Origin of the sequence: Arthrobacter sp. CDRTa11 (genome assembly GCF_026427775.1) — a bacterium.
Taxonomy (GTDB): Bacteria; Actinomycetota; Actinomycetes; order Actinomycetales; family Micrococcaceae; genus Arthrobacter.
The window spans coordinates 1,713,595-1,825,687 of record NZ_CP044532.1 but is presented as its reverse complement, the minus strand read 5'-3'; the positions used below and the strand labels follow the sequence as shown (position 1 = coordinate 1,825,687).

Below are 112,093 nucleotides of genomic sequence, written 5' to 3'. Positions count from 1 at the left end.
CGATCGAGTTGTGGGTTGCTGAGAAGAAGCCAAGCTCCGCGGCCACTGCTTCGGGATCCAGGCCAAGTGAAGATCCGGCCAAAGCACCCGAGCCGTACGGCGATACACCGGCGCGCTTGTCCCAGTCCTGGAGCCTCTGCACATCACGGAGCAGCGCCCAGGCGTGGGCCAGCAGGTGGTGGCTGAGCAGGACGGGCTGGGCATGCTGCAGGTGGGTGCGGCCGGGCATGGCCACGCCCTGGTGCGCCTTGGCCTGCTCTACCAGCGATTCGATCGTGGCGAGAACACCGCGCGCGATGATGCGGGCGTGATCCCGGAGGAACATCCGGCCCAGCGTGGCCACCTGGTCGTTGCGCGAACGTCCCGCCCTGAGCTTGCCGCCCAGCTGCGTGCCGGCGCGTTCGATCAGGCCGCGTTCCAGCGAGCCGTGCACGTCCTCGTCGGAGTCAGCAGGCAGGTAGGCGCCTGAGGCGACATCATCATCAAGCTGGCCGAGGGCGGCCAGCATGCCTTTAAGCTCGGCGTCATCCAGCAGCCCTGCTTTGTGCAGGGCACGGGCGTGTGCCACGGAGCCTGCAATGTCGTAGCGGGCCAGCCGCCAGTCGAAGTGCGTGGACTTGCTAAGTGCGGCGAGGGCATCTGCGGGGCCGCCGGCGAAGCGGCCGCCCCACAGTGCTCCCGTGTTCGTAGCGGACGCCATTTACTCTCCTGCTACCCGGATATCGCGGCCGGAGGCGACCTTGGCGGACATGCCCCACAGTTCGATGAAGCCGCGGGCCATGGACTGGTCGAACGTGTCGCCGGTGTCGTAGGTGGCGAGGTCGAAGTCGTACAGCGAGGTGTCTGAGCGGCGTCCGTTGACGATCGCCTGGCCGCCGTGCAGGACCATGCGGATGTCGCCGGAGACGTACTTCTGGGTGTCCTCGATGAAGGCGTCAAGGGAGCGCTTGAGCGGGGAGAACCACTGGCCGTCGTAGACCAGCTCGGCCCAGCGCTGGCCAACTGTTGCCTTGAAGCGGGCCTGCTCGCGCTCGATGGTGATGTCCTCGAGGTGCTTGTGGGCGGTGATCAGCGCCATGGCGCCGGGAGCCTCGTAGATTTCGCGGGACTTGATACCCACGAGCCGGTCCTCGACGACGTCGATCCGGCCCACGCCCTGGGCGCCTGCGCGGCGGTTGAGTTCCTTGATGGCCTGCAGCGGGGTGACCTTGACGCCGTCGATCGCTACCGGCACGCCGGCTTCGAAGGAGATGGTGACTTCATCCGGCGCCGGCGGGAACTCCGGGGTGGCGGTGTAGTCGTAGATGTCCTTGGTGGGGGCGTTCCAGATGTCTTCGAGGTAGCCGGTTTCGACGGCGCGGCCCCAGACGTTCTGGTCGATCGAGTACGGGTTTTTCTTGGTGGTTTCGATCGGCAGTCCCTTTTCCTCGGCGAAGGCGATGGCCTTGTCGCGGGTCAGGGCGAGGTCGCGGACCGGGGCGATGCACTTCAGGTCCGGGCCGAGGGTCTGGATGCCCACTTCGAAGCGGACCTGGTCGTTGCCCTTGCCGGTGCAGCCGTGGGCCACGGTTGTGGCGCCGAACTCGCGGGCGGCCTTGACCAGGTGCTTGACGATGACCGGCCGGGAGATGGCGGACACCAGCGGGTAGTGGCCCTGGTACAGGGCATTGGCCTTCAGCGTGGGGACGCAGTACTCGTTGGCGAACTCGTCGCTGGCGTCTGCCACGTATGCCTCCACGGCGCCGCAGCCCAGTGCACGCTGGCGGATGGTCTCCAGCGACTCGCCTCCCTGCCCGACGTCAACGGCCACGGCGATGACCTCGGCCCCGGTTGCTTCGCCGATCCAGCCGATGGCTACGGAAGTATCAAGGCCACCGGAGTAGGCCAGAACAATGCGCTCAGTCACGGAAAATGCTCCTCTTGTTTTTGTTGGTGATGATTCGTCTGGAAATTCTTTGCGAAAAATCTTCTAGGGAAAGCCTGTCACACACCGGGGCAGGCTTTTACTGCCCGCCGGCTTCCTCTGCCAGCTGCAGGAACCGGGCGGCGAGGTCCTGCCCGCCCTGGGGGTCCCTCGAGACCAGGAGTACGGTGTCGTCCCCGGCGATGGTGCCCAGGATGGAGGGCATCACCGAGTGGTCGATGGCCAGCGCCAGGAAGTTCGCGGCGCCCGGAGGCGTTCTCAGCACTGCGATGTTGGCTGACGCCTCCGCTGTCACCAGGAGTTCGCTGCACAGCCGGGCCAGCCTCGCGTCCAGGATTTCCTGGCTGACGCCGCTTTTGGCCGCCCGTTCCCCGCCCTCGCCGGGAACGGCGTAGACCAGGACGCCCTCCTTGCCACGAACCCGGACGGCGCCGAGTTCCACCAGGTCCCTGGACAGCGTGGCCTGGGTGACCTGGACGCCGTCGTCAGCCAGCAGCGCCGCGAGCTCCGCCTGGGAGCGCACGGACTCCCCCGTCAGGATGGCGATGATACGCGCCTGCCGGGCGGTTTTGGTGGCCGGGCTTGAGCCCGGCACCGACGGGTTGATGGACACTAGAACGTGCTCTCCCCGGTGCCTTCAACGGGAGAAAGGCCGTCGACGAATGCCAGCCCGGAGCGGTGCATCAGCCAGGCCATCAGGGCCTTCTGGGCATGCAGCCGGTTTTCGGCCTCGTCCCACACGATCGACTGCGGGCCGTCGATGACCGCCGCTGAGATCTCATAGCCACGGTAGGCGGGCAGGCAGTGGAGGACGACGGCGTCTTCCGCGGCGTGTGCCATGGCCGCCTCATCGACGGAGTACTCCCGGAACAGTTGCATCCGGGCTTCCTTTTCGGCTTCCTGGCCCATGGACACCCACGTGTCAGTGGCCACGACGTCGGCGCCTTTGAGTGCCTCGGCAGCATCGGTCGTGACAAGCACCGAGCCGCCTGTTTCGGCGGCACGTTCCTCGGCGGCTGCCACGATTTCCGCGGCGGGCAGGTAGCCCTCGGGCCCCGCGATGCGGACGTGCATGCCTGCCGTCACACCGGCCAGCAGGTAGGAGTTGGCCATGTTGTTGGCAGCGTCGCCCAGGTAGCTCATGGTGAGTCCTTTGAGCTCGCCCTTGTGCTCCTTGACCGCCAGCAGGTCTGCAAGCAGCTGGCACGGGTGGTAATCGTCGCAGAGGGCGTTGATCACCGGAACCCTGGAGTTTTCGGCCATGGCCACCAGCCCTGCATGCGCCCCGGTCCGCCAGACAATGGTGGAGACCATGCGTTCGAGGACTTTCGCGGTGTCCTCGACCGATTCCTTGTGGCCGATCTGTGCTTCACCCGGGTTGATGATCAGGGCGTTGCCGCCCATGTCAGCCACGCCGGTGGCAAAGGAGACCCGGGTACGGGTGGATGTCTTGTCGAAGATCACCGCCACCGTCTTGCGGCCGCTCCCCTCCGCCGCGAACGGCTGGACGCTGTACGGATCCGCTTTCAGACGGAGCGCCAGCTCCAGGACCTCTGCCTGCTCAACGGGGCTGAGGTCAGTGTCCTTGAGGAAGTGCCGGGTGGTGCCGGCTGAAGCTGCGTTGCTTGCGGAAGTCACTGGGCGTCCTTAGCTGTGGTGAGGATTGCCGGGAAGGCGGCGAGGAAAGTATCGGCCTGGCTGGTGGTGAGTACCAGCGGCGGCGCAAGCCGGATGGTGCGCGGCCCGGGACTGTTGACGATGAAACCGGCGTCAAGGCCCGCCGTAACAACGGCAGGGGCGACGTCGGCGTCGAGGTCGAAGCCGATCAGGAGGCCTTCACCACGGACCTCGGTGACGCCCTCGATGGCTGCCAGCCCCGCGCGAAGGTGCTCCCCCACGACGGCCACGTTCTCCAGGACGCGCTGGGTTTCGATGGCGTGCAGCGTGGCCAGGGCGGCGGCCGTGGCCACCGGGTTTCCGCCGAAGGTGGTGCCGTGCTGGCCTGCGCTCAGCAGCGACGACGTCTGGGCGCCGAAGGTGATCAGGGCACCGATGGGGAATCCGCCACCGAGTCCCTTGGCCAGGGTGACCGCATCGGGAACGATTCCGGAGTCCTCGCTGGCGAGCCACTTTCCCGTCCGCCCGATCCCGGTCTGGACCTCGTCCAGGATGAGCAGGGCCCCGGCCCTGATGGTCGCCTCGCGGGCGGCCCTCAGGTAACCGGGCGGCAGCGGCCGGACGCCTGCTTCGCCCTGGATCGGCTCGAGGAACACCGCGGCGACAGTTTCGTCAATGGCGGCTTCCAGGGCTTCGACGTCGCCGAAGGGGATGTGCACAACACCGCCGGGCAGCGGCTCGAACGGAGCACGGTACGCTTCCTTCGCCGTGAGGGCAAGGGCGCCCATGGTGCGGCCGTGGAAGGCGCCCTCCAGGGCAATGATTTTGGTCCGGGCCCCGCTGGAGTTGCGGCGGGCAAGCTTAAACGCTGCCTCATTCGCTTCTGTGCCGGAGTTGGTAAAGAACACCTTGGAGGCGGCGGGCGCGCCTGCCAGGGTGAGAAGTTTTTCCGCGAGCGCTATTTGCGTGGGGCTGGTGAAGAAGTTCGAGACGTGCCCCAGGGTGGCCAGCTGGCTGGAAATGACCGAAGTGACAAACGGGTGGGCATGGCCCAGGGCGTTGACCGCGATCCCGCCGAGCAGGTCAAGGTACTCCTTGCCGTCGGCATCCCAGACCAGGCATCCTGCGCCACGGACCAGCACCCGCTGCGGCGTTCCGAAGACGCCCATCAGCGAACTGGAATAGCGGGCAAGCCAGTCGGCTCCAGTGGTGTGGCCCTTACCGTCGACGAGTTCGCCAACGGACGGCTTTTCTATTGCCGAATTGCTGGTTGCCGGGTTGTTGGCGGCACCTTCCTGGGTCCCGGTGTCTACCTGGTTCATGCGGTTACTTCCTTTACGTCAATGTCCAGGTCCTCGTCGGGCACCACCTGGGTGCCGATTCCTGCCGTCGTGAATGTTTCCAGGAGCATGGAGTGCGGCAGCCTGCCGTCCACAATGTGTGCGCGTTCCACTCCGCCGTCAACGGCCTTGAGGCACGCTTCCATTTTGGGAATCATCCCGGATTCAAGCGATGGCAGCAGGTGGCGGAGATCGGACGCCGTGATGGACGAGATCAGGGAGGACCTGTCCGGCCAGTTGGCATACAGCCCTTCCACGTCGGTGAGGATGACCAGCTTGGAGGCGCTGAGGGCCTCGGCCAGGGCGGCGGCGGCGGTGTCTGCGTTGACGTTCAGGACCTGCCCGGTTGTCTGCACGCGCTGGCCGGGCTGGTCGGCTGTGCCGTTGCCGTCATCCTCGATCTCCGGCGCCACCGTGGAGATCACGGGGATGCGGCCGGCCGCCAGGATGTCCAGGATGCCTTCCGGATTGACTCCCACGACTTCGCCCACCAGGCCAAGGTCAACTTCCTCGCCGTCGATCACGGTGCCTGTCCGGACGGCGCGGAGCAGCCCGCCGTCTTCGCCGGACATGCCCACCGCATAGGGTCCGTGGGAATTGATCAGGCCCACAAGCTCCCGGCCTACCTGGCCGGTCAGGACCATCCGGACCACGTCCATGGCTTCCGGAGTGGTGACCCGCAGGCCGCCCTTGAATTCCGACTCGATGCCAAGCCTGGCGAGCATCGAATTGATCTGCGGGCCGCCGCCGTGGACCACCACAGGATGGATGCCCACATGGTGCAGGAACACCACGTCCTCCGCGAACGCGCGGCGCAGTTCGTCGTTGACCATGGCATTGCCGCCGTACTTGATCACCATGGTGGTGCCCGCGAAGCGCTGGATCCAGGGCAGCGCCTCGATCAGGGTGCCGGCCTTGCTTTGGGCGTCGAGCATGGACGTGTTTTCGCGCGTCTGGGCATTCATTAAGCTGCTCCCCTTGGAAGGATCTAGGGCCGTGGGCTAACTGGAGTAGGCGCTGTTTTCGTGCACGTAATCGTGGGTCAAATCGTTGGTCCAGATGGTGGCCTCAGCGTCGCCGGCCTGAAGGTCTATCTCCACGTGCACTTCCCGCGGTTCCAGGTCCACCAGGTTGCGGTCATCGCCGATGCTGCCGTTGCGGCAGATCTGGACACCGTTCATGGCCACGTTAAGCTGGTCCGGCTCAAACGCGGCGTCGGTGGTTCCCACGGCCGACAGAACGCGGCCCCAGTTGGGGTCCTTGCCGAAGATGGCCGCTTTGAAGAGGTTGGACCGGGCCACGGAACGGCTGACTGTCTCGGCGTCCCGTTCGCTTGCCGCGTTGAACGTACGGATGGCGATGTCGTGGCTGGCACCTTCGGCGTCGCCGATCAGTTTGCGCGCCAGTTCAGCACAAACCTGGGTAAGGCCGGTACCGAATGCCTCGGCAGAGGGCACAGAGCCGGATGCGCCGGAGGCCAGCAGCACAACGGTGTCGTTGGTTGACATGCAGCCGTCAGAGTCAGCACGGTCAAAAGTGACCCGCGTGGCGTCCCGGAGCGCGAGGTCCAGCAGTTCAGGAGCCACCACGGCGTCCGTGGTGAGCACAACCAGCATGGTGGCCAGGCCGGGGGCCAGCATGCCTGCACCCTTCGCCATGCCGCCGATGGTGAACTCCTGGCCATCGGCATCCGTGCCGATGAAGAGAGCCGCCTTGGGCACGGAGTCAGTGGTCATGATGGCAAGGGCCGCCTCGGGGCCACCATCCGTGCTGAGCGCCGTGGAGGCTGCCTCGATGCCGGGCAGGATCTTATCCATCGGCAGCTGCTCGCCGATGAGGCCGGTGGAGCACACAAAAACGTCGGTCGCCGAAATTCCCAGCACCTTGGCCACTTTCTCGGCCGTGCTGTGTGTGTTCTGGAATCCTTCAGGCCCGGTGCAGGCGTTGGCGCCACCGGAGTTGAGCACAACGGCGTCCACCCGGCCGTCGGAGACAACCTGGCGTGACCAGTGGACGGGAGCGGCCGCCACCCGGTTGCTTGTGAAGACGGCGGCGGCGGACTTGGACGGTCCATCGTTGACCACCAGGGCGAGGTCGGGGTTACCTGAAGCCTTCAGGCCGGCGGTGATGCCGGAGGCGCGGAACCCCAGGGGGGCGGTAACGGTCACGGGGCAACTCCCTGCAGGTTGAGGCCGGCAGTTTCTGCCAGTCCGAGCGCAATATTCATGGATTGGACGGCTCCGCCGGCTGTGCCCTTGGTGAGGTTGTCCAGGACACACGTGACAATGACGCGGCCAGTGTGTTCGTCCAATGCCACCTGCATGGCGGCGTGGTTGGACCCAACAACGGACTTGGTGGTGGGCCACTGCCCTTCCGGCAGGAGGTGGACAAACGGTTCGTCGTCGTACGCGTCGGCCCAGGCCTGGCGGACCTCGGCTGCTGTGGTTCCCGCTTTCACCCTGGCTGTTGCGGTGGTCAGGATGCCGCGGCTCATGGGTGCCAGCGTCGGGGTAAAGGAAACAGTCACGCGTTCACCGGCGGCATTGGACAGGCCCTGCTCGATTTCCGGTGTGTGGCGGTGTCCGCCTCCCACCCCGTAGGGGCTCATGGAACCCATCACTTCTGATCCGATCAGGTTGACCTTCGCCGCTTTGCCCGCACCGGACGTACCGGAGGCGGACACAATCACCACATCTTCGGGCTGAAGCAGCTGCGCTGTGAAGCCAGGCGTCAAAGCCAGCAGGGCCGACGTCGGGTAGCAGCCGGGAACGGCGATGCGCGTGGCGCCCTTCAGCGCCTCGCGCTGCCCGGGAAGTTCCGGCAGGCCATAGGGCCAGGTTCCGGCGTGGGCGGAGCCGTAGAACTTTTCCCAGGCCGCGGCGTCCTCCAAACGGTGATCGGCACCGGCGTCGATCACCACGGTGCCCTCGGGAAGCTGCGCGGCGATCTCGGCGGAAGCACCATGCGGGAGGGCCAGGAACACGACGTCGTGGCCCGCGAGGTTCTCCACTGTGGTGTCTTCCAGGATCCTGCTGGCCAACCCATGCAGGTGAGGTTGCAGTTCACCAAGCCTGGATCCGGCATTGCTGTGCGCTGTGATGGCGCCAATGGTCACGTCAGGGTGGCTTGCGAGAAGGCGAAGCACTTCTCCCCCGGCGTAGCCGCTGGCCCCGGAGACTGCAACAGAAATAGTCATGCCTGAATCATACAGCAAACAGCAAAAGTATTCATGCTGTCCGATATTTATGCAGCCCGCTGGAACTGCTGGAAAATTACAGCACGGCCTCTGCCGTATGCTGGATAGAGGGTGATCCTGAAACCATGCAGTCCGAGTGTCGGCTGCAACGTTGCCCGTAACAGTTACGAGGCCCCGTTACATGACCGCCACCCTCCTTACGCCTGAGCGCCCTAAATCGCGAGTCCGCCAGCCCAACGCCGTGGTCCTGAGCTATTCGGAGCTGCTGAAGACCGTCAAGGCCGAGGGTTTGCTGGAACGCCGGGTTGGTTTCTACATCACTGTCTTTGCCTGCCTCGTGCTCCTGATGACGGCCACGTGGTTCGGTTTCGCCCTGATCGGGGACAGCTGGTTCCAGCTCCTGATCGCTGCGGCCCTGGGAGTCCTTTGCACTCAGCTGAGCTTCCTGGCCCATGAGGCCGGGCACCGCCAGATCTTCGCCTCACGCCGCGCCAACGACTGGTCCGCCAGGCTGCTCGCCACCTCTGTGGCCGGGATGAGTTACTCCTGGTGGGAGCAGAAGCACGGAGCCCATCACAACCATCCGAACGTGATCTCCAAGGATCCGGACATCATGGACAGCCCCATCGCCTTCCACACCGAGACCGCGGCCGCCCGTCAAGGTTGGCTCTCGTCCGTCCTGACCCGCAAACAGGGCTGGTTCTTCTTCCCGCTCCTTCTGGGCGTGGGCCTGGGCCTCCAGATCGATTCCGTGAAGTTCGTCTTCCGCCGCGCCAAGGTCACGCACCGCTGGGTTGAGCTGCCCATCCTCGTCGTCCGGCTCAGCATCCTTCCCATCCTCGCCTTTTCATTCCTGCCGCTGGGCATGGCGTTCGCCTTCATCGCTGTGCAGCTCGCCGTCTTTGGTTTCTACATGGGTGCCTCGTTTGCCCCGAACCACAAGGGCATGCCTGTCATTCCCGCCGACAGCCGGGTGGATTTCTTCAGCCGCCAGGTGCTGACGTCCCGGAACATCTCGGGCGGCTTTTTTATGGATATCCTCCTGGGCGGCCTGAACCGCCAGGCCGAGCACCACCTCTTCCCGGACATGGCCCGGCCGCAGCTGGACAAGGCTGCAAAGATCGTCCGTGAGTACTGCCAGAAGCATCAGGTTCCCTACACGGAGACCACCCTGCTGCAGTCCTACGGCATCATCGTCCGCTACCTCAACGACGTGGGGCTGGCAGCAGGGCGCCACTTCGAGTGCCCGATGGCAACCGTCACCCGGCGCTACTAAGCTGCGCTACTGAGAGGTGCTGCCAGCGCCTCGCCCCAATCTTTGACGAAGTGACGGCCGGCTTACCGGCCGTCACTTCGTCGTCTGCGTCCTGTATCCCTAGGATGGTTCAGGATCCGGGCCAGGAAATCCCAGCCCAGGAAAGGAGATCCATGATGGATGCAATCGTCGCCGGCCAGCCCGGCGGACCCGAAGTCCTGGAGCTTGCGGATGCCGGGCGTCCCGCACCGGGGCCAGGCCAGCTGCTCATCAAGGTGGCGGCCGCCGGGGTCAATTTCATCGATACTTACAAGCGCAGCGGCACGTATAAAGTCGAATTTCCCTTCACACCCGGCTCGGAAGCATCCGGAACGGTGGAGGAAGTCGGCGAGGGCGTGGAGGATTTCGCGGCGGGCAGCAGGGTGGCCACCGCGGAGGGTTCGGAATGCTATGCGGGCTACATCGTGCTTGATGCGGCCAAAGCCCTCCCGGTGCCGGACGGCGTTGACGATCTGACGGCTGCCGCCCTTCCCCTGCAGGGCATGACGGCCCACTACCTGATCAACTCCTCCTTCAGGGTGGAACCTGGCCACACCGTGCTGACGCATGCCGGAGCCGGCGGCGTGGGCCTGCTGCTGATCCAGCTTCTGAAGGAGCGCGGCGCCCGCGTCATCACCACGGTCTCCTCCGATGAAAAGGAAGCACTCGCCACGGAAGCTGGAGCGGACCATGTCCTCCGTTACGCCGGCTTCCCCCATCATGTCCGTGACCTGACCGGCGGCAAAGGCGTGGACGTGGTCTACGACGGCGTCGGCCGCAACACCTTCGACGGCTCGCTGTCCTGCCTGCGCACCAGGGGTGCGCTTGTCCTTTTCGGTGCAGCTTCGGGCCCGGTTCCACCCTTCGACCCGCAGCGGCTCAACGCGGCCGGCTCCCTCACACTGACGCGGCCGTCCCTGGCGCATTTCCTCGGCAACCCGCAGGAACGTCGCTGGCGCTCTACCGAAGTATTTGACGCCGCAGCGAAGGGAAGCCTCAAGGTCCGGATCGGCGGCAGTTACCCCCTTGCCGAGGCCCGCCAGGCCCATGAAGACCTGGAGGGCCGCCGCACCACGGGCAAGGTCCTGCTGGTCCCCTAAGGGAACGTTCCGCCCCTCAGGGAAACCGCTAACCGAATCTTCCGGAATGAATGCAAAAAATCCCCGCGACCTTATGGCTGCGGGGATTTTTGCTGGTGTTGAACTAGCGCTGGACGGCACCAAACCGTTCAGCTGCCAGGGCCACGGCGCTTTCGCGGGCGGCCGAGGCCTCGTCCGCGGTCAGCGTACGGTCGTTGGCACGGAACCGAAGCCCAAACGCCAGGGACTTCTTTCCCTCCTCGATGCCCTTGCCGGAGTACACGTCAAAGAGTGCCACGTCCTCCAGAAGCTCGCCGGCGCCTTCGCGGAGTGCGGTGAGAACGGCGTCCGCCGGGATCTCCGCGGGCACCACCAACGCGACGTCCTGGGTTGCCACCGGGAACGTGGAGATGTGCCTGGCCACAATGACGTCGGCAGCGGCGTCGAACAGGGCGTCCGCGTTGAACTCCACCGCGACGGACCGGGCCGGCATGTCCTGCGCGGCCAGGAGCTTCGGGTGAAGCTCGCCTGCATAGCCCACGATTTCGCCGGTACGCAGCGAAAGCTGTGCTGCACGCCCCGGGTGGAACGCCTGGTGGGCGCCTTGGCTGACCACCACTTCCACACCCAGGACGTCGCCGGCCAGCCGGGCGATGTCCAGCGCATCGGACCAGTCCCAGACGCGGGGAGTGTGTCCGGCGGCAGCCGGTGAATCATGGCCCGTCATGATGGCGGCAACATGCAGGGGCTGGTCCGGGACGCCGTCGTACAGTGCGTCAAGCACCTCATCGGAGGGCTTGACGCCCAGCGGCGGGATCGAGGCAGTTCCCAACGTGTCGTTGGGCAGGAAGACGAGCCCCGACTCGAAAAGCGCGAGGTCCCTGAAGCCGCGGGAATGGTTGCGCTTCGCCACCTCCATGAGCCCCGGAAGGATCGAGGTGCGCAGGAAGCCGTGTTCCTCACTGATGGGGTTGGCCAGCTTGACCGCAGTCCTCGGAGCCCCCTGCTCTGCCACGCCGAAGGTGTCGTTGGAGGCCTTGGAAACAAACGGGTACGCCAGGACTTCCGTCAGCCCGGCATCAGCCAGTGCCTGGATGAGCCGACGACGCTGCTGCTGCGTGCGCGTCAGTCCCCGTCCGGGAGGGGCCACCGGGAGGGTGGCGGGGATGTTGTCATACCCCACCAGCCGGGCGATTTCCTCGGAGAGGTCCTCTTTGGTTTCAAGGTCATGCCGCCAGCTGGGAGCGGTCACTGTCCAGCCACCGTCGTTCTGCTCCACAACGGCGCCCAGATCCTCCAGGGAGGTGATGATCTGCCCGTCGGTGAAGTCGATCCCTATCCGCTGTGCGGCAAACGCTGCCGGGAGCTGAATGGAGACGCCGTCAGGGGCGGTCCCGACGTCGGTCCCGGCCTCGTCAGCTACGCCGCCGGCCAGTTCCACCAGAAGGTCCACCACACGCTGCGCGGCGATGCCCGCCACCTGCCAGTCCACGCCGCGCTCGAAGCGCTTGGACGCCTCCGACGGCAGCTTGTGGCGCCGGCGGGACCGGGAAATGGACACCTCGTCGAAGTGTGCCGCTTCCACCAGGACGTTCGACGTCGAATCGCTCACCTCGGTGGCAGCGCCGCCCATGACGCCGGCGATGCCGATCGCACCTGAGCCGTCGGTGATCAGGAGGTCTTCGACGTCGAGCGAACGTTCCTTGCCGTCCAGTGTGGTGATCGTCTCCGCGGGAACGGCACGGCGCACCACAATGTCACCGGACAGCTTGTCCAGGTCATAGCAGTGCGTGGGCTGGCCCAGCTCGAACATGACGTAGTTGGAGATATCCACCGGCAGCGAGATGGAACGGACGCCGGCCAGCCGCAGACGGGAAACCATCCACGGCGGGGTGGGCCTGGTGGCGTCCACGCCGCGCACGGTGCGCGCCACGAAACGGTCGCAGCCCGGCTTGCCGTAGATGGGCGCGTCGTCGTTGAGTTTGACGCCGTAGCCGCCTGAAAGTTCAGCCGGGGCCTGGACCTTGGCGGCCGGGTCCGTGAAGGAGGTTCCGGTGGCGTGTGCGTATTCGCGGGCAACACCGCGGATGGAGAAGGCGTAGCCGCGGTCCGGGGTCACATTGATCTCGGCGGCCTCGTCGTAGAGACCCAGCAGGTCCATGGCGTCGGTGCCGATTTCCGGGTCAAGGCCGATCCGGGACAGAACCAGGATGCCATCGTGGTCCTCGCCGATTCCGAGTTCACGGACGGAGGCGATCATGCCGGCAGACAGGTGGCCGTAGGTCTTGCGTGCAGAGATGCGGAAGTCGCCCGGCAGGACTGCCCCGGGAAGGGTGACCACCACTTTGTCACCCTCAACAAAGTTGTGGGCCCCGCAGATAATGCCCTGCACGCCTGAGGGATCGATGCCGTCACCGGTGAGGGTCTGCGGCTGTCCTTCCGGGACAACGCGGACCTGGCACCAGTTGATGGTCTTGCCGTTGGACTGGGGTTCCTTGACCAGGCTCAGGACCTGGCCCACCACAATCGGACCCTTGAGGGTGTCAGTGGGACGGTGGACGTCCTCTTCTTCGAAACCGACCTTGACCAGTTCGGCCATAACGTCTTCGGCCGTGGCACCGGCCGGTACTGCTGCGAATTCCCGCAGCCAGGAAAGTGGGATACGCACTGTTAGATCTCCATCCCGAAGTGCTCGCTGAAACGTACATCGCCTTCGATCATGTCGCGCATGTCGCCTACCTCGTTGCGGAACATAAGGGTGCGTTCGATGCCCATGCCGAAGGCAAAACCTGAATAGACATCCGGATCGATGCCGGCTGCCCGCAGGACGTTGGGGTTGACCATTCCGCAGCCGCCCCATTCAATCCAGCGCGGGCCGCCCTTGGCGCCCGGGTGCCAGATGTCCAGCTCGGCTGACGGTTCGGTGAAGGGGAAATAGTTGGGCCGCAGCCGGATCTGGGCTTCGTCGCCGAACATCTGCCGGGCGAAGTGCTCCAGCGTGCCCCGCAGGTCCGCCATGCTCAGGTGCTTGTCGATGGCGAGGCCTTCAAACTGGTGGAACACCGGGGTATGGGTGGCGTCCAGCTCGTCAGTGCGGAACACCTTGCCCGGGCACAGGACGTAGATAGGCAGTTCGCGTTCCAGCATGGAACGGACCTGCACCGGGGAGGTGTGCGTGCGCATCAGCAGATGGGCCTCGGGCGGCTCCACGAAGAACGTGTCCTGCATTTCGCGGGCCGGGTGGTCCGGCTTGAAGTTCAGGGCATCAAAGTTGAACCATTCGGATTCAACTTCGGGGCCTTCGGCGATTTCCCAGCCCATGCCCACGAAGATGTCCGCGACGCGGTCCTGGAGGGTGGAGAGCGGGTGCCGGGCACCGGCACGACGGCGGCGCGGAGCGGCCGTGACGTCCACCGTCTCCTCAATCAGGATCCGTGCGTCGTTCTCCGCTTCAAGCTCTGCCGTGCGGGCGGCGAGCGCCTGGTTGACCCGGCCGCGCGATGCGCCCATCAGTTTTCCGGCGAGCGCCTTCTGGTCTTTCGGCAGCTTGCCGATCTCACGGTTGGCCAGGCTCAGCGGGGACTTCTCCCCCGTGTGCGCGAGCCTCACCGCCTTTAGCTCGTCAAGGGTGGCAGCACCGGCAATGGCGGTGATGGCCTGGTCTACAGCGGCATTAATGGCGGCTTCATCCGTAGGGTTAGGGATGGCGGCGCCCGGCAAAGTTTCAGTCATCTACTGTTCTTAGCTACGAGTCGGGGCTAACAAATTTCCACAAAGACCAGTGCAGCCGTGCACGGTTTCCCGGCAGCGCGTCCGTCACTGGCAGATCAACGGGTGAATTCATCCAGTGATCAGGTCAGGGCACGCCCGACACAAGTCCGGCGGCCACTATCCCCCAGTCTAATTGAACGCTCCCGCTACCATGGCCTCATGACACAACGGCCGGGCCTGCCGAAGGCAGGAGGAAAAGCCGGGCAGGCATTGACGGCGGGCGCATTGACGGCGGGACAGCGGGTGCGGCAGCTGGCAAACCTGGCTAATGGCAGCACAGTCCTGGGCCTGGCCGTGGCTGTGTCGGCGGGCACCGCCCTCAGCCGCGGCCCGCGGGGGTTGATCATTGCAGCCAACTACCGTTGGCGGCTCCCCTTCGCCGGAGCGTTCGTCCTGGGCAACGTAGTGGTTTGCCGCAGCGATGCGAAGGTACTGATATCCAGTCCGGCACTGCTGGGCCATGAGGAAAGACACTGCAGCCAGTATGCCTGGTGCTTGGGGCTGCCCTTCCTCCCGCTCTATTTCCTGGCCGCCGGCTGGTCGCAACTGCGTACCGGCGACCCTGCATCGGGGAACTTTTTTGAACGCCGGGCGGGTCTGGAAGCCGGCGGATACAGAGTACGCAGTCAGCGACGGCCTGCTGCCCACCGTGGCGGCGGAATGGAGGACGAGGCATGACATCACGAAGAATCACCGTCACCGGGACAGGGGTAGCGGAGGCCGCCCCGGACCTGTTGACCCTGTCCGTGGGCGTGGAGTGCCGGAGCGGCAACGTCGGCGCAGCCTACGCAGAAGCGGGGACAACATCGTCCGCTGTCTCTGCTGCGCTCCGCCAACACGGCGTGACAAACGCGGACATCCGGACATCAGGACTGAACGTCCGGGCAGACCTTGTTTGGCGCGAGGGTGAGGGCCAGAAGGTGGCAGGGTATATCGCCACCAGCAGCCTCACTGTCCGCCTGAGGGATGTGGAGACGGCGTCGTCGGCCATCTCTGCCGCCGTAGCAGCAGGCGGCAACAACGTCAGGCTCAACGGCCTTGACCTCGGATTTTCAGATGAGGCTGCGGTGCGGGCACGCGCCCGTGAAGCTGCCTGGCAGGACGCGCTCCGAACGGCGGGACAGTTTGCTGCGCTGGCTTCTGCCCGGCTGGGCAGGGTGGTCTCGTTAGCGGAAGATGCCAACCCTGGCATGCCGGTTCCGCTGCCCAGGATCGAACGGGCCGTTTCATCGGATGCGTTCAGCGTGGAGCCGGGCCAAACAAGCATGGCCGCCAGGATCACCGTGGTGTGGGAGCTTGCCCGGCCTTGACTTAAGTTAGAACATACATTCGAATGGGATGTATGAGATGGGATGCACAAGCACTGTTGGAGCGCCCCACAGAAGCAGACGCGAGTGGTACTACTCCTGCACTCCTGCCGCTCGCCGGCCTGGTCAGGTCAGTGACCACCCCCGAGTTTGCCGGCATCACGTTCCACGAAGTCACCGCAAAGAGTGTGCTGAACAAGGTGCCCGGCGGTTCCCGCATGCCGTTCGAATGGACCATCAACCCGTACAGGGGCTGCAGCCATGCCTGCGTCTACTGCTTTGCGCGGAAGAGCCACACCTACCTGGAGTTTGACGCGGGGAGGGATTTCGACAACCAGATTGTGGTCAAGGTCAATGTGGCGGAAGTGTTGCGGAAGGAACTTGCCAAGCCGTCCTGGGGCCATCATCAGGTGGCACTGGGCACCAATACGGATCCCTATCAGCGTGCCGAAGGCCGTTACAAGCTGATGCCGGGAATCATCTCGGCGCTGGCCGAGTCCGGCACTCCCCTGTCCATCCTGACGAAGGGAACACTGCTGGCACGGGACATCCCCCTGCTGAAGGAAGCGGCGACGCAGGTTCCCGTTGGGGTGGGAATATCCCTCGCGATGACGGATGAAGCCCTTTCCGAAACCGTGGAACCGGGCACTCCCGGGCCAAGGGCCAGGCTGAAACTTATTTCGCGGCTTCGCGAAGCTGGCCTGCCGTGCGGAGTGATGGCCATGCCCATCATGCCGTGGCTCACCGACAGCGACGAAGCACTGGACGCACTTTTTGCTTCACTGGCCTCAGCCGGAGCCACGGGCGTCACCGCCGGTGCCCTGTACCTGAAGCCCGGCACGCGTGAATGGTTTATGCAGTGGCTCGCGGCCAACCACCCCGATCTGACAGGCCGCTATCAGGGGTTGTACGGCAATGGCTCGTACGCACCCAAAGAGTACCGAACCTGGCTCGCGGGAAGGGTGCGCTATTTCAAGGAACGGCATGGTTTCTCCGGTTCCCACGGCTTCAGCCACCGGGATCTTGAAGATGATCCTCGGGGTGAAGAAGCACAGTATCCTGCCGGCATCATCCCGGTAGGCAAAGCCGCCACTCCGGGAGGTCCACCGGACCGGGACACCCGCCCGGGTCCCACCGGCCCGCCAGAGCAGCCCACCCTGTTCTAGCGGGCCATTGTTGCTAGTCCCACTGGTTTGCTGGTGATGTCCCCGGTCAGTTGCCGCCGCTGGCCGAGCCCGCGTGGGCAGCAAGGGATTGCAGGAGGGCGCGGACGATCGGGAAGTCAGCAGGAATCCAGGGAAGGCTGAGAGCTTCATCACTGTCCGCTACGCTGATCCACTTCAATTCGTCATGATCTTCAAGCGGGCGCGGGTCCCCCTCTGTAATTTCCGCCGCCCAGACCCGCATGGACGCCCGCTCATTCAGGGGCCAGCCGCCGGGGGTGAGAGCCTCAAGTTCAGTCCCCAGCCGCACGCCAATCCCCAGTTCCTCCCTGAGTTCCCGGTGCAATGCGGCCTCGGGAGCCTCGCCCGCGTCCACCTTTCCCCCCGGAAATTCCCACAGCCCGGCGAACTGTTCCGGTGCGGTCCGGCGCGCCACCAGCAGCATTGTGGGTTCCGCAAGGGAGTCAAGGACGGCTCCGCCGACTACGAGTATGTGTCCAGTCACCGCCCCAGTCTATGGGGGACAATGGTGGGGCGGCCCTTCCGGCCGTACCGGATACCCTCCACTGCCGCGGGGATCTTCACACAGAAAACAGCCTCCGGGGGCCGCAGCATCGGTCCCCGGATTTCCCGAGAAGCAGGCACATGAGCAGCATCCTCCAGACCAAAACCACACCGAAGGCCCGGACTTCCCACGTCGGGCGGGCCATTGTTGCCCTCGCCATGGGCGGCTTCGGCATCGGCGTGACTGAGTTCACCATGATGGGCCTCCTGAAAGAGGTGGAGCAGGGACTCGGCATCAGCACCCCTGAAGCCGGAAACCTGATCTCGGCCTACGCCCTCGGCGTCGTGGTGGGCGCGCCCTTGCTGGCCGCGGTCGGAGCCAGGCTCCCCCGCAAGTACCTCGCCCTGGGACTGATGCTGTTCTTCAGCGTTGCCAACCTGACCTCATTCATAGCTCCCGACTACGGCAGCATGCTGGTTTCCCGCTTCGCAGCCGGGCTTCCGCATGGGGCGTTCTTTGGCGTCGCCGCTGTGATTGCCGCCTCCCTGGTGCCACCCACACGGCGCGGACGTGCCATTTCGATGGTGATGGCCGGCCTGACGGTTTCCAACGTTATTGGTGTCCCACTTGCCACTTGGGTTGGCCAGGCCTACGGCTGGCGCCTGCTGTTCCTCCTGGTGGGCGCCATAGGACTGCTCACCGTGGGGCTCTTATGGCGGTTTGTCCCTTTCCAGGCAGCCCACCCGGATGCGAGTATCCGGCGTGAGCTCGGCGCCCTCAAACGCCTGCAGGTTTGGCTTGCGATCCTTATCGGTATCGTCGGCTTCGGCGGTTTCTTCGCCACCTATACCTACATTGCCCACACCATGACACTGGTGGCCGGGATACCTTCCCAGCTGCTTCCAGTCGTGGTGGCGCTATATGGCCTGGGCATGGTGGCGGGCAACATCGTGGGCGGCAGGATCGCTGACAAATCCGTTATGGGAACCATCTACCGGATTCTGCCTGGCATCGCGGTTGCCCTGGTGGTTTATGCCGTTGCCGTGCATTGGCCGTGGTCGGCGTTGGCCATGGTGTTTGTGGTGGGCGCGGCAGGTTCAATGCTGGTACCGGCCCTGCAGACCCGCTTGCTGGACGCTTCCCCAGACGCTCCGTCCCTGGCGTCCTCACTGAACCATGCTGCGCTGAACGTCGCAAATGCACTGGGCGCGTTCCTTGGCGGCGTGGTGATCGCCTGGGGCTGGGGTTACACGGCACCCGCCCTCGTGGGTGCCGTGCTGGCCGTACTGGGCCTGGCGGTCGCCGTCGTGAGCGGACTACTGGAACGGAAAAAGCCGCTGGCCGCCTGATCTTTGGACCGGCGTTCAACAGCCTGCGGACGTGAGCCGCAGAACTTAGACTGGGCGTCCTGTATAGGAAACGGTTTTTGCTCCGACGCCTGGCATACATGGACCGCGACGTGTGGTTTCAGAATTGCTCGATGGAATCGAGGCCCGGGTTTAGAAGCCGAATAGTTGAGCGGCCATCGAATATATCCCCCACAACCCAGCCGCTAACAGGATGCCCAGGTAGGCCAGGACCAGCCTCGTATCGCGGAGGTAGCATTTCGACTTTGTCAGGCCCCGCCGTCGCGCTTTCCAATAGCCTGCGAATCCGACGGCAGCGAACACCGCGAGTGCCACGGGACCGGCCGCCCAGCCGAGCAGGGCAATGGTCGCGAAGATGCAGAGCCGCAGCGGATCGAAGGGCGGCGGGGACTGCGGATCCGTGTCAGGGTCAGGCCTGTGTCCGTGCCGGCCCGCGTGCTTGGAGCGCACCAGCTGCGACGGCAATGGCCCGGCTGCAATACGGCGGGCGTCAGAATCGGAACCCATCATTCCTCCGTATCCCTGTCTCAGACCTGGCGTACGGGGAGAAGCCGTGTCCCCGTGGCTGTGCTTATTCGTTGCCTGGCAAGAGCCGGCCAGGCCTGGACAGCGCAGAACGGGGCACACTGGTGATCACCGGCGTCGCTCTTTGTGCCCACGTGGACGCAGCATTGAGTGAGCCGTTCCTCGATCATGGTGGAGATGTCCATGAAGGGTTTGACCATGATGCGGGTGATCCGTTCGCCGAGGAGCCGGCGCAGCCGCTGTTGCTGCCCTGGAAGCTTGCCGGCAGCCAGTGTGGTGAGCGTTCCGATACCGAGGTCGCATTGGGTGCAGATGTTCTTCCAAAGATCCATGGTCCGCGGGTGGGACAGTGAGGACTGCTCGCTCAGCAGGTCCAGCAGGGAGGACTTCATCAGGCTGCGCAGTTCGAGCGGGATGGCGCTGTCGGCGATGCGGTTGGCCATGGTGTCCGGATTGAGTTCCAGCCAGGCGAGCAGCTGGTCGTGCCCGATGAGGGCCGTCAGCGAACGCCAAGTCCCTGAGTCGTCCTTCAGCATGTAACCCACTGACGCGCAATGCGGATGTGAACACGGCAGTGCTGTCAGGTCGTGCCATGAGACCACACCACCGGTTTGCTCCGCGAGCCGTTCCAGCACGCCTGTGTGGGTGAGTCTGTCGGTGGGGTCGATACCGTGGCCGCGCCCTGAACCGAACACCGGCTGAAGCGCTACCCCACCCACGAACGGGGTTTCCAAAGCCCTCATAACGACGGCGCCCACCTCACCGTCGTTGACGCCGAGTGTCGCCGTCATGGTCAGGGTGGTGAAAACACCTGCCTCGGACAGGCGCTCGATGGCCATGTCCTTGAAGCGGGTCAGGTCTCCCCCTCGGTGGTGGATCGATGCTTCCTTGGACGGGCCGTCGTACTGGAGGTACACCTCCACCCGGTCCCGGTGCCTGGAAAGCAGCGCGAGGAGTTCGTCGTCGGTGGCCATGAGCATGCCGTTGCTGTTCACCATGATCCGGACGATCGGCCGGGCCACGAGCTCATCCAGAAGTTCGGCCAGATACGGATAGAGCGTCGGCTCGCCGCCGGAGAGCATCAGCACGTCCAGCCGCCCGTTTTCGCGGGCAAGCCGGGTGTCGATATTCGCGAGCACCTCGCTGAGCGGCGCCACTCCCTGCAATTGGGGGCCGGAGGCCGTGAAGCAGGTGGGGCAGCGCAGGTTGCAGTGCTCGATGATGTCCTGCAGCAGGATGCACGTGTGCTGCGTCTGCATGGCGGGCAGCCCGTAGGCGTAAGCCTCCGGTATCTGGCGGTAATTGCCGGCCTGGTCCGGGATGTGTTGCTTCGTGGGCGCCTGCCACTTCTCCAGATAGCGCAGGATTTCCGGAGACTCGTCGTACAAGGTGCTGACGAGTCCGTGATCCGGGCAGCCGCGTTCCAGCCAGACCCGGTCATCGCGGATCAGCAGCACGCCGGAGAGGCGCCGCACCTGTGCGAGCGGAGGGTTTGTCTCGTGGCAATGGGGACAGAAAGCTGTGACGTAGCGGTGGATGCGGTCCCCGCGCAGCGGCTGGCCGGGACCGGGCAGCGCCTGCCGGGACGTAAATGGGGACGGATTCATATCCGGCTACTCATCTGCGCGAGGTATCCGACGCATAGCCCGCCGCCGAGCAGGGTGAAGATTCCCAGGCCAATCAGCAGCCCCGCACCCCACCGGGATGTGGGTGGCCAGACCGCCAGCAGAATGGCTATCGCTAAATAGCCGGCAATTGGAACGAAGGCAACCGGCCCGGTGAGGAAACTTATGTTATAGGGTCCACCAAAAACTAGCGGTATTCCGATATAGAGGGCATAAAGGGCAGTAGTCCCCATCAGAGTTCCGAACGCCATGGGGCCGAGCCCTGAGGCAGGCTCCTCCTCCTCTTCTTGGGGCCGTGGGTTGTTCTCCCTCATGCCGCTCTTCCTTCCATCTTGGGGCGGAGTGGTTTCCCGAAGACCCGCAGTATCCGCCAGAACAGCAGGGGGAGAATTATCAGGAGGAGCCATTGGGGACGGCTCATCCCCAGGCGGAGAACGGTGAGGGATTCATCTCAGCCTCCCATCTGCGCGAGGGCTCCGACGCAAACTCCGCCGCCGAGCAGCGTGAAGATCCCCAGACCAATCAGCAGCCCCGCACCCCACCGGGACGTGGGTGGCCAAACCGCCAGCAGAATCCCAATCGCCAGGTAGCCGGCGATGGGAACGAAGGCGGATGGCCCGGTCAGGAAACGGATGGAAGAGGATCCTGAATCGGCCCCGGCCTGTAGAAGAGCGAAATCACCCGGTCCCAAGATATAGAGGGCATAAAGGGCAGCAGTCCCGAACAGGATTCCGAACGCCATGGGGCCGAGCCCTGAGGCAGGCTCCTCCTCCTCCTGCGGTGGGTTGTTCTCCCTCATGCCACTCTTCCTTCCACCTTCGGGCGGAGTGGTTTTCCGAAGACCCGCAGCATCCGCCAGAAGAGCAGGGGGAGAATCACCAGGAGGAACCACTGCGGACGGCTCATCCCCAGCCAGAGCACTTCGTTGCCGCGGACGAATTCGACGCCGAACCGGAACAAGGCGTAGGAAGTCACGTAGCAGATGAAGAGGTCGCCAGGACCAGGCAGGCGGTCCCGATAACGCCATATCAGCACAAATGCGGCAACGTGGAACAGGATTTCGTAGGCAAAGGAAGGGTGGAGCCCTACTCCGGACGGTCCGCCCAACACCGCCGCCTGCCCTGACGTGAGGGTCATCCCCCATGCTCCCCCAGTCGGGGTGCCGGGCAGTTCCGTGAGGAGACAGCCAATGCGCCCGATGATCAGCGCCAGGGCGACTGCGGGCGCCAGCAGATCCCCGGTGGATTCGCGGTAACCTGTCAGCCGTTTTCCCAAATGGACGCCGAGCCACGCTCCAACAAGTCCCGCAAGGATGCTGCGGTCGCCGTTGCCCCACCAGTCCGCCAACGAGACCTGCCCGGAAACATCCCAAGTGAGCACCCGTGAACCGATTGCTCCGAAGGCTATAGCGAAACCGGCAATGGGCCACAACCGTGGATCGGACAGGCCGCGTCGGCGCTTCTCATACGCGTAGAACAGCAAGGCTGCGAGGATTCCCAGCCCTAACAGGCCGGCGTGCACCAGCCCGTCTCCCGCGAAGGGAAGCCCGATCATGAGCAGAGTGTAGCAGTGCCCTTTGACGCCGCCATTGCAGCCATGCGGGCTTCACTTCGTTAGGAACTGCAGTTCATGAAGATTGCGGATCAGCAGCAGGAACATGCGGAGCCGGCCCGCGGATGCGCCCATGAATACGGTAGCCGCGGAGGCGCCCGGCCCGTACCACTGACAGGCAGTAAGGCTGCTGACAATAAGGGGGCTGTGTGTTAGCTTGAACTCAATCGGGACGAATATCCCGACGAATATGAAGGAGGAGACATGGGTTTTCTTGCTTGGATTATTCTCGGCCTCATCGTAGGGGCCATTGTTAAGGCCGTCATGCCCGGCAGAGTCGGCGGCGGCTGGGTCACCAGCCTGGTTCTCGGAGTGGTTGGTGCAATTGTAGGCGGCTGGATCGGAAGCCTTCTCTTCGCCAGGGGCGAACTCGCTTTCTTCGATCTGGGAACGTGGATCCTTGCGATCATCGGCGGTCTGCTGGTGGCTGGCATCTACGGCGCCATTACGGGACGCAGCAAAACCTCACGTGCGCCCTGATTCCTGATTCACTACCTGAATTCATATAGTAAGGACCCCGGGATGTATCCGGGGTCCTGCCCATTTAAGCTGCTGCCGCCACCTACACGGAAGCCGGAGAGCCGCCCTGCTGGGACCGGGCGCTGGCGTACAGGCATACGGTGGCTGCCGTACCCAGGTTGAGGCTTTCCGCCGCGCCGTAAACGGGGACTGCCACCCGATGGTCAGCCAGCGCGAGTTCAGCTTCCGAGAGCCCCTGGGCTTCGTTTCCGAAGAGCCAGGCAGTTGGATCCTCCAGCTGATAGGCGGACGCTGCGCCGGACCCGGACATTCGCCGGGCGGCGTTTTCGTCCTGCAACGTGTCGAGGTTGAGGTCCCCATAGCCGTCCGCTGCCAGGAGTCCGATCCCCCGGGCCCGGCAGGCGGCGGCCACTTCCTCGATGTCCGCCCCCAGGACCACGGGAAGGTGGAACAGGGATCCGGCGGTGGACCGGACTGCCTTGGGGTTGTAGATGTCAACGCTAGAGCCGGTCAGCACCACGGCATCAGCGCCGGCGGCGTCTGCCGCACGCAGCACCGTCCCTGCGTTTCCTGGGTCCCTGACCTGGCACAGGACCGCGATCAGCCGTGGACCGGCGTCGAGCACTTCCTCCAGGCTGATGTCCACAAAGCCGCATACCGCGATGATGCCCTGGGGATTGACGGTATCGGCCATCGCGGCCAACACCTCTTCGGTGGCAAGCCGGGCGTTGGTCCCCTCAGCCAGATCCTCAAATTCCGGGTAGCGGTCCAGGCATGCTTCGCTGGCGAACACCTCGTGTACAACCCCAGTCGCCCCGGCTGCCAGCCTCTGCTGGTGCAGCTTGAGGGCTTCACGAACCGCCTGTGGCCCCTCCACCAGGAACTGTTCCCGCTTTAAACGGGCCGGGCGCCCTGCAAGTTTTGCCACTTCCCTGACCCGATCGGCTCGGGGATTTGAGAGTGGAAAATCTTGCGGGCGCCCGGTTTCGTTCATATAAGAACCTTAGTTGCTGTTCAAGCAGGTTCTCGAACTACCCAGAACGGGTGCTGCTAGACAGTGGCCTCGTCAGCAGCAGGCTTCTTTGCAGCCTTTGCCTTGGGAGCCTTGGCCTTGGGGGCTTCAGCCTGGACAGCCGGAGCGGACGTGTCGGCAGGCAGGGAATCCTTGGCGATCTTCACCAGCGCGGCGAAAGCGTTGGCGTCGGAAACGGCCAGCTCGGCGAGCATACGGCGGTCAACCTCAACCTCAGCGGCCTTCAGGCCCTGGATCAGTCGGTTGTAGGTAAGGCCGTTGGCGCGGGATGCAGCGTTGATGCGCTGGATCCACAGGCGGCGGAAGTCGCCCTTCTTCTTCTTGCGGTCACCGTAGCTGTACACAAACGAGTGCAGCAGCTGCTCTTTGGCCTTGCGGTACAGGCGTGAACGCTGTCCACGGTAGCCCTTTGCGCGTTCGAGGATAACCCTGCGCTTCTTGTGGGCGTTGACCGCCCTCTTCACACGTGCCACGTGCGTACTCCTTCAGAATTCTGATCCCAAGCGTCTACTGCCGGTAACCCGGCCGGCCTGAGAAGCCTTTTTGGTAGTTGACTGCCGCCAGGTGGCAAACAGTCAGAAAACTTGGAAATTAGATGCCGAGCATCTTCCGGATGACCTTGGCGTCGCCCTTGAAGACGATCTTGTCGCCGGCAAGGCGACGGGTCAGCCTGGAGGACTTGTGCTCGAGGTAGTGGCGGCGGTTGGCCTGCTGACGGCGCAGCTTGCCGCTGCCTGTCAGCTTGAAGCGCTTCTTAGCACCACTGTGGGTCTTCATCTTCGGCATGGGAACCGATCTCCTTACGTATCCACAGACATTGTCTGCAGCTCTTTCGTGCAGCCGCCCCTGCGGGCGGCATGCTGGTTGCTTACTGCCGGAGGACAAACCTCCTGCAGCTTTGAACTAGGTAGTCTTCTTGCCGGCCGGCTTCGGACCCGCTTTAGGGGCGGGCCTGGCTGCCGGCTTCGGGGCTGCAGGCCTGGCCACCGGCTTCGGCGGCGAGGGAACTGCGGCTGGCTTCGGAGCAGCAGGGGCCGGAGCCGGAGCTGCTGACGCGGGCGCCTCAGCGGCCGCAGCCGGCTTGACTGCTTCAGCAGGCTTGGCTGCAGGGGCCGGTGCCTTGGCGGCGGCCGGTGCAGCCTTGGGAGCCTCGCGCCTGGGAGCGGCGGCCTTGGGGGCCGCCTGCTGGGGCGCTTCCTGCCGGGACGTTGCCTGCTGCGGCGCGTCCTGCGTGGCGGCTTCCTTGGCGGGAACCTCCGCAACAGGGGCTTCAGCGGGGGTGGCCTCAGCCGCGGCTGGAGCCTCGGTCTCGGGCGCCTCGGCCTCAGGTTCCGTCGTGATGGCGAAACCTTCCGGCAGAAGATCTGCCAGCGACTGCGTCAGGGGTGCCTGGTCGTCGCCGGAAACGTCGATTCGTCCGCCCGATGCCCTGACTTCGTTCTGCGCCTTTGCTTCCGCACGCTGGGTAGCCCGGCGTGCCTCCGCCTTGGCCTCAGCCTTGTTCTTGAGCGGCCCCACAACCATCACCATGTTGCGGCCGTCGATGCGCGGGCTGGATTCAACAACGCCAACCTCGGCCACGTCGTCTGCAAAGCGCTGGAGCAGGCGGATGCCCATCTCCGGACGCTGCTGCTCACGGCCGCGGAACTGGATCATGGCCTTGACCTTGTCACCGGCGCCGAGGAAGCGCAGTGCATGCCCGCGCTTGGTCTCGTAGTCATGGGTGTCGATCTTCAGGCGGAAACGGATTTCCTTCAGAACCGTGTTGGTCTGGTTCTTCCGGGCTTCACGTGCCTTGACGGCGGCCTCGTACTTGTACTTGCCGAAGTCCATCAGCTTGCACACCGGAGGCTTCGCCTGAGGTGCTACTTCAACGAGATCAAGATCGGACTCGGCAGCCAAACGCAGGGCATCATCAATACGGACGATTCCTACCTGTTCACCTGCAGGGCCGACCAGCCGCACCTCGGGGACGCGGATACGCTCATTGATTCTTGGCTCGCTAATGTTAAAGCTCCTGTGATTGTTGTGGTATTCCACCGGCAAATAGAGAAGGCCCCCAACTGCCGGAGCAATCGAAGGCCTCGAAGATCGGATGTGACAGCCTCTGCTGAGACTGCACGCATTTCCCCGGGCGTACGCCTGGGTTGATGCCCGACCAAGTACCCGGCAACCTTGCTTCCCAGGAACTGCTTGGCGGGAAATCGGCTGGCGCGGGTGGGAGAGAACTCCGCTTGCAAACTGCATGCCATTCTACAGAAAAAATCCCGACCAACGCATCTTGGCGCCGGTGGGACCTTACATAGCAAAATAACGACATCCAGTCGGTCTGTGACAAGCTTACCAGTATGAGCACCCCAGACAGTAATTCATACGTTTTCGCCCCCGCCGACGCCGCCGACGACGTCAGCCAGCAAATCCGGGACATCTCCGAAGTGCCCGCCATCGAGGTCATCACCACAGCCGCTGTCCACCTCATGAGTGCAGCCGCCGTGAAGCTGGGGCTGGCAGCGGAGGACAACGCCGAGGAACTCAAGGACCTGGACGAGGCCCGGAAGCTGATCACAGCCCTCGCGGGGCTGGTGACTGCGGCAGCACCCGAGATCGGCTCCCAGCATGCGGGTCCGTTGCGCGATGGCCTCCGGTCCCTGCAGCTCGCTTTCCGTGAGGAGTCCATCATCCCGGACGCCCCGGGCAAGGGCCCCGGCGAGAAATACACCGGCGCCGTGAACTAACGGTTCCAACAGAAAACAGAACATCACGACGGTGGCGGCGGGCGGACCATAACGGTCCACCCGCCGTCGTCGTTAACCCGCCGTCGTCGTTTCTCAGCAACTGCTTACAGCGCTGATTAGCGGAAGCCTGCAGCACTGTGGCTTGCGCGCGGCTCCAAGGTCAGGCGGAAGCCACCCGGCGCCGCCTGCGTGCCTGCAGGAGCAGTCCGATGAGGCACAGCGCCACGCCGGCCACGCCGACCGATACAAACCCTCCTGAAGAACCCACGCCGTCGATAAAGACCCCCGCAAGGGGCGCGCCAAGCGCAACGCCTGCAGTCAGGGCGGAGCCATACCAGCCCATCGCCTCGCCCCGGCGCCGCTCGTCCACCAGCTCTGCCACCTTTTCGGAGGCCGCGGAGAGGACGGGTGCGCAGAGGAGGCCCGGCAGGATGGACAGGAGGGCCAGGGTCCAGGTGTCATGGGCGAATCCCAGCGGGATGGTCAGCGCAGCCATTCCAAGCAACAGCAGGATTGGAGAGACAGGGCGGTGCATGGCGCCGTAGATCACTCCGCCGACCACCGAGGCCGCGCACCAGAACAGGAAAACGATCCCGATCTCCGCCTGGTGCCCGCCGATTTCAAGGGCTGCAACGATCCCAACGTCAGTACCGCTGAGGACCATGCCGGCGCCGGCAGCCACGGCAAAGAGCGAGGCTACCGTGGCCGTGAACCAAGTGAAGTTGTGCGCCACCTTGTGCCGGAGCCCTGCCTGTCGCCGGGACGCAGACTGCTTTCCGGGCGTTTCGTTGGATCCGGCACGGATACCGCTGTGCTCGGCCGGCGCCAGATTTGCAGCCGCTGTCTGAAGGTGGGCAGGAACTGCTGCCACCACTGCAGCTTCGGCCGCACGTTGCTCGTCGGGTTCGCGTTGCTGATCAGCTGCGCTTTGGTGATCCGCTGCCGGGGTGCCGATGGCGGTTCGGGTGGGTGGGTTGAACCACATCAGGAACAACCCGGCCAAGGACGTCGATATGCCCACAACGGTGAGCCCCAGTACGGTGAAGCCGCTGGTTGCCACCACGGCTCCGGCAGCAGGACCGATCATAAACACCATTTCGGTGGTGATCGCATCCAGGGCAAAGGCTGTGCGGCGCTGGTCGCCGTCGGCCAGGATTCCGAGTGACTGACGCACCACACTGAAGATCGGAAGGGTGAGCAGTCCTCCGACGAAAACCAGCGGCAGCAGCCACTCATAGGAAACATGGGGAACAACTGACCAGATCACAGCTTCAGAGACCACTGAAGGGATCAGGGCTTTACGCAGGCCCACGATGTCAACGCGGCGGCCGCGCCACGGGGCTCCCAGAGCGATGCCGATGGTCATCACCGCCGCCGCAGCTCCGGCCGCAGCATAGCCTTTATCAAGGGTGAGGACGATGTGCAGGGTCAGCAGCACGCCTGCGGCTGAATGGGGTATACGGGCAATCATGCCGACCAGCAGCAACCGCCTGATGGGCCGCACCGCCAACAGATCCCGGTACAGAGCGAAATTCACGAAAAATCCTTTGGTCTGCCGACGGCAGCCAGGGGATCTCCCCGCTGACCGTCAGCTAGTGTGCTGCGCGCCTTAACTTGATGTCGATGGAGTCAACCCGCTCTCCAAACAATACATTCCGGGACCACGCCGCTTGGAGGCCCGCCACCAGCTCCCGCACGGCCGCAGCGTCAAGGCCATCCTCGAGGTACAGCACCACCTGCAGCTCTGGCCCGGATCCTCCGCCGGACAGTTCGGCGCCCGAGCGGGTCGCGGTGGCGATGCCTGCCCCCGGCTCAAGTGCAACCGTACGCACTGCAGGAAAGGCGGCTGCGGCCAATGAAAGCTCCGCGGCGAGGGCTTCATCAGCGTAGGAAGGGAGCCAGTCACGCTGCTGCGCCAGTGCCCATACTGCCGGCCGCCGCACCACAAACGTGAGGTCCGAGCCGGGGTCAAGGACCAGGAGTTCGGCGCCTTCCGCCACTGCGGACAGGGCAGCACGGGCGGCATACACCGCCACGGGCCGCGCCTCTGGGTGCCAGGCGGCCAGCGCCGCCGCGGAGGTAAACGCCGGCATGGCCGTCCTGCCGTCGGCAGCCTTGAGGGTTACCAGCGCCATGTCGGCCTGCTTGTCTGCTGCGAGGCCATCCACCGACTGCGCTTCTTCAGCCAGTTGGGCAATGATGGGGATGAAGACCCTGGCGGTGGCAAGGGCAGCCACCACTGACGCTTCATCGCCACTGCCGTCCAGGAGTCCCCGGACCGCGGTGACGTAGCCGGCGTCGGGAGCTCCATCATCGTCCTCGAAGCTGTGGATCTTGGCGTCGTCCCCGGCCAGGCTCCGGCCTTTCCAGGGTTGGCCGGCGGAATCGGTGGACCCTCCTGCGCCGGCAAGGGCAGCGGCTATATGCCCGGGTAGGTGGCGCGGTGCCGGACCGTTGCCAGCGGTATTGCCGTTGCTGCTGGAATCCACGGAGTTCGCCTAGCGGCGGCCGGCGACGTCGAGTGCCTCGGGCAGGGTGAAGGCCCCAGCGTACAGGGCCTTGCCCACGATGGCCCCTTCCACGCCCAGCGGAACCAGCGAGCGGAGGACCTTCAGGTCATCCAGGCTGGAGATGCCGCCGGATGCCACCACCGGCTTGCCCGTCTTTTCCACCATTTGGCGCAACAGCTCAACATTGGGCCCCTGCAGCGTGCCATCCTTCGTGACATCCGTGACGACATAGCGTGAGCACCCTGCCTCTTCAAGCCTGCCCAGGACCTCCCAAAGGTCCCCGCCTTCCTTGGTCCAGCCCCTGCCTGCCAGGGTGGTTCCGCGGACATCAAGGCCGACGGCGATCCGGTCGCCGAAACGGTCAATGGCCCGGCGGGTCCAGTCAGGGTTTTCCAACGCCGCAGTGCCAAGATTCACCCGGGCCACACCCAGATCGAGGGCCGCTTCCAGTGACTCGTCGTCCCGAAGTCCGCCTGAGAGCTCCACGTGGATGTCCAGCCGCCCCACCACCTCACGGAGCAGTTCTGCGTTGGAACCACGGCCGAACGCCGCGTCGAGGTCCACCAGGTGCACCCATTCGGCGCCCTGCTCCTGCCAGTTCAGGGCCGCCTCCAGCGGTGTGCCGTAACTGGTTTCGCTGCCTGCCTCGCCTTGCACCAACCGGACGGCCTGGCCGTTTACGACGTCGACGGCGGGCAGCAGTTCAAGAACCGGCAGATCATGTGCGGTGGTCATCTCAAGTCCTCAGTGTGGGGGGCAGGAAGGGTTTAGCGGTGGTGCCTAGGCGGCAGGCAGGGAAAGGAGGTAGGCGGCCAGAAGTGACATGCCCGCAAGGATGTAGAAGCAGATCTGGGTCCACAGGGGTTTGCGCTGCTGCCTGAAGGACAGGGCGCCGCCCACGAGGAGCCCCGCGAGGCCCATCAGGAGGACTGACCACATCTAGGCTGATCCGTCTTGCGGTGAGGGCTTGCGGAGTCCGTCCACCCAGTTACGCAGCAGACGGGCCCCGGCGTCGCCGGACTTTTCCGGGTGGAACTGGGTGGCACAGAGCGGCCCGTTCTCCACCGCTGCGATGAAGGGGGCACCATGCTCGGACCACGTCACCAGCGGCGCCGCCATCCGCGGCTGCACCACGTCGAAGTTCCATTCCTGGACGCCGTACGAGTGGACAAAGTAGAAGCGCTCCTCCTCCACGCCGGCGAAGAGCCTGGATCCCTCCGGGACCTTCACGGTGTTCCAGCCCATGTGCGGCACGACGTCGGCGGGGAGGAGCTCCACTTTCCCCGGCCACTCCCCCATGCCTTCAGCTTCAGTTCCGTGCTCAACCCCGGCTTCGAACAGGACCTGCAGGCCCACGCAAATGCCCAGGACAGGCCGTCCACCGGCCACACGCCTGCCGATCAGCCGGATGCCATCCACGGCCTTCAATTCCCGCATCACTGTCTCAAAGGCGCCCACGCCAGGCACCACCAGGCCGTCGGCATTGAGCACGTCCTGCGGTTTGGCGCTGAGGATCACCTCGGCTCCGGCGCGTTCGAGCGCGCGCACGGCAGAACGGATGTTCCCGGAGCCGTAGTCCAGCACCGTAACGGTGGGCTTGCCTTCTGGCGACGCGGGCTTGACCAATAGCTCCGGATCGATCACGGCGCCGTCACGAAGAATCTGCCCGCTCACAGCGCACCCTTGGTGGAAGGAATACCCTTCACACGGGGATCGGGCTCGACAGCTGCGCGCAGCGCCCGGGCGAATGCCTTGAACTGCGCTTCCACGATGTGGTGCGGGTCCCGCCCGGCAATGACGTTCATGTGGAGGCAAATGCCGGCGTGGAGCGTGATCGCCTCAAACACGTGGCGTGTCAGCGAGCCGGTGAAGTGGCCGCCGATCAGGTGATATTCCTGTCCCGCGGGCTCACCGCCGTGCACCAGGTACGGACGTCCGGAAACGTCCACCACAGCGTGCGCCAGTGCCTCATCCAACGGCACAGTGGCTTCACCAAAGCGGCGGATTCCTGCCTTGTTGCCCAGCGCCGTGCGAAGGACCTCGCCGAAAGTGATGGCCACGTCCTCTACGGTGTGGTGGACGTCGATGTGGATGTCACCGGTTGCCTTGACTGTCATGTCGATAAGGGAGTGCTTGCACAGCGCCGTCAGCATGTGGTCATAGAACGGGACCGACGTGTCGATGTCAGATACGCCGGTTCCATCAAGGTTGATCTCCACGAGCACTGACGATTCGCTGGTGGCGCGCTCCATGCTGGCGGTCCGGGCCTGGGCAGCGTTCGATCCGGTGGAACTCATGGTCATATGTCCTTTTCGGAAGGAGTACGGGAATTCTTGGCAGGCGCCCGAAGCGCCTCTATGTCAAGTTTAGGCGGGGAGCTTGGCCTGGCTGGCCAGGATGCTTTCCAGAGAGGTCAGGAACGCTGTGGTCTCACTCTCAGTGCCTGCGGTGACACGGAGATGGCCGGGGATGCCGACGTCCCTGATCAGCACGCCGGCGTCCAGCAGCTCCTGCCAGACAGCATGGGGCCGGTCCAGTCCCCCGAAAAAGACGTAGTTGGAATCAGAGGCGGCTGGCGTGAGGCCCATCCTGGTCAGCTCTTCGACGATCCGGTCCCGTTGTTTCTTAATGTCCTCAACGTCCGCCATAAGTGCTTCGCGGTGGCGGAGGGCCGCGAGGGCTGTGGCCTGGGTGACGGCCGAGAGGTGGTACGGCAACCGAACCAGCCGGAGGGCATCTGTCACTTCAGGCGCCGCGGCCATGTAGCCCAGGCGCGCGCCGGCCAGAGCAAAGGCCTTGCTCATAGTCCTGGTGACAATCAGGCGTTCCCGGCCGGGCAGCAGAGTCAGGGCACTGGGAGTGCCGTCATGGGCAAACTCGTGGTAGGCCTCGTCAACGATCACTATGGTCTGGCTGGCCTCACCCGCGGAGTACACCGCCTCCACGACGTCCAGGCCAAGGCCGGTCCCGGTGGGGTTGTTGGGTGAGCAGAGGAAGACAATGTTCGGCTGGAGTTCCTTGACCTGCAGGGCCGCCGATTCCGCGCTCAGCCCATAACCCTCCGCCCGCTGGCCAACAATGTACTCCGTGTCTGTACCGCTGGCCAGCAGCGGGTACATGGAATACGTGGGCGGGAACCCGAGGGCCTTGCGTCCTGGACCCCCGAAGGCTTGGAGGATCTGCTGGAGCACTTCGTTCGAGCCGTTCGCCGCCCAGATGTTGGTGGGGTTCAGGCCGTGGCCCAGGTATTCAGCCAGAGCTTCCCGGAGTTCGCTGAATTCGCGGTCCGGGTAGCGGTTCAAACCGGCGGCGGCTTCCGTCACGGCCTCGGTGATGGCGGCCTGCACGTCCGCCGGGACACCATGTGTGTTTTCGTTCACGTTCAGCAGGATGGGCACATCCAGCTGCGGGGCACCGTAAGGGGTTAGCCCGCGGAGGTTGCTCCGGAGGGGAAGACGGTTCAGGCGCTCTAGCTGGTCATTCACCTGAACAGTTTAGTGCCCATGCCGGTGCCCGGAAAATGTGACAGCCCGCCAGCCTTCCGCAGTCCAGGGAAGACACTGGCTGATGAGGGGCGGCAGGTTCTGAGGATCCCGCTATTTGGTGGGAACGAACAGCTGCTGCCCCGGCACAACGGTCCCCGCGCTGAGGTTGTTGAGTTGAACGATATCCGCGATCACATCCCGGGGGTCCCGCTCTGGGGCAACTGTGGCCGCGATACCCCACAACGATTCCCCGCCCTGAACGGTAACTGACACCGTGGGTGTCAGGGCAAGGCCGGCAGCGGAGTCTGCCGCCTTCGCCGGGGCGTTAAGGAAGCCCACCAGGGACAGCAGCAACGCAGCCAGGAAAATCAGGGGAATACCGATGAGCACGATCCGCCCCCGGCGCGTGAGCCGGAGCGGCGGCAGGGGCTTCTTACGGGGCTGCGGTTCCGCATCCAGCAGGGACGTGAGCTGCTGGACGGAGACGAACTGCTGATGGCGAGCCTGTGAAGCGGATATAGCTGACATGAAATGAGCCCTCCTGGACCATACTGTGCTGCCCGGAGTGTCCTTTTCCCGCCTGCGGCCCGGATGGCCTTCATCTGAAGATCCGAGTATTCGAATACCGCAGGCAATGAATAGAACACATGTTCGAACTTTGCTTCTTCAGTTTTAGCACTTATCAACGAATATTGTCGAGACTCGCTAGAACAAATGTTTGAAAAAGCGTTGCGGCTGCCCTACGTTTGGATCAAAGAACAACCACTCCTGTAGTTGATCAGCAGGGTCTGACAATCCAGGCCGGAGGTTCCGGCACCCGCGGCCGTGGACACCCGGGGCAACGGAAAGGCATTGGCGAATATGGCAGCACCAGCCGCTGACGGCAGGGCGACCCAGCGGGGTCGGCAGCCCCAGAGGGTCCCGAAGGGGCTTACAGCACGCCAAAAAAAGATCCTGGAAACAATTCAGCGCTCCGTCAATGACAACGGGTATCCGCCATCCATGCGCGAGATCGGCGACACCGTGGGCCTGGCAAGCCTGTCCAGCGTCACGCACCAGTTGTCGCAGCTCGAGAAACTAGGCTACCTGCGGCGCGATCCCAAGCGGCCACGGGCCATGGAAGTCCTGATGCCACTCACTCTGGACGGCGGCACTGGCAAATCGGCAGGATCAGCATCTGCCAAGCCGCCCGTTTTGCGCAGCATTGATGGCGGGGCAGTTTTGGATCTGCCCACGGCCATGGACACCGCCATGGTGCCCCTTGTAGGCCGGATCGCGGCCGGCGGTCCGATTCTTGCGGACCAGGTGGTAGAGGACGTCATGCCGCTGCCGCGCCAGCTGGTGGGACAGGGTGAACTGTTTATGCTGCGGGTTGCCGGGGACTCCATGGTTGACGCGGCGATCTGCGACGGCGACTGGGTAGTTGTCCGGCGCCAGGCCGACGCCGCCAACGGCGATATCGTTGCAGCCCTGCTGGACGACGAAGCCACAGTGAAGACTTTCCGCCAGCGGGACGGCCACACGTGGCTTCTTCCCCAGAACACGCAGTACGAGCCCATTCTCGGAGACCACGCCACCATCATGGGCAAGGTCGTCTCAGTGTTGCGCTCGCTTTAGGCTCCAACCGCTCCAGGTTTTGTCCCGGGCTGCGGTCAGGCCCGTGGGCTTTCCTTGGCCAGTCTTTCAAGGGCGGCGAAAGCTATCTTGCGGTCTGTCGTGGGCCAGAACGGTGGCAGCGCAGCCCGAAGGAAACCGGCATAACGCTCGGTTGCCAGCCTGGAATCGAGCACGGCCACCACACCTTTGTCTCCCGTGGAGCGGATCAACCTGCCGGCCCCCTGGGCGAGGCGGATCGCTGCGTGCGTGGCTGAGACAGCCATAAATCCGTTTCCGCCCGCCTGGGCTACCGCACGTGAACGTGCCGTCATCAGCGGATCGTCCGGCCGCGGGAACGGTATCCGGTCAATGACCACGAGCCGGCAGGATCCGCCCGGGACATCAACTCCCTGCCACAGCGACATCGTGCCGAAGAGGCACGTATCGGGCTCGTCGGCGAACTGCCTAACCAGGGCCGTCATGGTGGAATCACCCTGGCAGAGGATGCTGACGCCGATTCGCGGCCTCATCGCTTCTGCGGCTTCTTCGGCCGCGCGGCGTGATGAGAAGAGGCAGAGGGCGCCGCCGCCGGAAGCGCGGATCAGGGCCTCGAGTTCATCCAGCGCCTCCGGCGCGGCACCCCGGCCCGGTTTGGGCAGGTGCCCGGCAACGTAGAGGATCCCCTGTTTTGGATAATCAAAGGGGGACCCTACGTCCACTCCGGTCCAGCTGGGAGCGCCGTCCCCTATCAGCCCCAATCCCCCGGCCGTCGGCTCGAAGGCGGAGCCGATGGCCAGCGTGGCTGAGGTCAGCACAACCGTATGGCCGGCAAAGAGTCCTTCGCGCAGCTTGCCGGCAACACTGAGCGGGGCAATGTTGACCAAAACGGGTGCGCTTTCATCAGGCTGTGAATAGCCCTGCTGCGGATCAAACGAGCTGGCCCGCGAAAACCACACCACTTCACGGTTGTCCTTGGCCGCAATGAGCCGTTCGCAGAGTTCAAGAATCAGCAGGAGACGGGACCGGGCAAGCTGCCGCCCGCCGTCGGCCGTTGTACTGCTGTCCCCTTTTGAATCCGAGAGGGCTGCCCGGCAGGCCTCACGAAGCTGGTCAACGCAGTCCAGCTGTTCATCGTTCAGGCCGTTCGGGAGCAAACCACTGGGGACGCCGGCCAGGGCCACCTCAAGGTTGGCCGCGGCTGCATTCAGGGCGTCGACGGTGATGGCAGTGTGCTTTCGGGCACCGGCGGCGGCAGCGTGGACCATGGCAACCGAAAGCTGCCCTGATACGGCGCCGGTAACCCGGTCCTGGAGTTCGTGGGCCTCATCCACCACCACCACGTCATATTCGGGCAGAACGGCCAGTCCTTCGAAAGCACTGACCGCCAACATGGCGTGATTCGTCACCACAACGTCGGCTTCAGCTGCGTCCTGGCGCGCCAGTTCACTAAAGCATTCCGCTGCCAGCGGGCATTTCTGCGCCCCCAGGCACTCCATCGAGGTAACGGACACCTGCCGCCAGGCGCGGTCGGTAACGCCGGGCAGGAGCTCGTCACGGTCACCAGTGGCGGTCTTCTCCGCCCACTCACGCAGGCGCACCACCTCCTTGCCCAGCTGTGATGCCGGACCGCCCATGGCTGCGGCAAAGTGCGGCACGCTGGTGTCTTCCCCGAGGGAGAAGAGCTGGCCCTCGGCGGGCTCTTCCGACGGGAACCCGCCTTCGAGCTTGTGCCGGCACACGTAGTTGGAGCGCCCCTTAACCAACGCCACCTTGACCGGTCGGTCCAGGGCGGGCGTGATGGTCTTGAGCAGGCGGGGCAGGTCACGGCCCACGATCTGGGTCTGCAGGGCCAGTGTTGCGGTGGAGACCAGGGTGGGCTTGCTGCTCACCAGGGAATGCGCGATGAGCGGAATGAGGTACGCCAGTGACTTTCCGGTGCCGGTTCCGGCCTGGACCAGGAGATGGTCCCCGGTTTCGATGGCGCGAGCCACCTGACGGGCCATTTCGTGCTGTCCTGTCCGGCTTTGCCCTCCCATGCCGGCAACGGCACGGTCGAGGAGTTCGATCACGAACTCCTCGCCGGCCGTTTCGGAAGTCTCCCCCGCCACCAGCTCAGTCATTGCTGGTGAATGATTCCAGTTCAGCCGCAAGGCCTTCACGGACCATCACCACAGCACGTGTGCCATCCTCACCGTGATCCAGGCTCAGTATCTCGGCATCGGTCTCGTGCAGTTTGCTGATCAGGTCACCCCGGTTGTATGGGATGAGGAGCTCCAGCTTGACGCTGGGGCGCGGAATCGCGTCACTGATGGCCTTGAGCAGGTCGGCGATGCCCTGGCCGGTCCGGGCAGAAACAACCACATGGCGCGGTTCACGCTGCTTGAGGCGCTCCACCACAAACGGGTCGGCGGCGTCGGCCTTATTGAGCACGATGATTTCAGGCACCTTGCGGGCATCCACCTCGCTGAAGACCTTCCGGACAGCGGCGATCTGGCCTTCCGGATCCGGGTGTGAGACGTCCACCACGTGCAGGATCAGGTCTGCGTCCGCCACCTCCTCCAGCGTGGAACGGAACGCCTCCACCAGCTGCGTCGGAAGGGAGCGGACAAAACCCACAGTATCGGCCAGGGTGTAGCCCAGCCCGTCTGCGGTTTCGGCCTTGCGCACCGTGGGATCCAGCGTGGCGAAGAGTGCGTTTTCCACGAGGACGCCGGCATCGGTCAGCCTGTTCAGCAGGGATGACTTTCCGGCGTTGGTGTACCCGGCGATAGCAACTGACGGCACAGAATTTCGACGCCGGTTGGCCCGCTTAGTTTCCCGCGCAGGCTTCATGGCGCTGATCTCACGCCGCAGTTTGGCCATGCGGGTCCTGATCCGGCGGCGGTCCAGTTCAATCTTCGTCTCGCCGGGACCACGCGAGCCCATGCCGGCACCGGCCCCACCCACCTGGCCACCGGCCTGGCGGGACATCGATTCGCCCCAGCCACGCAGGCGCGGCAGGAGGTATTCGAGCTGGGCGAGTTCCACTTGGGCTTTGCCCTCGCGGCTCTTGGCGTGTTGGGCGAAGATATCCAGGATCAGCGCTGTGCGGTCAATGACCTTGACCTTGACGATGTCCTCCAGGCCACGGCGCTGCGACGGAGCCAGCTCGGCGTCCACCACCACAGTGTCCGCGCCTGTGGCCATCACGACGTCCTTGAGCTCAAGTGCCTTTCCGGAGCCCAAGAAAGTGCCAGGGTCTGGTTTGGCACGGCGCTGCACGAGGCCGTCCAAGACCTCTGAGCCGGCGGTTTCAGCCAATGCAGCGAGTTCACGGAGGGAATTCTCGGCGTCGGCCAAGGTCCCTTCCGTCCAGAGCCCCGCCAGTACCACACGCTCCAGCCGGAGCTGCCGGTACTCGACTTCGGTGACGTCTTCCAGTTCTGTCGAGAGGCCTGCCACCCGCCGGAGCGCACGGCGTTCCTCAAGGTCCTGCTGGTCGCCGTCGTAACTGCTGTGCTCTTCGTCCAGGCGCGATATCGCCTGGGCCTTGCCAAAAACGCCCTTCGCGTCGCCGTTTTCGGCGGCCGCGTTCCTGGGCGGTACATCCTTGGAGAGAATCCGGTCGATGACAGCTTGTATTTCCTCAGGGCTCATGTCCTGTGCTGCTGGATCGGATCCGGTGTTGGGCTGGCTGGTCATGTTCTCCTTTGAAGATTCGGCATTTCCAGAATAGTGCCGATCACTGGTGAGTGGTGAAGTATTCGCGCTGGGCTGACGGCTTGAAGTCATCCTGGCCTCCTGGTCTGCTGCGCTGCCCGGCAAAGTGGCCGCGCACAGCGTGGGTTCCACGTCCGGTAAACGTGGGCGATCTTGGAAGGACGCCGGCAAGGACAGGATTGGACCAGCAGAAAGGCTGATTCTTTCGAGTAATGCCCGGCGTTTGAACAGGCACGTTGGGCCTGTTCATTGCGCATTTGCGGAAGGCTGACACCTGCATCGCTGCGGGACTTGGCTGCGGGACGGGTTGAAACCCGTGCCGGCTACTCGAAGATCAAGAACATGCGTTCCAGATTAGCAGAACCTTGCGCCTGCGGTTTCCCATACGCCCCTGCGGCCAACTAATCTGGCCAGTTATGGAGTCCGCACACTATTTCAGCGCATCGCCCGCCGGGCCGTTCACCCGCAAACCGCTTACAGTGGACCTCGCCGGGGAAACGCGCAGACTGCAGACTTCTGCTGGGATTTTCAGCCCGGAGGGTATTGATAAGGGAACTGCCGTACTGCTCGCCGAAGTTCCGGCTCCTTCGCCCACTGGCAATCTCCTGGACATCGGCTGCGGTTGGGGCCCTATCGCCCTCACCATGGCTCTCCGTGCCCCGCATGCGCACGTTTATGCAGTGGACGTGAATGAACGCTGCATCATCCTGACGAACGAAAACGCCCAGATCCTCGGCTTGGAGAATGTCACCGCCACCACGCCTGAAGGGGTGGACCCTGAGCTGCGTTTCGATACCATCTGGTCCAATCCGCCCATCAGGATTGGCAAAGACGAACTCCATTCGCTACTGAAGCTCTGGCTCCCGCGGCTGGCACCAGGCGGCTCGGCGTGGCTGGTGGTCCAGAAGAACCTGGGCTCGGACTCCCTCCAGCGCTGGCTGTCCGCCGAATTTGATGAATCGTTAACGGTCAGCCGCGAGTCCACGTCCAAGTCCTTCCGGATCCTGCGTGTCAGGAAAGCGTCCCGCTAGCTACGATCACGGCTGGTCCGCTAAGTTCTACGTGCTCGTGCCCGCCTGGTCCGACGAAGAACTTTACCCCGACGACGCCCCCTGGCACCTTCACATTCCAGGTGTCGGGCGCCTCGGCTCCGGCCCAGTGCCTGATTGCCACCGCGGCAGCGCACGCGCCAGTGCCGCACGACTGTGTTTCGCCCACACCCCGTTCATGAACGCGCATCGTCACCATGCCCACCCCGTTGTGGACCAGGGGTTCGGCGGGAACGACAAACTCAACGTTGGTCCCGTTGGCAGGCACCGGATCAACGCGGGGAGGCGTGAAGAGCCTGGTTGCCTCAAGCTCCGAGAGCTCAGCAAGCGCAACGACAGTATGCGGGTTGCCCATGCTGACTGACAGGGCAGGCCGGGGTACCTCCAGGCCGTCGGCGCTGACCAGGGAATCCATGGCCTTGGCGGTGGCATCCCCTGGAAAAATGAACTCCCATGGGCCCATGTCAACGGCGTAGCCATTCCCCGTCCGGACCACGGTCTTGACGCCCCCGCGCGTGCCTATGGTCAGTGCGCCGCCTTCGGGCAGATCCACCAGGCCCTCGGCCAGGAGGAAATGCACGAAAACGCGGACCCCGTTGCCGCACATCTCGGACAGCGAACCGTCGCCGTTGCGGTAGTCCATGAACCATTCAGCGTTCGGGGTGTGGGCCAGCAGTTCCCTGCCTTCAGGAAGAAACCGTGAGGGCACGGCGCGGATCAGTCCGTCGCCCCCGATGCCACGGTGCCTGTCGCACAGGGTGGCCACCTGGCCCGGATCTATTGTTTGCACGCCCTCGGGGTCCGCGATCAGTACAAAGTCGTTGCCGGTGCCGTGGCCCTTGGAGAACCGCAGTCCGCCCAGTGAGCTGAAGGCGGGCTGAGTGGCCTCGGAAAGGGTTGCATCCATAGTCCAAGGTTACCGGCCACACGTGGACCCTACAGAATCCAGCCCCGGCCGCTGAGTTTTTGTCCAGATGTGGCGACTTCGCACGACTGCAACCCGCCGTAAATGGACAAAAACTCCAAGCGAGTGAGGGGTCAGGTGCCCGGTTGTGTCTTGACGAGGTGGACGGCCTTGGGCAGAAGCTCTGGATCCTGCCAGTCCAGCCAGCTGATCCGGGGATCGGCCCGGAACCACGTGAGTTGCCGCCTGGCGAACTGCCGGGTGGCCACGATGGTTTCCTCCGTTGCCTCATCCACGGTGGCTCCGTCGTCGAGCACCTTAAGGAACTGGGAGTATCCCAGCGCCCGGGGAGCGGTCTTCCCGCGGCGCAGGCCCGCCGCGTCGAGCCGGCGCACCTCTTCGAGCAGTCCTCCCTCAACCATTCTGTGGACCCGGCGGGCAAGCCTGTCACGGAGCACTTCCCTGTCCACCGCCAGTCCGATCTGGACTGCTGGCTGGTAATACTCGCGCTGGGGCATAAACGAGCTGAAGGGGCGGCCAGTCAGCTGATGGACCTCAAGAGCCCTGACGATCCGGCGGGCGTCGGACAGGCGGGCGGCAGACACGGGATCCACTTGGCGAAGGCGTGCCAGAAGAGCCTGGCTGCCTTCCTCTTCAAGATCGGTTTCCAGCTGTTTCCGGATGTGGGGATCCGTGCCGGGGAATTCCAGGATGTCCAGGGCAGCACGGATGTAGAGCCCCGAACCGCCGGCCAGGATGGCACGTTTGCCGCGGGAATGGATGTTGTCAATGAGCTGCCGGGCCAGCTGCTGAAAGTCAGAGACGCTGGCTTCCTCGGTGACGTCCAAGGTGTCCAGGAGGTGATGGGGTACACCCCGGCGCTCCGCCATGCTGATTTTGGCAGTCCCGATGTCCATTCCTCGATAGAACTGCATGGCGTCGGCATTGATGACCTCCCCGTCCAGCTCCAGGGCAAGGCTGACGGCAAGATCAGATTTCCCTGACCCTGTTGGGCCGACGACGGCGATAACGGCTGGGTGAACCACCGGTCAGCGGATGCGTACCGGCAGCGCAGGCATCCCCAGCGAAACGCCAGTGCGGCCGGCGCCGGTGCCTTGTCCGCCGCCCGGTCCCGGCACAGGGGCACCGCAGGAATCCGCCTGCGACCTGTCCCAGGCATCGCCGGCACGGGACCGGCGAAGGGCGTAGTCACCGGCCGTGGGATCGGCCACGAGGTGGAAGGCTGCAGCTTCAGTGATGGTGACGGTGACGAGATCGCCGGGGCGCGGAGCCGGAGCACCAACAGGAACGGAGAAGTGCACCAGCCGCTGGTCCTGCGAACGGCCGGACAGCCGGTGGGTTTCTTCGGCTTTGCGGCCTGACTGGGCTGTCACCATTACTTCCACGCGGCGGCCGAGCTGTTTGGCGTTCTCCTCTGCGGCGATCCTGTCCTGGAGCGCAGTGAGGCGTTCGAAGCGCTCCTGTACAACGGCCTTGGGCAGCTGGTCAGGGAGATCGGCGGCCGGAGTGCCTGGCCGCTTCGAGTACTGGAAGGTAAACGCGGTAGCGAACCGTGATTTCTCCACAACGTCCAGCGTGGCCTGGAAGTCCTCTTCGGTTTCGCCGGGGAAGCCCACAATGATGTCCGTGGAGATGGCGGCATGCGGGATCTTGTCCCGGACCTTGTCCAGAATGCCAAGGAATTTGGTGGACCGGTACGAGCGTTTCATGTCCTTGAGGACCTTGTCTGAACCTGACTGCAGTGGCATGTGCAGCTGGGGCATCACGTTAGGCGTTTCGGCCATCGCATCAATGACATCATCGGTGAAGGACGCTGGATGCGGGCTGGTGAACCGAACCCGTTCCAGGCCTTCTATCTCGCCACACGCGCGGAGCAGTTTGGAGAAGGCCTGCCTGTCCCCGAACTCCACACCATACGAGTTGACGTTCTGCCCGAGGAGCGTGACTTCGATGGCGCCGTCATCCACCAGGGCCTGGATTTCGGCGAGGATGTCGCCGGGCCGCCGGTCCTTTTCCTTGCCCCGCAGCGCAGGCACGATGCAGAAGGTGCAGGTGTTATTGCACCCCACGGAGATGGATACCCAGCCCGAGTAGACAGAGTCCCGCTTTGTAGGCAGCGTGGACGGGAAGACATCGAGGGATTCGAGGATCTCCAGCTGGGCTTCGTTGTTATGGCGCGCCCTATCCAGCAGGGCCGGAAGTGCGCCGACATTGTGCGTTCCAAACACGGCGTCCACCCAGGGCGCCTTCTTCAGGATGGTCTCCCGGTCTTTCTGGGCAAGGCAGCCGCCCACGGCGATCTGCATTCCAGGGTTGGCGGCCTTGACGGGTGCAAGCATCCCCAGGTTGCCGTAAAGCTTGTTGTCGGCATTTTCCCGCACTGCGCAGGTGTTAAAGACCACCACGTCTGCCTGCTCACCGTCGGCCGGCACGTAGCCGGCAGATTCCAGCATGCCTGCCATCCGCTCCGAATCATGGACGTTCATCTGGCAGCCGAACGTACGCACCTGGTAGGTACGCGGGCGCGCGGCAGCAGAGATGGCGGAGGGGGCAACACCGGATGCGGGGGAAGGAATGGTCAAACTCACCTGTTAAGGGTACCGGGTTCCCACGGCCGGCGCTGTTGGTGCTGCCTGGCCAGGTTACCCGTCCTGCCGGCGGCCGGCAGTGGCGTCCAGTACTTCACTCACGATCCGGAAAGCCTGGGACGGCTGGTAACCCTTTCGGGCCAACATCGATGCCAGACGCCGCGTGGCTTTGTCGCGTGCGGCACGGTCCGAGAGGTCAGTCCCCGGGCGAAGCTTCCGCTCCACGAGTTGGCGGGCAGCCGTTTCCTCGTCGGCATCGGAGAGCTGCTCCAAGGCGGCAGCCGCCGTCTCCGGAGCGACGCCCTTGTCCGCAAGTTCCCGGCGCAGTGCCCCTTTGGCCAGCTTGCGTGACTGCGATCGGCTGCGCACCCACATGTCCGCGAACTCGGCGTCGTCAATGAGACGGACTTCCTGGAAGCGGTCCAGAACAGCCTCTGCCACATCCTCGGGGATGTTCCGCTCGGCCAGTTTCCGAGCCAGCTGCAGCCGGCTTTTCGCCGAGCTGGTCAGTTGCCGGAGCACGATGGCACGGGCAACCGACGCCGGATCCGGCTCTGCGTCTCCTGCAATGGATGACTCCGGATCCGGACCGTCCTGCCGGGGACGGCGGCGCCCCGCACCCCCGGTGCGGGAACGCGCCGAACCTTGGCGACCTACATGGCCCCCGCCCGGTCCCCCATCGAAACCCGCCTGTCTGTCAGAACCCGTCTCGCTGTCAGAACGCGTCTCGCTGCCAGAACCCGCCGCGCTGCTAGAACCCGTCAACGGCCTTCAGCTTCGGAGTGTCTTTGGATTCGTCGGCCGCAGGCTTGACCCCCACGCCGAGCTTTTCCTTGATCAAACGCTCAAGTTCGGCAGCGAGCTCAGGATTGTCGCGAAGGAACCTGCGCGAGTTCTCCATACCCTGTCCGAGCTGATCGCCGTCATAGGTAAACCAGGAACCGGACTTCTTGATGAGGCCGTGCTCGACGCCCATGTCGATGATGCCGCCCTCGCGGGAGATTCCCTGGCCGTAGATGATGTCGAACTCGGCGATTTTGAAGGGCGGTGCCATCTTGTTCTTGACGATCTTGGCCTTGGTCCGGTTACCCACGGAGTCTGCGCCCTCTTTGAGAGTCTGGATGCGCCGGACGTCGATGCGGATGGAGGCGTAGAACTTCAGTGCCTTACCACCGGTGGTGGTTTCCGGCGAGCCGAAGAAGACGCCGATCTTTTCACGCAGCTGGTTGATGAAAATGGCGGTGGTTTTGGTCTGGCTCAGGCGGCCGGTGATCTTACGCAGGGCCTGGCTCATGAGGCGGGCCTGGAGACCAACGTGGCTGTCTCCCATGTCGCCCTCGATTTCAGCGCGGGGAACCAAGGCAGCCACAGAGTCAATGACGATAACGTCAAGGGAGCCCGAGCCGATCAGCATGTCCATGATTTCGAGGGCCTGCTCGCCTGTGTCCGGCTGGGAAACCAGGAGCGCGTCCGTGTCCACGCCCAGCTTTGCGGCGTATTCAGGATCCAGGGCGTGCTCGGCGTCGATAAACGCGGCGATGCCACCCAGGCGCTGGGCATTGGCCACGGCGTGCAGCGCAACAGTTGTCTTACCGGAGGATTCCGGGCCGTAAATCTCCACGACACGACCACGGGGCAGGCCGCCAATGCCCAGGGCAACATCCAGGGCGATGGATCCGGTGGGGATGACCTCGATGGGGGCTCGGACTTCATCGCCCAGCCGCATGACCGAGCCCTTACCGAACTGCTTGTCAATCTGGGCCAGCGCTGCTTCCAACGCTTTTTCACGATCCGGGGCTGCCGCCATGGTTCACACCTCTAATTTTTTCTCGCTGTGGAGTGGCCTCAGCGGCCGCTAACTGGTCATCTCTGACGCTAATGGCACCCACTGACATTATGGCCGGATGACGTTGGCCATGTGGATAACCCGCTGGGAAAAGCATAGCTTTACCCGAACAGATATTCGAACAACCCTGCGGCGTGTCAACAGGTGAAAGAGTCAGTCGCGGTGCGGTTTGATGTCGCGCCCCAGGCGGCGCTCCGGCGGCACATCCTGCACGTCACAGATAGCCAGCCACACGGTCCTGGGACTTATTCCGGCGGCGAGAGCCTGATCCGCCGTGCGCCCGCCGACGCCTGCGAGGACGAGCGTGCTGCTCAGAACCCTGGAATAACCTGCGCCGAATTCGTCGTCCATAAGCCGCCAATAGTCACTGATTCGCACCAATAGATTCTCTCACGGCAGCGGAGCCTAGAATTGTTGCTATGAGCAACTCCCCTGACGTCCCGGCTGCTGCAGCTCCTGCAGACGACACCGTCGATGCGGCACTGAAGACCGTGGAGCATCAGATCAGCCTGTTCTGGCGTCGCGCGCGGTCTGTATCGCATCAGTTGTCCCGCCAGGTCCATCCAGACATGGAACCCGCCGCCTATGGCCTGCTGACAGTAATCCGCAGGGAAGGACCCATCCGGCTCACTGACCTCGCGCTCAGCATCGGGGTGGGTAAGCCGTCCATTAGCCGGCAGATCGCCTTCCTCGAAAGCGTCGGCCTGGTGTCCAAGGAAGCCGATCCCCTGGACGGTCGGGCGCAATCCATCCGCCTGACAGAAAAGGGCGAGGAGAAGATGCACCTGGTCCAGGACGCGCGGAGGCAGGTTTTCAGGGAGCGGCTGGGCGAATGGCCGCTCGAGGAGCTGCAGACGCTCGCCGAATACATGGCAAAACTGAATGCGATCTACGAGCGGGACGGCTTCCCCAAAGACGATGCCGCCCCAACAAATGCCACTCAACCTGACGCCGTTCCGGCCAATCGCGGGAATTAGCAGGGCGGGAACCAGCCACGCGGGTACCAGGAAGGCAGCAAAAAGCCTCCGGCAACAGGCCGGAGGCTTTTGTACTTGGCAGGGTGCTGCAAGCGGCTAACGTGCGCCGGAAAGCAGGCCCTTCGAGAGTTCGTTGTTGAGTTCAGCGTTGAGGTCGCGGTCAAGGTCACGGCCATAACGCTGGGAGAATTCCTGGGGCACGGTGTCCGGAACGGCAACGCCCTCGGCGACAGCAACACGGTCACTGACTTCACGGAGCATGCTGGACAGCGGAACATCCAAAGCAGAGCAGATGGACGACAGAAGCTCTGAGGAAGCTTCCTTCTGGCCCCGCTCGACTTCACTGAGGTATCCCAAGGAAACACGGGCGCTGTGCGAAACTTCGCGGAGCGTACGGCCCTGGCGCTGGCGGACATCGCGCAGGACATCACCGATTTCGTGACGAAGTACAACCATTTTGCGCTCCTTCTGTTCGCTCTTGCCCTGATCGGCGAGGCCCACATCCTTCCAGCGGACAACGCCGTTTACGGATACGGGCTGCTTTACCATCTGTATCGCCTTGCTCCCTCATGGTTCCGGTCCGCCCTGGAGCGAACCGTGGTGGTGTATTCATCCTAGGCGCCTCCGCTAGCCGGAAGCGACACAATGTAATAACTGTTGGGTATCGGGATTTGTTCCCGGCAACTTTACGCCCGGTAGCTTCCGGAAGCCAGAGCAGCGAGCAGTCTTTCCAAGGCAGCCCCGCAGGCCTGGCCGCGGATGTCTGCCCGGCTGCCGGTAAAGCCATACTCGAAGGAACCGGATCCCTCCGGTGTCGCGATGCCAATGTAGACAGTACCTACGGCTTTTCCGTCGTGTTCCTCGGGTCCGGCCACGCCTGTGGTGGCCACACCGACGTCGGAACCGCACAGCCTGCGGGCCCCCGCAGCCATGGCCGCGGCGACATCGCCGTCTACTGACCCGGCGGCCTCAAGCAGCTCAGGCGAAACCCCCAGCACCTCCATTTTTACCGAGTTCTGGTACGCGACGACCCCGCCTTGAAGCATTCCCGATGCTCCGGCAGTGTCGGCCAGAACAGCGGTAACCATTCCTGCGGTCAGGGATTCGGCAGTGGCAACGGTGACTCCCCCATCCAGTGCAGTCTTAACGGCCTGTTCGGCGAGGTGGTGGAGGTTTGTCACGTCGGCTCCTTTTGCCTGATTTGTTCCGCGCTGGTGATCAGTTACTGGTTATTGACGGTTTTCGTTCCGGCGCGCTTGCCCTGCGCCCGCAGCCGCAGCGCCTCCACCACGTACTCCACCCCGGTCCACACCGTGATGAGCACCGCCGCCATCATGACGGCGAAGGCCACCCATACCAGCCAGGGCGCCAATGCCCCCAGCGGCAGGAGATACAGGAAGATGGCTGCGGTCTGCACCACGGTCTTGAGCTTGCCGCCACGGGATGCGGGAATAACACCGTAGCGGATGACAAAGAAACGCAGGCCGGTAATGCCCCATTCCCTGACGAGGATGAGAATTGTCACCCACCACGGCAGTTCATTCAGGACGGACAGCATGACCAGCGCCGAGCCAATCAGCAGTTTGTCGGCGATGGGGTCGGCGATTTTACCGAAATCAGTGACGAGGCCACGGCTCCTGGCGATGTCGCCGTCGAGCTTGTCTGTGTAGATCGCGACGGCGAAGGCCAGTACCGCTGCCCAGCGCCACAGCCCCGCTTCACTCCGCAGCCCGGGGGCGTCGGCAAGAAGGAACCAGACGAAGAAAGGTACCAGCGCGATGCGCAGCATGGTCAGGATGTTGGGAAGATTCCAGATCCTGGAACTGCTGGAGCCGGCGGCGGTTGCTTCGGTGCTAGTCACCCTCCAAGGCTACATTCTTTGGGCTAGCGCCCGGTGAGCGACCAGGCGTCTTCGGAACCGTCTTCATCGTCCCCGTAGGAGCCTGGGGGCGAATCGGCGCCGTCGTAATATTCGACGTTCTGCGTGCGCTTTTCAAGATCGGCCGCCACAAGGTCTTCGGCATAGCCGCCCTGCCCAATGTTGGCGTTGGCATTCTCGCTCAGGGCAGCGGTCTGCGAATCGGCGACCAACGGCGCCTCCTGGCCCTTCATGGCAGCCAGCACGGCCGCAAGGTCATCAGGCTTGACCAGCACATCGCGGGCCTTGGATCCTTCCGAGGGGCCCACGACGCCGCGGGATTCCAGCAGGTCCATCAGGCGCCCCGCCTTGGCGAAGCCGACCCGCAGCTTGCGCTGCAGCATTGAGGTGGAGCCGAACTGGGTGGTGACCACCAGTTCAGTGGCCTGCAGCAGGACCTCGAGATCGTCTCCAATGTCGTCGTCGATCTGCTTCTTTTGTGCCTCGGGGGCGACGTCGTCGCGGTAGACGGCCTGCAGCTGGCCCTTGACGTGCTCAACGACCTTGTGGATTTCGGACTCCGTGACCCACGCACCCTGCACTCGCATGGCCTTGGAGGCGCCCATGGGCAGGAAGAGTGCATCACCTTGGCCAATGAGCTTCTCAGCGCCAGGCTGGTCCAGGACCACGCGGGAGTCCGTTACCGAGGACGTGGCAAACGCCATCCGAGAGGGGACGTTGGCCTTGATCAGACCCGTAACAACGTCCACGGACGGGCGCTGGGTGGCCAGCACGAGGTGGATGCCGGCGGCACGGGCAAGCTGGGTGATGCGGACAATTGAGTCTTCGACGTCACGCGGGGCCACCATCATGAGGTCGGCGAGCTCGTCCACAATCACCAGCAGGTACGGGTAGGGACGGATGACGCGCTTGGAATCCACCGGCGGATGGACTTTGCCGGCCCGCACCGCCTTGTTGAAGTCGTCGATGTGCTTGAAGCCGTAGTTGGCGAGGTCGTCGTAGCGGGCGTCCATTTCGCGGACCACCCACTGCAGCGCCTCCGCCGCCTTCTTGGGGTTGGTGATGATGGGCGTGATCAGGTGCGGGACGCCCTCGTAGGCGGTCAGTTCCACGCGTTTGGGGTCCACCATCACCATGCGGACCTCATCCGGCGTCGCTCGCATCAGGATCGAGGTGATCATCGAGTTCACGAACGAGGACTTACCGGCACCGGTGGCACCGGCCACCAGGAGGTGGGGCATCTTGGCCAGGTTGGCCACCACATAGCCGCCCTCAACGTCCTTGCCCACTCCCATCACCATGGGGTGGTCCGTCCGGCGGGCGTTCTGGCTGCGCAGGACGTCGCCCAGGGAAACTGTTTCGCGGTCTGTGTTGGGGATCTCGATGCCAATGGCCGACTTGCCCGGGATGGGGCTGAGGATGCGGACGTCGGAGCTGGCCACGGCGTAGGAGATGTTCTTGGACAGCGCCGTGACCCGCTCCACCTTCGTGCCGGGCGACAGCTCGATTTCGTACCGGGTCACGGTTGGACCACGGCTGAAGCCGGTAACCTGCGCCTCCACGTTGAACTGGTTCAGCGTTTCCGTCAGTGAAGCGACGATGGCGTCGTTTGCCTCCGTGCGCTCCTTGGGAATGGAGCCGGGGGTCAAAACGTCCGACGACGGCAACGTGTACGTCACGTCGCCGGCAAGTGAGAGCTGCTCGGTGCGCTGCGGAATGGGCGTGGGCGGCGGCGCGGGGCTTACCGGGTTTGCCGGTACATGGGGCGCCGCGGCCGGGGAGCCCGTTTGGGCGGGGTTGAGTGAGCCGGCGGCCACCATTCCGGGAGTCACCAGGGGGATGGCTTCGGTGGCGTTCTCCCCCACCGAAGCTGCGGCAGTGCCCAGCCCTTGGGCCGCCTTGATCTTTTCGACGGCGATTTCCGCCTGGGTGGGGCGGCGCACCCCTGGTGCGGGACGCGTTGCCTTGCTTCCCTTGGCGGCGTCCGCTGCATCCTCGTCATCGATGACGGCATGCTCGAACGCTTCATCCCCGACGTAGCCCTCAAGGCCGGCGTCGGGCTCATCATCCTTGCCGAAGAATCGCCTGCGCTTTTTCTTCTGGGGAACCGCGGCGGACGGCGTTTCATAGAGGTAGCTGCGGTCGTGGCCGTCCCCGGACTCGTCCTGTTCCTGGAGGTCAATGCCCATGAGGTGCTCGTAGGCGCCGCGGATACGCCGCGGAATTGCCGTGAAGGGCGTGGCCGTGATGATCAGCAGGGACACAAAGGCCAGCAGGCCGTAGATTCCCAGTGGAACACCCGGATGGATGGCGGCCAGGGGCGATGCCGCCAGGAAACCGAGCATGCCGCCCGCCTGGCGGAGTCCGTCGAAGCCCTCGGCAACGGTGGGTTGTCCGCCCAGGACATGGGCGAGGCCGCAGCCAGCGAAAGTCATGATGAGGAAGCCGATCCCCACGCGGTTGTTTCCTCGGCCGTCCGCCGGCTGCCTGAACAGGCGGAAGGCGCAGACAAACAGCATGAGCGGGAGGAGCAGGGACATCCAGCCGAACGTACCGTTGACCACGCTGTAGACAGCATCGGGGAACCAACCGGTCAATCCCCACCAGGCGAAGGTGGCGATGAAGATGCCCAGCGCGAGGTTGAACAGGGCAGCTCCGTCGCGGCGTTCCTCCGCAGGCACGTCACTGACGTCGTGGCCAATCCTGCGGACCCCGCCGCCTACGAGGTGGCCGATTCCCAGCCAGGCGCCGCCTACAACGCGCAGGAGCCAGGGATCACGCTGCTCGACGGCGGGAAGCCGGCGGGTGCGCGGGCTTGCCGAGGAACCGGTGGTCCGGCCGGTTTTGGACGCCGCAGAGCCGGCCCCGCGGCCCGCGGCAGAACCGGCTTTGCCGCCGGAGGTGCCGCCAGAACTGCCTTTGGACGCGGACGTAGTACGAGTGGCCATACCTGCCACGGTACCCGAACCGGGCCTGATTTCCGCGGATTTCCGCGCTTTCAGGGGCCTCCATGTTGCCGCCCCTGCCAGCGCCCGAAGGGCTGGCAGGAAAGGCCTGGCAGGGTTGCTTGGCCGGATACAGGAAAGGCCCGGTTCCGAAGAACCGGGCCCTTGGCGTTCCTGTGGCTCCTACGCTTCGAGCACCACGGGAATGATCATGGGCCGCCGGCGCAGCTTGCGGTTGACCCAGGTGCCTACAACACGGCGGACAACCTGCTGGAGCTGATGGCTGGTGTGATCCGCATGGTTCAGCACTGCCTCTTCCAGCGCAGCATTGATCTTGGGGATGATGTCATCAAAGACTGAATCGTCCTCGGCAACACCGCGGGCGTGGATTTCGGGTCCGGAAACTACCTTGCCCGTGGCCTTGTTGATGACTGTGATGATGGAGATGAAGCCTTCATCCCCGAGGACGCGGCGGTCCTTGAGGTCGGCGTCGGTGATTTCGCCGACACTTGAGCCGTCCACATAGACGAAGCCCACTTCCACCTGGCCCACCACGTCAGCGCGGTGGTCCTTCAGGTCAATCACCGTGCCATTGTCCGCCAGAATGACGCTGGCCGTGGGGACGCCGGACTCGATGGCGATCTTGCCGTTGGCGATCAGGTGGCGGGTCTCACCGTGCACAGGCATGGCGTTGAGCGGTTCCAGGATGTTGTAGCAGTACAGCAGCTCACCGGCGGCCGCGTGGCCCGACACATGGACCTTGGCGTTGCCCTTGTGGATAACGTCCGCACCCAGCTTGAGCAGGCCGTTGATGATACGGAAAACGGCATTCTCGTTTCCGGGGATCAGGCTGGAAGCGAGGATGACGGTGTCACCATCCCCCACCACCACCCGGTGGTCACCGTTGGCCATGCGGGACAGTGCGGCCATGGGCTCGCCCTGGGAACCTGTGGACATCAGGACAACGCGGTTGTCCGGCAGGTTGTCGATGTTCTTGATGTCCACCAAGAGACCCTCGGGAACATCCAGGTAGCCCAGCTTGGCGGCGATGGCCATGTTCCGGACCATGGAGCGGCCCACAAAGGCCACCTTACGGTTGTGCTTGGCTGCGGCGTCGAGCACCTGCTGGACCCGGTGGACGTGCGAAGAGAACGACGCGACGATGATGCGTTTTGTAGCCTGCCCGAAGAGCCGTTCCAGCGTGGGGCCGATTTCCTTTTCCGCGGTGGTGAAGCCGGGCACGTCCGCGTTGGTGGAGTCGGACATAAAGAGGTCCACGCCCTCTTCGCCGAGCTTGGCGAAGTGGCGGAGGTCTGTGATGCGGCCGTCCAGCGGCAGCTGGTCCATCTTGAAGTCGCCGGTGTGCAGGACGGTGCCGCCTGCTGTTCGGATGAACACTGCCAAGGCATCCGGGATGGAGTGGTTGACAGCAACGAACTCGCACTCGAAGGGGCCAAACTTCTCCACCTGGCCCTCGGTCACCGTCAGGGTGTACGGACGGATCCGGTGTTCCTGCAGCTTGGCCTCGATGAGAGCCAGCGTGAGCTGGGAACCAACCAGCGGGATGTCGCTGCGGAGCCTCAGGAGGTAAGGAACGGCGCCGATGTGGTCCTCGTGGCCGTGCGTCAGGACGACCGCAACGATGTCGTTGACCCGGTCCTCGATGTAGGAGAAATCGGGCAGGATCAGGTCAACGCCAGGCTGTGTTTCCTCGGGGAAGAGGACACCGCAGTCAACGACGAGCAGTTTGCCGTCGATTTCGAACACAGCCATGTTCCGGCCGATCTCCCCCAAGCCACCCAGCGGAACGATCCGAAGGGTGCCTTGCGGCAGGCGTGGAGGCGTGACAAGGCCGGGAAGGGCGATTTGGGTCATAGTGCACTACTTTCCAGGCGGAAGGGTGCCGGTCTTTGCCCTTAGGAAAAGACCAGCCCTCCTTCAGCCAAGTCCTCGCGGATGGTTTCGATCTCGGCTTCGTCCGGCTCCACGAGGGGCAAACGGACAATCGAGTTGGGCAGGACTCCCTGCCATTTAAGAATTTGTTTGGCCGCAACGGCCCCCTGCACGCGGGTCATCGTTGCCCGCACGACTGGCTGGAGCTCGAAGTTGATCTTACGGGCCGTTCCGAGGTCGTTCGCGTTGACGGCGTCAATCAGTTCCCTGAAGCGGCGGGTTGCGACGTGGGTTGTCACACCTACCAGGCCGACTGCCCCCAGCGCCATCCAGGGCAGAGTCAGTCCGTCGTCTCCGGAGTAGAAGAGCAGGTCGGTTTCGGCCATGACGCGTGTGGCGGCGACGAGGTCGGCCTTGGCGTCCTTGACGGCCACGATGTTGGGGTGCTGCGCCAGGCGGATCATCGTGTCGGGTTCGATGGCGATGGATGAGCGGCCGGGGATGTCGTACAGCATCACAGGCAAATCAACGGATGACGCGATGGTCTCGAAGTGCGCCCGGACGCCAGCCTGGCTGGGCTTGTTGTAGTAAGGCGTGACCAGCAGGAGTCCGTCCACGCCCAGCGCGGCGGCCTGCTGCGAAAGGTGTACCGAGTGGGCTGTGTCGTTCGTGCCGGTGCCGGCAATAATGGCGGCCCTGCCTCCCACAGCTTCCCTGACGGCGCGGAACATGCCGAGGTTTTCCTCGTCGGTGAGGGTGGAGGTTTCGCCGGTGGTTCCGGTGACTACGAGGCCGTCGCAGCCGTCATCAACCAGCTTGACCGCCAACTCCGCGGCCTGCTTGTAATCCACAGCGCCGTCCTTGGTGAAGGGCGTGACCATTGCGGTCAGCAGGGTACCAAGAGCGGGGATGTTCGCGGATGTATCAGCCATGGCAAAAACGTTACCCTGTGCACGGCTGGTTAGGACAATGGGCAAGGCGTGATGAACGTCAAGTGTCAGCTACGTGTCGCTGCGTCATCGTCGCGACGGCGGCCGCGCGTCCTGCGCGGGAGGCGGGTCTTCATCCGGGGAGCCTTTCACCGAAACTTGCGCAGTGCACTGCGCTGCAGAATGGCTGTGACTACCTCCGTGCCTGTTCCCGCCGCCCTTTTCATCAATAAGCCGTCTGGCCCCCAGAATCCGCTCAGGCCGCAGGAAGGGCCCAAACTGGTGGTTCCGCCGAGGTTCGCCAGGATGCCAAACATCCTGTTATCCATGGCCCGGGCGCCCAGGTGAAGAGCGAGCCGGTGCTCTTCGTCACGGGTGTAGAGGGCGGATACGGCATAGGCGTCCGCCCCGGAGCCGGCTGCCATGGCCGAGTGGGAGGGGAAGGCGGCGTCGAAGCAAATGGCCAGCGCAATCCTCCAGCCATCCAGCTCCAGAACGATCGCGCCCTCGCCGGCGGCGAAGATGTCTTTCTCCTGGCCATGGAGATGCGTCTTGAAGGCGGCGTCTGTGACGCCTTCAGGGTGGATGGCCAGTGCAGCCAGCCTGGGCGTGCCGTCCGGTTCCCGGTAGGCGCCCCCGACAACTGCCGTAATTCCGGTGCGGCGGCAGATCTCGCGAATATCACCCAGCCGCGGGTCCTCCGGCTGGAGCCACTGCCCGGGGTCCTCCAGCAGCGGCAGGTTGTAGCCCGTCAGTGAGAGTTCGGGAAAGAGCACCAGCCTGGAGCCGTGCGACTCCGCATCTTCTATCAGGCGCACATGCTCCATTGCATTGGTGGCGACGCCACCGTCGAGGGCCTGGTACTGGACGGTGGAAACAGTCAGGGCATCACTCACCCCACCATCCTAGGGAAGCTCCCCACGGTTTTCAGGATGTTTTGCCTCGGCAAACTGCGGCACCTCGGGACAATCCCGGACACCGACCCGGAGGCTCCTGCTACCTTCGGCTTCATGTGGCCCGCCCTGCGCTGCCACCGGCTGGCAATACCTTGCCACCGCGGCTTCCCGCAGCCCCTCCGCCCAGGATGCCAACCGCTGGGCGGCCCTGACGTAGTGGAACAGCTCGGTGGGCGTGAGGGCTTCAAGGTCCGTTTCGCTGAGCCGGCGGGCCAGCTCTGCACCCGGCGGCTGCGCTGAAAGGGTGATGCCCTCCTGCTGCCATTGGACGTCCTCCGGAGGTTCTCCTGCAACGAGCTGACGGAAAAGGTAGTCCACAACGCCCGGACTCATGGCCTTCATTAGACCGGCGTACTGGTCCGGCATACCGGTGCGCTCGACGGGCTGGGACCCCGCTGGCGTGTGCGGTTGCGGGAGCTGCGATGGAGTGTGCATGGATCCATGCTATTCGAACATATATTCGAATACAAGGGTGCTTTGGCTCCTCGTTTTGTCTACTTCGGGCTAGCCTGGCGGCCGGCGTGACAGGCGGTTCCAAGGCAGGTGTGAGAACATCTGCTCATGACCTCCCGTGCCACGGCCAGACCTTCCAGGGCGCCGCGAAGCCCTTCGCGGCCGGACCGGCTCAGGGGCATTGATGCGGCACGCGGCCTTGCCCTGTTGGGCATGATGGCCACGCACCTGCTTCCCACATTCGAGGCAAACGCCAACCTCACACCCACTTGGATTGGCCTGACGTTCTCCGGCCGGGCTGCTGCACTGTTCGCAGTGCTGGCGGGAATTGGGCTGGCACTATCAACAGGAAAACAGGTGCCCCTGGAAGGCAGGACTCTCGGCGCAGCCAGGCGCGGCGTTGCGCTGCGGGCGCTGGTGATTGCCGCCGTCGGCCTGACCCTTGGCGGCGTTGAAGTGAACCTGGCGATTATCCTGGTTCACTACGCGGTGCTGTTCCTGTGCGTCCTGCCATTCCTGGGGCTGAAGCTGAAAGCGTTGTTCGTGTGGGCGGTGGGCTGGATCGTGGCGTCCCCGGTGCTTGCCTATTTGCTGCGTCCGTGGCTGATGGCATCGAACCCTCCACTGAAACTAGGCCATAATCCGAAGTGGGAGGACCTCTTGGTTCCTTCCCGGCTGCTGGGAGACTTGTTCTTCACCGGCTACTATCCCGTTTTTCAGTGGCTTGCCTACCTGCTGGTGGGGCTGGCGATTGGCAGGCTGGCGCTGACGAAGGCCATGGTGCCGGTGGTGCTGCTCGTCGGTGGAACGGTGGTGGCCGTCCTGACCAAGGCCCTTGGCACGGCGGCGATGGAAAGCTGGGGTGGCAGGGAAGCCCTGGAGGACGTACTGAACGCACCGAACTACCCCTTGGACAGTGTCCTGCAGGTCAACCTCACCGGCGTCAACCAGGAAGGGTCGTGGTGGTGGCTGGCGTCGGCAGCGCCACATTCTGCAACGACGCTGGACCTTGCCCACACGTCAGCAGTGGCGGCCGCAGTTGTGGGCGCCTGCCTTTTGCTCGGCAAGCTGGCCGACTGGCTGAACCTGGATCTGTTGCTGCCGCTGCGCGGAGCGGGGGCCATGACTCTGACCCTGTACACAGTCCATGTCTGGGTGGTGGCAGGCTTCTACCTGAAGCCGTCGCCTGCCGGCTGGACAGAGGACGGGATGTATTTTGCCCACGCCGCAACCGCGATCATTGTGGGTATGGTCTTTGTCCTGCTCAAGTGGCGCGGACCCCTTGAATGGCTGGGACACATGGCCAACCAGCTGGGCCGCCACGGCGCGATACCGTCCAAACCATAGGGTCCAAGCCATAGGGTCCAAGCCATAGTGTCGAAGCAGCACTGGCCAGGCAATAACGTCCAGACAGTACATGCCAAGAGCGCGCAGGCAAAGCCAGTCCGGCGCCGCCCCGAGACGGACAGAGGGCAGTACTAGGCCGGAACTTTGCCGCGGAACAGGCGGATGGCATCACGCATGGACGCACGGGCGCGTTTGCGGTCCCCTGCGGCGTCGTACGCGCAGCTTAGCCGGAACCATGAACGCCAATCGTCAGGGGCAGCTTCAGCTTCGACCCGGTATTTTTCAAATTCCTGGTCCGCAGCTGAGCGAACGATCCGGCCGCCAGGGGTGCGCGGCAGGTCATCAACGGGCAGGCCGCCCTCAGCTTCAAGGACCTTGGCCATCTGTTCGGTGCGGGCGCCGAACATCAGCTCCCGGATCATGGCCCAGGCACCGATAACCGGCAGCACCAGGTAGGCCGCACCGATGGCTTTCGCTGTCAGGTTACTGTCCAAAAGCAGCAACACGGACCGCTGGAAGGACACCACCAGGTAGAAGACCAGCAGGAGCGTTACGGCGCCCACCCAGATCTTGGTTCGGTTCTTCCGGAAGGCTGCCAGGAAAGTGTCCATGGCCTAGAGTCCCAGGTCCAGGTAGCCGTCCAGCCCCACAGTGAGTCCGGGGTGGGCCGCGACGTTGCGCACGCCCAGCAGTACGCCGGGCATAAAGGAAGCGCGGTCGAACGAATCATGGCGAAGGGTCAGCTGCTCCCCAGGGCCTCCCAGCAGGACTTCCTGATGGGCCACCAGGCCACGGAGCCGGACGCTGTGCACCCGGATGCCGTCCACGTCGCAGCCACGGGCACCGGCCCGCTCGGTGGTGGTGGCGTCGGGGCTGCGGGGAACATCCGCCTCGGCCCGCTCCGCGGCGATGAGCTGGGCCGTGCGGATGGCAGTGCCGGAGGGCGCGTCCACTTTGTCCGGGTGGTGCAGCTCAATGATTTCAACGGATTCGAAGTACCGTGCGGCCTTGGCGGCGAAGGCGGAGGCCAGCACGGATCCGAGGGCAAAGTTGGGGGCAATCAAAACACCCTGCCCCGGGTGAGCCGCCAGCAGAGCCTCCAGGCGAGAGATCCGCCCGGCGTCCCACCCGGTGGTTCCCACAACGGCGTGCATGCCGTGTTCGACCGCGAACCGGACGTTGGCTTCGGTGCTCTCGGGAACCGTCAGGTCCACCACATACTCGGCTCCGGAAGAGGCCAGCTGATCCAATGAATCAGCACGGCCCAGGGCAGCCACCAGCTTGAGGTCGGCGGCGGCTTCCACGGCCTTAACGGCTTCGGCGCCCATGCGCCCATTGGCGCCCAGCACGGCGACGCGCAGTGGGGCGGGGTGTTGTTCGGTCATGCCGTTAACCCTACCGTCGGCCCAGTGGAGGTATGGAACGTGAAGCTGTGCGTTACCCCGCAGGCGCCGCCGGGTTCTAAGTCAGGATCAGGGTCATGATCAGGTTCAGGCTCCCGCGCCGACCCATTCAACGGAGCCGTCGGCAAAGAACTGTTCCTTCCAGATCGGCACCTGTTCCTTGATCCGGTCCACCAGTTCTGAACACACCTCAAACGCCTGGCCCCGGTGGGCGGCGGATACAGCGCAGACAAGCGCCGGATCGCCGATTTCCAGCATGCCGATCCGATGGGCCGCCCAAATGCGTACTGGCTGGCCGGCGCCGGATTCCCCGGGCTCCTGCTCGGCAACCAGTTGAGCGACGACATCGGCCATCACCTGGTGCGCGGTAGGGTGCGCACTGTAACTGAGCCGCTGAACTGCCTTGCCGCCGTCGTGGTTCCGGACCACTCCGCTAAAGCTGACCACTGCCCCGGCGGTGTCCGACTCCACGGCCGCAATGGCCTGGTCCACGGAGATGGGCTCCGCACTCAACACCGCACGGACTATCTCAAAAACGGATTCAGTGTCCATGGCCGCCCTCCAGCTGATCGCACAGGTGCCCGATCACCGGGTCAAGGACGGACAGCCCGTCCATGACGCCTTTGGGTGATCCGGGCAGGTTAATAATAAAAGTAGTGCCGGAAGCCCCGGCATAACCGCGGCTCAATGCTGCCAGCGGGGTCTTGGCAGCTCCGGCACGGCGGATAGCCTCCATGATGCCGGGAATTTCCCGATCAAGGAGGGGCAGCGTCATCTCTGGAGTGCGGTCGTCCGGGCTGAGCCCGGTTCCGCCGCTGGTGATGACGACGGCGGGGTGCTGGGTCAGCAGCGCCCGGACGGCCGCGCCCACGGGTTCGCCGTCCGGCACCACCATGGCCGGAAAGGCTTCAAAGCCGTGCTCGGTGAGCCAGTCGATGATCACCGGACCCGTCTCGTCGTCGTAAATACCCGCAGCCGCCCGGGTGGACGCGATAACCACGCCTGCTTTACGCCCCTGTACTTCCCCGTGCCGGTGCGGTTCTGGCATGTTCAGTGTGCTCTCAGTGGTGCTGCTCATAGTGTCCAGTCCCCGCTCTTGCCGCCGCTTTTGGCCAGCACTTTGATATCGGTGAGCACGGCGTGCTTGTCCACGGCCTTGATCATGTCGTACACGCTCAGGGCGGCGACGGACACCGCGGTGAGGGCTTCCATTTCCACGCCTGTGACGCCGCGCGTCTTAACCGTGGCCAGGATCTTCACGGAATCTGCCGCCAGTTCGAAGTCCACAGTCACTTTGGACAGCGGCAGTGGATGGCACAGCGGGATCAGTTCAGGGGTCTTTTTGGCCGCCATAATACCTGCCACCCGTGCCACGGCCAGGGCATCGCCTTTGGGCAGGCCGCCGGAACCCAGAAGGACCAGAACCTCCCGGGTGCTTGTCACGGTGGCGGTTGCGGTGGCCTGGCGCGTGGTTTCGGCTTTTGCCGAGACATCCACCATCTGGGCGGTGCCGTCCTGCCGGAGGTGCGTCAGGGAAGGCGGGCTCTGTTCTGCATTCACAGCATCCATACTTCCACTTCATCGCCCTCGGCGAGCGCCGAGATGCCTTCCGGGACATGCACCAGCACATTCGAACCAGCCAGGGCGTGCATCAGATGCGAGCTTTCGCCGCCTTCGAGTCCAACGGTCCCGTCCGGATGGAGAGTGCCGCGGCGGACCTGGTGCTTGTGTTCGGGCGACTTAAGTCCGTGGGCAAGCCGGGCCCGGACTGGGATGCGTGGTGCCGGTGAGCCGAACAGCGCGGCCAGCACGGGGCGGAGGAACATTTCGAAGGAAACCAGGCAGCTGACGGGGTTGCCCGGAAAGCCCAGGAAAGGGACGCCGTCGAACGTGCCGATGCCCTGGGGCCCACCGGGCTGCATGGCCACGTGCAGGAATTGGGCATGCTGCCCTTCCATGGCCTGGCGCACCACTTCGTAGGCGCCCTTGCTGACCCCACCGGTGGTGACGATCACGTCCACGGCCGGCGCATGTTCACGCAACAGGAGCTCCAGCTCTTCGGGCCGGTCCGCGGAGATGGCCGTGCGGATGACGTTCAGTCCGGCCTGCCGCATGGCGCCTTCCAGCAGCGTGCCGTTGGAATCGTAGATCTTGCCGGCGGGCAGCGGCTGGCCGGGTTCCACCACTTCGTCCCCTGTTGCGGCAAGCAGGACAGTTACCTGCCGGTGAACCGTTACGGTGTCAAGGCCCAACGCGGCCAGGAGCCCCAGCTGCGCAGGACCCAGGTGCGTTCCGGCCGCAAGCGCCCGTTCTCCGGCGCGGAGGTCGCTGCCCACGGACCGGACAAATGTCCCGGCTTCGGTTGCCGGAAGCCTGACTGTGGAGTGCTGCCCGGGAGCGGGGAAGCGGTCCGGCACCGCCCTTTCGATGGGGACGACGGCGTCCGTTCCGTCGGGAATCATGGCGCCGGTCATGATGGGGGCAGCTGTGCCGGGCTCCAGTGCCGCTGGTGTGGCACCTGCTGGGACGGGGGCCACCACGCGCAGCTCCGCCCCGCCGTCGGGAATGTCCGAGCTGTTGACGGCAAAGCCGTCCATCTGGGAGTTGGCAAACGGCGGGAGGCTGATAGGTGCCGTGACGTCGTAGGCAAGCCCCCGGCCCAGGGCCGCCTGCAGGGTCATGGTTTCTGTCCGGTCAGCCGAGCGCAATCCAGTAAGCAGCTGGGCCACGGCGGCGCGGTGCCCGGCCACGGAACGGGGCGTGTGGGCTTGTCCTGGGTGGGCTGGTTCATCCTGCTCAGGGTTGGCCGAGTTGTGCGTGCGGGCATGGCCGTGCTGGTGCGGAGGGCTGTGCATGGTCCTGCCTTCGGTTGCTGCCATCAGGGTTTCACGTCAACTCTAATCGTGTGGAAGCCTGTAGCCCCGTCGGGTGCAACAGGGCGGCGTTCCTCGTCCTGGGGCTCGCCGTCGAGATCTGTGGCGCGGACCTGGACCTCGTACTGCCCGGGTGTGAGGTCGATGCCCAGCTTCCACTGGTACCACGTATCCAGCGAGATCCCCGGGGCCAGTTCGGCCGCCTGCCAGGGTCCGCGGTTGACCCGAAGTTCCACTCTGCCGATCCCCGTGTGCTGAGCCCAGGCCACACCACCGAACATCACACTTCCCGCCGTTACGGGACGGCCGCTGCGCGGCACGTCGATCCGGGACGACGTCTTGATGGGTCCGCGGGCCGACCAGCCCCGCGGCGTCCAGTAGGCGGTGTCGTTCGCAAACGTGGTCACCTTTAGCTCGGTGAGCCATTTGGTGGCCGAGACGTAGCCGTAGAGCCCAGGGACAACCAGCCGGACGGGAAACCCGTGTTCCAGCGGCAGCGGTTCGCCGTTCATGCCCACCGCAAGCAAGGCGTCCCTGTTGTCGGTGAGAACCTCGAGCGGCGTGCCGGCAGTCCAGCCGTCCGAGCTCCGTGAGAGCACCATGTCAGCTCCGGATTTTGGTCCTGCCAATGCCAGCAGCTCCCGGACCGGCCAGCCGAGCCACCTGGCATTGCCGATCAGGTCACCGCCCACCTCGTTGGAAACGCACGCGATGGTTATATGCCGCTCCGTCAGGGGTTTCGCCAAAAGCTCAGCGAAGGTCAGTTCGATTTCCCGGTCCACCATGCCCGTTACCCGCAGAGCCCAGGAGCCCGGATCAAGGGCAGGGACGGACAATGCAGTGTCGATGCGGTAGAAGTCGCGGTTGGGGGTGATGAGCGGCTGCATGCCGTCGAGGCGCACCTCAGCCCCGGCCGGAATGGCTGGCGCTGCCGATTGGGCGGCAGGAAGCCGCAGCCGTTCACGGGCCTCGTTGATACCTGCCGCAGCACCCCGCCACACAGCCGCGAGGACCCCTCCCACGGCAGTAACGGCGGCACCGGCGGCGAAGACCTGCAGGAAGGCCCGCCGGGCAGGAGGGTCGCCGCCCTCAGTTCTGTTTGCCCGAGTCCCGCCTGCGTCTGCTTCCCCTACGTCAGCTCCATCTCCGTCAGAGGGCGAAGTGTTCCAGGCCTGGAGCCGGCGGATCAGCAGGCGCAGCAGCACCATCCCTACCAGCGCGGCCACGAAGGGCACGGCAATCGCGTTCGGAGTCACCTGAGCACGGGTCAGGACCGCGGCGAGTCCCGCCAGCGCAAAGACGGCAATCACTCCGACGCCGGCAAAGCGCCTGCGCTGTTCCACTACTCCGGCCAGAGCTGCCAGGGCTGCGATGACCAGCACCATACCTGTGAGCAGAGCCATTTTGTCTGCCGTGCCAAACAACGCAATGGCCCAGTCCTTCACGGCCGGCGGAACGGCGTCGATCACGGCTCCGCCCACCGCAGTCATCGGCGATACCGACGGGCTGACCAGACTTGCCAACAGCTCTCCCAGCACCACGCCGGTCCCGGCGGCGACAACCCCCGAGGCCCCCGCCCACCATGTTTTCGTTGGTGCTGGCGATGGCGATTGGGTGGACGCTGCCGACCCAGCCTTCCTCGACCGAACCTTCGTCGAGCCTGCCTTGGTCGACTCTGCCTTCGCCGACCCTGCCTCTGTCACTCCGTTGCTCGTTTCATCCGTCACAGTGCGTTCCCTGAGCCTTTCGCAAAATGTGCGCGTCCAGCCGAGCCAGGCCCATCAGTCCCTTCGGCGGGGAGGCGGAGCGTAAAGCGGCATCCGCCGTCGACGTTTTCCACACTGACGCCCCCGCCGTGGGCGCGGGCTATCCCGGCCACCATGCTCAACCCCACGCCCGCGCCGCTATAGCTGAAGCTTCCGGCGTGCTCCCCATCCCTTGCCTGCAGGCGGGCCGGATTTCCCTGCCATCCCGTCTCGAAAACGTGCGGAAGGTCCTCTGGCGGGATTCCGCCGCAGCCGTCCGTGACGGTGACGGAGGCGCTCCCGTCGTCACGGGCGACCATGACCATAACGTCCGATCCCGGGCGACTGTAGAGGATGGCATTCAGCAGCATGTTCCGGACCGCCCGGCCCACAGACGGTCCGTCGGCGATGGCCAGGCTCTCACGGTGCCCACCGCCGTCGAGCCTGATGTTCCTTTGGGCGGCCAGGGGCGCCAGATCGGTGAGGGCATCGCTGGCAAGATCGTAAAGGTCCAGCGGCTCGGCGTTCAGGCGGAGGGTGCCGGCCTGGATTTTGGACAGTTCCAGCAGGTCGTTCACCATGACGGCCATCTGCTCCGTCTGCGCAATGATGGTGCGATGGTACGCGGAGGGATCCGCGGCCATCCCGTCCTCCAACGCTTCTGCCATTGCCCGCATGCTCGCCAGCGGTGTCCGCAGGTCATGTGAAATCCAGGACACCAATTCGCGGCGTGACTTTTCGACGGCGGCCTCCCGCTCCCGGGATTCCACCAGGCGGCGGCTGCTGAGTTCCAGCTCGTCAGCAAGGGCCGCGAGTTCCGATCCCATCACCGGTGCCGACAGCGCCAAGGATTCGCCGCGGCCGATACTGCGCGCGGCTTCGGCCAGCGCCCGGGCGTTCCTGGAAACTCCCGCTCCCAGGATCAGGGCGATGGCAATCGCCACCGCCGAGGCTATCGCCAGGATGTACCACATGACCTCAAGGTCCCTGGCGGAAATGACCATGGCGTTGAATGCGCTGACCATCCCCGCGGTCAGGACGGCCACCGTGGCAAGGACCACCACGCAGATCTGGACAGCGAACGTGGCACGCTGCATGGCTTTGAGGACGAGCAGCGCGGCGGCACCGATGACCAGCGCCCAGAGGAGGGCCAGGCCAACGATGACAAAGAGCTCATTGGCTTGCATCGGCCGCCTCGCTGAGTGCATGGACGTCCAGGCGGTACCCCACACCCCAGACGGTTTTGAGGAGGTCAGGATGCCTCGGGTCTTCCTCGATCTTCTCCCGCAAGCGGCGGACGTGGACGGTGACAGTGGAAAGATCACCAAAATCCCACCCCCACACCGCCTTGATGAGATCCTCCCTGCTGAACGCCTGGTTTGGATGGCGGAGCAGGAAAGCCAGGAGATCGAATTCTCGGGCCGTCAGGGACAGCTGGACGCCGTGGCGGGTTACCATGCGGGCACCGGGGTCCAGTACGAAACCAGCCACTTCCACCGGCGGTTCCGGGCTAAATTCCTGGAGGCTGCGGCGCAGCACGGACCTGACCCGCAGCACCAGCTCCCGGGGCGAGAACGGCTTGGTGATGTAGTCATCGGCGCCCACCTCGAGCCCCAGGATCCTGTCGTCCTCGGTGCCAAGCGCCGTCAGCATGATCACCGGCACTGACGTGGTCTTCCTCAGCCTGCGGCAGACCTCCACCCCGTCCAGTCCTGGCAGCATGCGGTCGAGAATGACAAGGTCGGGTTGCCGGGCGGCGGCCAGTTCCAGGGCGGTGAATCCGTCCTTGGCCAGGTCCACCTGGAAGCCGGCCTGAAGCAGGTAGTCACGCACCACGCCGGCGATGATCTGCTCATCCTCGACCAGCAGGATGCGGCGATTGCCGACGTCGGCCGTGTCCTGCGGCGGTAGGGACCTGTTCACTCCTCCAGCATAGGTTCGCCGGGGCGCCGCGGCACCGGCAGGGGACGCCCACGGCACAACCGTAGGACTTCCGTAAGATTCCCCCGCGTCACGGGCGTGATAGCGGGGCTAAAGGTGGCGTAGCCTGAATTCATGAGTGTTCAGCTAGGCATGCCGCAACCGCGCGAAGGGTCAGGTCCCGCCGGACAGCCGCAGCCTGCCACCCGGCCTGCCGACACACCGCCTGGGCTCCTTGACCGCTACGGCCGCCGGGCCACGGATATGCGGCTCTCCCTCACGGACAAGTGCAACCTCCGCTGTACGTATTGCATGCCTGCCGAAGGGCTGGAGTGGCTGGCCAAGCAGGCAGTGATGTCCGCGGAGGAGATCGTGCGGATCGTACGGATAGGCGTGGACCTCCTGGGTGTGCGTGAACTCCGCCTGACCGGCGGTGAACCCCTGGTCAGGGCGGACCTGACAAGCATCATCGCAGCTATTCGGAGCAACCACCCGGAGCTCCCCATCTCCATGACCACCAATGGCGTTGGCCTGGACAAGAAGGCGGCGGCGCTTAAGGCCGCAGGCCTGACCCGGATCAACGTCTCCCTGGATTCCCTGCATGAGGAGACCTTCGCCAAGCTGACCCGCAGGCCTTTCCTCGACCGTGTCCTGGCCGGGGTTGACGCCGCCTGGGCAGCGGGGCTGGGGCCGGTGAAGCTCAATGCCGTGCTGATGCGTGGCATCAATGATGCTGAATCGCCATCCCTTCTTGCATGGGCGCTGGACCGCGGCTACGAACTGCGGTTCATTGAGCAGATGCCGCTGGACGCAGACCACGGCTGGACCCGCCGGAACATGATTACAGCAGCCGAGATCCGCGGGCTGCTATCCGTGGACTACGTCCTTAGCCCGGACCCACGGGCCCGTGATGGAGCACCCGCGGAACGCTTTGAAGTACGACGCCGGGTGGCCGGGTCCGCGGACCCGCAGGGACCTGTTTTGGGCACCGTGGGGATCATCGCCTCCGTTACCGAGCCATTCTGCTCAGATTGCCGCCGGACCCGCATCACTGCGGAAGGCAAAATCATGAGCTGCCTGTTCTCGCGGGAAGAGTTCGACCTGCTCGGACTCCTGCGCGAAGGTGCCACGGACCAGGCCCTTGCTGAACGGTGGCAGGATGCCATGTGGGTCAAACCCAAAGCACATGGCATGGACCACGTAGGACTTGACGCCCCGGATTTCGTCCAGCCGGACCGCAGCATGAGCGCCATCGGAGGCTGAATTTCTTGAACGTACGTTACTTCGCTGCCGCACGCGCCGCCGCGGGTGTGGAAGAGGAGCGCTTTGACCTGCCGGCGGGCTCCACCGTGGAGGATCTGCTGGCCGCAGTCCTGACAGTGGAACGGTCACTGCCGCCTGCGGGCACCCCTCCCCTGCCGCGCATCCTGTCCCGGAGCAGCTTCCTGCTCAACGAGGTTGCCGTGCGTGACCGCAGCACTGTGTTAAATCCCGGGGATGTGGTGGACGTGCTGCCGCCTTTTGCCGGGGGCTAGAACTCACCAACTGGGAGCGCCGCGTTTTAGTGCGCCGAACACACCGGGGGTGAGCGCGAACGGACACTTATGGCCCCACCGAATGGCGCCAACGGACACTTAGGGCCCCACCTGTTCGGAAGAGCGGACGAGTGGGCCGAAGGCCGGTCGGTCGGATGATATCCACATAGGCCATCTGCTGCCTCCCTCTTATCAGTCCGCCTTGGGATGCTGGAGGTATGAAAAGCAGAGCAGCCTGGGATGCTGAAAACAGAAAAGGTCTAGCGCAGATTATTGCGTCGCTCGCCGTACTTAAATGGAAATTCGCAGCACTCCTCACTGGTCCGTCGGCTTCTGGATATGGCTCGTATGTCGATGCGGTGGCCCGAAAGGGTGCCTGCTTGGCCGGGCTCGCCGAGTTCGTCCGGGTCGAAGCCAAGATAGCCGCGCTGAAGAAACGGCTGGTCGCAGGATATTCACATAGCCCATCTGCTGCCCCGGTCATGTCAGACGCTCCTGGGAGGCTTTGATCGTGGAAAAGACAGCAGCGGCAGAGGTAATAGAGGCCATCAAGACTTCCGTCGCTGCGCTGAGCAAGATCGTCCGCGGGCCCGAGGACGGTTCTGGCGCCGATCCGATGCGGCAAGAGGCTGACGACTGGCTGGATATCCTGTCAGAGGCTGCCCAGCTGCAAGCAAAGACAGCGGCCCTGACGGTCCGGGCCGCAGCAGGTTTCACGGACACTACACGGGCTATGGCCCCTCCGGAGGCGTCCCCGCCGGATCGCATGGCGATGGAGATGTCCATTGTCGCCGAGGTCGCGTGTGTCCTCACCGTCAGTGAACGGGCGGCAGGCGCCCTGCTCGCCGAATCCCATATCCTCACCAGGGCACTACCGCTGACCTTAAAGGCGCTAGAGGCGGGCACGATTTCTTGGCAGCACGCCCGCTGCATGGTGGACGAGACAGGCTCCCTTGACCCCACCGGGGCAGCCGCCCTGGAAATCCACTTCCTGGACCCCGACACAGCGAAGGCTTCCCGCGCCTGCCTGGCCGGGGACCTCACACCCTCCCGGTTCCGTGCCAGGGCCCGGACCTGGCGCGAACGCCACCACCCCGTCTCCATCGAAACCCGCCACACCAAGTGCGTCCTGGACCGCCGGGTCGAATACACCCCCGACCGCGACGGCATGGCCTGGCTCTCCGCCTACCTGCCCGCCGACCAGGCCGCCGCCATCTGGGAACACACCACCACCACAGCCCGGGCCCTCCAAGGCCCCACCGAGCCCCGCACCCTCACCCAACTCCGCGCCGACACCCTCGCCACCGCACTCCTCAGCGGAGAAACCACCACCAGCGACAGCAACGGCGGCGCACTCTTTGATGGCGGTAGCGGCGGCGGAAGCACTAGCGGCGCAAATAGCCTTGCCGATCCCGACGCAGAGCGCACAGCCGGGCAGGTTCCGCCGCCACGGGCCCAGGTACTGGTCACCGTGCCCGTGTTCTCGCTCCTGGGCCTCACCGATGAACCTGCCACCCTCGACGGCCACGGCCCCATCCCCGCCTCCATGGCCCGGAACCTGGTCGCCAACGGAGCCCACTCCTTCCACCGCGTCCTGACCGACCCCCGCGACGGCGCACCACTGGAAATCGGCAGAACCAGCTACCGCCTCACCACAGCCATGCGCCGCTGGCTCAGACTCCGCGACGCCAAATGCCCCTTCCCCGGCTGCAACAACCACTCCCTCGACAACGAAGCAGACCACCTCCTCGCCTGGGCAAACGGCGGCACCACCGGCATATCCAACCTCGGCCAACCCTGCCGAAAACACCACCACCTCAAACACCACTCGGCCTGGCAACCAACCCCAGCCGGCAAAAACCAACCACCCGGCTGGACCTCACCCACCGGCCGCCACTACAACAGCGAACACCAAGACTGGGAACCACCCACCTGGCCGGACCACGTCCTGAACGAACTCCAAGACAACGCCTACACACCGGAGCCCGAGCCCGAGGCTGACCACGACTCGCACGCATGGGATCTGGTCCTGGCAGCTTCCGAAAGATCTAGAACCTACGAACTAGGACTCCAAAACCAGAAATCCAAAACGTGAACTCCTAACCAACTGGAACCCAAAGGAGTTGCTACGCGGTTCCCCATGCCATGGCCAGCAATGACGCGCGGCTGTGGACACCACAATTGTCGAACACCTGCTTGAACTGGTCCTGAACGGTATAAGTTCCCACGCCCTGGGCAGCGGCCATCGTGGCCGTGTCCGCACCCTTCGCGGCCAGCTCAAGCAACTCCCGCTGCCGGGGCGTCAATCCGAAGCTCCTGGCGAAGATGTCCAATCGCGCCTCGGGCGGACACTCCTGGATAGTTACGGCCAACGGCGGGGTGACACCGGAAGGGGCCGCATCCATCCTGCTTGCCCGGAGCATTGCCCACTTTCCGGACCCAATGTGTGCCCGGGCGGCAGCTGGATGATCATCGACGCCTGCCTCACGTGCCAACAACTGGGCAGCGACATTCAGAACCTCTGCAGGTACCCCCTGGTACGGGCGCGGCCCAGGCTGTAACAATTCAAGCCAGTCCCGTGTAGAAGCCGTCTCCCCCACTACCGAAAGGTCCGCGTCCAGCGTAAGCACGGCCTGCTGCGGAAGTATGACTGAAGCCCTGCCGCTTTCCGCTGCCCTCCGGGGCACCGGCTCTTCTGGCGGCATTTCCGGTAATACAGCCCGGCCGGCCGCAGCCGCTGAGGATTCCAACCCGAACTGCCGGGCGATGGACCGCCGCAGGGCGGGAGTTACTTCATGAGTAACAGCTTTGACGTATTCCGCTTCGCTGGCAGTGAAGGCACCTTGGTCAGGTTTCCGCCACAGATCAAGCCAACCCCAGCAGCCTTGCTTGTCCGCGAACACGGTGAACAGAACATCGGAAACACCGTACCGCTTGAGCACGCCATCCCAGACCAGGCTCTTGGATGGGTCACCCAAGCTAACCTCAAGCAAGGAAGCCACAGGAGACGCGCTCCCCGCCAACTGGGTCCACCTGCCTACAGGCGTCAGATACTTTAGCCGGATGAGGAGCGGCAGTTCCTCGGGGCACGGGACCCGGGCCATGGGCGATATACCCGTTGCCGTTGCAGGATCAGAAAGGGGCCAGACCCAGGCGCTGAAGGGCAGCATCCGGCCCAGCTCCCGGAGCACCTCTCTGCGCAGCTCCGCATGATGCATTGATGAATCGCCGAGAAGCCGAACCCGCTCGAGGCTCCGGTGCGTTGCCCAGCCCGTAGTCATCCACCTAGTATGCGCTCCGGTCGGATCGGCAGCACGTGCCCCGAAAGGCTGGCTGTCCACGCCAGCCCTTCCAGATATCTGGGATACCGCCAGAAGAATCCGCCGCCTACGTTGGCAGTACAAATGGGCACAGCGACCGGAATGGTTCCGGCTCAAGAGCTGGCCAGTATCGAAGGAGAATCAGGCATGTTTACGCTGCAGATAGAGCATGGCATCAGGGACTTCGACATGTGGAAAGCAGCCTTCGACCGGGATCCGGTGAACCGCGCCGCTTCAGGTGTGCTCTCCCACCGGATCTGCCGGCCAGTGGACGACTCCCACTATGTGGTGGTTGAACTGGATTTCAATGAACGCGGGCAGGCCGAGAAACTGTTGGCGAATCTCAAGGACAGGGTGTGGAACTCTCCGGCGGCCGCCCCGGCCCTGAACGGGTCGCCCCAAACCCGGATCCTGGAATCAGCGGACTGACGGCAGGCCGAGGGCCACAAGTGTCCGTTCGCGCTGAGGGGCCGCAAGTGTCCGTTCGCGCTAAGGCTAAGGTGAAACCCGGCGGAACTCCGAGGACATAAAAGGCGAAAAGCCGCCGGCATCGCCCAGGCGCAATTCCACCGTATGGGTCAATATGCTGCCGTCGACGCGGAAAGTATGACGGGCGGTTTCCCGGTCGCTGTGCCGTTCCACGCGCAGGACGCCGTCAATGCAGGTGCAGCGGGCAGGAAGTCCTTGGGACGCGCCAGCCATGCTGTCGACGTAGTACCAAAGAACGGCCTCGTGATCGGGATCGACAGTAAAAACGCCGTGCCCCTCATAGTGGGAACCGTCGGCTTCCTTGTGCCTGTAACTTTGGACTACTGCGTAGCCGCCCGCGGCCCGCGTATACCTCACTTCGGCGTCAGCGATGTGCTCCGGACCCCACGCACCTGCGGCAAGGCGCGTGGTGCCCCGCCAGTGACCCAGGAAGCTATCCAGCACGGTATGAACGGTGCCGGGCAACGGACGGTTCATGCTCTCTCCGCACTCCCCTGGCCAGTCATTGGATCAGAGTCCGAACGTTTCGGATTCCTCAAAGGGTCCGACCACTGTCACGGTGCGCGGTGCAGCCGCCAATTCCTTGGCAAGGTCCTGAACCTCCTGGGCCGTGACGGATTTGATGAGCCGCAGCGTCTCGTCGATGTCCTGGTATTCACCGGATACCAGTTCAGCCCGGCCCAGGCGGGACATCCGGGAACCGGTGTCCTCCAGTGCCAGCACAATGCCGCCGCAGAGCTGGCCTACCGCCTTGCGGAGTTCGTCGTCGGAGATCCCGCCCTCGGCCAGCTTGTCCAGCTCGAGCCCCAGCAGGTCCAGAACTTGGCGGACCTTGGAGGGCGTGCACCCTGCATACATGCCGAAGTACCCGGCATCCGCGTAGGAGGAGGCAAAGGAGTACGTGGAGTACACCAGTCCGCGCTTCTCACGGATTTCCTGGAACAGCCGCGAGGACATGCCCCCACCCAGCACAGCGTTGAGCACGCTCATGACATAGCGCCGCTCATCTGTGGCGACAATAGTGGGGCAACCCATGATGATATTGGCCTGCTCCACTGCCCGCTTGACCACGTGCAATCCTGCGGTGCCCGTGATCTGAGCACGTTCCGTCGACCGTCGGTCGACGGGGGCAGCGTCCGGCTCCAGCGACCACCCGGCGGCGTTAAGGGCGTCCACCACAAGGTTGCAGACGACGTCGTGCTCCAAGCCTCCGGCGGCGGTGATGACCAGCTCGTCCGGGCGGTAGTAGCGGCGGTAGTGCTCCCAGACGGAGTCCCTGGCCACAGCCTTGATGGCGGCGGGTGTACCGCCGATGGGGCGGCCCAGCGGATGCGGTCCCAGGACGGCGGCCACAAATTTTTCGTGGGCCACGTCTGTGGGGTCATCGCTGTCCATGGCGATTTCCTCCAGGATGACGTCGCGCTCCTGCTCCATCTCCGTCGGGTCCAGGACTGCGCCGGTGATCATGTCGGCGATGACGTCGATTGCCATGGGCAGGTCACTGTCCAATACCCGGGCGAAGTAGCAGGTGCTTTCCTTGGCGGTGGCCGCGTTGGACTCCCCGCCAACCTCGTCGAATGCCGAAGCGATTTCCAACGCGGTACGCCGTTTGGTGCCCTTGAACAGGAGGTGCTCCAGGAAGTGCGTGGACCCGTGCTGGCCAGGTGCTTCGTCCCGGGACCCCACGCCTACCCAGAAGCCGATGGTGGCCGAGCGCTGCCCGGGCATCGCCTCGGTGAGCACACGCACGCCGCCGGGCAGCACCGACCGCCGGACGACGGAGCCGCCCTCGGATCCGTGAACCAGGGTATCGCCGGCATGGTTCTGCTCAAGCGGCAGGGGTACAACAGTCATTGAGGCCTTTCAAAGGGGCAGCGATCTGGCTGCCATCGTAACAGCGGCGGGGCCGGTGGATCATCCACCGGCCCCGCCGATCATGCTGTGGTGCAGGGTCCGAATTATTCGGAGTCTGCGCCCTCTGCCCCGGCGGAAGCGTGAACGCGCTCGGGTTCGCCGGCGCCTTCCTCTTCAGCCACAACGGGAGACAGCGACAGCTTTCCGCGGTCATCGATCTTGGTGATTTCCACCTGGATCTTCTGGCCCACGGAAACAACGTCATCAACGTTGTCCACGCGCTTGCCGCTGGCCAGCTTGCGCAGCTCGGAGATGTGCAGCAGGCCGTCCTTGCCCGGGGTCAGGGAAATGAACGCACCGAAGGTGGTGGTCTTGACGACCGTACCCAGGTAACGCTCGCCGATTTCCGGAACCTGCGGGTTGGCAATGGCGTTGATTGCGGAGCGTGCTGCGTCTGCAGACGGACCGTTCGTGGCGCCGATGTAGACCGTGCCGTCGTCCTCGATGGAGATGTCGGCGCCGGTGTCTTCCTGGATCTGGTTGATCATCTTGCCCTTGGGCCCAATGACCTCGCCGATCTTGTCAACCGGGATCTTGACCGCGATGACACGCGGCGCGAACTCGGAGAGCTCGTCCGGGGTGTCGATCGCGGAGTTGATGACGTCCAGGATGTGCAGGCGGGCTTCGCGGGCCTGCTTCAGTGCTGCTGCCAGCACGGAGGCGGGGATACCGTCGAGCTTGGTGTCCAGCTGAATGGCTGTGACGAACTCGGACGTACCGGCAACCTTGAAGTCCATGTCGCCAAAGGCATCTTCGGCGCCGAGGATGTCGGTCAGCGCCGCGTAGCGGGTCTGGCCGTCAACCTGGTCGGAAACCAGGCCCATGGCGATACCTGCAACGGCAGCCTTCAGCGGCACACCAGCGTTGAGCATGGAGAGCGTGGAGGCGCAGACGGAACCCATCGACGTCGAACCGTTGGAGCTGAGAGCCTCAGACACCTGGCGGATAGCGTACGGGAATTCCTCGCGGGACGGCAGCACGGGCACGAGGGCGCGCTCTGCCAGGGCACCGTGGCCGATTTCGCGGCGCTTGGGCGATCCCACGCGGCCGGTTTCACCGGTGGAGTACGGCGGGAAGTTGTAGTTGTGCATGTAGCGCTTGCGCGTCACGGGAGACAGCGAGTCGATCTGCTGTTCCATCTTCAGCATGTTCAGCGTGGTGACACCCATGATCTGGGTCTCGCCGCGTTCGAAGATGGCCGAACCGTGCACGCGGGGCAGAACCTCAACCTCGGCGGTGAGCTGGCGGATGTCCGTCAGGCCACGGCCGTCAATGCGGATCTGGTCCTTGAGGATGCGCTGGCGCACAACCTGCTTGGTCACCGAGCGGAATGCTGCGGAGAGCTCCTTCTCGCGGCCTTCGAACTGGCCGGCCAGGGAAGAAGTGACTTCATCCTTCAGGGCGTCGGAAGCGTCGTTGCGCTCCGTCTTGTCCGCGATCTGGAAGATGGCAGCCAGCTTGTCAGCGGCGGCGGACTCAACAGCTGCGTAAACGTCGTCCTCGTAGTCGAGGAAAACCGGGAACTCAACGGTGGGCTTCGCGGCGCGTGCGGCGAGGTCCGACTGTGCGTCGCAGAGTGCCTTGATGAACGGCTTGGCAGCCTCGAGGCCCTCGGAGACAACCTCTTCGGTGGGGGCGGTGGCGCCCTGTTCCTTGATGAGGTTCCAGGAGTTGTCCGTTGCTTCGGCTTCGACCATCATGATGGCGACGTCGTCCCCGTCCGGGCCGGACACAGTACGGCCGGCGACAACCATGTTGAAGACCGAGTTCTCCAGCTGGGAGTGCTTCGGGAAGGCAACCCACTGGGAGCCGTTCTCGTCGGCAACCAGGGCGACGCGGACGCCGCCGATGGGGCCGGAGAAAGGCAGGCCGGAGAGCTGGGTGGACATGGAGGAGGCATTGATGGCCACCACGTCGTAGAGCTCGTCAGGGTTGATGGCCAGGACGGTCACCACGATCTGAACCTCGTTGCGCAGGCCCTTGACGAAGGCGGGACGCAAGGGACGGTCCATGAGGCGGCAAGCCAGGATGGCTTCGGTGGACGGGCGTCCTTCACGGCGGAAGAACGAGCCCGGGATACGGCCTGCGGCGTACATACGCTCTTCAACGTCAACCGTCAGCGGGAAGAAGTCGAAGCCTTCACGCGGGTGCTTGCCCGCGGTGGTGGCGGAAAGCAGCGCGGTGTCTTCGTCGATGTACACCATGGCTGCGCCGGCTGCCTGCTTGGCAAGACGGCCTGTTTCGAAGCGGATTACACGCTTGCCGAAGCGGCCATTATCAATGACTGCTTCTGAGAACTGGATTTCGGGACCCTCCAAGAGAGTCACCTCCGTTTCTGTTTCACGGAAGTCCAGCCGCATCAACCCAGCCCAGCATCTGTCTACTGGCCTGCACTGCACCCGGTCATCGATCGAGACCCACGGGCCGGGGCTTCAGTCTTCGAAGCCGTTCCCGGGGATCACTACCGAGGACCGCGAATGCGTGATGCGGTTGATCCTCCTGTTTAATTTTCTTCTGAAGAAGGCGGCCCGTTCCATGGAGGAAAGGGCCGCCCCTTAAGCCTGACTAGCGGCGCAGGCCGAGACGCTCGATGAGCGCACGGTAGCGGGCGATGTCAGTGTTCTTGAGGTAGGTGAGCATGCGCTTGCGACGACCAACCATGGCCAGCAGACCGCGCTGGGTGTGGTAATCGTGCTTGTGCTCCTTCATGTGCTCAGTCAGATCCTTGATCCGCTGGGTCAGGACTGCAACCTGGACCTCCGGTGAACCGGTGTCGGCCTCAGATGTTGCGAAATCCTTGATGATGGACTGCTTTACAGCGGCGTCAAGTGCCACAATAACTCCTATTGATGTGCCGTGAGGCCCGAATCAGTAACTCACTGCCGGGTCTGCCAGCGCGGAATCCCGGCGAAGCAGAATTCCGTGAAAAACAGGGTTTTTCACGCATGGCAGGAACCAGCCGCCACGGACTGCAGCCGGATCCAACGTTCAGTTTAGCGGCCGCGCTGCAATCTTGTCGAAACAGAAGCCCGCTCTGGCCGGAAAACAGCCGGAAAACAACCCGTTCTGGCCGGAAAACGGTCCTGCGCCCACAAGAGGGCGGGGCACAAGGATACTTGGCGTGAGCGTGGCCGGTGGCTAGGGACGAAGCTGGTCCCGGATGGCCGCCATGCCACGGAAGACTTCTGCATAGCTGGTACTCAGTGGAGACAGCCCGATCCGGATGCCGTGCGGAGCCCGGAAATCCGGAATGACGTCCTGCTCCCACAGCGTGGCAGTGATGTTCCGGAATTCAGGGTGGTCCAGTGTGATGTGGCTGCCCCGGCGCTCCGGGTTCCGCGGCGATGCCAGCTGCACGCCCAGGGGTTCAAGCCATTCTTCGAACAGTTCCACTACGTAGGCGGTGAGTTTGAGCGACTTCTCCCGGACGGCTGCCATGCCGGCTTCTTCAATGAGGTCCAGGGTGCCGCGCATGGCCAGCATTCCGAAGATCGCCGGGGTTCCGCTGAGGAAGCCCCGGATACCCGCCGCAGGCTCATACCCCTGCCCCATTTCGAAGGCGTCCTTGCGCCCCATCCAGCCCCAGATCGGCTGCCGGAATGACGCCAGGTGGCGGCTGTTGATGTAGGCGAATGCCGGTGAGCCGGGTCCGCCGTTGAGGTACTTGTACGTACAGCCGGCGGCAAAGTCTACGTCTGACCCGTCAAGATCCAGTTCCACGGAACCGGCTGAATGGCAGAGGTCCCACACCACCAGGGCTCCGGCATCGTGGGCGGCCTCCGTGATGGCCGGCAGATCGGCGAGGAACCCTGACCTGTACGCCACATGGCTCAAAAGTACGACGGCGGTAGCCGGCCCGGCCGCCTGCCTCACCTGTTCGGGGGTGACCCCGGACGACGGATCGGCTTCAATCCACCGCAGCGAGAGGCCTTCCTCGCGGGCGATGCCCTCCACCAGGTAGCGGTCGGTGGGAAAGTTGTCCGTGTCCAGGACAATCTCAGTGCGGCCAGGATCGGTCACCGCGGCCAGCGCGGCGCGGATGAGCTTGTAAAGAACCACGGTGGTGGAATCGGCGATAATCGTCTGCCCTGGAGCGGCACCCAGCACCGCCCTGCCCAGTTGGTCGCCGATGCCCTGCGGCAGCTCCAGCCATTCCTCGTCCCAGCCCCGGATCAGCCGGCCGCCCCAGCCTTTGTGGATGAAGTCGCTGATGTCCTCCGGCGTCCTCTTGAGCGGACGTCCCAGGGAATTGCCGTCCAGGTAGGAGAGGTCGGTGTCCGTGCCGATGAACAGGTCCCGGTAGTGTGCCAGCGGGTCCTGGGCATCAAGCTGCCCGGCCCGCCGAAGGAGGGCACCGGCGGCGGAATTTTCCACCGTTGCCTGCGATTCCCCGCTCACTGGCCGATCTCCGTCCGGACGGCGAAGAGTTCAGGGAAGAACGTCAGCTCCAGCGCCTTTTGCAGGAAGGCGGCGCCGGTGGAACCTCCGGTGCCCGTCTTCATGCCGATGGTGCGCTGTACCGTGCGCAGGTGGCGGAACCGCCAGAGCTGGAAGTTGTCCTCCAGGTCAACGAGTTCTTCGCACGCCTCGTAGGCACCCCAATTCTCCGCCGGGTTCTCGTAGATGTGCTTGAACAGCGGCACCAACTCGGGAGTGAATTCGTGGGCCCGGGTGACGTCGCGTTCCAGGACCGCCTGCGGCACGTCCAGGCCCTGCCTTGCCAGGTAGGCCAGGAACTCGTCGTAGATGCTGGGGGCGTTGAGCAGCCCTTCCAGCATCTGATGTGCTTCCGGGTCCGACTCAAAGACGGGAAGCATCTTCCGGTTCTTGTTCCCCAGGACAAACTCCACCGCACGGTACTGGCTGGACTGGAAGCCCGATGAGTTGCCCAGGAAACCCCGAAACTGGGAGTACTCGGTGGGGGTCAGGGTTGCCAGGACGGACCATTGCTCGGTCAGCGTCTTCTGGATGTGTTTGACCCTGGCGATGCCCTTCAGCGCGGCGCCGAGATCGTCCTCACGCAGCCACGCGGCCGCGCTCCGGAGCTCGTGCAGCACCAGTTTCAGCCAGAGCTCAGTGGTCTGGTGCTGGATGATGAACAGCAGCTCGTCATGGTGTTCGGGACGGCTGACAGGTTGCTGCGCACTGAGGAGGGTGGGCAGCTGCAAATAGGAGGCGTAGCTCATCCGGGAGCTGAAATCCCGCACGATGCCTTTATCCAGTTTCCTGGTGTTCTTCTCTACGGACACGGTGCTGCCTTCCTCATTGATGGCTGCGGTTGATCCCGTTCAGGCCAGTCAGCGCCGGACCAGGAGATCGTGAGCCTGGACCACGTCCAGGCGCATCTGGTCAACGAGCGCCTCAGGCCCACGGTACGCCACCATGCCACGGAGCCGGGCCACGAACTCGACAACTACTGTCTGGCCGTACAGATCGAAGTCCTCCACGGCCTCATGGGGACGGTCGATCACGTGGGCCTCAACCTGCCGGCTGACGCCGTCGAACGTGGGATTTGACCCCACGGAAATCGCAGCCGGCCAGCGGGTGCCGGCCTGGTCAACAAGCCAGCCCGCGTAAATCCCGTCTGCGGGGATCAGTCCGCTGGCATTCGGGGCCAGGTTGGCCGTGGGAAATCCCAGGGCACGGCCGCGGGCGGCACCGTGCACCACTTCGCCGCGCATTCGGTGCGGACGGCCCAGTACTGCGCCGGCCGTTGCCACGTCACCTTCCCGCAATGCCTCGCGCACCCAGGTGGAGGAGCAGCGCCGGTCCGTCCCGTCGTCGTCGTGCAGGGGGAAGCCTTCGGAGCCGAACTCGCTGATGACCTGGACGTCAAAGCCAAACTGCTGGCCTAGCTTTTTCATGGTGTCAAGATCGCCGGAGTTCCCACGGCCGAACCGGGCATCGTGACCGATCACCACGTGGCTGGCGTGAAGGCTGTCCACCAGCACCTGGCGCACGAATTCTTCAGGGGTGAGGCTGGCGAGTTCCAGCGAATATTTCATCACCAGGATGGCATCAAGGCCCAACTCCCCCAGCGCCTCCAGCTTGTCCTCCAGGCCCATAATCATCTCAGGCGCAGACTCGGGCCGATGAACCACTGCCGGGTGTGGATCAAACGTCACCGCCACGGCTTTGGTCCTGTTCAGGCGGGCTGAGCGGATGAGCTGGGACAGCACCTGCTGGTGGCCACGGTGGACGCCGTCGAAGTTGCCGAAGGTGACAACGGAGGGACCGAAGTCCGCCGGGACCTCGGACGGATCGTTCCAGATGTTGACCATCACCCTCGCCTTTTTACTGCCTGATACTGACATGTCCCGGAACCCTGCCGGCGCCGGAACTCTCTAAGATTACCCGCAAAGCAGGCTGTGCCAGTCCTTGTGTCACAGCACCTGCCCGGACCGCCCCTTGGGCCGATGATGCTAACCCTTGCCGGTGGACGGACGGCTGCCGGGCCGCCGCCGGTACAGCCATACCAGGCCCAGAATGGGCAGCAGCAGCGGGATGAAGGCGTAGCCGCGGCCGAAGAGGGACCAGACGGTTTCGTGCGGGAACTGGATGGGATCGAAGAGACTCAGGGCTCCCACCACCAACACGCCCACGAGTTCCACCAGAACGGCCGCTACGGACACTTTGAACCAGGTGCGGCCCGGCTTGGCCAGGGAGACGGTGGCCACGAGGTACACCAAAGCCGCGAAGGCGGAAAGCAGGTAGGCCAGCGGAGCCTCGGAGAATTTCGTGAGGATTTGGTAGCCGGCGCGGGCGGTGGCCGAAATGGCGAACACTGCGTAAACAGCGATCAGCAGGCGGCCGGGTCCGGTGTTGCGTGTGTCCTTGCCTTGTGCGGATACATTCCCCGGCGTCGATTGCTGCTGTGATTTCACGGGACGGGCTTCTTCCACTTCAGTACCAGATCTGGTTCATTCGGGCGGCCATCACCAGGGCGGTGATGCCGACGGCGGCCAGGACAAAATTGCTCCACCGGGTCCGTTCCAGGATGGACCAGTAGACGGCGGCGGGCGGCAGGAGCATCGCGGTGGCAAGGTAACCCCAGAACTCCCAGGCCTCCCCCGCGATCGGCTCACCCGCGATGACCCTGACGATGGATCCCACGAGGTATACCACCAGGGCGACTTCCACTGCGGCCACCGACAGGATGGTGATGTCGTTGGGGGCCTTTTTGGCGATCCCCGCCACCAGGCAGATACCGGTCGAGATAAGACCGACCACAAGAATGATGTAGAAGTATGCGTCCACGCCTATGTCCCCTGGCTTGTGGCGTTGCCGGGCGCGGTGGCGTTGCCGGGTGCGAACACCAGCACTGGCTTGGCAAAGCTGCCGGAATCAGCCAACAGCGCCACCAGGCTTCCGTCTGGGGCAAAGGCAGCGGCCGGGCTCTCCACCGTTGCAGCCAGCGGATCTCCTGCCGGTGAGCCGGCTGGGATCCGGCGGCCGAAAGAGATCTCAGTGGTTTCATCCGCTGTGAGTTCCCTGTTGGGCATCAGCGCGCGGGCGGCTTGGGACATCTCGAGTACCTGGAGTTCTTCGGCCAGCTGCTCCAGGGTCCGGGCCTGGTCCAGGGAGTACGGGCCCACGTGGGTACGGCGGAGCGCGGTCAGATGCCCGCCTACGCCCAGCGCATCACCAAGGTCCCGCGCCAGGGCACGGATGTAGGTACCCGAGGAACACTCCACCGTGACGTCCACGTCCACAACGCCAGTCCCTGACTCCCGCCGGATGCTGTGTACCTCGAACCGGTGGATGGTGACGGGCCGCGCCGCGAGTTTCACGTCTTCGCCGGACCGTACGCGTGCATACGCCCGTTCCCCGTTGACCTTAATGGCGCTGACGCTGCTGGGCACCTGCTGGATCTGGCCGGTGAGGGCGGCCACGCCGTCGTGGATTTCCTCATCGGCGACGGCGGCGGCGCTGATGGACGCGATCACGTCACCTTCGGCGTCGTCGGTAATGGTGGACTGGCCCAGGCGGATGGTTGCCGTGTACGTCTTGGACGTGCCCACGATGTAGGTGAGCAGCCGGGTCGCCTTGTTGATGCCCACCACCAGGACACCGGTGGCCATGGGGTCAAGGGTTCCCGCATGCCCCACTTTCCGGGTACCGGCGAGTCGCCGCATCCGGCCAACCACATCATGGCTGGTCCATCCCTGCGGTTTGTCCACTATCACCAGTCCAGAAAGCACGCCTCCCAGTATATCGGCGCTGCTCGCGCCGCCTGCCCACCTCGTCGCGGGACCCAACGGGGCGGCTAGGATGGCAGGCATGCCTGAGCTTGCTGCCCATGTGCGGAACGTCCCCGTCAACCAGATCCGCGAAATCACTGAGGCCGCTTGGCGTCATCCTGAAGCGATCGTCCTGAGCATCGGTGAACCGGGCTTCCCGCTCCCCCGCCATGTGCTGGACGCCGGAATGGCATGCCTTGATCGGGACGAGACAAACTACACGCCAAACGCCGGTATTCCCGCCCTGCGTGAAGCCTTCGCGGCCCGGTTCCGAGCGGGGATCGACGCCGGCAACCTGACCGTCGCGGGCAACCAGTCAGGCGCGGGCCAACTGTCAGGCGCAGGCAACCAAAGCAGCATCGCCGCCGACCGCGTCTATGTGGTGGCCGGCGCCCAGCAGGGCCTGCACCTTGCCATGAGCCTCCTCCTCGCGCCAGGGGATGAAATCCTGATCCCGAATCCCGGTTACCCCACCTTCGCCATGACCAGCCGGCTCCTGAACGCTGTTCCGGTGGGATACCCGTTGTATCCGGACCAGAATTTCCAGCCCCGGCTCCAGGACGTCGAGGCCCTCATCACGGACCGCACCAGGGTGCTGATGCTGAACTCCCCGTCCAATCCCCTCGGAGCAGTCCTGCGTAAGGACCTGACCCGCGACCTCGTTGAGCTGGCCCGCCGGCACGATCTCTGGATCATCTCGGACGAATGCTATGAAGCCTTCACCTACGATGTTCCGCACGTGAGCGCTGCCCGGTTCGACAGCGACGTTCCGGGCGAGGCGAGGGTCTTCACCTCCTTGACCCTCTCCAAGACCTACGGCCTGACAGGGCTCAGGATCGGCGCCCTCGTCTGCCCGCCCGGCCTGGAGCAGAAAATGAACAATGTGATGGAGGCGATCGTTTCCTGTGTCGCCTCACCGTCCCAATATGCCGCGCTCGCGGCACTGACGGGTCCCCAGGACTATGTGGAGCAGGCACACAAGCATTACCGGGCCAACCGGGACGCCGCTTCCGCTGTCCTGGACGCCAAGGGAATCCCGTATCTCAGTGCACAGGGTGCCTTTTACCTCTGGGCGGATGTCAGCCACGTCAGCGACGGCGACGTGCGGGCCTGGACCCGCCGGTTCCTCGCCGAGTCGGGGGTGTCGTTTGCGCCGGGAACCGCCTTTGGGTCCATTGGCGAGGGCTGGGTACGCATAGCGCTCTGCGGCAAGCAGCCGGAACTCGTGGAGGGTGTTGGCCGCCTGCCCGCGCGGACCTGAGGTACTCCCCGGATCTTGATGGCCTGCTAAATTCTTGGTGGCCTGCTAGGTGCGATGGGCCGCCAAGGCGTCATCCAGCCATGAACGGAGCACCCCGGCAGGTGCGGCGCCGGCCTGGCGGGCGATCACCCTGCCGCCCACAATGATCATCAGCGTGGGAATCGCCTGCACATCAAACCGCCGGGAAAGGCCCGGGGAACTGTCCACGTCAACCTTCACGAGCTTGATCCGGCCGGCCCTTTCCCGTGCCAACTTGTCCAGCACGGGACTGACCATCCGGCAGGGGCCGCACCAGGCAGCCCAGAAATCAATCAGGGCGGGAACCGGCGACTGCTCGGCGACAACCGCAAAGTCGTCATCGCCGGCGTTGACAATCCATGGCAGGTCCTGACGGCAGCTGCCACAGCGCGGGTGGCCGGTCGCCGCCGCGGGAATCCGGTTGGTCTTCCCGCAGTTGGGGCAGGCGATCAGGGTCGGTTCCAGGGCCATTGTCAGTACTCCACCCGGTCCCCGAAGTCCCGCCAAGCCTGGAACGGAGCGTCCGACGTCGGAATGTCACCCCTGCTGACGGGCATCAGATCAGGCCGGGCACCGCCAAAGTATTCGTAGAACAGGGCGTCGTCGAAACCGGCAGCGGCGGCGCCGTGCCGGTCCGCTGCATAGTAGACACGGTCAATGCGTGCCCAGAGCGCAGCGGCCAGGCACAATGGGCAGGGCTCACAACTCGTGTAGAGCACCGAGCCTTTGAGATCGAAGTTCCCGGAGTCCGCCGCGGCTCGGCGGATCGCCACCACCTCTGCGTGGGCTGTGGGATCGTTGTCGCGGGTCACCCTGTTGACGCCGTAATGCAGGCCGCCGTCGGGGGTGACAACAACGGCGCCGAACGGACCGCCGCCATCGGCCACGTTTCTGACCGCAGTCTGAACAGCCAGATGGAGATAGTCCTCGGGTGTGGGATTGCCTGCCAAACCGGGATTTACCACTGGATCAGGCCCTGCCTCTGACGCCGCCATGATCTGATCATAGTCAGCCGCCGGCACTTAAACGGCTGAAGGACGGGAACCATTTCGGTCCCCGCCCTTCAGCCTGAAAATACCGGCCTGGAGTTACTAAACGCCGGCCTTCACTTACTTGTTGCTGTCTTCTTCGAATTCGCCGTCGTCGCTGAGGTCAAGCTCCTCTTCGTCGAAGTCGTCCTCGTCGATCTCAACGTCGGCAGGAATGTCGCTCTTGTATGGGTCGGGATCTCCGGCGTGCTTGGCGTTTTCAGCCAGGGCGGCCACCTCGGCATCGCGCTTCTTGGCTTCGCGAAGCAGCTCCTCAAGGTTGGAGGCAACCACGGGAATCTGGTCGGCCACGAATTCAAGGCTGGGAGTCAGCCGGACTGTAACGTTCCGGCCCACTTCCTGCCGAAGCACACCCTTGGCCTTCTCCAGGCCCTTGGCAGCATCAGCCTGGACAGCCTGATCGCCGAAAACGGTGTAGTAGATGGTGGCATGCTGCAGATCGTTGGTCACGCGGGCATCAGTAACAGTGATGCCTTCCAGCCGAGGATCCTTAACCTTCCGGCCCAAAGCCTCAGCAACAACAACCTTGATCCGCTGCGCCAACTTGGCAGCCCGTGCGGGATCAGCCATTTCCACTCCTAAAAATTTTGGGGGTACGACGGCGGCCAGATCAGCTGCGTCGTTCTTTTCAGTTTTTGCCACGCACTACGGTGAGCCGACGACGGACTCCCGTTGGGATTTTTCCGGCGGCCTGGGAGTGGCATCGGGCCTACCGGAGCTGGGCGGCAAAGGATCGCAGATCCGTTGCCGCCCAGCGTAGGGGCGGGGCCGCCGGAAAAATTCCAACGGCCCCGCCAGCTAAACGAACACCTTAGACGCGCGGCTTCTCACGCATCTCGAAGGTCTCGATGATGTCGCCTTCGGTGATGTCGTTGAACGAGCCAAGACCGATACCACACTCGAAGTCCGTGCGGACCTCGGTGGCGTCGTCCTTGAAGCGCTTGAGCGTCTCAACGGTGAGGTTGTCACCGATGATCTTGCCGTCGCGGCTGATGCGGGCCTTCGTGTTGCGTCGGATAACACCCGAGCGAACGATGGAACCGGCGATGTTGCCGAACTTGGAGGAACGGAACACTTCGCGGACCTCGGCGGTGCCCAGCTGGACCTCTTCGTACTCCGGCTTGAGCATGCCCTTGAGGGCCATCTCGATGTCATCGATTGCTGCATAGATGACGGAGTAGAAGCGCATGTCCACGCCTTCGCGGTCTGCCAGTTCGGCAACCCGCTCGGCCGGCTTGACGTTGAACCCGATGATAACGGCGCTGTCCACTGTTGCCAGGTTGACGTCGTTCTGCGTGATGGCACCAACGCCGCGGTGGATGACGCGCAGCTGCACGCCTTCGCCGACGTCGATCTTGAGCAGTGCGTCCTCGAGGGCTTCCACGGCACCGGACACGTCACCCTTGAGGATGAGGTTGAGGGTGTCGATCTTGCCATCTGCCACGGCCTGGTCGAAGTCTTCCAGGCTGATGCGCTTGCGGCGCTTGGCCAGGGCTGCGTTGCGGTCGGCTGCTTCACGCTTCTCGGCGATCTGACGGGCGGTGCGCTCGTCGGCGGTCACGAAGAAGGTGTCGCCGGCGCGCGGCACGTTGGACAGACCCAGTACCTGCACGGGGCGGGACGGGCCGGCCTCGGTCAGGGCGCTGCCGTCGTCGTCGAACATGGCGCGGACGCGGCCGTGGGCCGTACCGGCAACGATCGTGTCACCGACACGCAGTGAACCGGACTGGACCAGGACGGTGGCCACGGAACCGCGGCCCTTGTCCAGGTTGGCTTCGATCGCGATACCGCGGGCGTCCTTGTTCGGGTTGGCGCGCATGTCCAGGGCGGCGTCTGCGGTGAGCAGGACTGCCTCGAGCAGCTCGTCGATGTTGAGGTTCTGGCGTGCAGAGACCTCAACGAACATGGTGTCGCCACCGTACTCTTCGGGAACCAGTCCGTACTCGGTCAGCTGGCCGCGGACCTTCTCCGGGTTTGCGCCTTCCTTGTCGATCTTGTTCACGGCCACCACGATGGGCACATTGGCTGCCTGTGCGTGGTTGAGGGCCTCAACGGTCTGCGGCATCACGCCGTCGTCCGCTGCGACCACCAGGATGGCGATGTCGGTCACCTTGGCACCACGGGCACGCATGGCGGTGAACGCCTCGTGGCCCGGAGTATCGATGAACGTGATCTTGCGGTCTTCGCCCTCGTGGGTGTGCGTGACCTGGTAGGCACCGATGTGCTGCGTGATGCCGCCGTGCTCGCCCGCCATAACGTCGGACTTGCGGATGGCATCGAGCAGTCGGGTCTTACCGTGGTCGACGTGGCCCATAACGGTGACAACCGGAGGACGTGCCTCGAGGTCTTCGTCGCCTTCGGCCTCAAGCTCTGCTTCGAAGTCGATGTCGAAGGTGGAAAGAAGCTCGCGCTCCTCATCCTCCGGGGACACAACCTGGAGCTTGTAGCCGAGCTCTTCGCCCAGCAGCGCGAAGGTTTCCTCGTCCAGCGACTGGGTAGCCGTTGCCATTTCACCAAGGTGGAACAGCACGGTCACCAGTGCGGCGGGGTTTGCCTCGATCTTGTCGGCAAAGTCCGTGATGGACGAGCCACGGCGAAGCCGTACTACAGTGTTGCCGTCGCCGCGGGGTACGCTCACGCCACCCAGCGACGGAGCACTCATCTGCTCGAGTTCCTGGCGCTTGGCACGCTTGGACTTGCGCTGCTTGCCACGCCCGGCGCCACCCTTGCCGAAGGCACCCTGGGTACCACCGCGACCGCGGCCACCCTTGCCAAAGCCTCCGCCTGCGGGAGCTCCGCCACCGGCACCCGGGGCACCGCCGGTGCCCGGAGCGCCGCCTGGACGGCCCGGACCACGGCCACCGCCACCGGGACGGCCTGCGCCGGCGCCAGCCGGTGCGGGACGTTCGGTGCGGTTGGGCATCATGCCCGGAGTAGGACGGTTTCCACCGGCACCGCCACCCGCGGTACGCGGACCACCAGCGCCACCGGGACGGGCACCACCGGCACCTGCTGCGGGACGGGGCCCACCGGCGCCAGCCGCGGGACGGGGGCCACCCGGACGGGGGCCACCGGCACCTGCTGCGGGACGCGGTCCACCGGGACGGTCGCCGTCAGTGCGGCTTCCACCCGGGCGGGGCATACCCTGCGAGGGAGCAAACGGGTTGTTACCCGGACGCGGAGGACGTTCTCCGTCGCCGCCGCGGCCGCGGGGCATGCCCTGCGACGTGGCAAACGGGTTGTTGCCCGGACGGGGACCGCCCGGACGCGGGGCGCCACCCTGGCCTGATCCACCCTGTGTTGATCCGCCAGAGCGGGTGGGGGCGGCGGGAGTCTCAGCCTTGGGTGCGGGACGCGCACCGGGCTTGGCTCCGCTGAACGGACTTCCACCTGCGGGAGAACCTGCAGTAGGAGCAGTAGTTGGTGCACTCGCTGCAGGTGCCGGGGCAGCTGCGGGAGCGGGTGCGGCGGGCGCCGGGGCAGCAGCGGTTGCTTCTGCCCGGGGAGCCGGAGCCTTGGGTGCCGCGGGACGCGAATCTGCCGATGGGGCAGGCGCTGCGGGGCGTGTGTCAGCCGACGGGGCAGGCGCCTTGGGCGCTGCTGCCGGGGCTGCGGACTTCGCAGCGGCGTCGGGGTAGGCGTTGCGGAGTTTCCGCACCACCGGAGCCTCAATGGTGGAAGAGGCGGAGCGAACAAATTCGCCCAGTTCCTGCAGTTTTGTCACTGCATCTTTGGAAGTAATACCGAGCTCTTTTGCAAGCTCATGTACGCGGACCTTGGCCACATTTCTCCTGTCTCGGTCCGCACCGAGCCAGGCACGAACCGTCTACTTCTTACTGCGGACCCCCGCCGCGGATGCGGCTGAAGGGCCCATTGCAGAGCGCAACAAAGTTGTCATCGTTGCGCACTCATCGCTGGGAACTCATCGGGTTTCCATCAGTTTTCTGACCCGCTTTCAGGTTGGACGGTTTGTGCTGTGCCTACCGGAGGTATCCACAGCGTGCCTGCAGCGCTCGTGCCTGGCTTGATCCGGCGTTCGACGGCGGCAATTCCGGTTGCGCCGTTGAGGGCACGTCCGAATGCTCGCCGCTTGACCGCCAGGGCCAGGCACGATTCGCTGGGGTGCAGCCATGCACCCCGGCCAGCCATCCGGCGTCGTTCATCCACCAGGACAGCGGATGAACCGCTGCCTTCGGCGACGAGCCGGAGTAACTCCGACCGCGATCCCTTTTTCCGGCATCCGATGCAGGTACGCTGCGGTTGATTCTCGCTGTGAAGCACTTCTGCCACGGTGAGCATCTTCCTGACGTTCAAAACTGCCGGCCCCGGCCGCCCCGTCACCGCATGTCAGCGGAACGGGCACGCTCTGGGCGCACGAATACCGGCCGTAAGGCGCGGTCATGTCTATTCTAGCCCCTCAGGGCCGTTCTGCCCGAAACCCTGCCCGCCGGCGTGACACGCCGGCGGGTCCAAGGGCTTCGCGTTAACGCTGTTCGGGGTTCGGTTGCCGCTGCTTTAGCTGTCGCGCGGCGCTGCGGCGTCGGAAACGATGTCGATCCGCCAGCCGGTGAGCTTGGCAGCAAGCCGGGCGTTCTGCCCCTCTTTGCCGATGGCCAACGAGAGCTGGTAGTCCGGAACCACAACCCGTGCAGACCGGGTGGCCTCGTCAATGATGGTGACCGAATTCACACGGGACGGAGACAGGGCGCTGGCGATAAATGTCGCCGGATCCTCGCTGAAGTCCACAATGTCAATCTTTTCGTCATTCAGCTCGGTCATGACGGCCCTGACACGGGACCCCATTTCGCCGATGCAGGCGCCCTTGGCGTTGATGCCCGGAGTGTTTGCCTTGACTGCGATCTTGGTACGGTGACCGGCTTCGCGTGCCAGTGCAACGATTTCCACCGAGCGGTCAGCGATTTCCGGCACTTCCAGTTCGAACAGTTTCCGGACCAGGCCGGGGTGCGAACGGGACAGAGTGATCGAGGGACCCTTGGTGCCGCGGTGAACGTCAATGACGAAGGCGCGGAGCCGGTTGCCGTGGATGTACTTCTCCCCCGGCACCTGTTCCGGCGGCGGCAGCAGAGCCTCCACAGTGCCCAGGTTGACCTGGATCATGTGGGGATTGTTTCCCTGCTGGATGGTTCCGGCCACGAGCTCGCCCTCACGGCCCTTGAACTCACCCAGGACGTTGTCGTCCTCAACATCACGCAGGCGCTGCAGGATGATCTGGCGGGCCGTGCTCGCCGCAATGCGGCCAAAGCCGGCAGGGGTGTCCTCGAACTCGCCAATGGGGGCACCGTCGTCGTCGATTTCCACAGCCCAGATGGTGACGTGACCGCTCTTGCGGTCCAACTCGGCGCGGGCTTTCTCGAAGGCGCCCGGCGACTTGTGGTAGGCCACCAGGAGCGCCTGCTCGATGGTGGGGATCAGGAGGTCCAGCGGAATTTCGCGCTCACGCTCCAGGAGTCTCAGCGCGCTCATGTCAATATCCATCAGGCCTCCTCAGAAGGTCCATTGTGTTCAGGTTCCAGACCAGCTTCTTCGAGGTGGCTGAATTCGATCTCGACTTTTCCATTGCGGATCCTGTCGAAAGGGAGTTTCACGGGCTCGCCCTGCTTGGGCTTCATGCCCTTCTTGACGGCTATTTCGGGGACGATGGTCACACCGGAGTCATCCACGGACTGGACCCTGCCGGTGACGTTTTCGCCCTGGATGACGTTGACCTTGACCATACGGCCCCTGGCGCGGTGCCAGTGCCGGGGTTCGGTCAGCGGGCGCCCCACTCCCGGGGAGGAAACCTCGAGGTCGTAGGGACGTCCGTCGTCGCCGGGGTCGTTGTCCATAACGTCCGAGAGGACCTTGGAGATGTCCGAGATGACGTCCAGGTTCACTCCGCCGGTTTCCTCCTGCGGCAGGTCCACCACAACGTGGACCACTCGGTGGGATCCAGCCACATTAATTGTGACGTCCTCAAGGTACAGGCGGTTGGCCTGCACAGCGGGTTCAAGCAATGCCCGAAGCCGGGCAGCTTCCGGATTGTAGGCAGGCGCAGCTTCAGCCCTACCCGTTCCGGTACGGTCTGATGAAGTCGTGGCTTCTGCATTACTCACGATGCCGGCCGCCTCCCGATAGATGATGTTATGTGTACTAGCGTAGCGATTTTCCGGACGCCTTGGTGCACACCAGGGTGCACTGGACGTGACACCATGGTCTGTTGTGAACGATGACAGTCAGGAAAAGAGGCCCGGTAGGCGCTATTTCCGCTACGCTGTTTTGTCGCTCACAGCCCTCCTGATCCTCAGCCTGGGAATCGCCCTGATCCCCCATGAGCCGCCTCCGCCGCCCGAACCTCCATTCTCCGAGCAGGCCAGGGCCGCGGCGTTCGCTGATGCCATGTCATTGCGGGCATCAGTCATGGAGCTGGCAGGCCCCGCCGTTGCACCCGGCACCCCTGGTTCCGGCGCCCCTGGCCCTGGATCCGGCCAGGCATCCGGCAACGTGGTCCTGGACCGCGTTGTGACTTTGCTGACGTTCCAGGCCAGGGCCCTGATGCTGACTCCGGGCGGATCCTCTGCGGAGGCAGGAGCAACACCCGGCCCTGCTTCAACAGAACCTTCGCCCACGGCCTCCGCGCCGATGCCAGTTGCTGCTGCGGAACTTGCGTCCGCACTCTCCGCCAGCGGGGCCAGGCGCCTCACCGATGCGGAGACGGCCGACGGCGGAATGGCCCGTCTTCTTGCAGGGACCGGCACTGCCCAGGTCATGGCCGCCGCGGAACTTGCCGCCTACGCCGGCATTCCGGCCCCGGCGCTTCCGTCAGTTCTTCCCCCCTCTGAACCTTCTCCTTCCGCACTCCCTCCCTCCAAACCTTCTCCTTCTGCTGTCCTCCCGGGGGCAGACGGAACAGAGGACGCGGCTGAAGGCGCGCCCTGGGAAGAAGGCGCGCCTCAGGAAGAAGGCATGCCCGGCCGGGACAATCCAGCAAGCCTGGCCGCCACCTGTGGAACCGCGGAGCCATCGTCAGGAACAGAGCTGGCGGCCGCCCTCACCTCGGCCGTGCAAGCCGAGCTGGAAGCGGTTTACGGATATCAGGCAGCGCTCACCCGGCTGGATCCGGCATCGGCGGCTGCGGCGTCGGACCTCCTGGAACAGCACCACGACCTGGTCGAAGACGGCGTGCACTACAGCAGGATCCACTGCGCGGAGGTTCCACCCCAACAGCCTGGCTACATCCTCAGCCAGGCCTTCCTGGACGCGCCGGCGGCCGGGCTGGGGCGGATCGAGGCCGGTACGTTGCCGGTCTACGCTGACGTGGTGGCGATGAGCCAGGGTGCCACCCGCGAGTGGGCCGTCTCGGCGCTTCTGAATGCAGCGCAAAGGACAGTCCACTGGGGAGCTGACCCGGGTCCTGTTCCGGGCCTTACCCTGGACGAATCCCAGCTGCCGCAACTACCCGAGTGAAGTCAGGTACCCGAGTGAAGTCAGGCGCATGAGCGGCCCTGGCCCGCTTGAGCGGTGCGGGCCGACACCGTTCAAGCGGCTCGGGACCGTCCATGTGTCTTGGCACCGTCCACCATTGCCCGGGGCCGGTCCTGCGTGAATGAACTCTGGCGGCTGGCCGCGGGCCGCAAGTGGTGGTTTGCTGATTCCATGGATGCCCATGACCCGCCTGACTCCCCCGACGCGGCCCGCAGCGCGGACAACACCGGCTTGGAACGCCATCTGGAAACCGAGCCGCACGACAACGACATTGCCCAGCGCCTCAACTGGCTGCGGGCCGGTGTGCTTGGCGCGAATGACGGCATCGTCTCCGTAGCGGCCATCGTGGTGGGGGTAGCCGGCGCCACCGCCTCCACCGGGCCCATCCTCGCTGCAGGAGCGGCCGGGCTGGTGGGCGGCGCGGTTTCCATGGCATTGGGCGAATACGTTTCCGTCAGCAGCCAAAGCGACAGCCAGAAGGCCCTGATCGACAAGGAGCGGCGGGAGCTCGCCGAAGAGCCGGAGGAAGAACTCGCAGAGCTGACCGCAATCTACCGGGAGAAGGGCCTCAGCCCCGAAACCGCCCGCGCTGTAGCGGTGGAACTGACAAACCACGATGCCCTGGCGGCCCACCTGTCCGCTGAACTCAACATCGACGAGGCCGATATCGTCAGCCCCTGGAACGCCGCCTTTGCTTCCGCCGTGGCGTTCACCCTCGGCGCCGCCCTCCCGATGCTGGCCATCCTCCTTCCGCCGGCTGCCGTCAGGGTTCCGACGACGTTTGCCGCAGTGCTCCTGGCCCTGGCTCTTACCGGGGCAATGGGCGCGTGGATCGGGGGCGGGTCGAAGTGGCGGGCTGCGGCAAGGGTTGTGGTTGGCGGCGCCCTGGCCCTTGCGGCGACGTTCACGATCGGCAATCTGCTCGGGGCAAGCGGCGTCGTGTGAGTCGACGCCGCCTCTGAGTTCACGCAGCCTCTGGCACCATCGCCGGCGGAAGCCGCACGCCAGCCGCTTAGCTACTCTTCAGTGCCCCCATCGGCCGGAACTGCTGCCGGGTCAACTACTCTGGAGCTGATGAGCCAAAAGACCGGTGTGCCGATCCCTCCAGACCTCACTGCGCGGTACAGCCGCAGCAGTGCGGGCCGGGCGTGGCTTGCGTCCCTGCCGGGCCTGGTGAACGGGCGGCTGGAGCACTGGAACCTGGAAGCAGAGCTTGCCCCGGGCGAGCTTCCGTGGAACGGGCACGGAGGCGTAGTCATTCCCGTCCAGCGGCTCGACGGTAGCCCGGCAGCTCTCAAGATTGCCTTCCCCCATGATGAGGCCAGGGTTGAACGCCACGCACTGGAGCTGTGGGGAGGATGTGGCGCGGTGCGGTTGCTGGAGTCCGACGCCGGAACATGCGCCATGCTGCTGGAGCGCCTGGAAGCTGGGTCATCGTTGCAGACAGTTCCGATGGACGACGCCGTTACGGTGTGGGGCGGACTGATGCGCCAACTGAGCCTGCTTCCGGATGATCGGCCGCAGTGGCAGGAGTTCGATCATATTGCCGGGCGGGCCGAGCAGTGGAGCGATGACTTGCCGGCCGACTGGGAGCAGTTGGGCCGGCCCTTTCCGCGCTGGCTGCTGGAGGCGGCCCTTGAAGTCTGCCAGACCCGGGGCGCCGTGGGCCGCCGCTCCGGACGGGACGCGCTGGTGCACACGGATTTCCATTTCCTGAACATCCTGGCGAGGCCCGGAACAGGCAAAACAGGCATCATTGGGTCCATCGTGGAGCCGGACGTACAGATCGCCGGGGCCCTCCCGGACGGCCGGGCGTTCGCCGCGATCGACCCCCAGCCCATGATTGGCGAGCCGGAGTTTGCTGTGGCGCCCCTGCTGTGGAACCGGATCGCGGACCTGCCACGGAGCGCGCCGGAGGCCGGTCTGCGGCGGCGCTGCCGTGACTTCAGCTCCGCCGCGGGCCTGGACGCTGAGGTCGCGCGTCAGTGGGGCATTGCGCGGGAAGTGGAGAATGCCCTCTCGTACGCCTCCCGGCCATACCATCAGGGCGATTTTGCCCGCTCGCTGTGGGTCGCCAGTACGCTTGCCGGACGGACCCTTGACGGACTTCCTGCCGCCCATTCGCTGCCCGAACCCGGTGAGGAAAATTCAGCCGGGTGACTGCGGCCGGTGGCCGTCAGTCATGGCCTATATTCGTGGCCGTCAGTGGTGGCCGCCCTGTCAGAAGTCCACGAATCCCCGGCGTCAGTCAGCCGGTTTCGGCCCTGACAGCAGCGAAGGCCGAACTGACAGCGTCCACCGCGGTACCGACGTCGTCCGTGTTGGTGCTCCAATTGCTGACCGAGACGCGCAACACGTCCCGGCCCTGCCAGCGTGATCCGGACATCCAGACTTTTCCGTCCTGGATGACCCTGGCTGTCACGGCCCGGGTGGTGGCATCGTCGCCGAAGGCGAGGGAAACCTGGGTGTAGTCCACCGGATTCAGCACCTCGATACCGTCCACTTCGATCAGCCGCTCCGCGATCAGGGATGCCGCCCTCGCCAGACCGCGGACCTGCGCAGCCACACCGTCGCTGCCCAAAGAGCGGAGCGCGGCCCAAACGGGGACTCCCCGGCCACGCCGGGAAAGCTCCGGCACTTTCTCGAACGGATCGCCGGGGCCTTCGGCGTCGTGGACCAGATAGCTGGTGTGCAATCCCATGGCGCTGCGCAGTGCCGGTGAATCCTTCACCACGGCGACGCCGCAGTCGTATGGCACATTGAGGGTCTTATGGGCATCGGTTCCCCAGGAGTCGGCCAAGGCCATGCCTGCTGTAAGGTGCGCGAATTCCGGAACTGCCCCGGCCCACAGCCCAAAAGCACCGTCAACATGAACCCAGGCCCCGTGCCTGTGGGCAACCTGGATGGCATCGTCGAAGGGATCGAAGGCTCCTGAATGCAGGTTCCCGGCCTGGAGGCACACAAGGGCAGGGCCGGAGCCCTCAGCGAGCAACCTGTTCAGCTCGCCCGGAATCAGCCTCCCCTGCGCATCGACGGGGACGGCTGTGGGTTGGCCCAGGCCGAGGTACCGCAGGCCCAGGTCGATGGTTTCATGGCGTTCCTGTCCGACGAAACACCTGATCCGCGGGCCGCCGGCCAGTCCGTTCCGGTCCACATCCCAGCCCGCATCTGCCATCAGCCGCCACCGTGCGGCTGCCATGCCGGTGAAGTTCGCCATGGTTGCGCCGGTGGTGAAGCCGACGTCGGACTCTTCCGGCAGCCGCAGGAGCTGGAGCAGCCACTGCCCGGCCGCTTCCTCAATGGCGGCGATCGCCGGCGTCGCATAGCGCAGGCCCGAGTTCTGGTCCCAGGCACTCACCAGCCAGTCCGCGGCCAGGGCGGCGGGCAGGGTTCCGCCAATAACCCAGCCAAAGAAACGGCCCGAAGGCATGGCCATCAGGCCCGGCTCGGCCTTGGCGGCCAAGTACTCCACCACGTCAACCGGCGGCATACCCTCGGCAGGAAGCGGGCCTCCGAAATCAGCAACAAGGTCGTGTGCGGTCAGCGCCGGGCCCACATGCCTGTCCGGAAGGCTCTTAAGCCACTCCGCGGCGAGGCGCGCCGCTGCTGCCAATGCTTCCGAATAGGTTTCAGCGCCTGCGGACATACCAGCATGCTACGCCTGGGGTGGCGCCGCGACGAGGGGCCGCAGATCATCATGTGGTCCTGTGGACAGGTCCACAGCCCGTCCTCGGGGAAAGTGATCAGAAGAAGGAGCTAGGCGAAGTTTTCCTGCCAGACGTCGTAGCCCAATTTGAGGATCAGGGCGCCCACCACCAGCAGGAAAACAACCCGGATGAACCCGCTGCCCTGCTTCACCGCAGCCCGCGCTCCAAGGTACCCGCCCGCCATGTTGGCCACACCCAACACCAGGCCAACACCCCACAGGATCGAGCCGTGCGGCAGGAAAAACAGCAGGGCCCCGGCGTTCGTCGCCATGTTCACGATCTTGGCCTTTGCGCTGGCTTCGAGGAAGGCGTAGCCCATGGCCGAGACCAGCGCGATGACCAGGAAAGAGCCGGTGCCGGGTCCGATCAGGCCGTCGTAAAATCCGATGGCGCCACCGATCAGGCAGGCCACCACGTAGTGCCTGTGCCCGTTGTGCCGCAGCAGCGTGATGTCACCAACGTTGGGCTTGAGGGCGGTAAAGAGCGCGACGGCGACCAGCGCCGCCACGATGATGGGCTTGAAGACACTTGAGGGCAGGCTCGCCGCCAAGATAGCGCCTCCGAAGCTGCCGCCAAGGGCGATCAGAGCCATCGGGACGGCGGTCCAGAGGTCCGGCTTCACCCGTCCATAGAACGTGACGGCACTGGTGGACGTCCCGAAGATCGAGCCCATCTTGTTCGTGGCGAGGGCCTGGACAGGCGTTATGCCAGGCACCAGCAGGAGGGCCGGAAGCTGGATCAGGCCACCGCCGCCCACCACCGCGTCCACCCAGCCGGCAGCAAATCCAGCCACCACAATCAGGATGAGAGTGGTGAGCTGGATCGACTCAAAACCCGAAATCACCGGAAGGGAAGGTCAGCCGTTGCGGACGGCATTGACCACATAGTCAACTGCCTTGTCCACTGCCACGTTTTCGGCGTCACCACTGCGGCGGTCTTTGATCTCTACCACGCCGTCCACCAGGCCGCGCCCCACGGCCAGGATGGTGGGCACGCCCACCAGTTCGGCGTCGCCGAACTTCACTCCCGGGGACACCTTGGGTCGGTCGTCGTAGATGACCTCCAGGCCGGCCGCTTCAAGGTCCAGGGCCAGCTGCTCGGCCGTGGCGAAAATTTCCTCGCCGCGGCCAACGGCCACGATGTGGACATCGGCCGGGGCGACGGCGCGCGGCCAGGCCAGGCCCTTTTCGTCGTGGTTGGATTCGGCCAGGGCAGCCACTGCCCGGGTGACGCCCACGCCGTAGGAGCCCATAGTGACCACTACCTGCTTGCCGTTCTGGTCCAGGACCTTCAGCTCCAGGGCTTCTGCGTACTTGCGGCCCAACTGGAAGATGTGGCCCATCTCGATGCCGCGGGCAATCTCCAGCGGTCCGGAGCCGTCCGGGGCGGGGTCGCCTTCGCGCACGTCGGTGCATTCGATGACGCCGTCCCAGGTGAAGTCGCGCCCGGCCACCAGCCCGTACACGTGCTTTCCGGCCTCGTTGGCTCCGGTGATCCAGGCGGTGCCGCTGACAACGCGGGGATCCACGAGGTAGAGGATCTTGGTTGCGCTTTCGCTGCCCAGCAGGGGTTCGTCGACGGTCAGGCCGGGGCCCAGGTAACCCTTGACGATCAGCGGCTGCTTCTTCAGGTCCTCGTCGTTGGCTGCTTCCAGTCCGATCTCCCCGCCGATGGGCAGGAAAGAGCCGATGTTGGCCTCCACGCGCTTCAGGTCAACTCCGCGGTCACCGGGCAGGCCGATGACCACAAGCTGGCGCTCCCTGGTGGGCAGGGTGACAGCGAGCACCACATTCTTGAGGGTGTCGGCGGCAGTCCAGGCGCCGCCGTCGGCCTCGCTGCGGGGAGCCAATTCGTTGGAAGCGGCCACCAGTGTGTCGATGGTGGGAGTGTTCGGGGTATCCAGGACTTCCGCTGCCGGGGCATCCGTGAAGTCAATCTCCGCCGGAACCACGGTGGTGACGGCCTCAACGTTGGCTGCGTAGCCGCCGGCGGACCGGACAAAGGTGTCCTCGCCGATCTCGGTGGGGTGCAGGAATTCCTCGCTCTTTGATCCGCCCATGGCCCCGGCGGTTGCCGCTACCGGAATGACCTCCAGGCCCAGGCGCTCGAAGATCCTCAGGTAGGCGCCACGGTGAGCCATGTAGCTTGCGTCCAGGCCGGCGTCGTCCACATCGAAGGAGTAGGAGTCCTTCATGATGAACTCGCGGCCGCGCAGTAGGCCCGCGCGGGGGCGCGCCTCGTCACGGTACTTGTTCTGGATCTGGTACAGGCTCAGCGGCAGGTCCTTGTACGACGAGTACAGGTCCTTGACCAGGAGTGTGAACATTTCCTCGTGGGTGGGAGCCAGCAGGTAGTCCGCGCCCTTGCGGTCCTGCAGTCGGAAGAGCCCTTCACCGTATTCGGTCCAGCGGTTGGTGGCCTCATAGGGTTCACGCGGCAGCAGCGCCGGGAAGTGGACCTCCTGGGCGCCGATGGCGTTCATCTCCTCCCGGACCACGGCCTCCACCTTCCGCAGGACGCTGAGGCCCAGCGGCAGCCAGGTGTAGATTCCGGGGGCGGCGCGGCGGATATAGCCGGCCCGCACCAGGAGGCGGTGGCTGGCCACCTCGGCGTCGACGGGATCTTCGCGAAGGGTGCGCAGGAAAAGCTGGGACAGTCTGAGGACCACGGGTCTGTATCCGTTTCTGGGGAATGCTGCTGGAAAGCAGAGGGGGCAAATCGTCTGCGTACTAATCTACCGGCAAGCACGGCCATTGACTGCGGCGGGGGCTGCAGCCGGGACACACTGTGGCCCGCACCCAAAAGGAGAGCCCTCCAAAAAAGTGGGGCGCCCAAGGAGCACGGCCGAACAAAAGCAGAAGAGCCACGCCCGGGATGCAAAGCCCCTGGCCCCCCATAGGGCTGGTCATTGCATCCGGGCGTGACTCTGCGGCCGTTGACGCCTTTGACTACCGGAGGGGACCGCTGAGACCGCCCACTCCACTCCAGCGCAGCTAGATCGAACCTATGTGATAGCCGACACGTTGGCAAGCTTTTTTCATCGTGTGAACCATTGACCCCCTGACGCTGGAGGCTTAGTTTTAATTCACCACTTGGTGAATTCCTGCAGGGTTCCGAAGCCTTAGCGGTGGCCAAGCCTCCAGAGTTCCCAAGGCTGCATGGTTCCCAGAATCGAGGCGCTCATGTCACACTCAGCAACAGCACCGGCCCTGGCGGAGCACGGTCCCGCCGTGGTGGCACGCCATCTGCAGGTGACCAGGGGCAAGGCGCACATTCTGCGGGGCCTGGATTTTTCCATTCCGCCGGGCCAGATCACGGGACTGCTGGGCCCATCCGGCAGCGGAAAGACAACCCTGATGCGGGCAATCGTCGGAGTCCAGCGGGTGACGTCGGGAACGGTGGAGGTGCTGGGCCTTCCGGCCGGGCATCCCACCCTGAGGCACAGCGTCGGCTATGTCACCCAGTCCCCCAGCGTTTACCCCGACCTGACCGTGGAGGCCAACGTCCGGTACTTCGGGGCCATGTACCGGAAAGGCCGGGCCGAGGCTGCTGCAGCAATTGCCGCCGTCGGACTTGAACGGCAGGCCCGGCAGAAAACTGCCGATCTTTCCGGCGGCGAACTCAGCCGGGTATCCCTTGCCTGCGCACTGGTCTCGCACCCCAGGCTGTTGGTGCTGGACGAGCCCACTGTGGGCCTTGACCCTGTTCTCCGGGCAGACCTTTGGGACCGCTTCCGCACCATGGCGCAATCCGGAACAACACTGCTGGTCTCCAGCCATGTGATGGAGGAAGCCAGCCACTGTGCATCCCTCCTGCTGTTGAGGGAGGGAGAGCTGCTCGCCCAGCTGACACCACAGGAGCTGAGCCGGCGGGGCCGCAGCGCCGACCTGGAAAGGGCCTTCCTCCAGGTCATCCGCGACGCAGGCAAAGCGCAGGGCGCCGCGCCCCATTCAGATCCCACGGCAGGAACCGGCCCCGTTCCGGACCTCCCGCCCGAAGGCAATGCAACTTCCGAAAGCAGGGTTCGGTCATGAACGTGCTGATGATGCTGGCTACCACCCGCCGGGTTCTGGAACAGCTGCGCCACGATCACCGCAGCGTTGCCCTCATCCTGGTGGTTCCGGCTCTGCTGCTGACGGCCGTCTACTTCCTCTTTGAGAATGAGACCCTGCCGCCGGGGGTGCCTAGGACCTTTGACCGGGTGGGCCTGATGATGCTGGCGATCTTCCCGTTTGTGGTCATGTTCCTGGTTACCTCCATCACCATGCTTCGCGAGCGGACGTCCGGCACCCTGGAGCGGCTGCTGACCACACCCGTCCACAAGGCCGATCTGCTGTTCGGCTACGGGCTGGCCTTTTCCATCATGGCCGCCCTTCAGTCACTGGTTGCCACTGCAGTGGCCTACTGGGTCTTCGAGCTGGACATCCAGGGCAGCCCGGCGCTGGTGGTCCTCATCGCCGTGATCAACGCCGTCCTGGGCGTTGCCCTGGGACTGCTGTGTTCTGCCTTCGCCCGGACAGAATTCCAGGCGGTCCAGTTCATGCCCGTTGTGGTGGTGCCGCAGATTCTGCTCTGCGGGCTCTTTGTTGCCCGGGACCGGATGAACGAGGTCCTGGAGGCGATCTCAAATGTCCTTCCGCTGACATTTTCAGTGGAAGCACTGCAGGAGATCGCAGCCAACGCGGACGCCACCGAACAGCTGTGGCGGGACGCCGGGATCATGGTGGCCATCGTCCTGGGCGTATTGGTGCTGGCGTCGCTGACCCTGCGCAGGCGGACGGCATGACCGGGACGCCGCGTCTGACCGGCCATCAGAAAGATGGCACTGCCGAACGCCGCACCCCTAAAAAGCTGGCCGACGGCGGCCGCGCGTTTGATCCCGACGTCGGCCCGCAGGCCGTTTTGCAAGCCGGCACGGCGGCCGGTCCCGACGTCGGGGCGCAGGCCGGCACGGCGGCCGGTCCACAGGGCCGCCGGGAAACGGGCCCGGAGGCTGAAGGCCCTCGGGCCGATCCCGCCAGGAGGGGGCGGCGCGGCGGAGCTACGGCATCCAGGACCCACATCCTGAACACTGCCCGCAGGCTGTTCGCCGAGCACGGTTTCGAAGGCACCAGCCTGCGTCAGGTGGCCCGTGAAGCCGAAGTGGATCCTGCCATGATCCATCACTTCTTCAAGGGCAAGGACGAACTGTTTGCCCTCAGCGTCGCCCTTCCCGCCGACCCTGCGAAGGTGCTGGAAGGCGTGGACCGGTACGAACCAGGGCAGCGGGCCGAAGCGATCGTCTGGGCCGTATTGCGACTATGGGAAAGCCCGGCCCAGCACAGCCTGGTGGCGTTCCTTCGCGGGACGATCGGTTCGAAGGCAAAGACCTTGCTGCTCAGGGAAATGGTGACCCGCACCATCCTCAGCAGGATCATGGCCGGCGTCCCGGGAGCGCCCCAGGACGTCGCCTTGCGGGCAAACCTTGTGGCCACGCAGATGGTGGGGCTCATGCTGGTCCGCTACGTGGTGAGGCTGGAGCCCCTGGCCTCAGCCTCACCAGAGGACGTAGTGGCCCTCATCGCACCAAATGTCCAGCACTACCTGACGGGCGAACTAAAAGTGGGAGAACTCAAAGTAACGGGGCAGCCCACTACTTGATCTGGGCACCTGCCTGATCCAACATTGCCCCTGTCCTTGACAACGCGGCTTCCTCGGTGGTCCCACCCGAGGAAATGACGGTAATCAGCACGCCGTGGACTACAGCCTGCGCCGTGATCATCGACTGCTTCCGGCCATCCGGCAAGGTGCTGTCCGTGCGGTACGCCAGCGCTCCGGGAACCGTGCCCACTCCATCAAGCAGCGTCAGTGCGACGTCGACCTTTGTTCCTGCCATAACAATGGTCATGTTCGCGCATTTGGACAGTTGATCCGACTGGGCCATGGCCTGCCCCAGGTACGCGGGGTCCAGCCCGGAAGTCATGGCCACAGCCGTGGATGCTGCCTCAGCCGCATCCAGGCTTGTTCCCATCGCAGCCGTCGCGCCGTCAACTGAAGGGGCTGCCCCGGAGATGGCCATTTCCTGGCACACTGCAGGTTCCACAGTCGTGGTGGAAAGAACGGCCTTAAGCTGCTCGGCGGATCCGGTCAGGTCAGTGCTGGACATCACTGCGAGCTTGACTCCCTTGGCATCAGTCAATTGGCCGACCAATGCGGCCAGTTCCTCACTGGTGTATGACTTTGCCGGGGTGGGGGTGGGCGAAGGCGTTTCGCTCGCGGACGGACTGGAGGAGTTGACCGCACTTTGCGCCCCACTCTCTCCAGATGCGCCGGCGCAGCCCGTCAGCCCTGCCGCTAGAAGTATTGACGCCGAAAATCCGAGCAGCGCTGACGTGTTCAAGTGGTCCCCCAAAGTAAGAAAGGGGCAACACCTGCCCCGCTAAAAGAGAACTGTAGCGAATGTTCCGACTTCCCGGAATCCGACCCGCTGGTATGCAGCCCTGGCGCGCGAGTTGAAGCCGTTGACATAAAGGCTGGTGACCGGCGCAATTTTCCTGGCGTGGTCCACCACGGCAGCCATGTACCCTGCGCTCAGGCCCTGTCCGCGGTACAGGGGGTTCATCCACACTCCCTGGATCTGGGTGACGTCGGCAGTGACCGCGCCCAGCTCGGCTTTGAACACCACTTCCCCCGCAGGGTTCAGGTGAACGAGCGAATGACCCTGCTTGATCAGGCCCTCTACGCGCCGGCTGTAGAACTCCCGCCCGCCCAGGAACGGCGAATAGCCCACTTCCTCTTCAAACATGGCGGCGCAGGCGGGGAGGATACGGTCAAAATCTGCCAGCCGGCCCAGCCCAAGGTCCCTGTTGGGTTCCACCAAGGGAGGACCTGCCAGGGTCATGAGGGGCTGTTCCGCCCTGACCTCATGGGCCAGGTGTCCGAGCTCCGCCAATTCCGCGTACAACGCCAGGACGGGCTCGGAAGGGCCAAAGGCCGAGGCATAACGGCGTCCGGACCTGTTGGCTACGGCGGCCACCTGCCCCGCAAAGGCCGGGTCCAGCTGGATGGGAACCAGGTTGGCCCCCGTCCAGCAGGCACCCACCAGCACACCGTCGTCGAAGACGCCCAAAACAGCGGCTCCGCCGCTGGTGGGCGCAGCGGTCCCCGCTGCCCGCAGGTGGGCGAGTATAAAGACGTTGGCTACCGGGTCCTGGAGGGCAAGGCCGCGCAGGGCGGTGGTGTCCGATCCGCCCAACGTGCGGACAGTAATGCCCTCAACTGGGGTTTCGTCCTTACGAGACGCTAACCACGGGGCTACCTTTGACAGCATCTTCGCCATCGGCCTCCCCCATCTCTTCCGCGATACGCATGGCCTCTTCGATCAGTGTCTCAACAATTTCGCTCTCAGGGACAGTCTTAATGACTTCGCCCTTCACAAAGATCTGGCCCTTGCCGTTCCCTGACGCTACCCCAAGGTCAGCTTCGCGGGCTTCTCCGGGCCCGTTGACGACGCAACCCATCACCGCCACGCGCAACGGGATCTCCATCCCCTCAAGGCCTGCCGTCACCTGCTCGGCCAGGGTGTAGACGTCCACCTGGGCGCGGCCGCAGGAGGGGCAGGACACAATCTCCAGCTTGCGCGGACGCAGGTTCAGGGATTGGAGGATCTGGTTTCCGACCTTGATTTCCTCCACCGGAGGAGCCGAAAGCGAAACGCGGATAGTGTCCCCGATGCCCTTGGAGAGGAGGGCACCGAAGGCTACGGCTGACTTGATCGTTCCTTGGAAAGCCGGCCCGGCTTCGGTGACACCGAGGTGCAGCGGCCAGTCACCCTGTTCTGCCAGCATTTCGTAGGCAGCCACCATGATGACGGGGTCGTTGTGCTTGACAGAGATTTTGAAGTCATGGAAGCCGTGTTCCTCGAAAAGGGAAGCCTCCCAGACGGCAGACTCCACCAGTGCTTCGGGCGTGGCCTTGCCGTACTTTTTCATGATGCCCGGTTCAAGCGAACCGGCGTTGACACCAATTCGGATGGACGTGCCGTGGTCCTTGGCGGCCTTGGCGATTTCCTTAACCTGGTCATCGAACTTGCGGATGTTTCCCGGGTTGACACGCACCGCAGCGCAGCCGGCTTCGATGGCCGCGAACACATACTTGGGCTGGAAGTGAATGTCAGCAATAACGGGGATCTGGGACTTGCGGGCGATGATGGGCAGCGCCTCAGCATCGTCGGCTGACGGGCAGGCCACGCGGACAATGTCACAGCCGGACGCCGTGAGTTCGGCGATCTGCTGGAGCGTGGCATTGATGTCCGTGGTGGGCGTGGTGGTCATCGACTGAACGCTGACGGGCGAGTCCGAGCCGACGCCGACCGAACCGACCTTGATCTGGCGCGTCTTGCGGCGGGGTGCAAGGACGGGCGGTGGTGCTGACGGCATTCCCAGGCTGACCGAGGTCACGTGGACTCCTTGGGTAGTGAATTGGTTCGGTGGTGGGGCGGGTCCGTGATCAGGACGTGTGGGCGGCCAGAATGCCGATCACGGGAGTCCATTCGGTGGTCCGGATGCCTGCGATGGTGCCTGCGACGGCAAAGGGATCCTGTTTGAGCAGTTCGTTCAGCCGCGATTCGTCCTGGACCTTGAAGATCAGCAGCGCGCCTGCACCGTCACCGTAGGGTCCGCTGGTGAGCAGCCTGCCATCCTCGGCCAGATCTGAGAGCCAGGCCCGGTGCGCGGGACGGTTTTCATCGCGGGCTGCGGTGGAATCGGGGGCGTAAACGTACTCAACGGCAAAAACAGTCATACCGCTACCCTATCGCCCTGGCAGCCTTCCTTCCCATCCGGCAAGGGAACAGCACCTAGCCAAGGAACAGCACCTTGACGGTGGCCGCGATTCCCGCAGCCCAGAGCATCGATGTGAGTGTTCCGATGATAAAGCGTTCCGCAGCCACCGGGGTTTCCTTCAGCTCCGCAAACCTGCCCAGGCCCTTGATGGCCACGATATAGGCGATCGCCACTGGTTGACCGGTCAGGATGGCAAGGCAGACGCCCAGCCGCTCAAGGACGCCGATGATGGCGCCGCCGCGCAGGATCCGCTGGGTGGGGGCCGGGGGCTCAATACCGGGAACGCCCGACGTCGGGTGGCCGGTTTCCGCCGTCAGCTCGCCGTCGACCGTCTGGCCGGCGCCCGGAATCACGGCGCCCGGAATCACGGTGTCCACCGTGACATCGGCGGAAGGATCCTCCGCGGCCCTCCTCGCTGCCTCGTCGCTTGCGGTAGCGGCATCGGCCCTGTCGTCAATGGTCCTGGCCAGCCGGAAGACGAGCGCCGTTACCGGCCAGCCGGCGAATCCGGCCACCAACAATGCGGCTGCAATCCAGAGTGCGTTCACCGATCTCCCTTGTGAGGTGTTCCCTGATTCCCGGCAGCCGGCGCCGCCAGGACCTGGGTATGGGCGTATTCGAGCAGCATTGCGGCCGCGGGTCTGGCAGCCCATTCTTCCTGCCAGGCGGACCTGAGCACGGCACGGCTCACCGACTGTTCTGTTATTCCCAGTTCTTTGGCCACCTGCTTCTGGCTGCCGTGCCTTTCGCCGCTGCCCTGAATACTTCGCAGCCGGTCAACAATCCTCCACTGGGCTTCCGTACGTTCCTGAATGAGCCGGCCGATGAGGCGGAGCACCGCCTCTGCGTTGGCGCACGTGCTTACTCCTTCCACTGCATGCTTGGGAACATCCATTCCACGGCCAATACTGCCGGACACCACTGACAACGGAACGTGCCCAGCGGCACTCTTGGCCTGGTCTACCGCTTTCCGGGCAGCCACAAACCCGGTTCCGGTTCCCTCGCGCGGCCCGGCGCCGGGCGCCAGGTGTACCGTGCCTATTCCAATTCCGACGTACCAGTAGCCGCTGCGGAGCGCATGCAAAGCGGCGTCCACGACTTCCGCGGGATGTTCCACCACGCCCTGGAGTTCATCGCCCACCGACCGCTCGAAGCCCGCCGAACTAAGGCTGCGCAACTCTGAGATGAGCCCTGGAACACGGTCGACGTCGGTGCTGCTGCCACGCTGGTCGATGGTCATAACGTACATAGCTCAACCGTAAACGTCTGATACCCGATAATCAATCATTTATGGCTTAGTTTTAAAAGTAAGCCATTACTGGCTGATAGGGGGTTGGAAAGGAGCGTCTTTACCCGAAGAGATTTACTGGTTTGACGATGTCTGCGTAGATCAGGAGCGCACCCATGCCCATCAGAAGTGCCGCCACTACATAGGTCACGGGCAGGAGCTTGGCAATATCAAACGCCCCTGGATCCGGCTTGCCGAAGAGCTTGGCCACGCGGCGGCGGGCACCTTCGTACAACGCACCAGCGACGTGGCCACCATCAAGGGGAAGCAACGGGATGAGGTTGAACACTGCCAGCGCAAAGTTCAGCCCGGCCAGGAGCCCCACGAGGGCCGCCAGCCTTGACTGCACAGGCACTTCCTCCATGGCAGCTACCTCGCCGGCAACGCGTCCCACGCCCACCACGCTGATGGGCCCGTTGGGATCACGGGGCTCCTCGCTGAATGCTGCTTTGGCCACGCCTGCCACGCGGGCCGGAAGGTTAAAGACAACGCCGGCCACCTGGCTGATGTTTTCTCCAGCCATGGGCAGCACGGACGACGCCGGCTGGGGCACCAGTTCGGTCTGCGCGCCGATGCCCAGGAAGCCGACGTCCTGGTACAGGAGGTTTCCGGCGTCGTCCTTTGCCTGGCGGCCGTCCACACCCACGATGGGCCGGGCCGAAAGTACTGGGGTGATGGTAGTGGTAACCGGTGTGCCATCCCGTTCAACGGTGATGCTGACTTCCCTGCCGGCCGAAGCCCGGATCCATTCGGTCAGCTGTTCCCAGCCGGTTACGGCCTTTCCATCAAAGGAAGTGACGACGTCGTTGGGCTTCAGCCCGGCCGCCGCCGCCGGGGTTGGCTGGCAGTCCGGGGAGTCCGGATCCACTGTCTGGCCGGCTGCCACCTGGCATTTGGAGACATCGGAGATGGTGGTGGTGGCTGTGGCGATGCCAAAACCCATCAGGAGAACGGCTGTGAGCACCAGCCCGATCAGGAGGTTCATGGCCGGGCCGCCCAGCATGACAATGATCTTTTTCCATACGGGCAGCCGGTAGAACACCCGGTTTTCGTCGCCGGGCCCCACCTCTTCATGGGCGAGGGAACGTGCCTCACTGGCAAGGGTCTGGAACATCCCGGTGCTCGAGGGGCGGACCGTTCCATCCTGGCTGTTGGGCGGGTACATGCCGATCATGGACACGTAACCGCCGAGCGGGATGGCTTTGAACCCGTACTCGGTTTCGCCTTTGCGCTTTGACCAGAGCGTGGGACCGAACCCGATCATGTACTTGGTGACACGGACCTTGAACAGCTTGGCCGGAACCAGATGCCCTACTTCGTGCAGTGCAATGGACGCGGCTATGCCGATCGCCACAAAGACGACACCGAGGATAAAGAGGAGAACGGGGCTCATGTGGGTGGTTCTGCTGCTTCCTAGAGACTACTGACTGCTAAACGTTCGTGGGCGCGCGCACGTGCCCACCTCTCAGCATCCAACACCGACTCAACCGTCAGCCCGGAGGAACCTGAATGTTCGCTGAGTACGGTGTCGATGGTATCCACGATGTCCGTGAACCGGATCCGGCCGGCATGGAAGGCCGTCACCGCTTCCTCATTGGCGGCGTTGAACACAGCGGGGTAGGTACTCCCCTGCTTGGCAGCGTCCTTGGCCAGGGACACGGCCGGAAACGCTTCAGTGTCCAGGGGCTCGAAGGTCCACTTCGTGGCCTGTGTCCAGTCACAGGGCGATGCGGCCCCGGGCACCCTGTCCGGCCAGCCGAGTCCCAGAGCGATGGGAAGCCGCATGTCCGGCGGGGAGGCCTGGGCAATGATGGAGCCGTCCACAAACTGGACCATGGAATGGATCACGGACTGCGGGTGCACCACCACGTCGATCCGGTCCAGCGGGACGTCGAACAGCAGGTGCGCTTCAATCAGCTCAAGGCCCTTATTCACCAGGGTTGCCGAGTTGGTGGTCACCATCAGGCCCATGTCCCAGGTGGGGTGCGCGAGCGCTTCCAGGGGTGAGACGTGGTGGAGTTCTTCGCGGCTCCGGCCCCGGAACGGCCCTCCGGAAGCTGTCAGGATGAGTTTTTCAACCTCTTCAGCGGAACCGGAGCGCAGGCACTGGGCGATGGCTGAATGCTCAGAATCCACCGGCACGATCTGGCCTTCCCGTGCAGCCGCCTTGACCAGTGCGCCGCCCACAATGAGGGATTCCTTGTTGGCCAGGGCCAGCGTCGCACCCGATTTCAGGGCCGCCAGGGTGGGGGCAAGTCCGATGGAGCCGGTGATGCCGTTGAGCACAACGTCAGCATCCACCTCGGCGATCCTGGTGGAAGCATCCGGACCGGCAATGATTTCCGGGCTGTACCCGGGCCGCCCCGCGGCCTGTGCCGCGGCGGCGATCAGCTCCCTCAGGCGCCGTTGATCCCCGGCAGCAATGCCTATGGCAAGGGCGCCGGTGTGGACGGCCTGCCGGGCCAAAAGCTCCAGGTTCCCTCCACCCGCGCTGAGCGCCACCACCTCAAAAAGGTGCGGGGCGCCGTCGACGACGTCAATCGCCTGTGTGCCGATGGAGCCGGTGGATCCGAGGAGGACGATTCTGCGTGGCTGCATTGGTTAAGTATCCCGCACGGGGCGGGAGTGGCTGGTCAGCGTGAAGGGCGCGGGCTTGTCCGGCCTGGAGCTCCTAGACTGCGGCCAGCTCCACAAGTCCCTTGGCAAGGGTGGAGGCGGCCCCCAGATAGGCGATGCCCACTACGATCCTGCGGACCGAGCCGGGGTGCACCCGGCCCGAGAGCAGGTCGCCGGCGACGATGCCTGCCACCATTGCTGCCAGGATCCCAAGCCACTGCCAGCCCTCAAGGGCGGGGACATGCCCGCCGGACAGGATGTACTTGCTCACAAGGGAGCTCAAGCCGGTGGTCACAAAGTAGGGTTGAAGCGTGGCGCTGAAGCTTTTCTGTTCCCAGCGCGTAGCTATGGCGTAGGCAGTGATGGCCGGCCCACCCACACCGGCGGCGGCGTTCATGAGTCCACTGGAGAATCCCAGCCCCACCAACGGAACCGGCCCCCGGGCATGCCACGAACTGCGGGTCAGCCGCTGCGACACCAGCAACGCGATGAAGAGCAGCACACCGATGCAGATCTCCAGGGGCGCCTCAGGGACGTTGCTGGCCAGCCAGGCCCCCGGGAGCACGCCTGCAACCGCCGCGAGCGCCAGGCGGAAGTAGCGCTGCCAGTCCACAAACCTCCAGACCCGGGACAGGATCAGGAGGGAGGAAGCAGCGCCGCAGAGGTTGATGATCAGCACGCCGTCAAATGGGCCCAGGAGCACCACTAGGACCGGGGACACGAGCAGCCCGAAGCCCAGACCAGCCAGGCGTTGCGCCAGGGCACCTGCTACAACGGCGATGAGCACCAGAGCAAACATCACTCGATCCTAGTGGCGACGCCGTGATTGGCGGGCGTACCGTGGAATGGTGGACTGGGTTTCCTGGTTCGATGCGTCGGAGTACGAATTCGCCCGGCAGGTGCTGCAGCGTGGGGTCGCGGCACTGTACTTTGTTGCGTTCCTGTCATCCCTCAACCAATTCCCGGCACTCCTGGGCGAGCGTGGCCTGCTCCCCGTCCCCGGGTATCTTGAAAGATTTGGCGCCCGCGGCCGGCCTACCCTGTTCCGTTGGCGCTACTCAGACGCGCTGCTGCGTTCAGTCTGCACAACCGGCCTGATGATCTCAGCGCTGCTGGTGGCTGGACTTCCCCAGCTGGGGCCACCCTGGCTGCCCTTGATTGCTTTCCTTTCGCTCTGGCTGCTGTACATGTCCATCGTGAACGTGGGCCAGACGTTCTACGGCTTCGGCTGGGAGATGCTGCTCCTGGAAGCAGGCTTCACCGTAGCCTTCCTGGGTTCGGACCAGACGGATCCGCCGCGCACCATCCTGATCCTGATTGCGTGGCTGGTGTTCCGGCTGGAGTTCGGCGCGGGAATGATCAAAATCCGTGGCGGCCAGGAGTGGCGGGACCTCACCGCCCTGTACTACCACCACGAGACCCAGCCGATGCCCGGACCGTTGAGCCGGCAGGCGCACCTCCTGCCAAAGCCCTTCCATCGCCTGGAGGTCCTGGGCAACCACTTCGCCCAGCTGGTGGTGCCCTTCTTCCTCTTCGCCCCGCAGCCGCTGGCCAGCGCTGCCGCCGGCATCATCATCTTTACCCAGCTGTGGCTTGTAGCCAGCGGCAATTTCGCCTGGCTCAACTGGATTGCCATAGTGCTGGCCTTCGCAGCCGTCAGTGATCCGGTGGCCCATGCGGTATTTCCCGTCCTGCCCTTGGACTGGCATCCCGACAACGCCGGCCGGGAGACTCCCCTGTGGTGGCTCATCCTCACCCTGGCGGTAACACTCCTGCTGGCGGTCCTCAGCTACTGGCCCGTGCGCAACCTGTTCTCCAGGCAGCAGCTGATGAATGCCAGCTTCAACCGCTGGCAACTCGTCAACACGTACGGCGCGTTTGGCACGGTCACCAGGCATCGGATCGAGATTGTGGTGGAAGGCACTTTGGACGAGGACCCGAGCGACGGTGCGGAGTGGCGCGAGTACGGTTTCAAGGGAAAACCCGGGGACGTGCGCCGGCTGCCCCGGCAGTGGGCCCCGTACCACCTGCGGCTGGACTGGCTGATGTGGTTCCTGCCGCTCCGCACGGTGCACGAGGAGTGGTTCTACGCATTCCTCACCAGGCTGCTGGAATCGGACCGGCAGACGCTGCGGCTGCTGCGGCACGATCCGTTCGACGGCGAACCGCCCCGCTGGGTGCGCGCCCGCAGGTACCTGTACCGCTTCTCCACCCGGGCCGAGTTCCGCGAAAACCGCGAGCGCTGGGTACGGACTCCGCTCCCGCAGGCCATCCCGCCCCTCTCCCTCCGGCGCACTCCAGGACACCAAAGGTAGGCACGGCGGGCAGCTTCAGGCGTGGGCCAGGTGAATCAGGCGTGGGCTCCTGCGCGGCGAATGGTGGCTTCCGCATGTTTGAGGATGGGGCCATCGATCATCTTGCCGTTGTACTGGAAGACTCCTGATCCAGCCGTTGCAGCCGCCTGCAGCAGGTTGGTGGCCGCCGCAACGTCAGCCTCGGAAGGGGCGTAGGCGCCCCTGACAACATTTGCCTGGGTGGGGTGGATGCAGGCCTTGGAGCTGAATCCTGAGGCCACAGCATCTGCCGCTTCAACGGCCAGGCCCTCGAGGTCCGGAATATTGACGTACACGGCGTCCACTGCTTCTTTGCCAAGGGCGCGTGCGGCCAGCAGTACAGCGGAGCGGGCATGCAGGGCGACAGCCCGGTAGCCGCCGTCGTCCTTCCGGCTGGAGATCCCGCCCAGGGAGGCCAAAAGATCCTCAGCCCCCCACATCAGCGCCACAACGTTGGGGGCAGCAGCGATGGCGGGGGCGTTGAGAACTCCGAGGGCAGTCTCGCACAGGGCCACCACGTGGTAGTCCTGGAGGGCTTCCAGCTGCGCGGCGCTTTCCGCCTTGGCCAGCATCACGGTCCGGTAGGGCGTGTGGGCCAGGCAGTGGAGGTCCTTTTCGAACTCTTCGGTGCCGGCCGGATTGATCCGGATGATGGTGCGGCTGGGATTCAGCTCGGGCACGTCGGCGCCGGCTCCCAGTTGGGCAAGGATGGCGCCGCGGGCCCTTTGCTTGTCGGCCGGGGCCACCGCATCTTCCAGATCAAGGATGACGGCATCCGCGCGTTCGGCGGCTTTCTGGTAGCGCTCGGGCCTGTCGGCCGGGCAGAACAGCAGGGCAGGTCCCATCACAAAGCTCATATGGACATTGTCCCCTTTTCGTCCCCCTGCTGACTCCCCTTTTCGGGCGCCTTTTGGTCCGTTTCCAGAGGGTCCTCGCGGCGCTCCGGCTGGCGCTCCTGCTGGCTGGCGCCGTGGGCTTCGCGCATCCACATCAGGCAGCTCCGCGTAGCCAGGGCCACCGGCGTTCCGTCCTGGTTCCGGCCAGTGTGCATCATGGTCACAATGCCTTGTCCGGGCCGTGACTCCGAAGCCCGCTTGAGGATAATCACCGTCTCCGTGTAGAGCGTATCGCCGTGGTAGAGCGGGTTCGGGAACGAGACATCGGTCAGTCCCAGCTGGGCAATGATGGTGCCCTGGGTCAGCTGCGAAACGGACTGGCCCACCATGGTGGCCAGGGTGAACATGGAGTTGACCAGCCGCTGGCCGAAGGGTTGCCCCGCGCTCCAGGCTGCGTCAAGGTGCAGGGCCTGGGTGTTCATGGTGAGCGTGGTGAACAGGACGTTGTCAGCTTCCGTCACCGTCCGGCCAGGCCGGTGGGCGTACACCACGCCTTCCTCGATTTCGTCGAAGTAGAGGCCGCGCTGCTGGATCACACGCGCGTCCGATCCTTCGGCCTTGTTCGGGTTCGGCCATGAAGTATCACTCATACGGTCAGTTCCCGGTCCTCTTCAAAAAGCTCTGCGCCGGTCGCCGCCGCCACGTCCTCAATCGAAACATTGGGTGCCAGTTCACGCAGCACCAGCCGGGGTCCGCCTCCCTCGTTTACGACGTCGATCACGGCCAGGTCGGTGATAATCCGGTCCACGCAGCCTTTTCCCGTGAGCGGCAGGCTGCACTGCTGCACGATCTTGGGCCTGCCGCTGCGGTCCACGTGCTCCATCATCACGATCACTTTCTTGGCGCCGAACACCAGGTCCATGGCACCCCCCATGCCCTTGACCATTTTTCCCGGGATCATCCAGTTGGCCAGGTCCCCGTTGGCGGCCACCTCCATGGCACCCAGCACGGCCACGTCCACGTGGCCGCCGCGGATCATGCCGAATGAGGACGCTGAGTCAAAGAAGGCTGCCCCCGCTTTGACGGTGACTGTTTCCTTGCCTGCGTTGATCAGGTCCGGGTCAACCTGGTCCTCCGCGGGATACGGACCGACGCCGAGAATCCCGTTTTCTGAGTGCAGCACCACTTCCACACCGGCCGGAATGTAGTTGGGGATGAGCGTGGGCATGCCAATGCCGAGGTTGACGTACTGGCCGTTGCTGAGTTCCTGTGCGACGCGGGCTGCGAGCTGGTTCCGTGTCCAGCCCTTACTGTCGGCAGAGCCACCCTCCTGCTGCGCGGCAGCGGACCGCCGGTATTCGGGGCGGACGCCTTCGGGACGGGGAGCCTGCGGGCTGTTCGGGTCCATGGCTACGCTCCTTGCTGGGGTGCTTGTTGTGCCTGCTGTTGCTGTCCCGGTTGTAACTGTTGTGGCTGTGCCGGTTCCGCTCCTGACCCGCCGGGGCCGTATCCGGACGGGGCAGTCAGCGCCACGGTCCGCTTTTCAATGCGCTTCTCAACGTCCGGCACAAGAACCACCCGCTGGACGAAAATGCCGGGCGTGTGAACGTGCTCGGGGTCCAGCTCTCCGGGTTCCACCAGCTCCTCCACCTCCGCGATGGTGATCCGCCCGGCCATGGCACACAACGGGTTGAAGTTCATTGCGGTGGCGTGGAAGACCAGGTTTCCGTGGCGGTCCCCCTTCCAGGCGTGGACCAGGCCGAAGTCCGGGGTCAGTGACTCCTCCAGGACGTAATCGACGTCGTTGAAGGTGCGCACCTCCTTGGCGGCGGAGGCAACGGCGATGCCGCCGTCGGCGTCGTATTTCTGCGGCAGCCCGCCGTCGGACACCTGGGTGCCGACTCCCGCCTTGGTGTAGAAGGCCGGGATGCCGGCGCCGCCGGCCCGGAGTTTTTCAGCCAGGGTTCCCTGCGGCGTCAGCACCACCTCCAGCTCACCGGCGAGGAATTGGCGGGCAAACTCCTTGTTTTCGCCCACATAGGAGCTGATGGTTCGGCGGATCCGGCCGTCGCGGAGCAGGATGCCGAGCCCCCAGTCGTCCACTCCGCAGTTGTTGCTTACCGTTTCCAGGTCCGTGGTGCCGCGGCGGTGAAGGGCATCGATCAGGGCCACCGGAATGCCACACAGGCCGAACCCGCCCACGGCCAGGGACGCGCCGTCGGGGATATCCGCAACCGCTTCCTCCGCGCTGGCAACAACCTTGTTAATCATCGGTGATCCTTTCAGGCCGGCTACAGTCCCAGTTCGCGGGCGATCAGCATCAGCTGGACTTCCGTGGTGCCTTCCCCCACTTCAAGGATCTTGGAGTCGCGGTAGTGGCGTGCCACAGTGAATTCGTTGATGAAGCCATAGCCGCCGAACACCTGGGTGGCATCCCGCGCGTTGTCCATGGCTGCCTCGCCTGCGACCATCTTAGCGATGGCCGCCTCCGTCTTGAACGGCTTACCCGCCAGCATCCTCGAAGCCGCATCGTAGTAGGCCAGCCGGGCTGTATGGGCCCTGGCCTGCATGCGGGCGATCTTGAACGAGATGGCCTGGTACTTGCCGATGTGGTGCCCAAAAGCGCTGCGTTCCTTGGCGTATTTGACCGACAGGTCAACGCAGCCCTGCGCCGCCCCCGTGGCCAGCGCGGCGATCGCGATCCGGCCCTCGTCCAGGATGGACAGGAAGTTCGCGTAGCCGCGGCCCTCCTCCCCGAGCAGGTTCGCTTCCGGAACGCGGACATCCTTCAGGGTCAGCGGGTGGGTGTCCGAGGCGTTCCAGCCCACCTTGTTGTACGCCTTCTCGGCCTTGAACCCCGGCGTGTCAGTGGGCACCAGGATGGTGGAGATCTCCTTCTTCACGCTCCCGTCCTTGCGTTCCTTCTGGCCCGTCACGGCCGTGACGGTCACCAGGCGGGTGATGTCCGTCCCGGAATTGGTGATGAACTCCTTGTTCCCATTGATCACCCAGTTCCCCGCCTCACGCCGGGCGTGGGTCTTGGTGCCGCCTGCGTCGGACCCGGCTTCCGGTTCCGTCAGACCGAAGCCGGCCAGGGCCTGCCCCGATGCCAGCATGGGCAGCCAGTCCTCCTTCTGGGCGTCAGTACCGAAGCGGTACACGGGCATGGCACCCAGGGAGACGCCGGCTTCCAGCGTGATGGCCACCGACTGGTCCACCCTGCCCAACTGCTCCAGTGCCAGGGCAAGGGCAAAGTAATCCCCGCCCATCCCGCCGAACTCCTCCGGGAACGGCAACCCGAACAGCCCCATCTCGGCCATCTGCTTCACCACTTCATAGGGGAAGCTGTGCTCCTCGTCGTGTTTTGCCGATACCGGTGCCACCACATTGTCCGCGAAGTCCCGGACGGTGTCGCTGAGGTCCTGGTATTCCTCGCTGAGTTCAAAATGTGCCATGTCTAGGCTCCCTTGCCAGTAATGATCGGATCGTGTTGGGTCTGCCCCGGGGCCTGGTGTAGCTCAGTCTCTGACTCCGGGTCCGGGTCCGGGTCCGGGTGGATCGTGGCGAGGACCTGGTCCACTTTCACAAGGTCG

114 protein-coding genes (2 of these 114 running past the window's edge) are annotated in these 112,093 nt (G+C 64.5%); 25 read left to right on the top strand and 89 right to left on the bottom strand.

The genetic code is table 11. The features are described from left to right. From argH to argC, 8 genes are all read right to left on the bottom strand, one after another. Window positions 1-700, bottom strand: the 5' portion of a protein-coding gene (gene argH, locus F8G81_RS08325; protein WP_267278519.1) for an argininosuccinate lyase. It extends 719 nt beyond the left edge of the window; the window shows 700 of its 1,419 coding nt (coding positions 1-700); the start codon lies at window positions 698-700; the stop codon falls past the left edge of the window. Next, a complete protein-coding gene (locus tag F8G81_RS08320) occupies window positions 701-1,906 on the bottom strand; it encodes an argininosuccinate synthase (protein WP_267278518.1) in 1,206 nt (401 codons plus the stop codon). Window positions 1,907-2,003: 97 nt separating this feature from the next. Next, window positions 2,004-2,537, bottom strand: coding sequence for an arginine repressor (locus F8G81_RS08315; protein WP_267278517.1), 534 nt, complete (start codon window positions 2,535-2,537; stop codon window positions 2,004-2,006). Continuing rightward, on the bottom strand, window positions 2,537-3,562 hold the full coding sequence (gene argF / locus F8G81_RS08310; protein ID WP_267278516.1) for an ornithine carbamoyltransferase: 1,026 nt from the start codon (window positions 3,560-3,562) through the stop codon (window positions 2,537-2,539). The genes F8G81_RS08315 and argF overlap by 1 nt, the downstream gene beginning before the upstream one ends. Further along, window positions 3,559-4,863, bottom strand: a complete 1,305-nt coding sequence (locus F8G81_RS08305) for an acetylornithine transaminase (RefSeq protein WP_267278515.1) — start codon at window positions 4,861-4,863, stop codon at window positions 3,559-3,561. Before F8G81_RS08305 ends, argF begins: the two co-directional genes overlap by 4 nt. Next, complete coding sequence (gene argB / locus F8G81_RS08300) at window positions 4,860-5,846, bottom strand: acetylglutamate kinase (RefSeq protein WP_267278514.1); 987 nt, start codon at window positions 5,844-5,846, stop codon at window positions 4,860-4,862. Before argB ends, F8G81_RS08305 begins: the two co-directional genes overlap by 4 nt. A 36-nt stretch (window positions 5,847-5,882) precedes the next feature. Continuing rightward, a complete protein-coding gene (argJ, locus tag F8G81_RS08295; protein ID WP_267278513.1) occupies window positions 5,883-7,049 on the bottom strand; it encodes a bifunctional glutamate N-acetyltransferase/amino-acid acetyltransferase ArgJ in 1,167 nt (388 codons plus the stop codon). Beyond that, window positions 7,046-8,077, bottom strand: a complete 1,032-nt coding sequence (gene argC, locus F8G81_RS08290; protein ID WP_267278512.1) for an N-acetyl-gamma-glutamyl-phosphate reductase — start codon at window positions 8,075-8,077, stop codon at window positions 7,046-7,048. Before argC ends, argJ begins: the two co-directional genes overlap by 4 nt. Window positions 8,078-8,258: 181 nt before the next feature. On the opposite strand from argC, the gene F8G81_RS08285 reads away from it, so the two are divergent. Then, entirely contained in the window at window positions 8,259-9,353 is a 1,095-nt protein-coding gene (locus F8G81_RS08285) for a fatty acid desaturase family protein (RefSeq protein ID WP_267278511.1), read from the top strand. A 152-nt stretch (window positions 9,354-9,505) separates the two neighbouring features. Continuing rightward, complete coding sequence (locus tag F8G81_RS08280) at window positions 9,506-10,471, top strand: quinone oxidoreductase family protein (RefSeq protein ID WP_267278510.1); 966 nt, start codon at window positions 9,506-9,508, stop codon at window positions 10,469-10,471. A gap of 103 nt (window positions 10,472-10,574) precedes the next feature. Here the strand turns inward: F8G81_RS08280 and pheT are convergent, their stop codons facing one another. After that, window positions 10,575-13,118, bottom strand: coding sequence for a phenylalanine--tRNA ligase subunit beta (pheT, locus tag F8G81_RS08275; protein WP_267278509.1), 2,544 nt, complete (start codon window positions 13,116-13,118; stop codon window positions 10,575-10,577). Between the two features lie 2 nt (window positions 13,119-13,120). Then, window positions 13,121-14,182, bottom strand: a complete 1,062-nt coding sequence (gene pheS, locus F8G81_RS08270; protein WP_267278508.1) for a phenylalanine--tRNA ligase subunit alpha — start codon at window positions 14,180-14,182, stop codon at window positions 13,121-13,123. Window positions 14,183-14,380: 198 nt separating this feature from the next. On the opposite strand from pheS, the gene F8G81_RS08265 reads away from it, so the two are divergent. From F8G81_RS08265 to F8G81_RS08255, 3 genes are read left to right on the top strand one after another with little or no spacing between them, the layout of a single operon-like run. Continuing rightward, the gene (locus F8G81_RS08265) at window positions 14,381-14,899 is read left to right on the top strand and encodes a hypothetical protein (RefSeq protein WP_416377116.1); all 519 of its coding nucleotides are present in this window, start codon (window positions 14,381-14,383) and stop codon (window positions 14,897-14,899) included. Continuing rightward, window positions 14,896-15,531 (top strand): SIMPL domain-containing protein, encoded by a 636-nt coding sequence (locus F8G81_RS08260; RefSeq protein ID WP_267278507.1) that lies wholly within the window; start codon window positions 14,896-14,898, stop codon window positions 15,529-15,531. The genes F8G81_RS08265 and F8G81_RS08260 overlap by 4 nt, the downstream gene beginning before the upstream one ends. Before the next feature lie 32 nt (window positions 15,532-15,563). Further along, window positions 15,564-16,694: an Rv2578c family radical SAM protein gene (locus F8G81_RS08255; protein ID WP_267278506.1), complete on the top strand. Its 1,131-nt coding sequence runs from the start codon at window positions 15,564-15,566 to the stop codon at window positions 16,692-16,694. 46 nt (window positions 16,695-16,740) lie between these two features. Here F8G81_RS08255 and F8G81_RS08250 read toward each other — a convergent pair whose 3' ends face one another. Next, the gene (locus tag F8G81_RS08250) at window positions 16,741-17,196 is read right to left on the bottom strand and encodes a (deoxy)nucleoside triphosphate pyrophosphohydrolase (protein ID WP_267278505.1); all 456 of its coding nucleotides are present in this window, start codon (window positions 17,194-17,196) and stop codon (window positions 16,741-16,743) included. A 140-nt stretch (window positions 17,197-17,336) separates the two neighbouring features. Here F8G81_RS08250 and F8G81_RS08245 point away from each other — a divergent pair, with 140 nt between their 5' ends. Next, window positions 17,337-18,545, top strand: a complete 1,209-nt coding sequence (locus F8G81_RS08245; RefSeq protein WP_267278504.1) for an MFS transporter — start codon at window positions 17,337-17,339, stop codon at window positions 18,543-18,545. A 150-nt stretch (window positions 18,546-18,695) separates the two neighbouring features. On the opposite strand, the gene F8G81_RS08240 is transcribed toward F8G81_RS08245, so the two are convergent. The 5 genes from F8G81_RS08240 to F8G81_RS08220 form a co-directional block, all read right to left on the bottom strand. Beyond that, complete coding sequence (locus F8G81_RS08240) at window positions 18,696-19,070, bottom strand: hypothetical protein (RefSeq protein WP_267278503.1); 375 nt, start codon at window positions 19,068-19,070, stop codon at window positions 18,696-18,698. 20 nt (window positions 19,071-19,090) lie between these two features. Continuing rightward, a complete protein-coding gene (locus F8G81_RS08235; RefSeq protein ID WP_267278502.1) occupies window positions 19,091-20,695 on the bottom strand; it encodes a radical SAM protein in 1,605 nt (534 codons plus the stop codon). Then, a complete protein-coding gene (locus tag F8G81_RS08230; RefSeq protein WP_267278501.1) occupies window positions 20,692-21,027 on the bottom strand; it encodes a hypothetical protein in 336 nt (111 codons plus the stop codon). Before F8G81_RS08230 ends, F8G81_RS08235 begins: the two co-directional genes overlap by 4 nt. A 137-nt stretch (window positions 21,028-21,164) precedes the next feature. Beyond that, window positions 21,165-21,512 carry a hypothetical protein gene (locus tag F8G81_RS08225; RefSeq protein ID WP_267278500.1) on the bottom strand — a complete coding sequence of 116 codons (348 nt, stop codon included), beginning with the start codon at window positions 21,510-21,512 and terminating at the stop codon, window positions 21,165-21,167. Further along, window positions 21,509-22,267 (bottom strand): prolipoprotein diacylglyceryl transferase, encoded by a 759-nt coding sequence (locus F8G81_RS08220; RefSeq protein ID WP_267278499.1) that lies wholly within the window; start codon window positions 22,265-22,267, stop codon window positions 21,509-21,511. Before F8G81_RS08220 ends, F8G81_RS08225 begins: the two co-directional genes overlap by 4 nt. Before the next feature lie 261 nt (window positions 22,268-22,528). Between F8G81_RS08220 and F8G81_RS08215 the strand changes: the two genes are divergently transcribed. After that, window positions 22,529-22,804, top strand: coding sequence for a GlsB/YeaQ/YmgE family stress response membrane protein (locus F8G81_RS08215; protein WP_267278498.1), 276 nt, complete (start codon window positions 22,529-22,531; stop codon window positions 22,802-22,804). 82 nt (window positions 22,805-22,886) lie between these two features. On the opposite strand, the gene F8G81_RS08210 is transcribed toward F8G81_RS08215, so the two are convergent. From F8G81_RS08210 to infC, 4 genes are all read right to left on the bottom strand, one after another. Continuing rightward, window positions 22,887-23,798, bottom strand: a complete 912-nt coding sequence (locus tag F8G81_RS08210) for a TrmH family RNA methyltransferase (RefSeq protein ID WP_267278497.1) — start codon at window positions 23,796-23,798, stop codon at window positions 22,887-22,889. Between the two features lie 56 nt (window positions 23,799-23,854). After that, on the bottom strand, window positions 23,855-24,310 hold the full coding sequence (gene rplT, locus F8G81_RS08205) for a 50S ribosomal protein L20 (protein ID WP_267278496.1): 456 nt from the start codon (window positions 24,308-24,310) through the stop codon (window positions 23,855-23,857). A gap of 118 nt (window positions 24,311-24,428) precedes the next feature. Further along, the gene (rpmI, locus tag F8G81_RS08200) at window positions 24,429-24,623 is read right to left on the bottom strand and encodes a 50S ribosomal protein L35 (protein WP_009358635.1); all 195 of its coding nucleotides are present in this window, start codon (window positions 24,621-24,623) and stop codon (window positions 24,429-24,431) included. A gap of 117 nt (window positions 24,624-24,740) precedes the next feature. Beyond that, complete coding sequence (gene infC / locus F8G81_RS08195; protein WP_267278495.1) at window positions 24,741-25,877, bottom strand: translation initiation factor IF-3; 1,137 nt, start codon at window positions 25,875-25,877, stop codon at window positions 24,741-24,743. Window positions 25,878-26,185: 308 nt separating this feature from the next. Here infC and F8G81_RS08190 point away from each other — a divergent pair, with 308 nt between their 5' ends. Further along, window positions 26,186-26,572 carry a DUF1844 domain-containing protein gene (locus F8G81_RS08190; protein WP_267278494.1) on the top strand — a complete coding sequence of 129 codons (387 nt, stop codon included), beginning with the start codon at window positions 26,186-26,188 and terminating at the stop codon, window positions 26,570-26,572. 160 nt (window positions 26,573-26,732) lie between these two features. Here the strand turns inward: F8G81_RS08190 and F8G81_RS08185 are convergent, their stop codons facing one another. From F8G81_RS08185 to F8G81_RS08150, 8 genes are all read right to left on the bottom strand, one after another. Further along, complete coding sequence (locus tag F8G81_RS08185; RefSeq protein WP_267278493.1) at window positions 26,733-28,109, bottom strand: MFS transporter; 1,377 nt, start codon at window positions 28,107-28,109, stop codon at window positions 26,733-26,735. A gap of 55 nt (window positions 28,110-28,164) precedes the next feature. Next, window positions 28,165-29,061, bottom strand: coding sequence for an SseB family protein (locus F8G81_RS08180; RefSeq protein WP_267278492.1), 897 nt, complete (start codon window positions 29,059-29,061; stop codon window positions 28,165-28,167). A 9-nt stretch (window positions 29,062-29,070) separates the two neighbouring features. After that, complete coding sequence (gene priA / locus F8G81_RS08175; protein WP_267278491.1) at window positions 29,071-29,817, bottom strand: bifunctional 1-(5-phosphoribosyl)-5-((5-phosphoribosylamino)methylideneamino)imidazole-4-carboxamide isomerase/phosphoribosylanthranilate isomerase PriA; 747 nt, start codon at window positions 29,815-29,817, stop codon at window positions 29,071-29,073. 45 nt (window positions 29,818-29,862) lie between these two features. Then, complete coding sequence (locus F8G81_RS08170; RefSeq protein WP_267278490.1) at window positions 29,863-30,021, bottom strand: hypothetical protein; 159 nt, start codon at window positions 30,019-30,021, stop codon at window positions 29,863-29,865. After that, the gene (gene hisH, locus F8G81_RS08165) at window positions 30,022-30,756 is read right to left on the bottom strand and encodes an imidazole glycerol phosphate synthase subunit HisH (protein ID WP_267278489.1); all 735 of its coding nucleotides are present in this window, start codon (window positions 30,754-30,756) and stop codon (window positions 30,022-30,024) included. It abuts the gene before it with no gap. Continuing rightward, window positions 30,753-31,379 carry an imidazoleglycerol-phosphate dehydratase HisB gene (hisB, locus tag F8G81_RS08160; protein ID WP_267278488.1) on the bottom strand — a complete coding sequence of 209 codons (627 nt, stop codon included), beginning with the start codon at window positions 31,377-31,379 and terminating at the stop codon, window positions 30,753-30,755. The genes hisH and hisB overlap by 4 nt, the downstream gene beginning before the upstream one ends. A gap of 69 nt (window positions 31,380-31,448) precedes the next feature. After that, window positions 31,449-32,567: a histidinol-phosphate transaminase gene (locus F8G81_RS08155; protein ID WP_267278487.1), complete on the bottom strand. Its 1,119-nt coding sequence runs from the start codon at window positions 32,565-32,567 to the stop codon at window positions 31,449-31,451. A 111-nt stretch (window positions 32,568-32,678) separates the two neighbouring features. Next, the gene (locus F8G81_RS08150) at window positions 32,679-33,095 is read right to left on the bottom strand and encodes a LysM peptidoglycan-binding domain-containing protein (protein ID WP_267278486.1); all 417 of its coding nucleotides are present in this window, start codon (window positions 33,093-33,095) and stop codon (window positions 32,679-32,681) included. Window positions 33,096-33,428: 333 nt separating this feature from the next. Between F8G81_RS08150 and lexA the strand changes: the two genes are divergently transcribed. Beyond that, window positions 33,429-34,184, top strand: a complete 756-nt coding sequence (lexA, locus tag F8G81_RS08145; RefSeq protein ID WP_267278485.1) for a transcriptional repressor LexA — start codon at window positions 33,429-33,431, stop codon at window positions 34,182-34,184. A gap of 35 nt (window positions 34,185-34,219) precedes the next feature. Here lexA and F8G81_RS08140 read toward each other — a convergent pair whose 3' ends face one another. Beyond that, entirely contained in the window at window positions 34,220-36,283 is a 2,064-nt protein-coding gene (locus F8G81_RS08140) for an ATP-dependent DNA helicase (protein WP_267278484.1), read from the bottom strand. Continuing rightward, the gene (gene hflX / locus F8G81_RS08135) at window positions 36,276-37,844 is read right to left on the bottom strand and encodes a GTPase HflX (protein WP_267278483.1); all 1,569 of its coding nucleotides are present in this window, start codon (window positions 37,842-37,844) and stop codon (window positions 36,276-36,278) included. The genes F8G81_RS08140 and hflX overlap by 8 nt, the downstream gene beginning before the upstream one ends. A gap of 434 nt (window positions 37,845-38,278) precedes the next feature. On the opposite strand from hflX, the gene F8G81_RS08130 reads away from it, so the two are divergent. Continuing rightward, entirely contained in the window at window positions 38,279-38,893 is a 615-nt protein-coding gene (locus F8G81_RS08130; protein WP_267278482.1) for a class I SAM-dependent methyltransferase, read from the top strand. On the opposite strand, the gene dapF is transcribed toward F8G81_RS08130, so the two are convergent. The 6 genes from dapF to F8G81_RS08100 all read right to left on the bottom strand — a co-directional run bounded on the left by dapF (window position 38,874) and on the right by F8G81_RS08100 (window position 44,648). Further along, window positions 38,874-39,818, bottom strand: a complete 945-nt coding sequence (dapF, locus tag F8G81_RS08125) for a diaminopimelate epimerase (protein ID WP_267278481.1) — start codon at window positions 39,816-39,818, stop codon at window positions 38,874-38,876. The genes F8G81_RS08130 and dapF overlap by 20 nt on opposite strands. Window positions 39,819-39,949: 131 nt before the next feature. Then, window positions 39,950-40,861, bottom strand: a complete 912-nt coding sequence (miaA, locus tag F8G81_RS08120) for a tRNA (adenosine(37)-N6)-dimethylallyltransferase MiaA (RefSeq protein WP_267278480.1) — start codon at window positions 40,859-40,861, stop codon at window positions 39,950-39,952. Between the two features lie 3 nt (window positions 40,862-40,864). After that, on the bottom strand, window positions 40,865-42,424 hold the full coding sequence (gene miaB, locus F8G81_RS08115) for a tRNA (N6-isopentenyl adenosine(37)-C2)-methylthiotransferase MiaB (RefSeq protein ID WP_267278479.1): 1,560 nt from the start codon (window positions 42,422-42,424) through the stop codon (window positions 40,865-40,867). A 54-nt stretch (window positions 42,425-42,478) separates the two neighbouring features. After that, complete coding sequence (locus tag F8G81_RS08110) at window positions 42,479-42,994, bottom strand: regulatory protein RecX (protein WP_267279166.1); 516 nt, start codon at window positions 42,992-42,994, stop codon at window positions 42,479-42,481. A gap of 181 nt (window positions 42,995-43,175) precedes the next feature. Beyond that, complete coding sequence (gene recA / locus F8G81_RS08105) at window positions 43,176-44,231, bottom strand: recombinase RecA (RefSeq protein ID WP_267278478.1); 1,056 nt, start codon at window positions 44,229-44,231, stop codon at window positions 43,176-43,178. Window positions 44,232-44,423: 192 nt separating this feature from the next. Further along, entirely contained in the window at window positions 44,424-44,648 is a 225-nt protein-coding gene (locus F8G81_RS08100) for a DUF3046 domain-containing protein (protein WP_267278477.1), read from the bottom strand. A 41-nt stretch (window positions 44,649-44,689) separates the two neighbouring features. On the opposite strand from F8G81_RS08100, the gene F8G81_RS08095 reads away from it, so the two are divergent. Further along, window positions 44,690-45,247, top strand: coding sequence for a MarR family winged helix-turn-helix transcriptional regulator (locus tag F8G81_RS08095; protein ID WP_267278476.1), 558 nt, complete (start codon window positions 44,690-44,692; stop codon window positions 45,245-45,247). Between the two features lie 96 nt (window positions 45,248-45,343). On the opposite strand, the gene F8G81_RS08090 is transcribed toward F8G81_RS08095, so the two are convergent. The 8 genes from F8G81_RS08090 to F8G81_RS08055 form a co-directional block, all read right to left on the bottom strand. After that, a complete protein-coding gene (locus tag F8G81_RS08090; RefSeq protein WP_267278475.1) occupies window positions 45,344-45,796 on the bottom strand; it encodes a helix-turn-helix domain-containing protein in 453 nt (150 codons plus the stop codon). 137 nt (window positions 45,797-45,933) lie between these two features. Beyond that, a complete protein-coding gene (locus tag F8G81_RS08085) occupies window positions 45,934-46,428 on the bottom strand; it encodes a CinA family protein (RefSeq protein WP_267278474.1) in 495 nt (164 codons plus the stop codon). Window positions 46,429-46,469: 41 nt separating this feature from the next. Then, complete coding sequence (gene pgsA / locus F8G81_RS08080) at window positions 46,470-47,108, bottom strand: CDP-diacylglycerol--glycerol-3-phosphate 3-phosphatidyltransferase (protein ID WP_267278473.1); 639 nt, start codon at window positions 47,106-47,108, stop codon at window positions 46,470-46,472. A 23-nt stretch (window positions 47,109-47,131) separates the two neighbouring features. Further along, a complete protein-coding gene (locus tag F8G81_RS08075; protein ID WP_267278472.1) occupies window positions 47,132-50,074 on the bottom strand; it encodes an FtsK/SpoIIIE family DNA translocase in 2,943 nt (980 codons plus the stop codon). A gap of 180 nt (window positions 50,075-50,254) precedes the next feature. Next, window positions 50,255-51,946 carry a ribonuclease J gene (locus F8G81_RS08070; RefSeq protein ID WP_267278471.1) on the bottom strand — a complete coding sequence of 564 codons (1,692 nt, stop codon included), beginning with the start codon at window positions 51,944-51,946 and terminating at the stop codon, window positions 50,255-50,257. Window positions 51,947-51,987: 41 nt separating this feature from the next. After that, complete coding sequence (dapA, locus tag F8G81_RS08065) at window positions 51,988-52,896, bottom strand: 4-hydroxy-tetrahydrodipicolinate synthase (protein WP_267278470.1); 909 nt, start codon at window positions 52,894-52,896, stop codon at window positions 51,988-51,990. Between the two features lie 146 nt (window positions 52,897-53,042). Continuing rightward, window positions 53,043-53,789, bottom strand: a complete 747-nt coding sequence (locus tag F8G81_RS08060; RefSeq protein WP_267278469.1) for a carbon-nitrogen hydrolase family protein — start codon at window positions 53,787-53,789, stop codon at window positions 53,043-53,045. 9 nt (window positions 53,790-53,798) lie between these two features. Next, on the bottom strand, window positions 53,799-54,284 hold the full coding sequence (locus F8G81_RS08055; protein ID WP_267278468.1) for a hypothetical protein: 486 nt from the start codon (window positions 54,282-54,284) through the stop codon (window positions 53,799-53,801). 126 nt (window positions 54,285-54,410) lie between these two features. On the opposite strand from F8G81_RS08055, the gene F8G81_RS08050 reads away from it, so the two are divergent. Then, window positions 54,411-55,649 (top strand): heparan-alpha-glucosaminide N-acetyltransferase domain-containing protein, encoded by a 1,239-nt coding sequence (locus F8G81_RS08050; protein WP_267278467.1) that lies wholly within the window; start codon window positions 54,411-54,413, stop codon window positions 55,647-55,649. 131 nt (window positions 55,650-55,780) lie between these two features. Here F8G81_RS08050 and F8G81_RS08045 read toward each other — a convergent pair whose 3' ends face one another. The 9 genes from F8G81_RS08045 to F8G81_RS08005 form a co-directional block, all read right to left on the bottom strand. Beyond that, a complete protein-coding gene (locus F8G81_RS08045; protein ID WP_267278466.1) occupies window positions 55,781-56,260 on the bottom strand; it encodes a hypothetical protein in 480 nt (159 codons plus the stop codon). Window positions 56,261-56,263: 3 nt separating this feature from the next. Next, window positions 56,264-57,034: a 4-hydroxy-tetrahydrodipicolinate reductase gene (gene dapB, locus F8G81_RS08040; RefSeq protein WP_267278465.1), complete on the bottom strand. Its 771-nt coding sequence runs from the start codon at window positions 57,032-57,034 to the stop codon at window positions 56,264-56,266. A 105-nt stretch (window positions 57,035-57,139) separates the two neighbouring features. Next, entirely contained in the window at window positions 57,140-57,604 is a 465-nt protein-coding gene (locus F8G81_RS08035; RefSeq protein WP_267278464.1) for a molybdenum cofactor biosynthesis protein MoaE, read from the bottom strand. Further along, window positions 57,594-58,130 carry a MogA/MoaB family molybdenum cofactor biosynthesis protein gene (locus F8G81_RS08030; RefSeq protein ID WP_267278463.1) on the bottom strand — a complete coding sequence of 179 codons (537 nt, stop codon included), beginning with the start codon at window positions 58,128-58,130 and terminating at the stop codon, window positions 57,594-57,596. Before F8G81_RS08030 ends, F8G81_RS08035 begins: the two co-directional genes overlap by 11 nt. Further along, on the bottom strand, window positions 58,127-58,621 hold the full coding sequence (gene moaC / locus F8G81_RS08025) for a cyclic pyranopterin monophosphate synthase MoaC (protein WP_267278462.1): 495 nt from the start codon (window positions 58,619-58,621) through the stop codon (window positions 58,127-58,129). The genes F8G81_RS08030 and moaC overlap by 4 nt, the downstream gene beginning before the upstream one ends. Further along, complete coding sequence (gene glp / locus F8G81_RS08020; protein WP_267278461.1) at window positions 58,609-59,931, bottom strand: gephyrin-like molybdotransferase Glp; 1,323 nt, start codon at window positions 59,929-59,931, stop codon at window positions 58,609-58,611. The genes moaC and glp overlap by 13 nt, the downstream gene beginning before the upstream one ends. Continuing rightward, a complete protein-coding gene (locus F8G81_RS08015; RefSeq protein WP_267279165.1) occupies window positions 59,931-61,415 on the bottom strand; it encodes a molybdopterin-dependent oxidoreductase in 1,485 nt (494 codons plus the stop codon). Before F8G81_RS08015 ends, glp begins: the two co-directional genes overlap by 1 nt. 233 nt (window positions 61,416-61,648) lie before the next feature. Next, entirely contained in the window at window positions 61,649-62,857 is a 1,209-nt protein-coding gene (locus F8G81_RS08010; protein ID WP_267278460.1) for a sensor histidine kinase, read from the bottom strand. Continuing rightward, complete coding sequence (locus tag F8G81_RS08005; protein ID WP_267278459.1) at window positions 62,844-63,593, bottom strand: response regulator transcription factor; 750 nt, start codon at window positions 63,591-63,593, stop codon at window positions 62,844-62,846. The genes F8G81_RS08010 and F8G81_RS08005 overlap by 14 nt, the downstream gene beginning before the upstream one ends. A 132-nt stretch (window positions 63,594-63,725) precedes the next feature. Here F8G81_RS08005 and moaA point away from each other — a divergent pair, with 132 nt between their 5' ends. The 4 genes from moaA (at window position 63,726) to F8G81_RS07985 (ending at window position 67,220) form a co-directional block, all read left to right on the top strand. Beyond that, on the top strand, window positions 63,726-64,853 hold the full coding sequence (moaA, locus tag F8G81_RS08000) for a GTP 3',8-cyclase MoaA (RefSeq protein WP_267278458.1): 1,128 nt from the start codon (window positions 63,726-63,728) through the stop codon (window positions 64,851-64,853). Window positions 64,854-64,858: 5 nt separating this feature from the next. Continuing rightward, complete coding sequence (locus tag F8G81_RS07995; RefSeq protein WP_267278457.1) at window positions 64,859-65,125, top strand: MoaD/ThiS family protein; 267 nt, start codon at window positions 64,859-64,861, stop codon at window positions 65,123-65,125. A gap of 218 nt (window positions 65,126-65,343) precedes the next feature. Continuing rightward, window positions 65,344-65,634 carry a hypothetical protein gene (locus F8G81_RS07990; protein ID WP_267278456.1) on the top strand — a complete coding sequence of 97 codons (291 nt, stop codon included), beginning with the start codon at window positions 65,344-65,346 and terminating at the stop codon, window positions 65,632-65,634. A gap of 2 nt (window positions 65,635-65,636) precedes the next feature. Beyond that, window positions 65,637-67,220, top strand: a complete 1,584-nt coding sequence (locus tag F8G81_RS07985; RefSeq protein ID WP_267278455.1) for an HNH endonuclease signature motif containing protein — start codon at window positions 65,637-65,639, stop codon at window positions 67,218-67,220. 31 nt (window positions 67,221-67,251) lie between these two features. Here F8G81_RS07985 and F8G81_RS07980 read toward each other — a convergent pair whose 3' ends face one another. Further along, complete coding sequence (locus tag F8G81_RS07980; RefSeq protein ID WP_267278454.1) at window positions 67,252-68,406, bottom strand: helix-turn-helix transcriptional regulator; 1,155 nt, start codon at window positions 68,404-68,406, stop codon at window positions 67,252-67,254. Between the two features lie 186 nt (window positions 68,407-68,592). Between F8G81_RS07980 and F8G81_RS07975 the strand changes: the two genes are divergently transcribed. Beyond that, on the top strand, window positions 68,593-68,874 hold the full coding sequence (locus F8G81_RS07975) for a hypothetical protein (RefSeq protein WP_267278453.1): 282 nt from the start codon (window positions 68,593-68,595) through the stop codon (window positions 68,872-68,874). 66 nt (window positions 68,875-68,940) lie between these two features. On the opposite strand, the gene F8G81_RS07970 is transcribed toward F8G81_RS07975, so the two are convergent. From F8G81_RS07970 to truB, 10 genes are all read right to left on the bottom strand, one after another. Next, entirely contained in the window at window positions 68,941-69,411 is a 471-nt protein-coding gene (locus F8G81_RS07970) for a DUF1579 family protein (protein ID WP_267278452.1), read from the bottom strand. 33 nt (window positions 69,412-69,444) lie between these two features. Then, entirely contained in the window at window positions 69,445-70,788 is a 1,344-nt protein-coding gene (locus tag F8G81_RS07965; RefSeq protein ID WP_267278451.1) for a M16 family metallopeptidase, read from the bottom strand. 104 nt (window positions 70,789-70,892) lie between these two features. Further along, window positions 70,893-73,166 (bottom strand): polyribonucleotide nucleotidyltransferase, encoded by a 2,274-nt coding sequence (locus F8G81_RS07960; RefSeq protein ID WP_267279164.1) that lies wholly within the window; start codon window positions 73,164-73,166, stop codon window positions 70,893-70,895. Window positions 73,167-73,413: 247 nt separating this feature from the next. Next, window positions 73,414-73,683 carry a 30S ribosomal protein S15 gene (gene rpsO / locus F8G81_RS07955; protein WP_247048644.1) on the bottom strand — a complete coding sequence of 90 codons (270 nt, stop codon included), beginning with the start codon at window positions 73,681-73,683 and terminating at the stop codon, window positions 73,414-73,416. 303 nt (window positions 73,684-73,986) lie between these two features. Further along, the gene (gene kynU, locus F8G81_RS07950) at window positions 73,987-75,246 is read right to left on the bottom strand and encodes a kynureninase (RefSeq protein WP_267278450.1); all 1,260 of its coding nucleotides are present in this window, start codon (window positions 75,244-75,246) and stop codon (window positions 73,987-73,989) included. Then, window positions 75,243-76,097 carry a tryptophan 2,3-dioxygenase gene (gene kynA / locus F8G81_RS07945; RefSeq protein WP_267278449.1) on the bottom strand — a complete coding sequence of 285 codons (855 nt, stop codon included), beginning with the start codon at window positions 76,095-76,097 and terminating at the stop codon, window positions 75,243-75,245. Before kynA ends, kynU begins: the two co-directional genes overlap by 4 nt. A gap of 48 nt (window positions 76,098-76,145) precedes the next feature. Next, complete coding sequence (locus F8G81_RS07940; protein WP_267278448.1) at window positions 76,146-77,129, bottom strand: bifunctional riboflavin kinase/FAD synthetase; 984 nt, start codon at window positions 77,127-77,129, stop codon at window positions 76,146-76,148. A 141-nt stretch (window positions 77,130-77,270) separates the two neighbouring features. Continuing rightward, on the bottom strand, window positions 77,271-77,732 hold the full coding sequence (locus tag F8G81_RS07935; protein ID WP_267278447.1) for a hypothetical protein: 462 nt from the start codon (window positions 77,730-77,732) through the stop codon (window positions 77,271-77,273). Between the two features lie 19 nt (window positions 77,733-77,751). Continuing rightward, a complete protein-coding gene (locus F8G81_RS07930; RefSeq protein WP_267278446.1) occupies window positions 77,752-78,105 on the bottom strand; it encodes a hypothetical protein in 354 nt (117 codons plus the stop codon). A 2-nt stretch (window positions 78,106-78,107) separates the two neighbouring features. Further along, window positions 78,108-79,049 carry a tRNA pseudouridine(55) synthase TruB gene (truB, locus tag F8G81_RS07925; RefSeq protein ID WP_267278445.1) on the bottom strand — a complete coding sequence of 314 codons (942 nt, stop codon included), beginning with the start codon at window positions 79,047-79,049 and terminating at the stop codon, window positions 78,108-78,110. Between the two features lie 79 nt (window positions 79,050-79,128). On the opposite strand from truB, the gene F8G81_RS07920 reads away from it, so the two are divergent. Further along, a complete protein-coding gene (locus F8G81_RS07920; protein WP_267278444.1) occupies window positions 79,129-80,349 on the top strand; it encodes a pyridoxal phosphate-dependent aminotransferase in 1,221 nt (406 codons plus the stop codon). A gap of 45 nt (window positions 80,350-80,394) precedes the next feature. On the opposite strand, the gene trxA is transcribed toward F8G81_RS07920, so the two are convergent. The 7 genes from trxA to rimP form a co-directional block, all read right to left on the bottom strand. Next, a complete protein-coding gene (gene trxA, locus F8G81_RS07915) occupies window positions 80,395-80,838 on the bottom strand; it encodes a thioredoxin (RefSeq protein WP_416377115.1) in 444 nt (147 codons plus the stop codon). Between the two features lie 2 nt (window positions 80,839-80,840). Then, window positions 80,841-81,362 carry a nucleoside deaminase gene (locus tag F8G81_RS07910; protein WP_267278443.1) on the bottom strand — a complete coding sequence of 174 codons (522 nt, stop codon included), beginning with the start codon at window positions 81,360-81,362 and terminating at the stop codon, window positions 80,841-80,843. A 114-nt stretch (window positions 81,363-81,476) separates the two neighbouring features. Then, on the bottom strand, window positions 81,477-81,986 hold the full coding sequence (rbfA, locus tag F8G81_RS07905; RefSeq protein WP_267278442.1) for a 30S ribosome-binding factor RbfA: 510 nt from the start codon (window positions 81,984-81,986) through the stop codon (window positions 81,477-81,479). A 241-nt stretch (window positions 81,987-82,227) separates the two neighbouring features. Beyond that, complete coding sequence (infB, locus tag F8G81_RS07900) at window positions 82,228-85,200, bottom strand: translation initiation factor IF-2 (RefSeq protein WP_267278441.1); 2,973 nt, start codon at window positions 85,198-85,200, stop codon at window positions 82,228-82,230. A 152-nt stretch (window positions 85,201-85,352) separates the two neighbouring features. Next, entirely contained in the window at window positions 85,353-85,715 is a 363-nt protein-coding gene (locus F8G81_RS07895; RefSeq protein WP_267278440.1) for a YlxR family protein, read from the bottom strand. Between the two features lie 216 nt (window positions 85,716-85,931). Continuing rightward, window positions 85,932-86,912 carry a transcription termination factor NusA gene (nusA, locus tag F8G81_RS07890; RefSeq protein ID WP_267278439.1) on the bottom strand — a complete coding sequence of 327 codons (981 nt, stop codon included), beginning with the start codon at window positions 86,910-86,912 and terminating at the stop codon, window positions 85,932-85,934. Further along, a complete protein-coding gene (gene rimP, locus F8G81_RS07885) occupies window positions 86,912-87,529 on the bottom strand; it encodes a ribosome maturation factor RimP (RefSeq protein ID WP_267278438.1) in 618 nt (205 codons plus the stop codon). Before rimP ends, nusA begins: the two co-directional genes overlap by 1 nt. A gap of 106 nt (window positions 87,530-87,635) precedes the next feature. Between rimP and F8G81_RS07880 the strand changes: the two genes are divergently transcribed. The 3 genes from F8G81_RS07880 (at window position 87,636) to F8G81_RS07870 (ending at window position 91,058) form a co-directional block, all read left to right on the top strand. Next, a complete protein-coding gene (locus F8G81_RS07880) occupies window positions 87,636-88,880 on the top strand; it encodes a DUF4439 domain-containing protein (protein WP_267278437.1) in 1,245 nt (414 codons plus the stop codon). A gap of 189 nt (window positions 88,881-89,069) precedes the next feature. After that, window positions 89,070-89,843: a VIT1/CCC1 transporter family protein gene (locus F8G81_RS07875; protein WP_267279162.1), complete on the top strand. Its 774-nt coding sequence runs from the start codon at window positions 89,070-89,072 to the stop codon at window positions 89,841-89,843. A gap of 129 nt (window positions 89,844-89,972) precedes the next feature. After that, window positions 89,973-91,058, top strand: a complete 1,086-nt coding sequence (locus F8G81_RS07870; protein WP_267278436.1) for an aminoglycoside phosphotransferase family protein — start codon at window positions 89,973-89,975, stop codon at window positions 91,056-91,058. A gap of 88 nt (window positions 91,059-91,146) precedes the next feature. On the opposite strand, the gene F8G81_RS07865 is transcribed toward F8G81_RS07870, so the two are convergent. The 3 genes from F8G81_RS07865 to F8G81_RS07855 form a co-directional block, all read right to left on the bottom strand. Next, on the bottom strand, window positions 91,147-92,544 hold the full coding sequence (locus tag F8G81_RS07865) for a pyridoxal phosphate-dependent decarboxylase family protein (protein WP_267278435.1): 1,398 nt from the start codon (window positions 92,542-92,544) through the stop codon (window positions 91,147-91,149). A 110-nt stretch (window positions 92,545-92,654) separates the two neighbouring features. Then, entirely contained in the window at window positions 92,655-93,449 is a 795-nt protein-coding gene (locus F8G81_RS07860; RefSeq protein WP_267278434.1) for a sulfite exporter TauE/SafE family protein, read from the bottom strand. A gap of 12 nt (window positions 93,450-93,461) precedes the next feature. Continuing rightward, window positions 93,462-95,273 carry a proline--tRNA ligase gene (locus tag F8G81_RS07855; protein WP_267278433.1) on the bottom strand — a complete coding sequence of 604 codons (1,812 nt, stop codon included), beginning with the start codon at window positions 95,271-95,273 and terminating at the stop codon, window positions 93,462-93,464. Between the two features lie 514 nt (window positions 95,274-95,787). Between F8G81_RS07855 and F8G81_RS07850 the strand changes: the two genes are divergently transcribed. Genes F8G81_RS07850 through F8G81_RS07840 form a run of 3 tightly spaced genes read left to right on the top strand, consistent with a single transcriptional unit; the run spans window position 95,788 to window position 98,245 of the window. Next, a complete protein-coding gene (locus tag F8G81_RS07850; RefSeq protein ID WP_267278432.1) occupies window positions 95,788-96,639 on the top strand; it encodes an ABC transporter ATP-binding protein in 852 nt (283 codons plus the stop codon). Window positions 96,640-96,647: 8 nt separating this feature from the next. After that, window positions 96,648-97,391 (top strand): ABC transporter permease, encoded by a 744-nt coding sequence (locus tag F8G81_RS07845; protein WP_267279161.1) that lies wholly within the window; start codon window positions 96,648-96,650, stop codon window positions 97,389-97,391. Continuing rightward, a complete protein-coding gene (locus F8G81_RS07840) occupies window positions 97,388-98,245 on the top strand; it encodes a TetR family transcriptional regulator (RefSeq protein ID WP_267278431.1) in 858 nt (285 codons plus the stop codon). Before F8G81_RS07845 ends, F8G81_RS07840 begins: the two co-directional genes overlap by 4 nt. On the opposite strand, the gene F8G81_RS07835 is transcribed toward F8G81_RS07840, so the two are convergent. The 9 genes from F8G81_RS07835 to F8G81_RS07795 form a co-directional block, all read right to left on the bottom strand. Then, window positions 98,238-98,750, bottom strand: a complete 513-nt coding sequence (locus tag F8G81_RS07835; RefSeq protein WP_267278430.1) for a hypothetical protein — start codon at window positions 98,748-98,750, stop codon at window positions 98,238-98,240. The genes F8G81_RS07840 and F8G81_RS07835 overlap by 8 nt on opposite strands. A gap of 273 nt (window positions 98,751-99,023) precedes the next feature. Next, entirely contained in the window at window positions 99,024-99,914 is an 891-nt protein-coding gene (locus F8G81_RS07830; protein ID WP_267279160.1) for a GNAT family N-acetyltransferase, read from the bottom strand. After that, window positions 99,877-101,043, bottom strand: coding sequence for a flavodoxin-dependent (E)-4-hydroxy-3-methylbut-2-enyl-diphosphate synthase (gene ispG, locus F8G81_RS07825; protein WP_267278429.1), 1,167 nt, complete (start codon window positions 101,041-101,043; stop codon window positions 99,877-99,879). Before ispG ends, F8G81_RS07830 begins: the two co-directional genes overlap by 38 nt. Window positions 101,044-101,092: 49 nt before the next feature. Beyond that, on the bottom strand, window positions 101,093-101,386 hold the full coding sequence (locus F8G81_RS07820; protein ID WP_267278428.1) for a YciI family protein: 294 nt from the start codon (window positions 101,384-101,386) through the stop codon (window positions 101,093-101,095). A 55-nt stretch (window positions 101,387-101,441) separates the two neighbouring features. Further along, a complete protein-coding gene (locus tag F8G81_RS07815; protein WP_267278427.1) occupies window positions 101,442-101,975 on the bottom strand; it encodes a hypothetical protein in 534 nt (177 codons plus the stop codon). Then, a complete protein-coding gene (locus F8G81_RS07810) occupies window positions 101,972-102,676 on the bottom strand; it encodes a MarR family transcriptional regulator (RefSeq protein WP_267278426.1) in 705 nt (234 codons plus the stop codon). Before F8G81_RS07810 ends, F8G81_RS07815 begins: the two co-directional genes overlap by 4 nt. A 100-nt stretch (window positions 102,677-102,776) precedes the next feature. Next, window positions 102,777-104,108, bottom strand: coding sequence for a M50 family metallopeptidase (locus tag F8G81_RS07805; RefSeq protein WP_267278425.1), 1,332 nt, complete (start codon window positions 104,106-104,108; stop codon window positions 102,777-102,779). Window positions 104,109-104,128: 20 nt separating this feature from the next. After that, window positions 104,129-105,313 carry a 1-deoxy-D-xylulose-5-phosphate reductoisomerase gene (gene dxr / locus F8G81_RS07800; protein ID WP_267278424.1) on the bottom strand — a complete coding sequence of 395 codons (1,185 nt, stop codon included), beginning with the start codon at window positions 105,311-105,313 and terminating at the stop codon, window positions 104,129-104,131. A gap of 73 nt (window positions 105,314-105,386) precedes the next feature. Further along, window positions 105,387-106,130: a sulfite exporter TauE/SafE family protein gene (locus F8G81_RS07795; RefSeq protein ID WP_267278423.1), complete on the bottom strand. Its 744-nt coding sequence runs from the start codon at window positions 106,128-106,130 to the stop codon at window positions 105,387-105,389. Between the two features lie 49 nt (window positions 106,131-106,179). On the opposite strand from F8G81_RS07795, the gene F8G81_RS07790 reads away from it, so the two are divergent. Then, window positions 106,180-107,646 (top strand): lipase maturation factor family protein, encoded by a 1,467-nt coding sequence (locus F8G81_RS07790; protein WP_267278422.1) that lies wholly within the window; start codon window positions 106,180-106,182, stop codon window positions 107,644-107,646. Window positions 107,647-107,681: 35 nt separating this feature from the next. On the opposite strand, the gene F8G81_RS07785 is transcribed toward F8G81_RS07790, so the two are convergent. The 6 genes in view from F8G81_RS07785 to F8G81_RS07760 are tightly spaced (at most 20 nt apart) and all read right to left on the bottom strand, a layout consistent with a single transcriptional unit that may run on beyond the window. Continuing rightward, the gene (locus tag F8G81_RS07785) at window positions 107,682-108,521 is read right to left on the bottom strand and encodes an HpcH/HpaI aldolase/citrate lyase family protein (protein ID WP_267278421.1); all 840 of its coding nucleotides are present in this window, start codon (window positions 108,519-108,521) and stop codon (window positions 107,682-107,684) included. After that, window positions 108,518-109,150 carry a MaoC family dehydratase gene (locus F8G81_RS07780; RefSeq protein WP_267278420.1) on the bottom strand — a complete coding sequence of 211 codons (633 nt, stop codon included), beginning with the start codon at window positions 109,148-109,150 and terminating at the stop codon, window positions 108,518-108,520. Before F8G81_RS07780 ends, F8G81_RS07785 begins: the two co-directional genes overlap by 4 nt. Beyond that, window positions 109,147-109,908 carry a CoA transferase subunit B gene (locus F8G81_RS07775; protein ID WP_267278419.1) on the bottom strand — a complete coding sequence of 254 codons (762 nt, stop codon included), beginning with the start codon at window positions 109,906-109,908 and terminating at the stop codon, window positions 109,147-109,149. The genes F8G81_RS07780 and F8G81_RS07775 overlap by 4 nt, the downstream gene beginning before the upstream one ends. Before the next feature lie 2 nt (window positions 109,909-109,910). After that, on the bottom strand, window positions 109,911-110,771 hold the full coding sequence (locus F8G81_RS07770; protein WP_267278418.1) for a CoA transferase subunit A: 861 nt from the start codon (window positions 110,769-110,771) through the stop codon (window positions 109,911-109,913). Window positions 110,772-110,791: 20 nt separating this feature from the next. Next, complete coding sequence (locus tag F8G81_RS07765; protein ID WP_267278417.1) at window positions 110,792-111,955, bottom strand: acyl-CoA dehydrogenase family protein; 1,164 nt, start codon at window positions 111,953-111,955, stop codon at window positions 110,792-110,794. 2 nt (window positions 111,956-111,957) lie between these two features. Continuing rightward, window positions 111,958-112,093: the 3' end of an acetyl/propionyl/methylcrotonyl-CoA carboxylase subunit alpha gene (locus tag F8G81_RS07760; protein WP_267278416.1), read on the bottom strand. It continues 2,123 nt past the right edge of the window; the window shows 136 of its 2,259 coding nt (coding positions 2,124-2,259); the start codon falls outside the window, past its right edge; it ends in the stop codon at window positions 111,958-111,960.

What these genes read in the sequence shown, in the direction of transcription:
- glp (WP_267278461.1), bottom strand. Translation starts at nt 59,931, where the DNA reads ATGGCAGCAACCGAAGGCAGGACCATGCACAGCCCTCCGCACCAGCAC.
- F8G81_RS08095 (WP_267278476.1), top strand. Translation starts at nt 44,690, where the DNA reads ATGAGCAACTCCCCTGACGTCCCGGCTGCTGCAGCTCCTGCAGACGAC.
- F8G81_RS07975 (WP_267278453.1), top strand. Translation starts at nt 68,593, where the DNA reads ATGTTTACGCTGCAGATAGAGCATGGCATCAGGGACTTCGACATGTGG.
- F8G81_RS08285 (WP_267278511.1), top strand. Translation starts at nt 8,259, where the DNA reads ATGACCGCCACCCTCCTTACGCCTGAGCGCCCTAAATCGCGAGTCCGC.
- F8G81_RS07780 (WP_267278420.1), bottom strand. Translation starts at nt 109,150, where the DNA reads ATGAGTGATACTTCATGGCCGAACCCGAACAAGGCCGAAGGATCGGAC.
- hisB (WP_267278488.1), bottom strand. Translation starts at nt 31,379, where the DNA reads ATGAGTTCCACCGGATCGAACGCTGCCCAGGCCCGGACCGCCAGCATG.
- dapF (WP_267278481.1), bottom strand. Translation starts at nt 39,818, where the DNA reads ATGGATGCAACCCTTTCCGAGGCCACTCAGCCCGCCTTCAGCTCACTG.
- F8G81_RS07765 (WP_267278417.1), bottom strand. Translation starts at nt 111,955, where the DNA reads ATGGCACATTTTGAACTCAGCGAGGAATACCAGGACCTCAGCGACACC.
- F8G81_RS08140 (WP_267278484.1), bottom strand. Translation starts at nt 36,283, where the DNA reads ATGACTGAGCTGGTGGCGGGGGAGACTTCCGAAACGGCCGGCGAGGAG.
- F8G81_RS07810 (WP_267278426.1), bottom strand. Translation starts at nt 102,676, where the DNA reads ATGTACGTTATGACCATCGACCAGCGTGGCAGCAGCACCGACGTCGAC.
- F8G81_RS08280 (WP_267278510.1), top strand. Translation starts at nt 9,506, where the DNA reads ATGATGGATGCAATCGTCGCCGGCCAGCCCGGCGGACCCGAAGTCCTG.
- F8G81_RS07870 (WP_267278436.1), top strand. Translation starts at nt 89,973, where the DNA reads ATGAGCCAAAAGACCGGTGTGCCGATCCCTCCAGACCTCACTGCGCGG.
- F8G81_RS08255 (WP_267278506.1), top strand. Translation starts at nt 15,564, where the DNA reads ATGAGATGGGATGCACAAGCACTGTTGGAGCGCCCCACAGAAGCAGAC.
- trxA (WP_416377115.1), bottom strand. Translation starts at nt 80,838, where the DNA reads ATGGCCCTGGAACCGACCCTGATCGCCTGCCCCAACTGCGGGAAGACC.
- F8G81_RS07840 (WP_267278431.1), top strand. Translation starts at nt 97,388, where the DNA reads ATGACCGGGACGCCGCGTCTGACCGGCCATCAGAAAGATGGCACTGCC.
- F8G81_RS08050 (WP_267278467.1), top strand. Translation starts at nt 54,411, where the DNA reads ATGACCTCCCGTGCCACGGCCAGACCTTCCAGGGCGCCGCGAAGCCCT.
- F8G81_RS07970 (WP_267278452.1), bottom strand. Translation starts at nt 69,411, where the DNA reads ATGAACCGTCCGTTGCCCGGCACCGTTCATACCGTGCTGGATAGCTTC.
- moaC (WP_267278462.1), bottom strand. Translation starts at nt 58,621, where the DNA reads ATGGATGCTGTGAATGCAGAACAGAGCCCGCCTTCCCTGACGCACCTC.
- dapB (WP_267278465.1), bottom strand. Translation starts at nt 57,034, where the DNA reads ATGACCGAACAACACCCCGCCCCACTGCGCGTCGCCGTGCTGGGCGCC.
- F8G81_RS07850 (WP_267278432.1), top strand. Translation starts at nt 95,788, where the DNA reads ATGTCACACTCAGCAACAGCACCGGCCCTGGCGGAGCACGGTCCCGCC.
- priA (WP_267278491.1), bottom strand. Translation starts at nt 29,817, where the DNA reads ATGACCACCGCACATGATCTGCCGGTTCTTGAACTGCTGCCCGCCGTC.
- F8G81_RS08075 (WP_267278472.1), bottom strand. Translation starts at nt 50,074, where the DNA reads ATGGCCACTCGTACTACGTCCGCGTCCAAAGGCAGTTCTGGCGGCACC.
- F8G81_RS07845 (WP_267279161.1), top strand. Translation starts at nt 96,648, where the DNA reads ATGATGCTGGCTACCACCCGCCGGGTTCTGGAACAGCTGCGCCACGAT.
- F8G81_RS08230 (WP_267278501.1), bottom strand. Translation starts at nt 21,027, where the DNA reads ATGAGGGAGAACAACCCACGGCCCCAAGAAGAGGAGGAGGAGCCTGCC.
- F8G81_RS07940 (WP_267278448.1), bottom strand. Translation starts at nt 77,129, where the DNA reads ATGGTCAACATCTGGAACGATCCGTCCGAGGTCCCGGCGGACTTCGGT.
- F8G81_RS07820 (WP_267278428.1), bottom strand. Translation starts at nt 101,386, where the DNA reads ATGACTGTTTTTGCCGTTGAGTACGTTTACGCCCCCGATTCCACCGCA.
- nusA (WP_267278439.1), bottom strand. Translation starts at nt 86,912, where the DNA reads ATGGATATTGACATGAGCGCGCTGAGACTCCTGGAGCGTGAGCGCGAA.
- F8G81_RS08030 (WP_267278463.1), bottom strand. Translation starts at nt 58,130, where the DNA reads ATGAGCAGCACCACTGAGAGCACACTGAACATGCCAGAACCGCACCGG.
- F8G81_RS07830 (WP_267279160.1), bottom strand. Translation starts at nt 99,914, where the DNA reads ATGCTGTCAAAGGTAGCCCCGTGGTTAGCGTCTCGTAAGGACGAAACC.
- argB (WP_267278514.1), bottom strand. Translation starts at nt 5,846, where the DNA reads ATGAATGCCCAGACGCGCGAAAACACGTCCATGCTCGACGCCCAAAGC.
- F8G81_RS07805 (WP_267278425.1), bottom strand. Translation starts at nt 104,108, where the DNA reads ATGAGCCCCGTTCTCCTCTTTATCCTCGGTGTCGTCTTTGTGGCGATC.
- F8G81_RS08090 (WP_267278475.1), bottom strand. Translation starts at nt 45,796, where the DNA reads ATGGTAAAGCAGCCCGTATCCGTAAACGGCGTTGTCCGCTGGAAGGAT.
- F8G81_RS07875 (WP_267279162.1), top strand. Translation starts at nt 89,070, where the DNA reads ATGGATGCCCATGACCCGCCTGACTCCCCCGACGCGGCCCGCAGCGCG.
- F8G81_RS07980 (WP_267278454.1), bottom strand. Translation starts at nt 68,406, where the DNA reads ATGACTACGGGCTGGGCAACGCACCGGAGCCTCGAGCGGGTTCGGCTT.
- F8G81_RS08220 (WP_267278499.1), bottom strand. Translation starts at nt 22,267, where the DNA reads ATGATCGGGCTTCCCTTCGCGGGAGACGGGCTGGTGCACGCCGGCCTG.
- F8G81_RS08015 (WP_267279165.1), bottom strand. Translation starts at nt 61,415, where the DNA reads ATGACTGCGGTGGGCGGAGCCGTGATCGACGCCGTTCCGCCGGCCGTG.
- F8G81_RS08170 (WP_267278490.1), bottom strand. Translation starts at nt 30,021, where the DNA reads ATGTGGTCAGTCCTCCTGATGGGCCTCGCGGGGCTCCTCGTGGGCGGC.
- F8G81_RS07795 (WP_267278423.1), bottom strand. Translation starts at nt 106,130, where the DNA reads ATGTTTGCTCTGGTGCTCATCGCCGTTGTAGCAGGTGCCCTGGCGCAA.
- F8G81_RS07990 (WP_267278456.1), top strand. Translation starts at nt 65,344, where the DNA reads ATGAAAAGCAGAGCAGCCTGGGATGCTGAAAACAGAAAAGGTCTAGCG.
- F8G81_RS08240 (WP_267278503.1), bottom strand. Translation starts at nt 19,070, where the DNA reads ATGGGTTCCGATTCTGACGCCCGCCGTATTGCAGCCGGGCCATTGCCG.
- pheS (WP_267278508.1), bottom strand. Translation starts at nt 14,182, where the DNA reads ATGACTGAAACTTTGCCGGGCGCCGCCATCCCTAACCCTACGGATGAA.
- F8G81_RS07965 (WP_267278451.1), bottom strand. Translation starts at nt 70,788, where the DNA reads ATGACTGTTGTACCCCTGCCGCTTGAGCAGAACCATGCCGGCGATACC.
- F8G81_RS08130 (WP_267278482.1), top strand. Translation starts at nt 38,279, where the DNA reads ATGGAGTCCGCACACTATTTCAGCGCATCGCCCGCCGGGCCGTTCACC.
- rpmI (WP_009358635.1), bottom strand. Translation starts at nt 24,623, where the DNA reads ATGCCGAAGATGAAGACCCACAGTGGTGCTAAGAAGCGCTTCAAGCTG.
- F8G81_RS08215 (WP_267278498.1), top strand. Translation starts at nt 22,529, where the DNA reads ATGGGTTTTCTTGCTTGGATTATTCTCGGCCTCATCGTAGGGGCCATT.
- F8G81_RS07920 (WP_267278444.1), top strand. Translation starts at nt 79,129, where the DNA reads ATGCCTGAGCTTGCTGCCCATGTGCGGAACGTCCCCGTCAACCAGATC.
- F8G81_RS07785 (WP_267278421.1), bottom strand. Translation starts at nt 108,521, where the DNA reads ATGAGCTTTGTGATGGGACCTGCCCTGCTGTTCTGCCCGGCCGACAGG.
- dxr (WP_267278424.1), bottom strand. Translation starts at nt 105,313, where the DNA reads ATGCAGCCACGCAGAATCGTCCTCCTCGGATCCACCGGCTCCATCGGC.
- F8G81_RS08035 (WP_267278464.1), bottom strand. Translation starts at nt 57,604, where the DNA reads ATGGACACTGAATCCGTTTTTGAGATAGTCCGTGCGGTGTTGAGTGCG.
- F8G81_RS08265 (WP_416377116.1), top strand. Translation starts at nt 14,381, where the DNA reads ATGACACAACGGCCGGGCCTGCCGAAGGCAGGAGGAAAAGCCGGGCAG.
- F8G81_RS08210 (WP_267278497.1), bottom strand. Translation starts at nt 23,798, where the DNA reads ATGAACGAAACCGGGCGCCCGCAAGATTTTCCACTCTCAAATCCCCGA.
- F8G81_RS08055 (WP_267278468.1), bottom strand. Translation starts at nt 54,284, where the DNA reads ATGCACACTCCATCGCAGCTCCCGCAACCGCACACGCCAGCGGGGTCC.
- moaA (WP_267278458.1), top strand. Translation starts at nt 63,726, where the DNA reads ATGAGTGTTCAGCTAGGCATGCCGCAACCGCGCGAAGGGTCAGGTCCC.
- F8G81_RS07775 (WP_267278419.1), bottom strand. Translation starts at nt 109,908, where the DNA reads ATGGACCCGAACAGCCCGCAGGCTCCCCGTCCCGAAGGCGTCCGCCCC.
- F8G81_RS07865 (WP_267278435.1), bottom strand. Translation starts at nt 92,544, where the DNA reads ATGTCCGCAGGCGCTGAAACCTATTCGGAAGCATTGGCAGCAGCGGCG.
- F8G81_RS08225 (WP_267278500.1), bottom strand. Translation starts at nt 21,512, where the DNA reads ATGAGGGAGAACAACCCACCGCAGGAGGAGGAGGAGCCTGCCTCAGGG.
- lexA (WP_267278485.1), top strand. Translation starts at nt 33,429, where the DNA reads ATGGCAGCACCAGCCGCTGACGGCAGGGCGACCCAGCGGGGTCGGCAG.
- F8G81_RS07770 (WP_267278418.1), bottom strand. Translation starts at nt 110,771, where the DNA reads ATGATTAACAAGGTTGTTGCCAGCGCGGAGGAAGCGGTTGCGGATATC.
- F8G81_RS07910 (WP_267278443.1), bottom strand. Translation starts at nt 81,362, where the DNA reads ATGGCGGCGTCAGAGGCAGGGCCTGATCCAGTGGTAAATCCCGGTTTG.
- F8G81_RS08070 (WP_267278471.1), bottom strand. Translation starts at nt 51,946, where the DNA reads ATGACCCAAATCGCCCTTCCCGGCCTTGTCACGCCTCCACGCCTGCCG.
- argC (WP_267278512.1), bottom strand. Translation starts at nt 8,077, where the DNA reads ATGACTATTTCTGTTGCAGTCTCCGGGGCCAGCGGCTACGCCGGGGGA.
- F8G81_RS08150 (WP_267278486.1), bottom strand. Translation starts at nt 33,095, where the DNA reads ATGTCAGCTATATCCGCTTCACAGGCTCGCCATCAGCAGTTCGTCTCC.
- hflX (WP_267278483.1), bottom strand. Translation starts at nt 37,844, where the DNA reads ATGACCAGCCAGCCCAACACCGGATCCGATCCAGCAGCACAGGACATG.
- F8G81_RS08190 (WP_267278494.1), top strand. Translation starts at nt 26,186, where the DNA reads ATGAGCACCCCAGACAGTAATTCATACGTTTTCGCCCCCGCCGACGCC.
- F8G81_RS08010 (WP_267278460.1), bottom strand. Translation starts at nt 62,857, where the DNA reads ATGCAAGCCAATGAGCTCTTTGTCATCGTTGGCCTGGCCCTCCTCTGG.
- F8G81_RS07895 (WP_267278440.1), bottom strand. Translation starts at nt 85,715, where the DNA reads ATGCTCACCGTGGCAGAAGTGCTTCACAGCGAGAATCAACCGCAGCGT.
- rbfA (WP_267278442.1), bottom strand. Translation starts at nt 81,986, where the DNA reads ATGGCTGATCCCGCACGGGCTGCCAAGTTGGCGCAGCGGATCAAGGTT.
- dapA (WP_267278470.1), bottom strand. Translation starts at nt 52,896, where the DNA reads ATGGCTGATACATCCGCGAACATCCCCGCTCTTGGTACCCTGCTGACC.
- F8G81_RS07835 (WP_267278430.1), bottom strand. Translation starts at nt 98,750, where the DNA reads ATGTCCAGCACTGACCTGACCGGATCCGCCGAGCAGCTTAAGGCCGTT.
- F8G81_RS08045 (WP_267278466.1), bottom strand. Translation starts at nt 56,260, where the DNA reads ATGGACACTTTCCTGGCAGCCTTCCGGAAGAACCGAACCAAGATCTGG.
- F8G81_RS08245 (WP_267278504.1), top strand. Translation starts at nt 17,337, where the DNA reads ATGAGCAGCATCCTCCAGACCAAAACCACACCGAAGGCCCGGACTTCC.
- F8G81_RS08305 (WP_267278515.1), bottom strand. Translation starts at nt 4,863, where the DNA reads ATGAACCAGGTAGACACCGGGACCCAGGAAGGTGCCGCCAACAACCCG.
- F8G81_RS08235 (WP_267278502.1), bottom strand. Translation starts at nt 20,695, where the DNA reads ATGAATCCGTCCCCATTTACGTCCCGGCAGGCGCTGCCCGGTCCCGGC.
- F8G81_RS08260 (WP_267278507.1), top strand. Translation starts at nt 14,896, where the DNA reads ATGACATCACGAAGAATCACCGTCACCGGGACAGGGGTAGCGGAGGCC.
- recA (WP_267278478.1), bottom strand. Translation starts at nt 44,231, where the DNA reads ATGGCGGCAGCCCCGGATCGTGAAAAAGCGTTGGAAGCAGCGCTGGCC.